The sequence below is a fragment of the Actinoplanes sp. DH11 genome (assembly GCF_020873875.1).
In the GTDB taxonomy this organism is placed as follows: Bacteria; Actinomycetota; Actinomycetes; order Mycobacteriales; family Micromonosporaceae; genus Actinoplanes.
In genome coordinates, this window is the sequence record NZ_JAHWGU010000021.1 from 1 (window position 1) to 115,343 (window position 115,343).

General features: G+C 71.4%; 99 protein-coding genes, 2 pseudogenes and 1 riboswitch. Of the genes and pseudogenes, 45 read left to right on the forward strand and 56 right to left on the reverse strand.

Annotated elements, in window-relative coordinates; all coding sequences use genetic code 11:
• Nucleotides 1–905: 905 nt before the first annotated feature.
• Entirely contained in the window at nt 906–1,724 is an 819-nt protein-coding gene (locus tag LPA41_RS27205; protein WP_229073742.1) for a C40 family peptidase, read from the reverse strand.
• Nucleotides 1,725–1,730: 6 nt separating this feature from the next.
• Nucleotides 1,731–1,912, reverse strand: a riboswitch (cyclic di-AMP (ydaO/yuaA leader).
• A 389-nt stretch (nt 1,913–2,301) separates the two neighbouring features.
• On the opposite strand from LPA41_RS27205, the gene LPA41_RS27210 reads away from it, so the two are divergent.
• The 3 genes from LPA41_RS27210 to LPA41_RS27220 are packed head-to-tail and all read left to right on the forward strand — an operon-like array spanning nt 2,302 to nt 5,086.
• The gene (locus LPA41_RS27210; protein ID WP_229073875.1) at nt 2,302–3,522 is read left to right on the forward strand and encodes a Mur ligase family protein; all 1,221 of its coding nucleotides are present in this window, start codon (nt 2,302–2,304) and stop codon (nt 3,520–3,522) included.
• A complete protein-coding gene (locus LPA41_RS27215) occupies nt 3,512–4,225 on the forward strand; it encodes a type 1 glutamine amidotransferase (RefSeq protein WP_229073743.1) in 714 nt (237 codons plus the stop codon). The genes LPA41_RS27210 and LPA41_RS27215 overlap by 11 nt, the downstream gene beginning before the upstream one ends.
• Before the next feature lie 42 nt (nt 4,226–4,267).
• Nucleotides 4,268–5,086, forward strand: coding sequence for a TVP38/TMEM64 family protein (locus tag LPA41_RS27220; RefSeq protein ID WP_229073744.1), 819 nt, complete (start codon nt 4,268–4,270; stop codon nt 5,084–5,086).
• A 153-nt stretch (nt 5,087–5,239) separates the two neighbouring features.
• On the opposite strand, the gene leuS is transcribed toward LPA41_RS27220, so the two are convergent.
• Nucleotides 5,240–8,044, reverse strand: coding sequence for a leucine--tRNA ligase (leuS, locus tag LPA41_RS27225; protein WP_374238214.1), 2,805 nt, complete (start codon nt 8,042–8,044; stop codon nt 5,240–5,242).
• Between the two features lie 390 nt (nt 8,045–8,434).
• Here leuS and LPA41_RS27230 point away from each other — a divergent pair, with 390 nt between their 5' ends.
• Genes LPA41_RS27230 through LPA41_RS27240 form a run of 3 tightly spaced genes read left to right on the forward strand, consistent with a single transcriptional unit; the run spans nt 8,435 to nt 13,220 of the window.
• Complete coding sequence (locus LPA41_RS27230; protein WP_374238215.1) at nt 8,435–9,475, forward strand: AAA family ATPase; 1,041 nt, start codon at nt 8,435–8,437, stop codon at nt 9,473–9,475.
• Nucleotides 9,476–9,477: 2 nt separating this feature from the next.
• A complete protein-coding gene (locus LPA41_RS27235; RefSeq protein WP_229073877.1) occupies nt 9,478–10,776 on the forward strand; it encodes a DUF58 domain-containing protein in 1,299 nt (432 codons plus the stop codon).
• Nucleotides 10,773–13,220, forward strand: a complete 2,448-nt coding sequence (locus LPA41_RS27240) for a DUF3488 and transglutaminase-like domain-containing protein (protein WP_229073746.1) — start codon at nt 10,773–10,775, stop codon at nt 13,218–13,220. The genes LPA41_RS27235 and LPA41_RS27240 overlap by 4 nt, the downstream gene beginning before the upstream one ends.
• Nucleotides 13,221–14,987: 1,767 nt before the next feature.
• Here LPA41_RS27240 and LPA41_RS27245 read toward each other — a convergent pair.
• From LPA41_RS27245 to LPA41_RS27285, 9 genes and pseudogenes are all read right to left on the reverse strand, one after another.
• Entirely contained in the window at nt 14,988–15,377 is a 390-nt protein-coding gene (locus LPA41_RS27245; protein ID WP_229073747.1) for a DUF3040 domain-containing protein, read from the reverse strand.
• 244 nt (nt 15,378–15,621) lie between these two features.
• Nucleotides 15,622–16,800 carry an alkaline phosphatase family protein gene (locus tag LPA41_RS27250; RefSeq protein WP_229073748.1) on the reverse strand — a complete coding sequence of 393 codons (1,179 nt, stop codon included), beginning with the start codon at nt 16,798–16,800 and terminating at the stop codon, nt 15,622–15,624.
• Nucleotides 16,797–17,540, reverse strand: coding sequence for a methyltransferase domain-containing protein (locus LPA41_RS27255; RefSeq protein WP_229073749.1), 744 nt, complete (start codon nt 17,538–17,540; stop codon nt 16,797–16,799). Before LPA41_RS27255 ends, LPA41_RS27250 begins: the two co-directional genes overlap by 4 nt.
• 19 nt (nt 17,541–17,559) lie before the next feature.
• Entirely contained in the window at nt 17,560–17,979 is a 420-nt protein-coding gene (locus tag LPA41_RS27260; protein ID WP_229073750.1) for an SSI family serine proteinase inhibitor, read from the reverse strand.
• A gap of 51 nt (nt 17,980–18,030) precedes the next feature.
• Complete coding sequence (locus tag LPA41_RS27265; protein ID WP_229073751.1) at nt 18,031–21,357, reverse strand: error-prone DNA polymerase; 3,327 nt, start codon at nt 21,355–21,357, stop codon at nt 18,031–18,033.
• A 100-nt stretch (nt 21,358–21,457) separates the two neighbouring features.
• Nucleotides 21,458–23,308, reverse strand: a complete 1,851-nt coding sequence (locus tag LPA41_RS27270) for a DNA polymerase Y family protein (protein WP_229073752.1) — start codon at nt 23,306–23,308, stop codon at nt 21,458–21,460.
• Nucleotides 23,309–23,798: 490 nt separating this feature from the next.
• Nucleotides 23,799–24,521 (reverse strand): annotated as a pseudogene (locus LPA41_RS27275) (hypothetical protein); the annotation flags it as partial.
• 457 nt (nt 24,522–24,978) lie between these two features.
• A complete protein-coding gene (locus LPA41_RS27280) occupies nt 24,979–25,479 on the reverse strand; it encodes an SAV_6107 family HEPN domain-containing protein (RefSeq protein ID WP_229073753.1) in 501 nt (166 codons plus the stop codon).
• A gap of 418 nt (nt 25,480–25,897) precedes the next feature.
• A complete protein-coding gene (locus LPA41_RS27285; RefSeq protein WP_229073754.1) occupies nt 25,898–26,965 on the reverse strand; it encodes a helix-turn-helix domain-containing protein in 1,068 nt (355 codons plus the stop codon).
• A 67-nt stretch (nt 26,966–27,032) separates the two neighbouring features.
• On the opposite strand from LPA41_RS27285, the gene LPA41_RS27290 reads away from it, so the two are divergent.
• The 8 genes from LPA41_RS27290 to LPA41_RS27325 all read left to right on the forward strand — a co-directional run bounded on the left by LPA41_RS27290 (nt 27,033) and on the right by LPA41_RS27325 (nt 34,192).
• Complete coding sequence (locus tag LPA41_RS27290) at nt 27,033–28,286, forward strand: MFS transporter (RefSeq protein WP_229073755.1); 1,254 nt, start codon at nt 27,033–27,035, stop codon at nt 28,284–28,286.
• A gap of 24 nt (nt 28,287–28,310) precedes the next feature.
• Nucleotides 28,311–29,120, forward strand: coding sequence for an SDR family NAD(P)-dependent oxidoreductase (locus LPA41_RS27295; protein WP_229073756.1), 810 nt, complete (start codon nt 28,311–28,313; stop codon nt 29,118–29,120).
• Between the two features lie 13 nt (nt 29,121–29,133).
• Complete coding sequence (locus LPA41_RS27300) at nt 29,134–29,604, forward strand: YbaK/EbsC family protein (RefSeq protein WP_229073757.1); 471 nt, start codon at nt 29,134–29,136, stop codon at nt 29,602–29,604.
• A 79-nt stretch (nt 29,605–29,683) separates the two neighbouring features.
• Nucleotides 29,684–30,286 (forward strand): monooxygenase, encoded by a 603-nt coding sequence (locus LPA41_RS27305; RefSeq protein WP_229073878.1) that lies wholly within the window; start codon nt 29,684–29,686, stop codon nt 30,284–30,286.
• Entirely contained in the window at nt 30,283–30,849 is a 567-nt protein-coding gene (locus tag LPA41_RS27310) for an N-acetyltransferase (RefSeq protein ID WP_229073758.1), read from the forward strand. Before LPA41_RS27305 ends, LPA41_RS27310 begins: the two co-directional genes overlap by 4 nt.
• Nucleotides 30,846–31,628: a carotenoid biosynthesis protein gene (locus LPA41_RS27315; RefSeq protein WP_229073879.1), complete on the forward strand. Its 783-nt coding sequence runs from the start codon at nt 30,846–30,848 to the stop codon at nt 31,626–31,628. The genes LPA41_RS27310 and LPA41_RS27315 overlap by 4 nt, the downstream gene beginning before the upstream one ends.
• Nucleotides 31,625–32,698, forward strand: coding sequence for a glycosyltransferase family 2 protein (locus LPA41_RS27320; protein WP_229073759.1), 1,074 nt, complete (start codon nt 31,625–31,627; stop codon nt 32,696–32,698). Before LPA41_RS27315 ends, LPA41_RS27320 begins: the two co-directional genes overlap by 4 nt.
• 60 nt (nt 32,699–32,758) lie before the next feature.
• Nucleotides 32,759–34,192: an NAD(P)/FAD-dependent oxidoreductase gene (locus LPA41_RS27325; RefSeq protein WP_229073760.1), complete on the forward strand. Its 1,434-nt coding sequence runs from the start codon at nt 32,759–32,761 to the stop codon at nt 34,190–34,192.
• Nucleotides 34,193–34,756: 564 nt separating this feature from the next.
• Here LPA41_RS27325 and LPA41_RS27330 read toward each other — a convergent pair.
• The 3 genes from LPA41_RS27330 to LPA41_RS27340 form a co-directional block, all read right to left on the reverse strand.
• Entirely contained in the window at nt 34,757–36,484 is a 1,728-nt protein-coding gene (locus LPA41_RS27330) for a substrate-binding domain-containing protein (RefSeq protein WP_229073761.1), read from the reverse strand.
• A gap of 180 nt (nt 36,485–36,664) precedes the next feature.
• On the reverse strand, nt 36,665–37,408 hold the full coding sequence (locus tag LPA41_RS27335; RefSeq protein ID WP_229073762.1) for a methyltransferase domain-containing protein: 744 nt from the start codon (nt 37,406–37,408) through the stop codon (nt 36,665–36,667).
• 33 nt (nt 37,409–37,441) lie between these two features.
• The gene (locus LPA41_RS27340) at nt 37,442–38,386 is read right to left on the reverse strand and encodes a LysR family transcriptional regulator (protein WP_229073880.1); all 945 of its coding nucleotides are present in this window, start codon (nt 38,384–38,386) and stop codon (nt 37,442–37,444) included.
• 146 nt (nt 38,387–38,532) lie between these two features.
• Between LPA41_RS27340 and LPA41_RS27345 the strand changes: the two genes are divergently transcribed.
• Genes LPA41_RS27345 through LPA41_RS27355 form a run of 3 tightly spaced genes read left to right on the forward strand, consistent with a single transcriptional unit; the run spans nt 38,533 to nt 41,884 of the window.
• Nucleotides 38,533–39,198 carry a succinate dehydrogenase cytochrome b subunit gene (locus tag LPA41_RS27345; protein WP_308036623.1) on the forward strand — a complete coding sequence of 222 codons (666 nt, stop codon included), beginning with the start codon at nt 38,533–38,535 and terminating at the stop codon, nt 39,196–39,198.
• Between the two features lie 2 nt (nt 39,199–39,200).
• Nucleotides 39,201–41,141 carry a fumarate reductase/succinate dehydrogenase flavoprotein subunit gene (locus tag LPA41_RS27350; protein WP_229073763.1) on the forward strand — a complete coding sequence of 647 codons (1,941 nt, stop codon included), beginning with the start codon at nt 39,201–39,203 and terminating at the stop codon, nt 41,139–41,141.
• On the forward strand, nt 41,141–41,884 hold the full coding sequence (locus LPA41_RS27355) for a succinate dehydrogenase/fumarate reductase iron-sulfur subunit (protein ID WP_229073764.1): 744 nt from the start codon (nt 41,141–41,143) through the stop codon (nt 41,882–41,884). The genes LPA41_RS27350 and LPA41_RS27355 overlap by 1 nt, the downstream gene beginning before the upstream one ends.
• 782 nt (nt 41,885–42,666) lie before the next feature.
• Here the strand turns inward: LPA41_RS27355 and LPA41_RS27360 are convergent.
• From LPA41_RS27360 to metF, 5 genes are all read right to left on the reverse strand, one after another.
• Complete coding sequence (locus LPA41_RS27360) at nt 42,667–42,810, reverse strand: hypothetical protein (protein ID WP_229073765.1); 144 nt, start codon at nt 42,808–42,810, stop codon at nt 42,667–42,669.
• Nucleotides 42,811–42,844: 34 nt separating this feature from the next.
• Entirely contained in the window at nt 42,845–43,111 is a 267-nt protein-coding gene (locus LPA41_RS27365; protein WP_229073766.1) for a MarR family transcriptional regulator, read from the reverse strand.
• A 136-nt stretch (nt 43,112–43,247) separates the two neighbouring features.
• Nucleotides 43,248–43,685 carry an HNH endonuclease gene (locus LPA41_RS27370; protein WP_229073767.1) on the reverse strand — a complete coding sequence of 146 codons (438 nt, stop codon included), beginning with the start codon at nt 43,683–43,685 and terminating at the stop codon, nt 43,248–43,250.
• 87 nt (nt 43,686–43,772) lie between these two features.
• A complete protein-coding gene (locus tag LPA41_RS27375; protein WP_374238216.1) occupies nt 43,773–44,417 on the reverse strand; it encodes a CDP-alcohol phosphatidyltransferase family protein in 645 nt (214 codons plus the stop codon).
• Nucleotide 44,418: 1 nt separating this feature from the next.
• Complete coding sequence (gene metF / locus LPA41_RS27380; protein WP_229073768.1) at nt 44,419–45,342, reverse strand: methylenetetrahydrofolate reductase [NAD(P)H]; 924 nt, start codon at nt 45,340–45,342, stop codon at nt 44,419–44,421.
• A 92-nt stretch (nt 45,343–45,434) separates the two neighbouring features.
• On the opposite strand from metF, the gene LPA41_RS27385 reads away from it, so the two are divergent.
• Nucleotides 45,435–46,490: a polyprenyl synthetase family protein gene (locus LPA41_RS27385; protein ID WP_229073883.1), complete on the forward strand. Its 1,056-nt coding sequence runs from the start codon at nt 45,435–45,437 to the stop codon at nt 46,488–46,490.
• Nucleotides 46,491–46,507: 17 nt separating this feature from the next.
• On the opposite strand, the gene LPA41_RS27390 is transcribed toward LPA41_RS27385, so the two are convergent.
• Nucleotides 46,508–46,858, reverse strand: a complete 351-nt coding sequence (locus tag LPA41_RS27390; protein ID WP_229073769.1) for an Rv2175c family DNA-binding protein — start codon at nt 46,856–46,858, stop codon at nt 46,508–46,510.
• Between the two features lie 36 nt (nt 46,859–46,894).
• On the opposite strand from LPA41_RS27390, the gene LPA41_RS27395 reads away from it, so the two are divergent.
• From LPA41_RS27395 to LPA41_RS27405, 3 genes are all read left to right on the forward strand, one after another.
• Nucleotides 46,895–47,725, forward strand: a complete 831-nt coding sequence (locus LPA41_RS27395; protein WP_229073770.1) for a hypothetical protein — start codon at nt 46,895–46,897, stop codon at nt 47,723–47,725.
• Nucleotides 47,726–47,867: 142 nt separating this feature from the next.
• Nucleotides 47,868–49,862, forward strand: a complete 1,995-nt coding sequence (gene pknB / locus LPA41_RS27400) for a Stk1 family PASTA domain-containing Ser/Thr kinase (protein WP_229073771.1) — start codon at nt 47,868–47,870, stop codon at nt 49,860–49,862.
• Nucleotides 49,850–50,725: a deoxyribonuclease IV gene (locus LPA41_RS27405; RefSeq protein ID WP_229073772.1), complete on the forward strand. Its 876-nt coding sequence runs from the start codon at nt 49,850–49,852 to the stop codon at nt 50,723–50,725. The genes pknB and LPA41_RS27405 overlap by 13 nt, the downstream gene beginning before the upstream one ends.
• A 9-nt stretch (nt 50,726–50,734) precedes the next feature.
• On the opposite strand, the gene LPA41_RS27410 is transcribed toward LPA41_RS27405, so the two are convergent.
• From LPA41_RS27410 to LPA41_RS27430, 5 genes are all read right to left on the reverse strand, one after another.
• Nucleotides 50,735–51,643, reverse strand: a complete 909-nt coding sequence (locus LPA41_RS27410) for an IPT/TIG domain-containing protein (protein ID WP_229073773.1) — start codon at nt 51,641–51,643, stop codon at nt 50,735–50,737.
• 10 nt (nt 51,644–51,653) lie between these two features.
• The gene (locus tag LPA41_RS27415) at nt 51,654–53,156 is read right to left on the reverse strand and encodes an IPT/TIG domain-containing protein (protein WP_229073774.1); all 1,503 of its coding nucleotides are present in this window, start codon (nt 53,154–53,156) and stop codon (nt 51,654–51,656) included.
• Nucleotides 53,157–53,196: 40 nt separating this feature from the next.
• Nucleotides 53,197–54,216 (reverse strand): low specificity L-threonine aldolase, encoded by a 1,020-nt coding sequence (locus LPA41_RS27420; RefSeq protein WP_229073775.1) that lies wholly within the window; start codon nt 54,214–54,216, stop codon nt 53,197–53,199.
• Nucleotides 54,209–55,615, reverse strand: coding sequence for a class II 3-deoxy-7-phosphoheptulonate synthase (locus LPA41_RS27425; protein WP_229073776.1), 1,407 nt, complete (start codon nt 55,613–55,615; stop codon nt 54,209–54,211). The genes LPA41_RS27420 and LPA41_RS27425 overlap by 8 nt, the downstream gene beginning before the upstream one ends.
• Before the next feature lie 64 nt (nt 55,616–55,679).
• Complete coding sequence (locus LPA41_RS27430; RefSeq protein WP_229073777.1) at nt 55,680–57,152, reverse strand: glycosyl hydrolase family 18 protein; 1,473 nt, start codon at nt 57,150–57,152, stop codon at nt 55,680–55,682.
• A 171-nt stretch (nt 57,153–57,323) separates the two neighbouring features.
• Between LPA41_RS27430 and LPA41_RS27435 the strand changes: the two genes are divergently transcribed.
• From LPA41_RS27435 to LPA41_RS27455, 5 genes are all read left to right on the forward strand, one after another.
• Nucleotides 57,324–57,806, forward strand: coding sequence for a glutathione peroxidase (locus tag LPA41_RS27435; protein WP_229073778.1), 483 nt, complete (start codon nt 57,324–57,326; stop codon nt 57,804–57,806).
• Nucleotides 57,803–58,480 (forward strand): DUF429 domain-containing protein, encoded by a 678-nt coding sequence (locus LPA41_RS27440; protein WP_229073779.1) that lies wholly within the window; start codon nt 57,803–57,805, stop codon nt 58,478–58,480. Before LPA41_RS27435 ends, LPA41_RS27440 begins: the two co-directional genes overlap by 4 nt.
• Before the next feature lie 144 nt (nt 58,481–58,624).
• Complete coding sequence (locus tag LPA41_RS27445) at nt 58,625–60,469, forward strand: SCO2524 family protein (RefSeq protein ID WP_229073780.1); 1,845 nt, start codon at nt 58,625–58,627, stop codon at nt 60,467–60,469.
• Complete coding sequence (locus tag LPA41_RS27450) at nt 60,469–61,371, forward strand: SCO2523 family variant P-loop protein (RefSeq protein ID WP_229073781.1); 903 nt, start codon at nt 60,469–60,471, stop codon at nt 61,369–61,371. Before LPA41_RS27445 ends, LPA41_RS27450 begins: the two co-directional genes overlap by 1 nt.
• The gene (locus LPA41_RS27455; protein WP_229073782.1) at nt 61,368–62,345 is read left to right on the forward strand and encodes an SCO2522 family protein; all 978 of its coding nucleotides are present in this window, start codon (nt 61,368–61,370) and stop codon (nt 62,343–62,345) included. Before LPA41_RS27450 ends, LPA41_RS27455 begins: the two co-directional genes overlap by 4 nt.
• Nucleotides 62,346–62,375: 30 nt before the next feature.
• Here LPA41_RS27455 and LPA41_RS27460 read toward each other — a convergent pair whose 3' ends face one another.
• The 3 genes from LPA41_RS27460 to LPA41_RS27470 are packed head-to-tail and all read right to left on the reverse strand — an operon-like array spanning nt 62,376 to nt 65,151.
• The gene (locus LPA41_RS27460) at nt 62,376–63,212 is read right to left on the reverse strand and encodes an LLM class flavin-dependent oxidoreductase (protein WP_229073783.1); all 837 of its coding nucleotides are present in this window, start codon (nt 63,210–63,212) and stop codon (nt 62,376–62,378) included.
• A gap of 38 nt (nt 63,213–63,250) precedes the next feature.
• A complete protein-coding gene (locus LPA41_RS27465; RefSeq protein WP_229073784.1) occupies nt 63,251–64,219 on the reverse strand; it encodes a DUF6879 family protein in 969 nt (322 codons plus the stop codon).
• On the reverse strand, nt 64,216–65,151 hold the full coding sequence (locus tag LPA41_RS27470) for an SCO2521 family protein (protein ID WP_229073785.1): 936 nt from the start codon (nt 65,149–65,151) through the stop codon (nt 64,216–64,218). Before LPA41_RS27470 ends, LPA41_RS27465 begins: the two co-directional genes overlap by 4 nt.
• Nucleotides 65,152–65,314: 163 nt before the next feature.
• On the opposite strand from LPA41_RS27470, the gene LPA41_RS27475 reads away from it, so the two are divergent.
• A complete protein-coding gene (locus LPA41_RS27475; RefSeq protein ID WP_229073786.1) occupies nt 65,315–66,292 on the forward strand; it encodes an FAD-dependent oxidoreductase in 978 nt (325 codons plus the stop codon).
• Here LPA41_RS27475 and LPA41_RS27480 read toward each other — a convergent pair.
• The 4 genes from LPA41_RS27480 to LPA41_RS27495 form a co-directional block, all read right to left on the reverse strand.
• Nucleotides 66,255–67,163 carry a GNAT family N-acetyltransferase gene (locus LPA41_RS27480; protein ID WP_229073787.1) on the reverse strand — a complete coding sequence of 303 codons (909 nt, stop codon included), beginning with the start codon at nt 67,161–67,163 and terminating at the stop codon, nt 66,255–66,257. The genes LPA41_RS27475 and LPA41_RS27480 overlap by 38 nt on opposite strands.
• A gap of 148 nt (nt 67,164–67,311) precedes the next feature.
• Nucleotides 67,312–68,124: a pyrroline-5-carboxylate reductase gene (proC, locus tag LPA41_RS27485; protein WP_255690351.1), complete on the reverse strand. Its 813-nt coding sequence runs from the start codon at nt 68,122–68,124 to the stop codon at nt 67,312–67,314.
• Nucleotides 68,125–68,193: 69 nt separating this feature from the next.
• Entirely contained in the window at nt 68,194–69,222 is a 1,029-nt protein-coding gene (locus LPA41_RS27490; RefSeq protein ID WP_229073788.1) for a 6-phosphofructokinase, read from the reverse strand.
• Nucleotides 69,223–69,364: 142 nt separating this feature from the next.
• The gene (locus LPA41_RS27495; protein ID WP_229073789.1) at nt 69,365–69,868 is read right to left on the reverse strand and encodes a pyridoxamine 5'-phosphate oxidase family protein; all 504 of its coding nucleotides are present in this window, start codon (nt 69,866–69,868) and stop codon (nt 69,365–69,367) included.
• Between the two features lie 552 nt (nt 69,869–70,420).
• On the opposite strand from LPA41_RS27495, the gene LPA41_RS27500 reads away from it, so the two are divergent.
• Nucleotides 70,421–71,650, forward strand: coding sequence for an IS110 family transposase (locus LPA41_RS27500; RefSeq protein WP_229073885.1), 1,230 nt, complete (start codon nt 70,421–70,423; stop codon nt 71,648–71,650).
• A gap of 17 nt (nt 71,651–71,667) precedes the next feature.
• On the opposite strand, the gene LPA41_RS27505 is transcribed toward LPA41_RS27500, so the two are convergent.
• Nucleotides 71,668–72,141 carry a DUF4279 domain-containing protein gene (locus LPA41_RS27505; protein WP_229073790.1) on the reverse strand — a complete coding sequence of 158 codons (474 nt, stop codon included), beginning with the start codon at nt 72,139–72,141 and terminating at the stop codon, nt 71,668–71,670.
• Between the two features lie 248 nt (nt 72,142–72,389).
• Here LPA41_RS27505 and LPA41_RS27510 point away from each other — a divergent pair, with 248 nt between their 5' ends.
• Nucleotides 72,390–73,595 (forward strand): IS110 family transposase, encoded by a 1,206-nt coding sequence (locus tag LPA41_RS27510; protein WP_229073791.1) that lies wholly within the window; start codon nt 72,390–72,392, stop codon nt 73,593–73,595.
• A gap of 956 nt (nt 73,596–74,551) precedes the next feature.
• Here the strand turns inward: LPA41_RS27510 and LPA41_RS27515 are convergent.
• Nucleotides 74,552–76,039 carry a DHA2 family efflux MFS transporter permease subunit gene (locus LPA41_RS27515; protein WP_229073792.1) on the reverse strand — a complete coding sequence of 496 codons (1,488 nt, stop codon included), beginning with the start codon at nt 76,037–76,039 and terminating at the stop codon, nt 74,552–74,554.
• Between the two features lie 118 nt (nt 76,040–76,157).
• Here LPA41_RS27515 and LPA41_RS27520 point away from each other — a divergent pair, with 118 nt between their 5' ends.
• A complete protein-coding gene (locus tag LPA41_RS27520; protein ID WP_229073793.1) occupies nt 76,158–76,808 on the forward strand; it encodes a TetR/AcrR family transcriptional regulator in 651 nt (216 codons plus the stop codon).
• Nucleotides 76,809–76,879: 71 nt separating this feature from the next.
• On the opposite strand, the gene LPA41_RS27525 is transcribed toward LPA41_RS27520, so the two are convergent.
• On the reverse strand, nt 76,880–77,374 hold the full coding sequence (locus tag LPA41_RS27525; protein ID WP_229073794.1) for a polyadenylate-specific 3'-exoribonuclease AS: 495 nt from the start codon (nt 77,372–77,374) through the stop codon (nt 76,880–76,882).
• 21 nt (nt 77,375–77,395) lie between these two features.
• Entirely contained in the window at nt 77,396–78,250 is an 855-nt protein-coding gene (locus LPA41_RS27530) for a phosphotransferase enzyme family protein (protein ID WP_229073795.1), read from the reverse strand.
• A gap of 237 nt (nt 78,251–78,487) precedes the next feature.
• Between LPA41_RS27530 and LPA41_RS27535 the strand changes: the two genes are divergently transcribed.
• Complete coding sequence (locus tag LPA41_RS27535) at nt 78,488–79,174, forward strand: Crp/Fnr family transcriptional regulator (RefSeq protein WP_229073796.1); 687 nt, start codon at nt 78,488–78,490, stop codon at nt 79,172–79,174.
• 55 nt (nt 79,175–79,229) lie between these two features.
• Here the strand turns inward: LPA41_RS27535 and LPA41_RS27540 are convergent, their stop codons facing one another.
• Nucleotides 79,230–79,910, reverse strand: a complete 681-nt coding sequence (locus LPA41_RS27540; protein WP_229073797.1) for a 1-acyl-sn-glycerol-3-phosphate acyltransferase — start codon at nt 79,908–79,910, stop codon at nt 79,230–79,232.
• Nucleotides 79,911–80,050: 140 nt separating this feature from the next.
• On the opposite strand from LPA41_RS27540, the gene LPA41_RS27545 reads away from it, so the two are divergent.
• Both LPA41_RS27545 and LPA41_RS27550 read left to right on the forward strand, forming a co-directional pair.
• The gene (locus tag LPA41_RS27545) at nt 80,051–80,866 is read left to right on the forward strand and encodes a DUF308 domain-containing protein (RefSeq protein ID WP_229073798.1); all 816 of its coding nucleotides are present in this window, start codon (nt 80,051–80,053) and stop codon (nt 80,864–80,866) included.
• A 61-nt stretch (nt 80,867–80,927) separates the two neighbouring features.
• Complete coding sequence (locus LPA41_RS27550) at nt 80,928–82,397, forward strand: trehalose-6-phosphate synthase (RefSeq protein WP_229073799.1); 1,470 nt, start codon at nt 80,928–80,930, stop codon at nt 82,395–82,397.
• Nucleotides 82,398–82,403: 6 nt separating this feature from the next.
• Here LPA41_RS27550 and LPA41_RS27555 read toward each other — a convergent pair whose 3' ends face one another.
• The 6 genes from LPA41_RS27555 to LPA41_RS27580 are packed head-to-tail and all read right to left on the reverse strand — an operon-like array spanning nt 82,404 to nt 87,850.
• On the reverse strand, nt 82,404–83,195 hold the full coding sequence (locus LPA41_RS27555; protein ID WP_229073800.1) for an alpha/beta hydrolase: 792 nt from the start codon (nt 83,193–83,195) through the stop codon (nt 82,404–82,406).
• The gene (locus tag LPA41_RS27560) at nt 83,192–84,535 is read right to left on the reverse strand and encodes an NAD(P)/FAD-dependent oxidoreductase (protein WP_229073801.1); all 1,344 of its coding nucleotides are present in this window, start codon (nt 84,533–84,535) and stop codon (nt 83,192–83,194) included. The genes LPA41_RS27555 and LPA41_RS27560 overlap by 4 nt, the downstream gene beginning before the upstream one ends.
• A gap of 25 nt (nt 84,536–84,560) precedes the next feature.
• Entirely contained in the window at nt 84,561–85,241 is a 681-nt protein-coding gene (locus LPA41_RS27565; protein WP_229073802.1) for an endonuclease/exonuclease/phosphatase family protein, read from the reverse strand.
• Nucleotides 85,242–85,253: 12 nt separating this feature from the next.
• Nucleotides 85,254–86,204: an ROK family glucokinase gene (locus tag LPA41_RS27570; RefSeq protein WP_229073803.1), complete on the reverse strand. Its 951-nt coding sequence runs from the start codon at nt 86,202–86,204 to the stop codon at nt 85,254–85,256.
• Nucleotides 86,205–86,229: 25 nt separating this feature from the next.
• The gene (locus LPA41_RS27575) at nt 86,230–87,369 is read right to left on the reverse strand and encodes a hypothetical protein (RefSeq protein ID WP_229073804.1); all 1,140 of its coding nucleotides are present in this window, start codon (nt 87,367–87,369) and stop codon (nt 86,230–86,232) included.
• Between the two features lie 28 nt (nt 87,370–87,397).
• Complete coding sequence (locus LPA41_RS27580; RefSeq protein WP_229073805.1) at nt 87,398–87,850, reverse strand: SRPBCC family protein; 453 nt, start codon at nt 87,848–87,850, stop codon at nt 87,398–87,400.
• 92 nt (nt 87,851–87,942) lie between these two features.
• On the opposite strand from LPA41_RS27580, the gene LPA41_RS27585 reads away from it, so the two are divergent.
• Both LPA41_RS27585 and LPA41_RS27590 read left to right on the forward strand, forming a co-directional pair.
• Nucleotides 87,943–89,622, forward strand: a complete 1,680-nt coding sequence (locus tag LPA41_RS27585) for a GAF domain-containing sensor histidine kinase (RefSeq protein ID WP_374238217.1) — start codon at nt 87,943–87,945, stop codon at nt 89,620–89,622.
• Between the two features lie 7 nt (nt 89,623–89,629).
• Nucleotides 89,630–90,295 carry a response regulator gene (locus LPA41_RS27590; RefSeq protein WP_014441555.1) on the forward strand — a complete coding sequence of 222 codons (666 nt, stop codon included), beginning with the start codon at nt 89,630–89,632 and terminating at the stop codon, nt 90,293–90,295.
• A gap of 205 nt (nt 90,296–90,500) precedes the next feature.
• Here the strand turns inward: LPA41_RS27590 and LPA41_RS27595 are convergent, their stop codons facing one another.
• Nucleotides 90,501–91,001 (reverse strand): MarR family winged helix-turn-helix transcriptional regulator, encoded by a 501-nt coding sequence (locus LPA41_RS27595; protein WP_229073806.1) that lies wholly within the window; start codon nt 90,999–91,001, stop codon nt 90,501–90,503.
• 68 nt (nt 91,002–91,069) lie between these two features.
• Between LPA41_RS27595 and LPA41_RS27600 the strand changes: the two genes are divergently transcribed.
• Nucleotides 91,070–92,296 (forward strand): MFS transporter, encoded by a 1,227-nt coding sequence (locus LPA41_RS27600; RefSeq protein WP_229073807.1) that lies wholly within the window; start codon nt 91,070–91,072, stop codon nt 92,294–92,296.
• Here the strand turns inward: LPA41_RS27600 and LPA41_RS27605 are convergent.
• The 6 genes from LPA41_RS27605 to LPA41_RS27630 all read right to left on the reverse strand — a co-directional run bounded on the left by LPA41_RS27605 (nt 92,289) and on the right by LPA41_RS27630 (nt 100,100).
• The gene (locus LPA41_RS27605; protein ID WP_229073808.1) at nt 92,289–92,720 is read right to left on the reverse strand and encodes a thioredoxin family protein; all 432 of its coding nucleotides are present in this window, start codon (nt 92,718–92,720) and stop codon (nt 92,289–92,291) included. The genes LPA41_RS27600 and LPA41_RS27605 overlap by 8 nt on opposite strands.
• A 47-nt stretch (nt 92,721–92,767) precedes the next feature.
• Nucleotides 92,768–94,897 carry an ABC transporter ATP-binding protein gene (locus LPA41_RS27610; RefSeq protein ID WP_229073809.1) on the reverse strand — a complete coding sequence of 710 codons (2,130 nt, stop codon included), beginning with the start codon at nt 94,895–94,897 and terminating at the stop codon, nt 92,768–92,770.
• Between the two features lie 1,130 nt (nt 94,898–96,027).
• Nucleotides 96,028–97,149 carry a glycosyltransferase family 4 protein gene (locus LPA41_RS27615; RefSeq protein ID WP_229073810.1) on the reverse strand — a complete coding sequence of 374 codons (1,122 nt, stop codon included), beginning with the start codon at nt 97,147–97,149 and terminating at the stop codon, nt 96,028–96,030.
• Complete coding sequence (locus LPA41_RS27620; RefSeq protein ID WP_229073811.1) at nt 97,149–98,405, reverse strand: M48 family metallopeptidase; 1,257 nt, start codon at nt 98,403–98,405, stop codon at nt 97,149–97,151. The genes LPA41_RS27615 and LPA41_RS27620 overlap by 1 nt, the downstream gene beginning before the upstream one ends.
• Before the next feature lie 37 nt (nt 98,406–98,442).
• A complete protein-coding gene (locus tag LPA41_RS27625) occupies nt 98,443–98,664 on the reverse strand; it encodes a hypothetical protein (RefSeq protein WP_229073812.1) in 222 nt (73 codons plus the stop codon).
• 74 nt (nt 98,665–98,738) lie between these two features.
• Complete coding sequence (locus LPA41_RS27630) at nt 98,739–100,100, reverse strand: NYN domain-containing protein (RefSeq protein WP_229073813.1); 1,362 nt, start codon at nt 100,098–100,100, stop codon at nt 98,739–98,741.
• A gap of 95 nt (nt 100,101–100,195) precedes the next feature.
• Here LPA41_RS27630 and LPA41_RS27635 point away from each other — a divergent pair, with 95 nt between their 5' ends.
• The 5 genes and pseudogenes from LPA41_RS27635 to LPA41_RS27655 all read left to right on the forward strand — a co-directional run bounded on the left by LPA41_RS27635 (nt 100,196) and on the right by LPA41_RS27655 (nt 106,376).
• Entirely contained in the window at nt 100,196–101,932 is a 1,737-nt protein-coding gene (locus LPA41_RS27635) for a DEDD exonuclease domain-containing protein (protein ID WP_229073814.1), read from the forward strand.
• 209 nt (nt 101,933–102,141) lie between these two features.
• Nucleotides 102,142–103,941 (forward strand): bifunctional (p)ppGpp synthetase/guanosine-3',5'-bis(diphosphate) 3'-pyrophosphohydrolase, encoded by a 1,800-nt coding sequence (locus LPA41_RS27640; protein WP_229073815.1) that lies wholly within the window; start codon nt 102,142–102,144, stop codon nt 103,939–103,941.
• A 75-nt stretch (nt 103,942–104,016) separates the two neighbouring features.
• A pseudogene (locus tag LPA41_RS27645) lies at nt 104,017–104,541 on the forward strand (NUDIX hydrolase); the annotation flags it as partial.
• Nucleotides 104,542–104,651: 110 nt separating this feature from the next.
• Nucleotides 104,652–105,506 (forward strand): sugar phosphate nucleotidyltransferase, encoded by an 855-nt coding sequence (locus LPA41_RS27650; RefSeq protein ID WP_229073816.1) that lies wholly within the window; start codon nt 104,652–104,654, stop codon nt 105,504–105,506.
• Between the two features lie 582 nt (nt 105,507–106,088).
• Complete coding sequence (locus LPA41_RS27655; RefSeq protein WP_229073817.1) at nt 106,089–106,376, forward strand: Lrp/AsnC family transcriptional regulator; 288 nt, start codon at nt 106,089–106,091, stop codon at nt 106,374–106,376.
• A 284-nt stretch (nt 106,377–106,660) separates the two neighbouring features.
• Here the strand turns inward: LPA41_RS27655 and LPA41_RS27660 are convergent, their stop codons facing one another.
• Genes LPA41_RS27660 through LPA41_RS27675 form a run of 4 tightly spaced genes read right to left on the reverse strand, consistent with a single transcriptional unit; the run spans nt 106,661 to nt 110,865 of the window.
• On the reverse strand, nt 106,661–108,271 hold the full coding sequence (locus tag LPA41_RS27660; protein WP_229073818.1) for a ubiquinol-cytochrome c reductase cytochrome b subunit: 1,611 nt from the start codon (nt 108,269–108,271) through the stop codon (nt 106,661–106,663).
• A complete protein-coding gene (locus tag LPA41_RS27665) occupies nt 108,268–109,374 on the reverse strand; it encodes a ubiquinol-cytochrome c reductase iron-sulfur subunit (protein ID WP_229073819.1) in 1,107 nt (368 codons plus the stop codon). Before LPA41_RS27665 ends, LPA41_RS27660 begins: the two co-directional genes overlap by 4 nt.
• Nucleotides 109,371–110,219 carry a cytochrome c gene (locus LPA41_RS27670; protein WP_229073820.1) on the reverse strand — a complete coding sequence of 283 codons (849 nt, stop codon included), beginning with the start codon at nt 110,217–110,219 and terminating at the stop codon, nt 109,371–109,373. The genes LPA41_RS27665 and LPA41_RS27670 overlap by 4 nt, the downstream gene beginning before the upstream one ends.
• Before the next feature lie 49 nt (nt 110,220–110,268).
• Nucleotides 110,269–110,865, reverse strand: a complete 597-nt coding sequence (locus LPA41_RS27675; RefSeq protein ID WP_229073821.1) for a heme-copper oxidase subunit III — start codon at nt 110,863–110,865, stop codon at nt 110,269–110,271.
• Between the two features lie 124 nt (nt 110,866–110,989).
• Between LPA41_RS27675 and LPA41_RS27680 the strand changes: the two genes are divergently transcribed.
• The 4 genes from LPA41_RS27680 (at nt 110,990) to LPA41_RS27695 (ending at nt 113,872) form a co-directional block, all read left to right on the forward strand.
• The gene (locus tag LPA41_RS27680; protein ID WP_229073887.1) at nt 110,990–111,937 is read left to right on the forward strand and encodes a cytochrome c oxidase assembly protein; all 948 of its coding nucleotides are present in this window, start codon (nt 110,990–110,992) and stop codon (nt 111,935–111,937) included.
• A gap of 48 nt (nt 111,938–111,985) precedes the next feature.
• Nucleotides 111,986–112,426: a hypothetical protein gene (locus tag LPA41_RS27685; RefSeq protein WP_229073822.1), complete on the forward strand. Its 441-nt coding sequence runs from the start codon at nt 111,986–111,988 to the stop codon at nt 112,424–112,426.
• A 65-nt stretch (nt 112,427–112,491) separates the two neighbouring features.
• Nucleotides 112,492–113,550 (forward strand): anthranilate phosphoribosyltransferase, encoded by a 1,059-nt coding sequence (trpD, locus tag LPA41_RS27690; protein WP_229073823.1) that lies wholly within the window; start codon nt 112,492–112,494, stop codon nt 113,548–113,550.
• 118 nt (nt 113,551–113,668) lie between these two features.
• On the forward strand, nt 113,669–113,872 hold the full coding sequence (locus LPA41_RS27695) for a hypothetical protein (protein ID WP_229073824.1): 204 nt from the start codon (nt 113,669–113,671) through the stop codon (nt 113,870–113,872).
• A gap of 50 nt (nt 113,873–113,922) precedes the next feature.
• Here LPA41_RS27695 and LPA41_RS27700 read toward each other — a convergent pair whose 3' ends face one another.
• Nucleotides 113,923–114,381, reverse strand: coding sequence for a cytochrome c oxidase subunit 4 (locus LPA41_RS27700; RefSeq protein WP_229073825.1), 459 nt, complete (start codon nt 114,379–114,381; stop codon nt 113,923–113,925).
• An 8-nt stretch (nt 114,382–114,389) separates the two neighbouring features.
• Nucleotides 114,390–115,325 (reverse strand): cytochrome c oxidase subunit II, encoded by a 936-nt coding sequence (gene coxB / locus LPA41_RS27705; protein WP_229073826.1) that lies wholly within the window; start codon nt 115,323–115,325, stop codon nt 114,390–114,392.
• Nucleotides 115,326–115,343 lie beyond the last annotated feature (18 nt).

Consider the following 115,343-nt stretch of genomic DNA (forward strand, 5'->3'; position numbering starts at 1 on the left):
CCGCCCCACCCGGCCCGGCCACGTGCCCCACCCGACCCGGTGCCCGCCTCCCCGCCCGGCCCGGTGCCTGCTGCCCCCGCCCGGCCCGGTGCCTGCTGCCCCCGCCCGGCGCCCAGCTCCCACGCCCAGCCCCGCTCGGCTCGCACCGCTGGTTGCCATCAAGCGGATCGGATCCGTGCGCGGCTTGTGCTTGTAGGCCCCGAGTGCACCCCAACAGCCGTAGGTGACAGCCAGACCAGCCAGCTGTCACCCACGGTCGAAAAAGTCGCCCCGCAACAGCCGTGAGCGACAGCCGAGCCGGCCAGCTGTCACCCACGGTCGCCACAACCGCTCCCCAACAGCCGTGAGCGACAGCCAGACCGACCAGCTGACACCACGGTCGAAAAAGTCGCTCCGTAACAGCCGTGAGCGACAGCCGATCCGGCCAGCTGTCACCCACGGTCGCAACAACCGCTCCCCAACAGCCGTAGGTGACAGCCGAACCAGCCAGCTGTCACCCACGGTCGCTACAACGGCTCCAAACCAGCCATCAGCGACAGCCGGGCCCGCTGGACCGACGCAATGACCGCTGGCCACGTCGCGCACCCCGCCCCGCGCCAGCCGCAGACCCTGAGCACCACCGCCCAGGACGCGGAAACGCCTGTGGGGCGTGACCCCGATCCGGGCCACACCCCACAGGCGTGATCTTCTGCGCGGTGCCACCACACCGCGGTCTTTCCTTACTACTACGGCCTTACCTACTACGGCCTTACCTACTGCGGCCTTACCTACTACGGCCTTACCTACTGCGGCCTTACCTACTACGGCCTTACCTACTGCGGCCTTACCTACTACGGCCTTACCTACTGCGGCCTTACCTACTGCGGAACCTACTGCGGGGACCGGCTACGGAGCTCCACGAACCGTCAGGCGACGAGGCGCCGGACGACGTAGTTGTTGCTCCAGATCTTGTGCTTGCCGACCCGGGCGCCACTGTGCGGCGAGTCGTAGATGTAGCCGTTACCGGCGTAGATGCCGGCGTGGTAACCGTACGAGCCGTTCCGGAACACGATCAGGTCGCCGACCTTCTTGTTGCTCTTGGCGACCTTCTTGCCGTACTTCTGCTGCGAGTTGGCCTTGTGCGGCAGCTTCTTGCCGGCGGCCTTCTTGTAGACGTACTTCGTGTAGCCGGAGCAGTCGAACCGCTTGGGGCCCGAAGCGCCGTACTTGTAGAGCGCACCCTTGTGCTTCTTCGCCTCCGCCAGGATCTTCGCGCCACTGGCCTTGACCGTGATCTTGGTCTTGGCCGTGGTTACCTGGTTGAAGCCGGAGCCGTTGAAGATCGTCCGGACGTAGTACGTGTTCTTCGGGGCGGCCTTGAGCGTGACCGTCCCGTTCTGGTTCCGGACCTTCTCGGTGTCCCACGTCTTCCATTTACCGCCGACGAGGCCCTGGAGCCGGACCGTGCCCTTGGCGATCTTGCCGGTACGCGGGTCGATGACCTTGACGGTCACCTTGAGGGTGGAGCCCCACTTCAGGCTCCGGGTGCTGGCCTTGGCGGACAGCTTGGGCTTGATCGTCGCGGCCGCCGCGGAGGCGACCTTGACGACCGGCGTGGTGCTGGCGGCCGCGGCGGGTGACGCGGTGACCAGCTGGCCGGCGCAGAGGCAGAGGCCCAGGGACAGTGCGACGGTGCCGGCGCCGCGGGACGTGCGGCGACGATGGCGCGAACTGTGTTCGTGCACGGTAGAGATTTCCCTCCGGCACGCCTGCGAGGTTAGCTGTCGGGTTCGGGCGGGAAGGTGTGCCCGGTCGCCGGAGCGACTTCACCCCAAGGTCCTCCCACATGTGCCGCGGAACTGCCGGCGTGGGACGGACCGGTTATGGGTCCCCCGTCCCTGCCCCCTGATGCCTTGATCGATGGTGCGGGTGTTGCTGCGGTCGCACCGTCCAGCTCGGGGCAGGGCTCGGCGTTAGCCAGGCTGGTGCGAGTCGGTGGGCTGTTGCCACCGGCCCAACCTTGCTACCTGAGTTTTCGGCCGAGCGTCAGCAGCCACCTCGTGACGCAGAGTAATTGGCACACTGTTAGGTGTCCAGTTTGTTACCGCCAGGAGACAAATGCCATCACGGTACGGGGTCGGCCGATCACGAACGGTCGAAAGTTACGGGTGAACCAGAACACACAAAAAGTCGGCGCGTCACCCGGATCGCCGGACGGAACGACGAGACCGGGCCAAACGCGGGTCGTACCTGATCTTGACCGGTCGGCAACTGGACGTAACCTTTCGGTCCGGTACCCTCGCTGGCGTGACGGACGGGAAGATGCCTCTTATCGCCAAGGTCGCGACCACCGCGTCGAAGACCGCGGCGGCGCTCTCCAGGGCCGCTGGACGCGGCGACGGTTCAGTGATCGGGGGCTGGATCGGCCTCAAGATCGACCCTGACCTCCTGGCCCACCTGTCGTCCGGCCGAGCTGTGGCGCTCGTCTCCGGGACCAACGGCAAGACCACCACGACACGGCTCACGGCGGCAGCAGTCGGCGTGCTGGGCCGGGTCGCCACCAACTCGTTCGGCGCGAACATGCCGACCGGGCACACCTCGGCACTGGCGAAAGAGGGTCACACCCCGTTCGCCGTTCTCGAGGTCGACGAGCACTACCTCGCCCAGGTGATCGAGGCCACCCGGCCCAAGGTGGTGGCGTTGCTCAACCTCTCCCGGGACCAGCTGGACCGGGCGAAGGAGGTGGCGATGATGGCGCAGCTGTGGAAGACCACGCTCGCCGGCCACCCGCAGATCAAGGTGGTGGCCAACTCCGACGACCCGATGGTGGTCTGGGCCGCGAGCAGCAGCCCGCAGGTCACCTGGTTCAGCGCCGGTCAGCGCTGGCTGGACGACTCGTTCGTCTGCCCGGAGAGCGGCCACCCGATCGAGCGCTCCGGCGGTGACTGGTGGTGCACGGGTTGCCCGCTGCGCCGCCCCCGGGCGAACTGGGTGGTCGAGGACGAAGGCGTGATCGACCCGCGCGGCGACTGGCACATGGTGAAGCTCCAGCTCCCCGGCCGGGTCAACATCGGCAACGCGGCGACCGCCCTGGCCGTTGCCGCCGAGTTCGGGGTCCGCCCGATCGAGGCGCTGCCGCGGCTGGCCCGGGTGGCGTCTATCGCCGGGCGCTACGCCCAGGTCGACCGGGACGGCCGCAACATCCGGCTGCTCCTCGCCAAGAACCCGGCCAGCTGGCTGGAGGCGTTCGACATGGCCGAGCAGGCCCCGACGTTGCTCTCCATCAACGCCCGCGATCCCGACGGCTTCGACACCTCTTGGCTGTACGACGTCGACTTCTCGCCGCTGCGCAACCGCCCGGTGCTGATCACCGGCGACCGCGCCTACGACCTGGCCGTCCGGCTCCAGGTGAACCAGGTGCCGTTCCGGCACGTACTCAGTTTCGACGAGGCGCTGCGGGCCGTACCGCCCGGCCGCCTCGAAGTGATCGCCAATTACACGGCGTTCCAGGACATCCGAGCGGAGTTGGACCGTGTCAACTGAGAGCCTCCGGATCGTGTGGATCTACCCCGATCTGCTGTCGACCTACGGCGACCGGGGCAACCTGTCGATCTTGGCCCACCGGGCGGCCGCCCGCGGCATCCCGGTGGAGACGTACGAGGTCCGCTCCGACCAGCCGATGCCCACGGCCGCCGACATCTACCTGATCGGCGGCGGCGAGGACGGCCCGCAGGCCCTCGCGGCCGAGCGCCTGATCAACGACGGCGGTCTGCACCGGGCGGTCAGCCAGGGCGCCGCGGTCCTGGCGATCTGCGCCGGATATCAACTCTTCGGCCACTCCTTCTTCGCCAAGGGTGCGAAGTGCGCCGGCCTCGGGTTGCTGGACATCTCCTCCGACCGGGGCGTCACCCGGGCGGTCGGCGAACTGCGCGGCGACATCGACCCGCGGCTCGGGCTGCCCCCGCTGACCGGTTTCGAGAACCACGGCGGCCGCACCCACCTGGGCCCGCACGCCGCGCCGCTCGCCCGGGTGACCGCCGGAGTGGGCAACGACGGGCAGACCGAGGGAGCATGGGCCGGGAAGATTCTCGGTACGTACTCGCACGGCCCGGCGCTCGCTCGCAACCCAGCGATAGCCGATCTGCTACTGCGTTGGTCAACAGGCGCGGATAGGCTTGCGCCCCTGGACGACACCTGGGCCGACCGGCTTCGGCAGGAACGGCTGGAGGCGGCGACAGCTGTCTGATCCTTGTTTCAGGAACCGACAACAGTAGGGCGGTACGCCTGCATGACCGACATCCTGATCGCCCCGCGGGGCGCAGTTCAGAACTCCGCGGACCCTCAGGACGCTCCGATCAGCTGGAAGCGCCGCCTTGTCCGGTTCGGCACTCTCGGCGCCGTCGTGGGTGCTCTCGGGGTCGCTGCCGCGACGCTGCCGCTGCGTGAGATCGGCGACAGCGTCGAGAACCTCGGCGCGGTCGCCCCGGCCGCCGTCGCGGTGGTGGGTGGGCTGCTCCTGTCGGTGCTCGTCCCGCGTACCGCGATCACGCTCCTCTGCGGCCTTCTCCTGGGCGCCGCGACGGGTGCGATCGCGGCGCTGGCCGCCGCCATCATCGCGGCCACGGCGACCTACTACGCCGGTCGCTGGGCCGGGCAGGGCGCCCTCAAGGCGAAAGCCGGCAGCCGGCTCGACCGCCTCGACGGCTGGCTGAACCGCCGCGGCCTCGCCGCCGTCCTGCTGGTCCGGTTCCTGCCTCTCGCACCGTTCGGTCTGGTCGGCTACGCCTACGGCACCACGAGCGTCTGCCGCAAGCGCTACCTGCTCGGCACCACGATCGCCGCCATCCCGTCCACCGTCACCTACGCCGTGATCGGCGCCGCGGTGGCCGCGCCGGGCTCGATGAACGCGACGACCCTGGCTCCGGCGGCAATCGGCTTCGCCATCTCCACGGCCATCGTGCTCCGCTGGCGCTACACCTCCCGCCGCGCCGCCGCCGCGGCTCCGGCCACCGCTGTCTCGGCCACCGCTGTCCCGGCCACCGCTGTCCCGGCCACCGCTGTCCCGGCCACCGCTGTCCCGGCCACCACGATGGCCGTCCCCGCCTGATCGTTTCGCGCACACCGCCCGGTCCAGCCCTCGGCTGGGCCGGGCGCAGTGCTTCCGGGCACCTTTTCGGGTACGGCCACGCCGGCCCGCTCGGGGAAAGACGGCCCGCCGCGCGAGTGCGCGACGGGCCGTCGACGGATGAGGCGGCGTAGATCAGACGACGACGGAGACCAGGCGGCCCTTGACGACGATGACCTTCTTGGGGTCGCGCCCGGCCAGGACCTCGGCGACAGCCTCCAGGGCCGCCGCGCGGACGTCGGCCTCGGCCGTGTCCGGGGAGACCTCGACGCGGCCGCGCACCTTGCCGTTGACCTGCACCGGGTAGGTGACCGAATCGGCCACCAGCTGGGCCGGGTCGGCGACCGGGAAGTCGACGTAGGCCAGCGTGCCGGCGTGGCCCAGCTTGCCCCACAGTTCCTCGGCCAGGTGCGGCGCGAACGGGGACAGCATCAGCACCAGCGGCTCGACCGCCTCGCGGGACACCGCGGGCAGCGGGGTCAGCGTGTTCGTCAGCTCGATCAGCTTGGCGATCGCGGTGTTGAACCGCAGCTCGTCCAGGTCCTCCCGGACGCCGGCGATGATCCGGTGCAGCGTCTTGCGGGTCTTCGGGTCCAGCGGCTCGTCGGTGACCCGGACGGCGCCGGTCTCCTCGTCGACCACCAGGCGCCAGACCCGCTGCAGGAAGCGCTGTGAGCCGACGACCGCGCGGGTCTCCCAGGGACGGGAGACGTCCAGCGGGCCCATCGCCATCTCGTAGACCCGGAACGTGTCGGCGCCGTACTGCTCGCACATCTCGTCGGGCGTCACCACGTTCTTCAGCGACTTGCCCATCTTGCCGTAGGAACGCGTGACTTCCTGCGAGCCGTAGAAGTACTTGCCGTCGCGTTCGACGACCTCTTCGGCCGGCACGTAGAAGCCACGGTCGTCCTGGAACGCGTACGCCTGGATGTAGCCCTGGTTGAACAGTTTCCGGAACGGCTCGAACGACGAGACGTGGCCCAGGTCGAACAGCACCTTGTGCCAGAAGCGGGCGTACAGCAGGTGCAGCACGGCGTGCTCGACGCCGCCGACGTACAGGTCGACGCCACCGCAGTCGCCCTCGGACCGCGGGCCCATCCAGTAGGCCTCGTTCGCCGGGTCGACCATCTTCTGCTGGTTCTGCGGGTCCAGGTAGCGCAGCTCGTACCAGCAGGAGCCGGCCCACTGCGGCATCGTGTTGGTCTCGCGGGTGTAGGTCTTCGGGCCGTCGCCCAGGTCCAGCTCGACCTGCACCCAGTCCTTCTTGCGGGACAGCGGCGTCTCCGGCTCGGTGTCCGCGTCCTCCGGGTCGAAGGTGCGCGGCGAGAAGTCGTCGACGTCAGGCAGCTCGACCGGCAGCATCGAGTCGGGCAGCGCGATCGGCAGACCGGTCTCGTCGTAGACGATTGGGAACGGCTCACCCCAGTACCGCTGGCGGCTGAACAGCCAGTCCCGCAGCCGGTAGGTGGTGGCACCCCGGCCCTTGCCGTTCGTCTCCAGCCACTCGATCATGGCGGCCTTGGCCTCGGCGACGCCCTTGCCGTCCAGCCAGTCGCTGTTGATCGCCGGGCCCTCGCCGGTGAAGGCGCCTTCGAAACCCTCAGGGGCGGCAACGGTACGGATGATCGGCAGCTCGAAGACCTCGGCGAAGGCCCAGTCCCGCTCGTCCTGGCCCGGCACCGCCATGATCGCGCCGGTGCCGTAACCGGCCAGCACGTAGTCGGCGATAAAGACCGGCACGCGGGCACCGTTGACCGGGTTCTCCGCGTAGGCGCCGGTGAAGACGCCGGTCTTGACCTTGCCGTCGGCGGTCCGCTCCTCGTCGGTCTTCGCGGCGGCCTCGGCCCGGTAGGCGGCGACCGCCTCGGCCGGTGTCGCGTGCCCGCCGGTCCAGACCTGCTTGGTCCCCTCCGGCCAGGCCGCCGGCACGACGGCGTCGACCAGCTCGTGCTCCGGCGCCAGCACCATGTAGGTCGCGCCGAACAGCGTGTCCGGTCGCGTGGTGAAGACCGTGATCACGCCGTCGCCGCCGACCGGGAAGTCGACGTGGGCACCCTTGCTGCGGCCGATCCAGTTGCGCTGCATCAGCTTGACCGGTTCCGGCCAGTCCAGCGTGTCCAGGTCCTCGACCAGGCGGTCCCCGTACGCGGTGATGCGCATCATCCACTGCTTCAGGCTGCGCTTGAAGACCGGGAAGTTGCCGCGCTCGGACCGGCCGTCCGGCGTGACCTCCTCGTTGGCCAGCACGGTGCCCAGGCCGGGGCACCAGTTCACCGGTGCCTCGGACACGTACGCCAGGCGGTGGTCGTCAATGACCTTGCGGCGCTCGGCGGGTGACAGGGTGGCCCACTCGGCGCCGCGCTCCCCCGCCTCGAAGGAGGCGATCAGCTCGCTGATCGGCCGTGCCTTGCGCAGCTCGGGGTCGAACCAGGAGTTGAAGACCTGCAGGAAGATCCACTGCGTCCAGCGGTAGTACTCCGGGTCGGTCGTCGAGAACGAGCGCCGGTCGTCGTAGGCCAGGCCCAGGCGGCGCAGCTGCTTCTTGTAGCGCTCGACGTTGGCGGCCGTGGTGACCGCCGGGTGGGTGCCGGTCTGCACCGCGTACTGCTCGGCGGGCAGGCCGAACGCGTCGAAGCCCATCGGGTGCAGCACGTTGTAGCCGGCCTGGCGCTGGTAGCGCGTGTAGCAGTCGGTGCCGATGTAGCCCAGCGGGTGCCCGACGTGCAGGCCGGCGCCGGACGGGTACGGGAACATGTCCTGCACGTGCAGTTTCGGCGCACCGGCGCGCGGGTGCGCGGGGTCGGCCAGCTCGCCGACCGGGTTGGGCGCGCGGAACGTGCCGTGCTCGGCCCAGAAGGCCTGCCAGCGCAGTTCGATCTCGTCAGCCAGCGCCGCGGTGTAACGGAAAGGCGGGGTCTCGGTCTCGCTCATCTTCACCATCTCGTCGGCGTCTCGTCTTGATCAAGGAGGCAGAAGGGCATAAAAAAGCCCCTCACGCAGGAGGGGGCGCCGTGCCGGCCAGTCAGGTCAGCACGGCCGGCTAAGAAGCAGAACGGACCGAGCCATGCGTTGGATGATACTCGCCGTCCGTCACACACGGCGACCGGTATACCTGCGGGTGATATGGCCCAGGCTGTCCACAGGCGACCGGTTCTGCGTCTCGAATCGGTCTCGATCAGGCCTTTCGGCGATGCGTGCGTACGGGGATAACCTGTGGGGACGGGCGGCGAGCGCCGGAGGCCCACGGCCGCTGGGCGCCCGCAACCTTCGATGCCCCTTGACGGTGGGTGATACCCACCGCGAGAGGTACACACGACTTGGAGGAGGCCCGTGACAACGCCGACCTGGGGCGAGCCAGCCGGCCCGCTGACGAGCGCCGAGTTCGCCGCCGCGACGCACGCCATCATGGCCAACATCGAGCAGGTCATCGAGGGCAAGAGCGCCACGGTGCGACTGGCACTCGCGGTGCTGCTCGCCGAGGGGCACCTGCTGATCGAGGACGTGCCGGGCGTCGGCAAGACCAAGCTCGCCAAGGCCCTGGCCCGGTCCATCGACTGTTCGGTGCGCCGCATCCAGTTCACGCCCGACCTGCTGCCCAGCGACGTCACCGGGGTCAGCGTCTACAACCAGGAGACGCGCGACTTCGAGTTCAAGCCGGGTGCGGTCTTCGCCAACCTGGTGGTCGGCGACGAGATCAACCGGGCCTCGCCGAAGACGCAGTCCGCGCTGCTCGAGTGCATGGAGGAGCGGCAGGTCACCGTCGACGGCACGACGTACGAGCTGCAGGCGCCGTTCATGGTGATCGCGACGCAGAACCCGATCGAGATGGAGGGGACCTACCCGCTGCCCGAGGCGCAGCGTGACCGGTTCACCGCCCGGATCGCAATGGGATACCCGGACCCGCGTGCCGAGCTCGCCATGCTCGGCGGGCACGGCGACCACGACCCGCTGAACGACCTGCGCGCCGTCACCGACGCCGCGATGGTCCGCCGGCTGATCGCCACGGCCCGGGACGTGCACGCCGCCGAAGCCCTCCAGCAGTACGCGATCGCTCTGGTGACCGCGACCCGGGAGGCACCGGAGATCCGCCTCGGCGCGTCGCCCCGGTCCACGCTGCAGCTGCTGCGCACCGCCAAGGCGGTGGCCGCGCTCGAGGGCCGCGACTACGTGCTCCCGGACGACCTGCAGGCGCTCGCCGTCCCGGTGCTCGCCCACCGGATCATCCCGACGGCGGACGCGCAGCTCAACCGGCGGACCACCGACGCGATCGTGTCGGAGATCGTGCACCGGCTGCCGTTGCCGCACGACCGGTCCCGCAACCCGTACGACACCCGTGACGGACGTACGCCGTACGAGTCCCGGGGGCGGTGACGATGCGGGAGGCGCTGCGGGGGCTCACCACGCGCGGCCGCTCGTTCCTGGCGGCAGCCCTCGCCGCCGCGGTCTCGGCACTGATTCTGGGCGAACGCGACCTGCTCCGGGTCGCGGTCCTGCTGGCCGCGCTCCCGCTGCTCGCCGCGTGGTATGTCGGTCGCAGCCGCTACAAACTGGCCTGCACCCGCTCGCTGGACCCGGGCCGGGCCCCGGTCGGTTCCAGCGCTCGGGTCATCCTGCGCCTGCAGAACCTGTCCCGGCTGCCCACCGGCACGATGCTGCTCGAGGACCGGCTGCCCTACGCCCTGGGCAGCCGGCCGCGGGTGGTGCTGGAACGGCTCGGGGCGCAGCAGGCCAGCTCGGTGGCGTACACGGTCCGCGCCGACGTGCGCGGGCGGTACCCGATCGGCCCGCTGATGATCCGTCTCACCGACCCGTTCGGCCTCTGCGAGCTGACCCGCTCGTTCCCCTCGGTCGACCGGCTCATCGTGATCCCGCAGGTCACCCCGCTCCCCCGGGTGCGGCTGGCCGGGGAGTACGCGGGCACCGGCGAGAGCCGCGCCCGCTCGGTGGCGGTGCACGGCGAGGACGACGCGGCCACCCGGGAGTACCGGCGCGGCGACGACCTGCGGCGGGTCCACTGGCGCTCGACCGCGCGTACCGGTGAATTGATGGTCCGCCGTGAGGAACAGCCCTGGGAGAGCCGGGCCACGGTGGTCCTGGACACCCGGCTGCACGCGCACCGCGGCGAAGGACCGACCGCCAGCTTCGAATGGGCGGTGTCGGCCGCCGCCAGCATCGCCATGCACCTGCGCGAGTCCGGTTACAAACTGCGTCTGGTCACCGGCACCGGCATGGACATCGACGCCGCCGAGGCCGGTGGGGAGGGATTGATCCTGGACACCCTGGCAGATGTGAAGCTCAGCCAGACCGGCGACATCTCGGTCCTGGTGGAGCACGTCCGCCGCCGCAACGACGGCGGCCTGGTGATCGGCCTGTTCGGCGCGCTCACGGTCGCCGAGGCGGAACTGCTGACCCAGCTGCGCGGGAACGGGGCGACCTGCCTCGGTTTCGCCCTGGACAGCTCCACCTGGGTGCCGATGAACAGCGGCGACCGGCAGGAATCCGACCGGGAACACGCGGCCGCGTCGCTCGCGCTGGTCCGCAGCGGCTGGAAGTCGGTGCCGGTCACCCACGGTGACACGCTGCCGGCCCTCTGGCCCGCGGTGGGCCGGGGATCGCAGGGCTTCGCCTACCGCGCCGCCATGGCGGAAACCGTGGGCGGGGTGATCCGATGACCGGCCGGCGTCGTCTCGGTCTGATCGCGGCGAGCGCGACACTGCTCTCCGCCGCACCGCTGTCGGCCATCTTCGACACGTGGACCTGGCTCATGGAGAGCCTGCTCACGGTCATCCTGATCGCCGGTGCGGCGGTCGCCGCCCGTACCCTGCGCTTCCCGACGTGGGCGCAGACCCTCGCGATGGTCGTCGCGCTGGTCCTCGCCCTCACCTGGATCTTCCCGAGCGGCCGGGAGATCCTGATCCCGCAGCCGGCCACGTTCTCGCACTTCGCCGACCTGATCCGGCAGGCCGGTGAGGACACCCGGTCGTACGGTGTGCCCGTCCCCGACCGGGAAGGCCTGCTCTTCGTGGCCGTCCTCGGCATCGGCGCCGTGGCGATCGTGGTGGACCTGCTGACAGCGGTGTTCCGCCGCCCGGCGCTGGCCGGGCTGCCGATGCTCGCGATCTACTCCATCCCGGTCGCGGTCTACCTGGACAGCGTGCCGGTCTTCCCGTTCATCATCGGCGCCGCCGGCTACCTGTGGCTGCTGGTCGCCGACAACGTGGACCGGGTCCGCCGCTTCGGCCGCCGCTTCACCGGTGACGGCCGCGACGTCGACGTCTGGGAACCGTCGCCGCTGGCCTCCGCCGGCCGCCGGCTCGGCGTGGTCGGCGTGCTGGTGGCGGTGCTGCTGCCCCTGGCCGTGCCGACCGTCTCCGGCGGCCTGCTGTCCCAGCTCACCCAGAGCGGCGGCGGGGTCGGCCCCGGCAACGGCGGCACCGGCAACGGGCGGATCAACCTGTTCGCGGCCCTGAGCGGCCAGCTCAACCAGAACGCCACCGTCAACCTCATCAACGTGCGCACCAACGAGAAAGAGCCGTTCTACCTGCGGTTCGGCGTGGCGGACGTGCTGAACGCGGACGGTGTCGGCCACACCCCGCCGCGGGGCGGCCCGCTCGGCGAGAGCCTGGCGAATCCGGCCGAGCAGGGCACCACCGACCGCGCCACCTTCACGCAGTACCAGGCCCAGGTCGAGGTCACCGACTCGCTGCGGCAGAACATGCTGCCGGTCTACAGCTACCCCGCCGACGTGCAGGGGCTGAAGGGCAACTGGCAGTTCGACACCGGCCAGCAGGTGGCCTACTCCGGACGGTCCACGACGGGCGGCCAGCAGTACTCGTTCGCCTATTCCCGGGCCCGCTACTCCGCCGCGCAACTGCGGACCGCCGAACCGCTGGCCGAGGACGACCCGCTGCTCCGGCAGTACACGGCGGCCCCGGCGGACGACACCGTCCAGCGGCGGGTCGCCGACCTGACCGAGGACGAGTCCACCGACTACGACAAGGTGCGGGCGATCTACGACTCGTTCTCGTCGGCGGAGGGCTTCCGCTACAGCCAGTCCACCCAGACCGACGGCAGCGCCTCCGAGATCGCGGCCTTCCTCACCAACAAGGTCGGTTACTGCCAGCAGTACGCGGCCGCGATGACGTGGATGGTGCGCGCCAGCGGCATCCCGGCGCGGGTGGCGTTCGGCTTCACCCGGGGCACCGCGCAGCAGGACGGCAGCTACCAGATCACCAACCGCAACGCGCACGCCTGGACCGAGGTCTACTTCGACGGCTTCGGCTGGGTGCCGTTCGACGCGACACCCGCCGCCAACGTCGAAGGCGCGGCCCGTTCGTCGTGGGCCCCCGACGTCGAACGCCCCGAACCCGAGGCGTCCGCGTCGACCGGCGCCGCGGCGCCCGGCACCGACTCGTCCGCCGCACCGGGCCGCGCCGAGCGCCCCGAACTGGCGAACGACGGCTCCGAGTCGTCGGTCGAGTCCGGCACGGTCCAGGAGGAAAGTTCCTGGACGCCACTGTTGATCGCCGGCGGCATCGCCCTGCTCATCGCGCTGCTGCTGGTCCCGGCCCTGCGCCGGGCCCTGGTCCGGCGCCGGCGCCACGCGGCGACGGTGGGCGCGCCGGTCACGATCTCCTCGGGTACGGGCGGAGCCGTCTCCGACATCGTCGTGACCACCGAGTCGGCCCGCGCCCGCGAGGACGCGCACGCCGCCTGGGACGAGCTGATCGACACGATGGTCGACTTCCGGGTGCCGGTGGACCCCACCGAGACCCCCCGGGTGACAGCCCAGCGCCTGGTCAAGGACAACCTGCTCACCGGCGGTCCCGCCGACGGCGCAGCCCTGCTGGGCCGCGCCGAGGAACGGGCCCGCTACGCCCGCCAGCCCATGCAGGGCGCCGAACTGACGTCAGCCCTCCGCGACGTCCGCGCCGGTCTGGCCGGCACAGCCACGTTCCGCACCAAGGCCCGGGCCACCCTGCTGCCCCCCTCGGTGCTCCTGAACTGGCGCCTGTCCCTCACCGAACAATCCACCCGAGCCGCCGAGGCCATGACCCGCCTGCGCGACGCCGCAGCACGTTTCAGCCCCCGGCGCCTCCTGAGCAGAGCCCGCTGACCCTCCGGGGGTGGGGCGCCCGAGCGGTGCCCCACCCCCGGCCTCAGCGGATTCTCGTCCAGCACCCGCTCGAGGACGCCGGGCGACCGCCACCACCCTCTGTCGTCACGCTGAGCAACCAGTTCCGCTGGTGTGGGTTGTTCGTGGACGTTCCTGCCCCCACCGTCATCCACAGACCAGCGGCACGGCCGGCTGCGCTGCAATTTTCAGCCACCCTCAGTAGCGCCTGTAGCCGCTCCCGGCCCGCCCGGCCAGCGCCGACGCCGCCGCACCCACCACGGACGCGGCCCGTTACTCACCGTCAGACCGCCTTGCAGCAGCACTCAGCGCGGGAGCACCTGGCATCGACACCGTGTAATCGCTCCCCTTACGCCCGCGTTGCGATCGGCCGGGGAGCTGATCGCCGCCGCAGCCATGGTCAGCGAGTGGCCGCCCAGCGCTCGCATGGTGAGACAGATGACCAGGGCGGTGGAAACCTGGTCGCCGGGAGTCCAGCCACACCGGAGGACCGCCGATCACGGCCGACCGCGCAGCAACCAGCGACCACGACGCGCCGAAAGCCAACCTTCCGAGCGGACGACCCTCACGACGCGCCGCATCCGGACTTCCGCGGCGCGGGCAACCCTCAGGCATTCGCGGCCGCTGTTCACCGGATCCGGCGGGCCGGCCGCCGCCCGTGCGACGAACTCTGCCCGGCTGTCACTCACGGTCGCTTCAACCACTCAGAAACAACCACCAGCGACAGCCGAACCCGCCAGCTGTCACTCACGCCCCCTCCAACCACTCAGAAACGACCACCAGCGACAGCCAGCCCTCGCCGGCTGTCACTCACGGTCGCCCCAACCACTCCGAAACAACCACCAGCGACAGCCGGCCCGCCGACCTCGATGACGACAATGCGGATGATGCCGCACTCACTGGTCGATGACCCGAGGCACCGAGCGGAGACTCACGCCGCCCCATCCGGAGCGGTGAGGCGAACGCCGCATCCAAACGTGAAGACCGCGCCACTGAGCACCGAAACGCAGCCGTCGCCACGGAGCGCGGAGGGTCCACACTCACGGACATCCACGCGGTGCCGGACCAACGAGGCGGCGCCAAGCGGCTGTCGCTTCCGCGCACCGGATCACCGGGTTCGTGTAGAAAAGGGCGGTAAGGCACTTGCACCACGGAGGAACTCCTCGACCCTGGCTCCGCAGCAGTGATAAGCCGCAACACGGGCGCCAAGACCATCGGCTGGGCTGCACGGCACGGCACGGTGGGCAGCGCCGGTTCGGGCGCGGGGCACGGCACGGTGGGGGCCCCGGCACGATGAGCGGCCCCGGCGCGATGGGCAGCCCCGGCACGATGAGCGGCCCCGGCACGATGAGCGGCCCCGGCGCGATGGGCGGCCCCGGCGCGGTGGGCGGGCAGGCGGCGCCGGCGAGGCACAGTGAGCGGCGCGGCGGGGAACCTGGGCCGGCGGGCGCGGTGGCGGGCGGCGTGGGAGTTATGGCGTCATGTGGTGGCCACTCCGGGGGCTTTCAGAGAAAGCGTTCCCGTAAGCCGCAGCACCGAAGATCAACCACGCGCGGCAGGGGCAGGGGCAGGTGGAGAGCCAGCCGCAGAGGATCGCGCTCGGGCGCGCCCGAGAAGGAAATGCCAAAAAGGAAGCTGGAGGCGCCCTGAAAGGCAGCGGAAGACGGCCTGGGAAAGCAGGCCCCGGATACAGACGCGGAAACACGACGAAGGCGGCCTGCGAAGGGCCGCCGTTCGTCGAGAGCCGGCTTAGCGATGTCCCTCCGGCCGCTGGCGCCACCGGTCCTCGAGCCGGTCGATCAGGCCGCCCCGGCGACCTCCCGACCGCGTACGCCGAGTTGCGGTGCCGCCGACCGATTTCAGGTCGGGGGCCTGGCTGCGGCGCCGCGATTGCATCGCGAAGGCCGCTGAGCCGAGCATGACGACGAATCCGGCGACGCCGAGCCACGTCGTCTGGCTCACCGTCCCGTAGACGACGAGGCCCAGACCAAGGACGATCACGAACGCGGCGATGAGGAGCCGGCGCCGTGCGTGGAAACGCGGGTCGCTGGCCCGCACAGCCGAGGCGAACTTGGGGTCCTCGGCAAGCGACCGCTCGATCTGATCGAACAGCCGCTGCTCGTGCTCCGAGAGCGGCACGGCATTCCTCCCCGGGCGCATGTCCGACCCCGAGCTCCGGGGTCGGCAGTGGTGCAGGTGTGGTGAAACGGGGCAGCCGTCGGCTGCCTTATCACGCAAGTCTACGAGCGGCTTGGCGGGTCGGAAAGCCGGACGACCGCCGAGTGCGGGTGATTTTCCGTGCCCGCAAGATTGGTTCGTCCCAAAAGACCGGCTGTACGCGATCCGAGGGGCCCACGCACCAGCACGGACCGCCCGCGGACGCCTATCGGACGATCAGTAACGGGACGGTCATCTCGGCCGCGGTGGCCGAGCCGTGGTACGCGACGAGCTGTCCCGCCTTGGCCGGCTCCCAGCCGGAGGCGACCGCCACGGCCCGGCCCTGGCAGAGCACCACCACGTCCCCGATCCGCCCGGCGTGCTCGGCCGGCACCGGACCGAACCAGCCTTCGGCGATCGCGTCGTCCCTGGTCAGCACGCGGGCGTCGGCGCCGAGCACGCCACGCCAGTTGCCGAGGACGTCGGCCTGGGCGCCGTCGGCGGCGTACAGATAACGCACCCGGGGCTCGCCCGCCACCGCGACCACCCCGTCGCTCAGCGCGGGGATCTCCGCCATGTCGTAGCGCCCGGCGGCCGGCACGTTCAGCTGGCCGTGGTCGGCGACGACGAGCAGGGCGGCGCCCGGTGGCAGGCCGTGCACGATCCGGTCGAGGATGCGGTCGACGTCGCGGGCGGCGGCCTGCCAGGTCGGTGCGTCGATGCCGTCCTCGTGGCCGAAGTGGTCGAGGTCGGGGTGGTAGCCGTAGACCAGGGCGGGGCCGGTCGCCGCGCGCAGCGCCGCCAGCATCCCGTCGGCGACGGCCGCGCCGTCGTCGGCGCCGACGTAGGTTCCGCCGCGGTTGGCGGCGAGGCTGAGCCCGCTGCCTTCGAAGGCGCTGCGGCTGACCACGGTGACCTGCACCCCGGCGGCCGCGGCGAGTTCCAGGCGGGTCGGCACCGGCTGCCAGGCGCGCGGGTCCGGGTCGTCACCCCAGGCGATGTGGGTGAGCACCCGGCCGTTGGGGCGGCGCACCGTGAACCCGAGGACGCCGTGCGCGCCCGGCGGCACCCCGGCACCGAGCGTGACCAGGCTGACCGGGGTGGTCGACGGGAAACCGGCGGTGAGCGTGCCGGCGTGGCCACGACCCCCGGCGGCGAGATCGGCGAGGACCGGCGCGTGCTTCGCGACGAGCGGCAACTGGTACGCCCCGAGCCCGTCCACCAGCAGCACGGCGACCTTGTCGACGCCGTCGAGCCGGTCGGTCAGCCCGAGGACGTCGGTGGTGCCGGGCACGCCGAGCAGCGCCGACACGCTGGGCAGCAGGTCGGCGAGGCTGCCCGTCCCGTAGGCCGGCGGGATGATCCGCAGTGCGTCCGGGTGCAGGCCGTCCTCGGGGACGTTCATGACCGGCGGGCGAACAGGTGCAGCTGGGAGGCGATGTCCCGGAACGGCGGCCGGGCGCTCAGGGCCAGTTCGAGGTCGAGCACGGCCTGCGGGTCGTTCTCCAGGACGGCGGCGGGCAGCAGGTCGGCCACCACCCGTACGCCATGGGTCTCCTCGACCGTGAGCCCCGCGGCCGTCAGCAACGCTGTCGCGCTCTCCGCGTCGAACCGGCGCAGCAGGGTGTCGCGCGGCCCGGCCCGGCCCGCCGGGTCGGTGACCAGCGCGGCGGCCGCACCCAGGTGGCCGTTGACGGCCCGGCCGAGGATGGCCGCGGCCCGGCCGGCGACGAGCAGGCTGAGCGCGCCGCCGGGCCGGAGTGCTGCCGCGATCGCCGAGGTGACCCGCTCCGGGTCGTCGACGACCTCGAGCACGGCGTGGCAGAGGATCAGGTCGGCGGCGGCCGGTTCGACGAGGGAGGCGAGGGCGTCGCCGTCGCCCTGCACGGCCCGGATCCGGCCGGCGACGCCCGCGTCACTGGCCCGGCGGGTCAGCGCGGCGAGGGCGTCGGGGCTGGCGTCGATCACGGTGACGGTGTGCCCGGCCTCGGCGAGCGGCACGGCGAACCCGCCGGTGCCGCCGCCGACGTCGAGGACGGTCAGCTCGCGGCCGCCCTGCCGGTCCAGCTCGCGGCGGAGAACGGCCCAGACGGCGGCGGTCCGGGCCGTCGCGGCCGGCCGCCCGGTGCGCGCAGAAGTTTCCACTCCGGCAGCCTAGCGACCATCAGAACTGGAACAGGACGCCCGTTGCCCGGTTCATCTCGCAGGTGTTGCCGTAGGTGTGCTCCCACCGCACGTCCCGCCCCTGCCAGACGCCTTTCAGCTGGGCGGTCACCGGCTGGTAGAGCAGGATGCACATCCGGTCGCCGCCTTCGAGCCGTGCCGGGTCGGCGTCGATCCGGCGCAGCGTGGCGCAGGCCGCCGCGCCTTCGGGGTGGCCGCCGCCGACCGGGTCGCAGGTCAGTTTGACAGCCGTCGCGTAGCCGGCCTCGGCCGTGTAACTGAGCGTCAGGTCGGCCCCGGGTTCGGCGACCGCGCGGGGCGCGGGGCGTGGTGCGGGGCCACCGCCGACGGCGGTGGCGGGTGCTGCCGGGGCCAGGAGAGCGGCTCCGGTCGCGGTCAGAGCGAGCAGTGTACGGATCATGGTGTACCCCCGGCATCGTCGGAGTGCACCCTACTCCGCGAAAGGTGCGAATCACCTGAAATCGCGGGATGCCGGTGTCACCGGCGGTGTCACCGACTCCAGCCGGTCCGCGACCAGGTTCAGCACCCCCTCCACCTTCTCCAGCCGCCCCCGGACCAGCAGCGCCGTGCTGCTCCGGGCCACCCGCCGGTACCGCAGCCAGAGCCCCGGCGAACACGTCACGTTGAGCATCCCGGTCTCGTCCTCCAGGTTCACGAACGTCACCCCGCCCGCCGTGGCCGGCCGCTGCCGGTGCGTGACGATCCCGCCGACCCGGATCCGGGTGCCCGCCGGCACCTCGCCCAGCCGGTCCACCGGGAGCGCGCCGGCCGCCTCGAACTGCTCGCGGAGAAACCGGGCCGGATGCGTCTCCGGCGACAACCCGGTCGCCCAGACGTCGGCGACCAGCACGTCCACCTCACTCATCCCGGGCAGCATCGGCGCCTCGACACCTGTCACCGTGCCGGGCAGCCGGTCCGGCTTGTCCTGGGCGGCCGCGCCGGCGGCCCAGAGCGCCTCCCGGCGGGACAGCCCGAAACTCGCGAAGGCGTCGGCGGTGGCGAGCGCCTCCAGGTGGGCGGCGGAGCATCCGGTACGCCGTGCGAGATCCGTCATCGACCGATAAGGACCATGCTCCTGGCGCTCCTTCTCGATCCTTCCGGCGAGCTCGGCCCCGATCGTGCGAATGCTGGACAGGCCCTGACGCACCGCCGGGCCGCGCAGTCCCCACGCGTGCGGAGGCTCCCCGGCCGCGGCCTTTCGCCGGGTCTCCGGCGTCGTCTCCAGCGTCGCCGCCGCCGCACTGCGGTTGATGTCCGGCCGGCGCACCTCGACACCGTGCCGCCGCGCGTCGTCCACCAGGGACTGCGGTGAGTAGAAGCCCATCGGCTGCGCGTTGAGCAACGCCGCGCAGAACGCCGCCGGGTGGTACCGCTTCAGCCACGCGCTCGCGTACACCAGGTAGGCGAAACTCATCGCGTGGCTCTCCGGGAAGCCGTAACTGGCGAACGAGGCGAGCTTGTGGAACAGGTCGTCGGCCAGCTCGCCGGTGATCCCGTTACCGGCCATCCCGTCGTACAGTCGCTTTTTGATCCTCTCCATCCGCTCCACCGACCGCTTCGCGCCCATCGCCCGCCGCAACTGATCAGCTTCGGACGGGTCGAAGCCGGCCACGTCGATCGCGAGTTGCATCAACTGTTCCTGGAAGAGTGGCACGCCCAAGGTCTTGGCCAGCGCGTTCTCCATCAGGGGATGCGGCACGGCGGGCGGCTCCAGACCGTTCTTGCGCCTGATGTACGGGTGGACCGAACCGCCCTGAATCGGTCCCGGGCGGATGAGGGCCACCTCGATCACCAGGTCGTAGAACTCCCGCGGCTTGAGCCGGGGCAGGGTGGCCATCTGGGCGCGGCTCTCCACCTGGAAGACGCCGACCGAGTCCGCCCGGCAGAGCATCTCGTAGACCTCGCCGTCGTCGAGCGGCATCGTGGCGATGTCCAGTTCGTCCTCAATCATGTCGTACGCGTAGTGCAGCGCCGACAACATCCCGAGGCCGAGCAGGTCGAACTTGACCAGGTCGACGGCGGCACAGTCGTCCTTGTCCCACTGCAGCACCGTGCGGCCCGGCATCCGGCCCCACTCCACCGGGCAGACCTCGATGATCGGCCGGTCGCAGATCACCATGCCGCCGGAGTGGATGCCCAGGTGCCGGGGGAAGTTCTGCACCTCGTTGGCGGCCGCGACGACGTGTTCCGGGATGTCCTCGGCGGCCGCCACGTCACCCCAGCGGTCGATCTGCTTGCTCCACGCGTCCTGCTGGCCCGGCGAGAAACCGAACGCCCGGGCCATGTCGCGCACCGCCGACCGCGGCCGGTACGAGATCACGTTCGCGACCTGGGCGGTGTGCTCCCGGCCGTACTTGGTGTAGACGTGCTGGATGACCTCCTCACGGCGGTCGGACTCGATGTCGACGTCGATGTCCGGCGGGCCGTCCCGTTCCGGCGCGAGGAACCGCTCGAACAGCAGGTTGTAGTGCACCGCGTCCACATTGGTGATCCACAGCGCGTAACAGACCGCGGAGTTGGCCGCCGACCCGCGGCCCTGGCAGTAGATCTTCTCGCGCCGGCAGAAGTCCACGATGTCGTAGACGACCAGGAAGTACCCGGGAAACCCCAGCTCCTCGATCATGCGAAGTTCGTACTCCAGCTGCGCGTACGCCTTCGGGTGGTGACCGCCGTACCGCTGCCGGGCGCCGCGCATGGTCAGCTCGCGCAGCCAGCTCATCTCGGTGTGCCCCGGCGGCACCGGATAGTCCGGCAGGCGCGGCGCCACCAGGTCGAGGCTGAAGGCGAGGTCCTCGCCGTACATCGCGGCGTTCGCCACGGCACCCGGGTAGTCCGCGAAACGGCGGGCCATCTCGGCACCGCTGCGCAGATGGGCCACCCCGGCCGCGGGCAGCCAGCCGTCCATGTCGTCCAGGCTGCGCCGGGCCCGGACCGCGGCCAGGGCGGTCGCGATCCGGCGACGGGACGGCGTCGCGTAGTGCACGTTCCCGGTCGCCACCACCTCCAGCCGGCGGCTCCGGGCCAGGTCGAACAGGACGTCGTTGCGGTCACCGTCGCAGGGGTCGGCGTGGTCGGTCAGTTCTACTGCCACGTTCGGGGCGCCGAAGAGGTCCACGAGCCGGTCCAGCTCGTACGCCGCCGCCTCCACACCGCCGGTCGCCAGGGCCAGCGGGACCGGGCCCTTACGACAGCCGGTCAGCACCAGCACGTGGTCCTTGAGCACCTCGGCGACCTGCTCCAGGCTGCCGTACTCCGGTTTGCCCTTCTCCCCACCGGCCAGCTGCGACTGCGAGATCACCCGGGCCAGCCGGGCATAACCCTCGTGGCCGTGCGCCAGCGTCAGCAGGTGAGCGCCCGCCGGATCGGGTTCGCCGTTCTGCGGCCGGGTCAGCCCCAGCGACAACTCCGCCCCGAAGATCGTCGGCAGGTCCAGCTCGCGCGCCGCCTGGGAGAACCGGACCACGCCGTAGAAGCCGTCGTGATCGGTCACGGCCAGTCCGGTCAGACCCAGCCGGGCCGCCTCCTCGGCCAGTTCCTCAGGGTGGCTGGCGCCGTCCAGGAAGCTGAAGTTGGTGTGGCAGTGCAGTTCCGCGTACGCCGTGGTGTTCTCTTCCCGGACCAGGCCGGGCGCCGCACGGTACGGCTCGCGCTTGCGGCTCCAGGCGGGTGAATCCCCGCCGTCGCCGTCGATCGCGAGCGGGTCGACAACCGGCGGGCCCCCGCCACTGAGTGATCGCTCCAGCTGCGACCAGGGCATCTCCGGGTTGTGGAAGCCCATCAGCTCTCCGATCCGCTTCTCTGCTCAGTCATGGATCGCGTAATCAGTCACGGATCGCGTGGTCAGTCATAGATCGCGTCGTCAGTCATAGATCGCGTGGTCAGTCATAGATCGCGTCCACCTGCCAGCGGCCCTGCGCCAGCGACAGCAGCAACGCCCGGCCGTCCTCGAGGGTCACCTGGAACCGGGCCCGGCGGCGGGCCTCCTCCGGCGCCCACCAGCGCTCGTCCACCGGCCACGGCCCGGCCCAGCCGGTGATCCCGGCCGGCGGACGTTTCTCGATGGCGATGGTCGCCGGGGCTCCGGTCAGTTCCAGGCGGGCGCTGACACCCACCGGCTCGCCGCGTTCGTCACGCACCGTCGCGGGCATCGGGTGCTGGAGGACGATCGCCGGCGACGGCCGGGGCAGGCGGCCCGGCCAGGGCGGCAGGGCGGGCTTGCCCCGGGTGGCGCGCTTCGGCCGGCCACGGTGCAACTCGATCATCGTGACGGGCTTCTCCGGCGCTTCCGCCCTCGGCGGCTCCTGCTGACTCTGCGACCCCTCCCGCACCTCGCTCGCCGGGATCTGCGGCCTCTCCCCTGCCTCGCCCGCCGGGAACTGCGGAATCTGCGGCTCCTCCCGCGCCGCCCCCTCCGGGAACTGCGGGATCGGCCGCAGGTGGGAGACCGTGGCCGTCCGGCTCTCCAGCGGCACCGTCGCGATGCCCGGGATCGGTTCGCGGAGCGCCGCAGCCGGGCGGGACTGCTCGCGCTCGTCGCCCCACGGCACCAGCCGTACCTGATCGTCCGCCGACCGCCCCCCACCCAGCACCATCGTGACCACCGAGTCCGGGCCGAGCAGCCCCTGCACGCGGCTGAAGGCCCGGTGCGCGCGGTCCCGCTCCGCGCCGGTCTCCCCCCACAGGCCGGGCTGAAGTCCGACGTGGACCAGCACGCCGTCCGGCACCAGCCGCAACCGCACCAGCCCCGCGGTGGGCCGGGCCGGGCCGCCGCGCCGGGCACCGGTCAGCCAGCCGTCGAGCTGCCAGCGCACCCGCTCGGCGATCGCGGCGGCGGTGAGCGTGCCGTCGTGCCGCCACGTCCGGTGCAGTTCCTGGCCGTCCGCGGTGATCGCCTCGATCCCCAGCCGGGTACAGGCCAGCCCATGCGCGGCCAGCCGTTCGTGCAACCGCTCGGCGAGCGCCCGCCCGGCGAACGCCGCCACGTCCACCCGTTCCAGCGGCTCGTCGTAACTCTCCTCGACCGCCACATCCAGCGGCGGCTGCCGAACCGCCAGCGGTCGATGATCGGAACCGGACGCCAGCCGATGCGCCAGGGCCCCCTCGAACCCGAACCGGGTGAGCACGTCACTCCCCGGCAACGCCGCGAACTCGCCGAGCGTCTTCACCCCGAGCCGATTCAGCAGGTCGGTCAGGTCAGGCTTCTCCAAAGCCGAGACGGGTACGGCGGACAGAAAGTCCCGTGTCCCGCCGACCTCCACAACCAGTCCCGTGCGTGCCGCAATCCCCGCCGCGAACACCCCGTCGGCGATCCCGACCTGGCATTCCACGGCACACGCCTGGGCCACCTGCTCGACGATCCGCTCGGCCGCGGCCTCCTCACCGCCGAAGTACCGGGCCGGACCGCGCGCCGCCACCGCACACGCGCCAGGCCGGACGACCTCGACACCGGCAACCACGTCCTCAATCGCCGCCACCACCGGCTCGAACGCCCGAGCATCCCGCCCCGGATCATGCTCCACCACGATCAGTTGCGGACACCGGCTTTGCGCTTCCCGCCGCCGCAACCCCCGCCGCACCCCATCCCGCCGAGCCGCTTCGGAACACGCCAGCACCCGGTTGGCCGCAAGCACCGCAACCGGCTCCTCAGCCGGCACCCCGTCCACAATCTCGGCGGCCACCACCGGCCAGTCCGGGCACCAGACCAGCAACGTCCGCAGACCCGCCTCCACTAGACCCCCTCCAGCAGAACCCCGGCCACCGGCATCCCGGCGAACTCCACCGCGGCAACCGCCGGCAACGCACCCGGCCAGGCGCTCATCAGGCCCCCTCCGGCACAGACCCGAGTTCGGCGACCAGCCGCAACCGCCCACCCGAACTCTCCGCCGCAGGCCCCCGGGCGGACGGCACCGATCCGGTCGCCGCCAAACCCCGCTCCACCGGCGCGGATCCCCCGGCAGCGGTTCCTTTGTCGGGCACGGACGCCAGCCCGGCAGCCCGTTCCGCCGGCACCGGTCCCCCACCACCGGGCCGCACCACGGCGGCAGGCGCACCTCCATCAACGGCTTCCCCGGCGGGCACGAGGATCGGCCGCCCGGTATGCCCGAAAGCCGGCGCCCCAGCGGAAACCGACGCGGCCACCGCAGCCGGCACCCCAGCCGAAACCGGCGCGGTCGTACCCAGCGCGGCCGCGCCCAGCGCGGTCGAGCCCGACGCGGTCGCGCCCGGCGCGGTCGAGCCCGGCGCGGTCGCGCCCGGCGCGGTCGAACGGATCGGGGGGATCACGGCGGAGCGCACCGTGATGCCCGGCATCCACATGGTGATCTCCCGGGGGCGGGCAGCCGCGCCCCGGCCGTGGGCCATGACGGTCACCTCGCGGCGCCGCAGCCGCCCCCGGCCGCGACCGAGGCCGTCCCATCGACCGTGGTCGACGCGCAGGGTCACGTCGGCGCCGGTCCAGTCGCCGAACGGGACGAGCACGCTGCCGCGCTGCCGCGCCCGTGCCGCCAACCGGCCGGTGATCGATGTGGAGACCGGGCCGGGGACCGCCGTGACCACGACGTCCACGCCGTCGATCAGGGCGGCGACCACGGTGGGCCAGTCGGGGCCGGGGTTCGGCACCAGGGCGAGCCGGTCGAGGGCGATGCCGCTCTCCTCGGCGGCGAGCGCACCCAGCGTGGGCAGGCCGACGACCGCGCACCAGGAACCGGACCGGGAGGCGGCGGCGAGCAGGGCCAGCATCAGCGAGGTACCGCCACCGGCCGGCGCCGTCTGCCCGGCGTCCACGGACACCGTGCTCCCCCGGCGCAGCCCCCGCCCGGGCAGCAGTCCGCTCAACTCGGGCGCGACCGGCAGCATCCGGTGCGCCCCGGCCTCGTCGGTCCCGGTAGCCACCCGGACCATCCCCGCCAGGGCGGCCGCACTGCTGATCATGCGCCCCGCCACGTCATGCCTCGCTCTGTGTTGCTCCTGCGGCTCACGACCGGACGGCACGCGAGCCGAAGTTCACCGACCCCCCGACCCCGGCGGCACCACCGGCCCGGCGGCACTCACCCGGTCACTCATCACTGGAGAAGAACTCGCCAGCCAACTCCGGTTCCGAAGCCTGGCGGTCGGCCGGAGGACAACGGCCCGATTGCCGAGCCGAAGCCGGAGCTGAAAGGACCCGGACCACCCACCCTGGAAGCCCCTCGAAAGCCCGCCGGCGGGAACCACCTGCGACGCACGCTCCGAAGTCCGCCCGAAAGGCTGTTTCGCCGAAAGCTGTCCGCCCGTGCGATCCAGCCCGCGTGGACCCGGGCCAGCCGCGTAGACCCAACCCAGCCGCGTAGATCTGGCCCAGCCGCGCGGCCCGGTCGTGGGACGCCTGGCGGGTGGGGACGCGCGGCCGCAGGGGGCCGCGTCACGCCGCCAGCGGAGGCTGGTAGGTCATGCCCAGCGAGGCCTCGGCCACGGCGACGAACTGCTCGGCGGCGCGCAGCAGGTCGTCGGCCTCGCGGGCGGTCACCACTCGTGGGATGCCGGCCTCGGCGGCGGCGCGTTTGCCGGCGCCCAGGGCGAAGTAGCCGGCCCAGTCGCTGAACTCGGGGGCCACCAGGACGAGCAGTGACCAGACGCTTGTCGCTCGGGCTCGACGGCTGGACGCCGGTGCCGGGCGGGCGCGGGCCGCGAGGACGGCGGCGGCGGCGCGCAGGGCGGCGAGGTGGGCGGCCGCGTAACGGAGGCCGTCGGGAGTCGTGTGTGTGGCCTCGATCAAGCCCGCGCGGGCGATCGACAGCAACTGGGCCGAGGAGCGGTGCGGCAGCATGTGCGCCGGGATCGCGGGCGTCTCCGCCTGGGCCGCGCCGGACGCCTGCGCCGGACCGGGAGCCGGCCGGAGCCCCGGGGCAGTAGTGCTCGCCATGGTCGTTTCTCCTCGCCTGTTCCGCATCCGACGTAATGGTCGAACCGAGTGCCGCGGAGGAAGACGCAGCGGGGTGACACGAGTGGCGGTACGCCGGGCCGGGTGCGGAGCTTCCCCACACCACACCCGGCCGGCACCGCCGGCGGGTCCGTCGCCCGCCACCGGGGGTCGGGGGCGGCGAGCGACGGCCTGCCATGTGCGGACCCGGGCCCGCGAAAACCCGGATCGCTGGTGCGGCGCTTCGCGGGCGCCACACCCGGGAGGCGAGCCGCGAAACACGCTCCCGGGTCAGAGCGAACGCTCTTTCGAACATCCGTTCTAACTACCGCAGAGACTAGCACTCACGTACGACAGAATGGCAACCTTCCCGGGCGGCTCACGGGCACTTTTTCGTACGGATGATCGACTCGAGCGAGGCTCACCGCAGGAGGGACGCCTCCACCACGGCATTCCCGGCGGCCGTTCGCGCGTACAGCACATTTCGCCCGGCCCGCCGCCGCAGCACCAGCCCCGCCTCCAGCAGCACCTTCAGGTGCCGCCCCACCGACCCCAGGCCGAGTCCGGTGACCGCCACCAGCTGCGTGGTGCTCTTCGGCGGGTCGAGTTCCACGAGCACCCGCGCCCGCCCGGCACCGAGCAGCCGTTCCAGCGCGCCGGCCGCGACCGCGCCGGTGTCGGCGAGCAGCCCCGAGCACCGGTAGACCACCGCGTGCCGCCCGTCCTCCTGCGCCACCCACCCCCGGGTCATGGTCACCGGTACGAGCACGAGCTGCGTCCCCGAGATGTCCCGGGGCGGATGATCGAAGGCGTTGATCTGCAACCGCCCCTCACCGAGCCAGCGCATCCCCTCCCGCATCCGGTCGAGGGCGGCGGCCCATCCGCCGAGGCTGAGCTGCCGGGTACGGGCCAGGATGTCCGCCTCGACGACCCGGCCGCGGCGCGCCCAGTCGGGTTCCACGGTGTGCCGCCACACCCAGGTCAGCAGATCCGCCATCCGCGGTCCCAAGTCAGGCATTCCAGATAGATCCGAAAGCAGGGAGAGGCCAGAAACGCTGCCGCGGGAGGAGTGCCGGCCAGAGGGACGCGGGCCGGAAGGGCAGGGACCGGAGGGGCCGGCAGCGTGCGGCACCGCGGACCCGGAGAACGCCAGCCCGTCCGCGAGATCGGCGAGCACCACAGCCGGCGGCGTTGCCCGGACCGCTGCCACCTCCGCCTCGAACGACGACTCCACCGGCGGCGGCGCGGGGGACGCGAAGTTGGCGATCCACCGGGGCCGGAGCACGGCGTCGACCAGCCGGGCGTCCACCGGGTCGGCGGCGAGCCGCTGCCGGTACGCCGCCGAGTGCGCCCGCAGGAACTCCCGCTCCCCCGGCAGCCGCACGGCGTGTTTGTGCAGCATGATCAGCCCGGCGAGGGTCTCGGCCAGCGGTGACCGGACGAACCGGCTGCCGGCGAGCGTGTCGGCGTCCACGAGCCACCAGCCCATCGCGTCCACCTTTCGCCGGTGCGCGAAACATTAACGCCCGGCACCTGTCACCTCGAAGACTTCCGCCATGCAGACCTACCGTGAGCTTTTCCGGTCGCGCGAGTTCACCGCCCTGTTCACCACGTCGTGCGTCCAGAACGCGGCGCGCACCCTCAGCGGCCTGGCCCTGGCCGCCGGGGTGCACGAGCGCACCGGGTCACCGTTCCTCGCCGCCCTGAGCATGTTCGGCCCGTCGATCGCGCAGCTGGCCGGCGCGACCCTGCTGATGTCGGCCGCCGACCGGTTGCCGCCCCGCGCCACGATCAGTGGGCTGGCTCTGATCCATGCCGGTCTCGTGGCGGTTCTGGCAGTGCCCGGCGTGCCGGTCTGGGCGATCTTCGTGGTGCTGCTCGGCATGGGTCTGACCGGTTCGGTGGGTAACGGCGCCCGGATCGGGCTGCTCACCGAGATCGTGCCGCGGCAGGCGTACCTGCTGGGCCGCTCGGCACTGAACATCTCCACCGGCACCATGCAGATCGTCGGTTTCGCGACGGGTGGCCTGCTGGTGGCGGTGCTCTCGCCGGGCCGGGCCCTGCTGGCAGGCGCGGCCCTGCACCTGCTGGCGGCCGCGGTGGCGCGGCTCGGTCTGAGCCGGCGCGTGCCGCGCGCGGCGGGACGGCCCTCGGTGGGTGAGACGTGGCGGGTCAACCGTCGCTTGTGGGCGATCCCGGGCGTACGGCCGATCTATCTCGGACTCTGGATCCCGAACGGCCTGATCGTCGGCTGCGAGGCGTTGTTCGTCCCCTACTCCCCGGCGGGCGCCGGCGCGCTGCTGGCGGCGTCGGCGGTGGGCATGCTGGCCGGGGACGTGCTCGCCGGGCGTTACCTGCCGCCGTCGTGGCGTGTCCGGCTGGCACCCTTCATGCGGCTGCTGCTGGGCGTACCGTATCTGCTCTTCGCCCTCATCCCGCCGGTGCCGATCGCGGCGCTCGCGGTCGCGGTCGCCTCGGTCGGCTACTGCTCGACGCTGCTGCTCCAGGAACGCCTGGTGGCGCTCGCCCCGGCCGACGTGCAGGGGCAAGCGTTCGGCCTGCACACCTCCGGCATGCTGACCATGCAGGCGGTGTGCGCGGCGCTGGCCGGCGCGGTCGCCGAGTTCACCTCACCGGCCACCGGCATCGTGACGATGGCGTGCGCGTCGATCGCCGTCACCCTCGCCCTGGCACCGGCCCTGCGCAAAGAGCAGCACGACCCGGACCGGAGCGGGCAACGTGGCCGGAAAACGCCGATCCCGCGCGGCGAGCGCGAAACCGGAAGCCCCGCGGAAACCGTGCGACCATGACGGGCGGCGACAAGGAGGCCGAGAATGGGACGGACGATCGTGGTGACCGGCGGCAGCTCGGGTGTCGGGCTGGCGGCCGCGAAGCAGTTCGCGAGCATGGGCGACGACGTCGTCCTGGTGGGCCGCAACCCGGAGCGGCTGGCCGACGCGGTCGCCCAGGTGCGTGACGCCGGCGGCGGGCGCGAGCCGGGCCGGTTCCGCGCCGACTTCGAGTCGTTCGACGAGGTCCGGGCGCTCGCCGAGCATCTGCTGTCCACGCTGCCCACCATCGACGTGCTGGCGAACAACGCGGGCGGGATGGTGGAGCGTTACCTGCGGACGGCGGACGGGTTCGAGGCCACGGTCCAGGGCAACCACCTCGCGCCGTTCCTGCTGACCACCCTGCTGCGGGAGCGGCTGCGCGGCGGCCGGGTGGTCAACACCGCGTCCCGCGCGCACATGCAGGGCAAGCCGGACCCGGAGCGGCTGGCCGGTGATCCGGGTGGCTACAGCTCCTGGCGGGCGTACGGGGCCAGCAAGACCGCGAACATCCTCTTCGCGGCCGAGGCGGCCCGCCGCTGGCCGGACATCACGAGCGTGTCGTTCCACCCGGGTGTGGTGCGGTCCAACTTCGGCGTGGGCCGGGTGACCCGGTTCTTCTACAAGTACGCGCCCGGCCTGGTCACCCCGGAGAAGGCCGGTGACCTGCTGGTCTGGCTCGCCACCGCGCCGAAGGCCGAGCTGGTGCAGGGCGGCTACTACGTGGGCCGTAACCCGGCCACACCGGCGCCGCACGCCCGCGACGAGGCACTTGCCGCCGCGCTGTGGGAGAGAAGCGCCGAGGCGACGAAGTAAGAGGAGAGGACGAATGCAGAACCACCCCAACGTGACAGCGGTCCGGGACGCGCTGGAGAGCGCCGGCGCTCCCGCCGAGATCGTCATCCTGGACTCCGCCGTGCACACCGCGGCGCTGGCCGCCGCCGCCCTGGAGATCGAGGTCGGCCAGATCGCCAACTCGCTGATCTTCGACGCGGACGGTGAGCCGCTGCTGGTGCTCACCTCGGGCGCGCACCGGGTCGACACCGCGAAGGTGGCCGCCCTGGTGGGTGTCGCCAAGCTGCGCCGGGCCACGCCGGAGTTCGTCCGGGAGCACACCGGCCAGGCGATCGGCGGGGTCGCCCCGGTGGGCCACCCGAAACCGGTCCGGACCCTGGTCGACGTCGCCCTCGAGCAGTACCCGGTGGTCTGGGCGGCGGCCGGCGTGCCGCAGTCGGTGTTCCCGATCACCTACCCGGAGCTGGTCCGGGTCACCTCCGGCACACCGGTCCAGGTGAATTAGCGGGTAACGTGGCGCGGTGACCGACGATCTGGTCCGCCTGCACGTCTGGCGGATCCCCCGCCGCGCCGTCGGCTCCGCCATGCTGCGCATGGCTTTCGCACGCCGCGATCTGCCCGGTGTCCGGTTCGCCAAATTCTTGGGTACGGGCACCGGCCGCACCTTCGGCCCCGGCGACACCGACCTGACCCGCTGGGCCGCCGTCTCCGTCAGTGACCGCCCGGTCCGGTTCCCGGCCTGGGACGGGATCGCCGTCGCGCGGGCCCACGTCGACCTGGAGCCGCTGGTCAGCCGCGGCCGGTGGTCCGGCACGGAGCCGTTCCGGCCGACCGGGCGCAAAGCCGGCGGGCCGATCCTGGCGATCACCCGGGCCCGGCTGCGACCGGCCCGGGCCGTTCGGTTCTGGACGGCGGTCCCGCCGGTGGTGAGCGAGCTGGCCGCCGCGCCCGGCCTGCTGGCCCGCTTCGGCATCGGTGAGGCGCCGATCGGCTGGCAGGGCACGGTGAGCGTGTGGCGCAGCGCCACGGACCTCACCGCGTTCGCGTACCGTCAGCCGCAGCACCGCGCCGTGATCGCCCGTACCCCGGCCGACCGCTGGTACGCCGAGGAGCTCTTCGCCCGTTTCGCGGTGCTCGACGTCAGTGGCGACCGGTCCGTCATGGGATGGGAGCGTACCGAGGCATGAGGCTCGTTGCTTGGCAGCCGGACGACCTGCTGCGCCGGCTCGACGACGTGGTCACGGTCTACGGGGAGGCGATGGGTTACCGGCCGGAGCTGCTGCAGACCCGGCGCGGCTACATCGGCTCGCACGTGCGCCGGCCCGGTTTCCGCGCGGTCGCCACGCTCACCCCGGAGGGCCGGCTGGCCGGTTTCGGCTACGGCTACACCTCCACCGCCGGTCAGTGGTGGCACGACCAGGTCCGGTCCGCGCTCGCCGAACCGGACCGGCAGCACTGGCTGCCGAGCTGTTTCGAGGTCGTCGAGCTGCACGTCCGCCCGGCCGCGCAGGGGCACGGGATCGGCGCCCGCCAGCTGCGCGCCCTGCTCGCGATGTCCGACGCCCGGACCGTCCTGCTGTCCACACCGGAGGCCGACGAGCAGGCGTCCCGGGCGTGGCGGCTCTACCGGCGGTTCGGGTTCACCGACGTGCTGCGCAACTTCTGGTTCCCCGGTGACGAGCGGGCCTTCGCCATCCTGGGCCGGGAGTTGCCGCTGCCCGAGCACGCGCGGACCGGGGAGCCGAGCTGAAGAAGAACCTGCCCTGGTGGCTCCTGGGTGTCCTGGTCCTCGCGCAGATCTGTTACCCGCTGACGTCGGGCGGCGTCCGGGCCGGCCTCACCGTGGCGACGGTGCTGATCGGGGTGGCGCTGTCGGTGACGCACGCGCTGCTCTCCCGGGGGCCGCGGGCGATGGCCGCGCTGATCGGCACGGCGATGGTGGGCGGGTTCGCGGTGGAGGCGGTCGGAGTCGCGACGGGTTTCCCGTTCGGGACGTACGACTACTCCGGTGAACTCGGGCCGAAAGTTCTGGGCGTACCCCTGATCATCCCGCTGGCCTGGACCTGGATGGCCTGGCCGGCGTGGCTCGCGGCGGTCCGGGTGACCGGCGGCCGGGTGCGGCGGATCCTGCTGGCCGGTGCCGGTCTGTCCACGTGGGACCTGTTCCTGGACCCGCAGATGGTCGCCGAGGGTTACTGGCGCTGGCACGACCCGGTGCCGGCGCTGCCCGGGGTGCCCGGCATCCCGATCGGCAACTACCTGGGCTGGCTGGGTTTCGCACTGCTGCTGATGACGGCGATGTCGATCGCGACGAGAGCCACCACGCCGGCGGCCGGTGACGCACCGATGTACGCACTGTGGTTCTGGACGTACGCCTCCTCGGTCCTCGCCCACGCCGTCTTCCTCGGCCTGCCCGCGTCGGCGGTGTGGGGTGGCGTGCTGATGGGCGCGGCGGTCCTCCCGCTGGCGGTGACGCTGCGCCGGTCGGCCCGGACGGGCCGGCCGCACCCGGCCGGGACGCCGGCGTGATCGGCTGGTTGCTGGTCGTCCCGCTGGTCCTGCTCACCGCGCACACCGCGGTCAACGCGCTGCTGCTGCGCCGACCGCGCCGGGCCGCCGGCACCGCCGAACGGGTGGCGGTGCTGCTGCCGTTGCGGGACGAGGCCGGCCGGGTCACCCCCTGCCTGGAGTCGTTGCTGGCCCAGCGCGGGGTGCCGGACCTGACCGTGCACGTGCTCGACGACGGTTCCACGGACGGCACCGCGGACGTGGTGCGCGCGGTCGCCGGTGACCGGGTCCGGCTGCACATCGGCACTCCGCCGCCGCCCGGCTGGCTCGGCAAACCCAGTGCCTGCCGGCGGCTGGCCGAGGAGGCGGGCGACGCGGACGTGCTGGTCTTCGTGGACGCCGACGTGGTGCTGGAGCCGGACGCGATCGCTGGTGCGACGGATCTGCTGCGCCGGACCGGGGTGACGCTGCTGTCGCCGTACCCCCGCATCGCCGGTGCGGGCCGCCTGGTCCAGCCGCTGCTCCAGTGGTCGTGGCTGACTTTTTTGCCGCTGCGGGCGATGGAACGGTCGCCGCGTCCGTCGCTCGCCGCCGCCGGTGGGCAGTGGCTGGTCGTGGACCGGGCCGGGTACCACCGGGCCGGTGGGCACGCCGCCGTCCGCGACGACATCCTCGAGGACATCGGACTGGCGCGCGCGGTGAAACGCTCCGGCGGGCGGATCGCCCTGGCCGACGGGTCCCGGCTGGCCACCTGCCGGATGTACGAGTCGTGGTCCGAACTCGCCGACGGGTACGGCAAGTCGCTCTGGGCGTCGTTCGGCTCCGCGCCGGGTGCGGCCGCCGTCGTGGGCGTGCTGCTCCTGCTGTACGCGGCCCCGCCGCTCCTGCTGTTCGCCCTGGGCCCGTGGGCGGTGGCCGGATATCTGCTCGGCGTGACCGGCCGCATGATCAGCGCAGCCGCGACCGGCGTCCGGGTCCTCCCCGACGCGTTGCTGCACCCGGTCTCGGTCGTGCTCTTCGCCGGGCTGGTGGCCCGTTCGTTCCGCCTGCGGCGCCGCGGCGCCCTCACCTGGCGGGGCCGTCCGGTCTGACGGTGACGTTCACGGCGTACCCGGAAGGCGAACCGCCCGGCGAGAGCGGATCATGGTGGGGTGAGCGACATCGTGGTGATCGGGGCCGGGGTCGGCGGCCTTGCCGCCGCCGCGCGCCTGGCGGACGCGGGACACCGCGTGGTGGTGCACGAGCGCGCGGCGACCGTGGGCGGGAAACTGGCCGTGCACGAACGGGACGGTTACCGGTTCGACACCGGGCCGAGCCTGCTCACGCTGCCGCAGGTCTTCGACGACCTGGACCTGGATCTGCGGCCGGAACCGCTGGACCCGGTGGTGCGGCACGTCTTCCCGGACCGGACGGTGCTCGACTCGTCAAGTGTGCACAGTGTGTTCCTGGAGCGGATCGGCGCCGCGCTGGGCCCGGATGCGGCGGCCGACTGGGACCGGTTCTGGCGCCGGGCCGCGCGGATCTGGCGCGCCTCCTGGGATGCGGTGCTGCGCCGCCCGGTGACCGCGGCGTCGCTGGCCCGGCTCTCCTGGCGGGTCGGTGATCTCGCGGCGATCGCGCCGGGCCGGTCGTTGCGGTCGCTGGGCCGCACTTATCTGCGGGACCGGCGGCTGCGGATGCTGCTGGACCGCTACGCGACCTACACCGGCACCGATCCGCGGCGCGCGCCCGCGGCACTCGCCGCGATCCCCTACGCCGAGCTCACCCACGGCGGGTGGTACCTGCCGGGCGGGCTGGGCACGCTCGCCGGCGCGCTGCACGCCAGGTGCACCGATGCGGGGGTACGGGTGGAGCTGCGCTCCGGCGTCGCGGCCATCGAGGCGGACCGTGCGGTACGCGGTGTCCGCCTGGAGTCCGGCGAGTTCGTCCCCGCCGACGTCGTGGTGTCCAACGTGGATGCCGGTGTGCTCTACCGTGACCTGCTGCCGTCACCGGGCCGGCTGACCGGGCTCGCCGATCGCAGCCTCGGCGGGTTCGTGCTGCTGCTCGGGGTGCGCGGCGAGACACCGCAGCTGGCGCATCACACCGTGTTCTTCCCGCAGAACTACGACGCCGAGTTCGACGCGATCTTCGGTTCGGCGTCCCGGCGCGCCCGGCCGGTGGACGACCCGGCCGTCTTCGTCACCCGGGCCACCGACCCGGCCGTCCGGCCACCCGACTGCGAGGCCTGGTTCGTGCTGGTCAACGCCCCCCGGCACGGGACCGCATGGTCCGCTGTGGACTGGCGGCGTCCGGGGCTGGCCGACGCCTACGGACGGCACATCCTGGACGTGCTGGCCCGCCGCGGCCTGGACGTGCGGGACCGCCTGGAGTTCACCGAGGTCCGCACGCCCGCCGACCTCGCCGACGCGACGAGCTCACCGGGCGGCTCGATCTACGGCACCGCGGGCGGCCTGCTGCGGCCGTCGAACCGCGGGCCGGTGGACGGGTTGTTCCTGGTGGGCGGGTCGGCCCACCCGGGCGGCGGCCTGCCCATGGTCACCCTGTCCGCCCAGATCGTCGCCGACCGGATCGGCCCGGCCTGACCTCACCCCCGCCGGCAGGGCGGCCGCCTTGAGCAGCAGCTCATGAAGGGTCCCCCGCTCGTCGGCAGCCGAGATGTTGATCTGCTGGCGCTACGAAATCGCTGTGATCATGGACCTGAAACCGCGATTTCGCACCGCTAGCAGATCAACACCCGCGACGTACGTCGCTCTGCTCGACGCCCTCGACCTGCGGGACGTCACGGTGGTCGGCAACTCGATCGGCGGCTGGATCACCGCCGAGCCGCGCCTTCGCCACAGCGATCCCCCGGTGCGCGGTTCACGATGCTTCCCGGAGCCAGTCACCTGCCGCAGATCGAGACCCCCGACGCGCTCATCAGAACCGTCCGGGACTTCGCCGACGCGCACGCCCATCGGCGTAGACGCGCACGCCACCCGCACGCCCGCACGCCCGTCGGCGTAAACGCGCACGCCACCCCCGCCCGCACGCCCATTGGCGTAGACCCGCACGCCCGCACACCACCCGCACGCCCGCACGCCCCTCGGCGTAGACCCGCACGCCACCCGCACGCCCGCACGCCCATCGGCGTAGACCCGGGCCTCCGCTCAGGAGCGCTCGTGGGCCGCCAGAAACGCCTGCGCCATCGCCGACGCCAGGTCGGCCGGGTTCCGGGCCGGGATCGCCTTGCCGCCGGTGGCCTCGGCCATCGTGGTCAGCGCGCCCAAGTTGGCGTCCGGGCCGTAGCCGACCGCGATGATCGGCAGCGGTCTCGCCGGGTCCTGCGCGGCGGCCAGCCGCTGGGCGAACGCGTCGGCCGACATCGCGAACTTCGTGCCGCCGTCGGCGCCGTCGGTGAGCACCACCACGACCGTCGCCGTGCCCGGTTTGACCTCGGCGCGCATCGTCTCCACACCGTCGAGCACCGCCTGGTAGAGCGGGGTCCCGGCGCTGCGCTCCGGCTTGTAGGCACCGATCTGCGCGCGCAGCGCCTCGCGCCGGGTCCGCCCGTCGACGTTGCCGTTTATCGCCCCGTAGGGCACCACCTCGGTGTGCGCCGGCCCGTCGGCCGCGGCGGTCCCGAAATACCACATCCCGATGGTGGTGTCGTCGCCGAACAGCTCGGCGGCGCTCACCCCGGACTCGCGCAGCAACGACGCCTTGGTGCTCGCCCGGCCGGACCGGTCGGTGATCGCCTCGTTCATCGAGCCGGACGAGTCGATCAGCAGCAGGACCTGGAAGGCCAGGTCCCGGTATTGCGCCCACTGCTGGACCGGGGCCAGCAGCTTGCGCGCCGACTGCGGCATCCGGAGCACGCCGGCGGTCGGTTCGGCGCGGAAGCCGGCCGCGACCACAGCCTCCTCGCTGATCGCCTCGCGCAGCTCGGCGGCGAGGTCCTTGTCGGCGCCCTTGCCGATCGCGAACGGGTAGTCGGCCTCGACCCGGCCGTCCGCCGGCGGGAAGCCGGCGAGCCGCACCGGATGATCGGCCTCCTGGTACGCCGTGAGCTGCTGCTCCAGCACCGGGAAGATGCCGATGTCGTAGACGGCGGTGGTCGCGTCGGTCTGTTTCGTCATCCGGGTGAGCAGCTCGACCGGGTCGGCGGTGGCCTCCTCGAGCCGGCTGCGCAGGGTCAGCGCACGCAGCTGGGCGATCCCGGTGTCCTCAGTGGTCCGGGCCGTGGCCGCGTGCACCCCGTGCACACTGAGCAGACCGGCGGTGGTGCGCAGCGGGTCGGGCATGCTGATGGTCGGGAACTTGCTCTCGGTCGCGCCCTGGATCAGCCCGGTCCACGAGGTCCGGTCGTCCTTCGCGTAGAGGCTGGCGATCCCCTCCGGCGCGGCGACCAGCACCGGTGAGTAGGCGATCGGCTTGCCGGAGGTCGCGTATCCGGCGCCGGCGTCCTTCGCGACGGTCAGCCAGGCGCTGCTGGACGGGATCCAGACGCCGGGCCGCTGCTGGCCCACGGCGAGCGCGGTGACCCCGGGCTCCTCGGCGCGCACCGCGATCGGCGCGCAGCGCTGCCCGGTCGGGTTGAGCGTGGCGGCCGCCTCGCGGACCAGCGGCTCGATCTCCGGCGCGGCGACGACGCTCAGCTCCGGGTCGGGGCAGGGCGCGACGCTCGGGGCGGCCGCCGAGGGCACCGGGGCGAGGCTGGGCTGCGCGTCCGGCGGCTGGGAGCCGTTGCTCATCAGCTGCCAGGTGAGCCCACCGGCGGCGGCCAGCACGGCCAGCACCAGGACTGCCGCGAGGAACGCGCGTCGTGGACGATGTGGAGGGTCGCTCCACTCACCATGGCCGGCCGGGAGCTCCCTTGGCCACTCGTTGTCGGACATGCCACCTTACCCGTCGCCAAGATCAATAACCGCGAAGATCGATAACCGTCGTGATGGTCGGTGCCTGGCGGATACTAGTCCGGGATTCACGTTCCGCCACGCCCGCGGTCGGATCTCGGCACATTCTGGATACGATCTTGAAAAGCCGTCGGATTGACGGGCGTGGATCGCAATCGCTGATCATGAGTCCGCGACAGCGATGACGATCAGCTCGCCGTCGCCGCTCGACCCGACCGGCTCCCGGCCCCACCCGCCGTAGACGCGGTCCACCCGGAAACCCGCCGCGTCCAGCGACTGCCGCAGCTCCGCCTCGGTGCGGAACCGCAGCCTGGCAGGCCCGGTCAGGGTCTCGCCACCGGGGAGGAGACAGTGCTCGGTCAGCTCGACGACACCGCCGGACACCGCGGTCACCTCGACCCACGCCTCGACCACCGTGCCGTCGCCGAGCACGATGTCCCGCCGGGATTCCACCGGATTCCACCGCTCCCAGATCCCGGCCGCCGGATCCCGGCTGTCGAAGATCAATCGCCCCTCGGCAACGAGCGCCCGCCGCACCGCACGCAGCAGTTCCGCCCATTCCTGATCTCCGACGGAGAACTGCGCGACGTGCCCGGTCAGGAACGCGGCGTCGAACGCGCCGGCCGGCACCGACCCGGCCGCGCCCTCGACCCACTCGACCAGGTCCGCTCCAGGTTTGCGGCGGGCGGCCTCCAGGGCCGGGCCGGCCGGCCCGACGCCGGTGACGGCATGACCGGCCGCGGCCATCGCGATCGCGAGCCGGCCGGTGCCGCAGCCGAGGTCGAGCACGCGCGGCGCGGTGTGCTCGGCGAGGACGGCCATGAAGAAGTCGTCGTCCCAGCCCCAGGGACATTCGGCGTCGTAGACCTCGACCAGCCGGGGATGCCGGATCTCGCCATGCCACACACCCCGGATGCTAAACGGATGGTGGCGACCTGACTACCCGATGTGGACGGTGCCGGGCATTGCCCGTACACCTGAGGGAAGCCGGCCCGACGCGATGTGCCCGAGCAACACATCCCGCAGCGCGGCTGCCGCGTGGGGCAGCACCGCGCCCCGGCGCTGCGCCAGCGCGATCGTCCGGCGCATGCCGGGGGGAGCCAGCGGCGTCGCGCGCAGCAGCGGCCGGTTGGCCAGCACCATGCTCGGCACCAGCGCCACACCGAGGCCGGCCTCGACGAAGGCCAGCACCGCGTCCATCTCGCCGCCCTCGACCGCGAGCTTCGGGGTGAACCCGGCCCGTTCGCAGGCGTGCAGCGTCACGTCGCGGATGTCGTAACCCTTGCGGAACATCACCATCGGGGTGTGCCGCAACTCGACGAGGTCCAGCTGGCGGGCCACGGTGGGCGGCGGCTCACTGGCCATCGAGGCGACCACCAGACTCTCCCGCAGCAGGTCGGTGGTCTCCAGCGCCGGGTCCAGCGGGTGTTCCGGCTGCACTATCAGGGCCAGGTCCAGCGCGTGCGCGAGCAGGTTGGCGATCAGGTCCTGCGAGCTGCCCTCGCTCACGTGCAGCTCGATGTCCGGGTGCTCACCCCGGTAGGACCGGAGCACCCCCGGCACCAGCGAGGAGCAGAGGCTCGGGGTGGCGCCCAGGCGCACCTCACCGCGGCGCAGGCCGACGATGTCGCGAACCGCGTCGAGGGCCGCGTCGGCGTCGGCGATCATGCGTTGCGCCAGCGGCAGCAGGGTCTCGCCGGCCACGGTGAGGGCGATCGCGCCCCGGATCCGCTCGAACAGTGGCGCGCCGAGCGACGACTCCAGGGTGTGAATCTGCTTACTCAACGTAGGCTGCGACACGCCCAGAATATCGGCGGCATGCGTGAAATGCCTGGTCTCTGCCACTGCCACGAAGTACCTGAGTTGTTGCAGCTGCACGTTAATAGCCTACCGCTATGACCAGTCGGCCCATCATGCATTAGACGAATGACTCGGGACTTTCTACCGTCCAGGTTGTGGCGGTAGACACTCCAATTCCGAAGACGACCAACGCGGCGGGTGCGACGGCACGCCCCAAGCCGCGCAAGTCGGTGCGACCCTCGTCGGTCACCCTTAAATTGATCATGGCGGTCAGTGGTATCGCCCTGGTCCTGTTCCTCTTCGCGCACGCGGCCGGCAACATGAAGATCTTCGTCGGCAACGAGGACTTCGACCACTACGCGCACTGGCTGCGGACCCTCGGCACGCCCCTGCTGCCGGACGTCTGGTTCCTCTGGATCATGCGGATCGGCCTGCTGGTGGCGATCGTCGCGCACATCTACGCCGCGACGCAGCTGACCATCCGGGCGAAGAAGGCCCGGCCGGTCAAGTACGCGCACCGGCCCAAGGTCCAGGGCAGTTACGCCGCCCGCACGATGCGCTGGGGCGGCGTGATCGTCCTGCTCTTCATCATCTACCACATCCTCGACCTGACCACCGGTCACCTGAACCCGGTGGGCGACTCGACGCGCCCGCACGCCAACGTGATCGCGGACTTCGCGCCGGACCGCTGGTACGTGACGCTCTTCTACGTCGTCTCGGTGATCGCGGTCGGCCTGCACCTGCGGCACGGCATCTGGAGTGCGGTACGCACCCTGGGCCAGCAGAGCAAGCAGAACGAGTTCCGGGCGCAGGTCACCTCGCTCGTCCTCGCCGTGGTGCTGGTCGCGATGTACCTCTCGGTGCCGCTCGCGGTGACGTTCGGATGGGTGAAGTGAACATGACTGATTTCTGGGCCGAGGGCGAGCCGATCGTCGACAAGGCGGCGCCGGACGGACCGATCGAGACCCGCTGGGAGCGGCGCAAGTTCGCCGCCAAGCTGGTCAACCCGGCGAACCGCCGGAAGCTGACCGTGATCGTGGTGGGCACCGGCCTGGCCGGCGGCTCCGCGGCGGCGACGCTTGCCGAACAGGGTTACCGCGTCAAGACGTACTGCTACCAGGACAGCCCGCGCCGCGCGCACTCGATCGCCGCGCAGGGTGGCATCAACGCCGCGAAGAACTACCGCAACGACGGCGACTCCGTCTACCGGCTGTTCTACGACACGGTCAAGGGCGGCGACTTCCGCGCCCGCGAGTCGAACGTCTACCGCCTGGCCCAGGAGTCGGTGAACATCATCGACCAGGCCGTGGCGCAGGGCGTCCCGTTCGCCCGGGAGTACGGCGGCCTGCTCGACAACCGCTCGTTCGGCGGCACCCAGGTGTCCCGGACGTTCTACGCCCGCGGCCAGACGGGCCAGCAGCTGCTGCTCGGCGCGTACCAGGCCCTGGAGCGGCAGATCGGCCTCGGCAACGTCGAGATGAACGCCCGGCACGAGATGCTCGATGTGATCATCGTCGACGGCAAGGCCCGCGGCATCGTCGTCCGCGACATGGTCACCGGCGAGATCACCACCGAGTTCGCCGACGCCGTGGTGCTCGCCTCCGGCGGCTACGGCAACGTGTTCTTCCTGTCGACGAACGCCAAGGGCTGCAACGTCACGGCGGCGTGGCGGGCGCATCGCAAGGGCGCGCTCTTCGCGAACCCCTGCTACACGCAGATCCACCCGACCTGCATCCCGGAGTCCGGCTCGCACCAGTCGAAGCTGACCCTGATGTCGGAGTCGCTGCGCAACGACGGCCGGGTCTGGGTGCCGAAGGCGCAGAAGGACACCCGCAAGGCCGCCGACATCCCCGAGGACGAGCGCGACTACTACCTGGAGCGCATCTACCCGTCGTTCGGCAACCTGGTGCCCCGGGACATCGCGTCGCGGGCCGCCAAGAACGTCTGCGACCAGGGCCGCGGTGTCGGCCCCGGTGGCCTCGGCGTCTACCTGGACTTCGCCGACGCGATCCAGCGGCTGGGGCGCAAGGCGGTCGAGGCGAAATACGGCAACCTCTTCGAGATGTACGAGCGGATCACGGGCGAGGACCCGTACGAGACGCCGATGCGCATCTACCCCGCCGTGCACTACACGATGGGTGGCCTCTGGGTCGACTACGACCTCCAGTCCACCATCCCCGGCCTGTTCGTGATCGGTGAGGCGAACTTCTCCGACCACGGCGCGAACCGCCTCGGCGCGTCCGCGCTGATGCAGGGCCTCGCGGACGGCTACTTCGTGCTCCCCAACACGATCAACAACTACCTCGCCTCCGGACCGTTCCCGGCGGTCACCGAGACCGAGCCCGCGGTCGTCGAGGCTCGCCGGCAGGTCGAGGACCAGATCCAGAAGTTCCTCTCCAACGACGGCGACCGGACCGTCGACTCCTTCCACCGCGAACTCGGCCACATCATGTGGGAGTACTGCGGCATGGAGCGCACTGAGGAGGGCCTGACCAAGGCGATCGGCCTGATCCGGGCGCTCAAGGAGGAGTTCTGGGCCCGGGTGAAGGTGCCCGGCAAGGGCGAGGAGCTCAACCAGAACCTGGAGAAGGCCGGCCGGGTCGCCGACTTCATCGAGCTCGGTGAGCTGATGTGCATCGACGCGCTGCACCGCCGGGAGTCCTGCGGCGGTCACTTCCGGGCCGAGAGCCAGACCCCGGACGGTGAGGCGCTGCGCCACGACGACGAGTTCAGCTACGCCGCGGCGTGGGAGTACTTCGGCGCCGACGGCAAGCCGGTCCTGCACAAGGAAGACCTCAACTTCGAGTACGTCCACCCGAGCACGCGGAGTTACAAGTAATGAACATCAAGGTACGGGTGTGGCGTCAGTCCGGTCCGCAGGACAAGGGCCGGATGGTCACGTACGACGTCAAGGACATCTCCCCGGACGCCTCGTTCCTCGAAATGATCGACGTCCTCAACGAGACGCTGATCCTCTCCGGCGAGGACCCGATCGCGTTCGACCACGACTGCCGTGAGGGCATCTGCGGCATGTGCAGCATGGTCGTCAACGGCGTGGCGCACGGCCCGGAGAAGGCCACCACCGTCTGCCAGCTGCACATGCGCAAGTTCAACGACGGCGACACGATCGACGTCGAGCCGTGGCGCGCCGCCGCCTTCCCGGTGATCAAGGACCTGGTCGTCGACCGGAGCGCCTTCGACAAGATCATTCAGGCCGGTGGCTACATCAGCGCCCCGACCGGCACCGCGCCCGACGCGCACGCCACGCCGGTTCCCAAGCGGGACGCCGACGCGGCCTTCGAGGCGGCCACCTGCATCGCCTGCGGCGCCTGCGTCGCGGCCTGCCCGAACGGCTCGTCGATGCTGTACACCGCCGCGAAGATCACCCACCTCGGCCTGCTCCCGCAGGGCCAGCCCGAGCGCGACACCCGGGTGGTCGACATGCTGCAGGCACAGGACGACGCCGGTTTCGGTGGCTGCACCAACATGGGCGAGTGCGCGGAGGTCTGCCCCAAGGGCATCCCGCTCAGCCTGATCGGGCGCCTGAACAGCGACTACCGCAAGGCACTGACCCGGCACTGAGCAGGCTCTGACCGAACTGCCGGTGGCAGGGCACAACGGCGTGCCCTGCCACTCGGTCTCCGTCTCAGCCGGCCAGGGCCGGTCTCCGTCTCAGCCAGGCAGGGCCGGTCCCGCGTCGCGCCCGCCCCCAGCAGCTGACACCCGCGACCAGCACCGCGCCGCCGCCACCCACAGCCAACATCGCCCAGGCCCCACCGCCGACACCCGGGCGCCGTACCCCGATCGCCGTCCAGCCGATGCCGCCCGCGCATCAACACGCGCCCCCGGTTCCGGCCGCGGTGGCGCCGCATGTCGTCCCTGGCGAGATGTTGATCTGCTAGCGCTACGAAATCGCTGTGATCAAGGGGTCAAAACCGCGATCTCGCACCGCTAGCAGATCAACACCGCCGCGCGGACCCAACGCGGGCCGGCCGCGACTACTTGTCCAGGGACCGCGACCGAACCGGGTGGCAAGCAACCACCACGCCGCACTCCTCTGCCTCGCCCGCAGCCGCATCGACATCCCGAGCGCCACGTTCCGCACCCGTCACGTCGCGACCACTAGTGCAAACCGGCGGAAAGCTCGCGCTGCCTGCTTGACAAGGCCATAGGGACACCCCGGCGCGGCACCCGGCAGAGTCGGTCGGCACCCCCGTCGGCGCGCGCCGTCAACGGGCACGCCGTCAACGGGCACGCCGTCAACGGGCACGCCGCCAACGGGCACGCCGCCAACGGGCACGCCGCCAACGGGCACGCCGCCAACGGGCACGCCGCCAACGGGCACGCCGCCAACGGGCACGCCGTCAGCGTCCTCGCGGGCGCCGGACCGGGCCGGGTCCCGCCGCAGCACCGGGGTTGGCCAGCGCCGTGAGCACTTCGACGAACGCCTCCAGCCGAGTCTCGTCGAAGCCGGCGAGGGCCTCCTCGTGCACCCGGTCCACGATCATCTGCCCCGCCGCCGCGGCCTGACGACCCTTTCGGTCACCGCGATGATCCGGGCCCGGCGGTCGGTGGCTGCCGGGTGGCGAGGCCGCGCCGCTCGAGTTCGTCGACGGTGGCGACCATCGTGGTTTTGTCCAGGAACGCCAGGGCCGCGAGCTGGATCTGGGTGTGTTCCCGGTCGAGGGCATGCACCAGCACGCACTGCGTACGCGGCGTCAGCCCGACCTCGGCCAGCGCTCCGGCGAGCCGGTTGGCGAGGGCGTGCCCGGCCGCGTTGAGCAGGCCGCTGACGTCTCTACCGGGCATGACACCAGGCATGACACCAGGCATGACACCAGGCATGACACCGGGCATGACACCGGGCATGACGCGGGTTCCGACCGGGCATGACCCCACTGTAGGACGGCCGGCGGGTCCCCGTGTCACCCGCCGGCCGAGTCGATCAGGAGAACGACGCCCAGGTCGGCGCCAGTGGCGTCACCAGCAGCGGCATCCGCGCTTCGGCGGGCGTCCGGTTCCCCTTGCGGTTGTTGCACCTCCCACAGGCCGCGACCGTGTTGGCCCACTCGTTGCGGCCGCCGCGGGAGCGCGGCAGCACGTGATCGATCGTGGACGCCGCGCGGGCGCAGTAGGCACACGTCCGGCCGTCCCGCGCGAGCACGCCGGCCCGGGACCAGGCCGGGCCCCGGCCGCGGCGCCACCGCGTGACGACGTAGCTGACGAGCCGGACCACGGTGGGCACCGGGTAGACACCTATGCGGTCGTCCGGCTGCGCCTCGTGCACCACCGCCACTTGGCGGAACAGCATCCGGATCGCATGCCGGAGGCTGACCCGGTGCAGCGGTCCGTAATCCGCGTTCAGCACCAGCACCACACTCATGAAAAGTCACCCCCAGCAGGTAAAACGACGAGCAGCTGAGGAGAAAAATAATGTCCGGCATCGACGGGCGACAACCGATTAAAACAGTCAGCGAAGGGCGCGGCGGACCACGAAAATCAATTGCCCGAAACCGATGGCCTGCATCACGAGCCACGCGGCGGCGGCGACCGTGAACACCGGCCAGGGCAGCAGCGCCCCGGCGATGAGGGCGGTGAAGGCGATCGACACCCGGGTCGGCCGCTCCCCCACGGTCACCGCCCCGATCTCGGGCATGCCACCGGCGGCGGCCCGGGCCCGTACATATTCATGAAGCCAGCTCGCCGCGCCCGCGGTGACCACCAGCCAGCCCGGTGCCCCGCCCACCCAGAAGGCGGTCAGCCAGCCCAGCTCGCCCACCCGGTCGGCCACCGAGTCGTAGATGTAGCCGGCCCGGCTGATCCGCCCGGTCACCACCGCCACCGCGCCGTCGAGCGCGTCGGCGACGGCCGCGAGCAGCACCAGCAGCGCGCCCAGCGCCAGACCGGGCCGACCGGCCAGCGCCGCGAGCGGCACGGCCAGGCAGAGGAGCACCCCGGCGGCGGTCACCGTGAACGGGGTGACGCCCTTACGGCCCAGGAAGGAGCCGATGCGGTACGCGCCACGCACCCACCCACGGACCACGGGGGCGGCCTGCCGCGGGTCGAAGCCGCCGTGCAGCTTGGACCAGGCGGTGACGTACTCGTCCCAGGTCACCTCAGGCGGCAGCCGCGACCTCGGTGGGCGCCAGCCGCTGCCACACCTCCCGGGTGGCCGTGGACCGGTTGAGGGTGATGAAGTGGATGCCGGGCACACCTTCGTCGAGCAGCCGGGCGCACATCTCGACGCACGTCTCGATGCCCAGCTCGCGCACCGCGGCCTCGTCACCGGCGATCCGCTCGAAGCGGCGCAGCAGCGCCGGCGGGAACGGCGCGCCGGACAGCTGCTGGGACTTCTCGATCGTCGCCATCCGGGTCACCGGCATGAGACCGGGCACGATCGGTGTGTCGCAGCCGGCCGCCGCGACCCGGTCGCGCAGGCGCAGGTAGTCGTCGGCCTCGAAGAACATCTGGGTGATCGCGAAGTCGGCACCGGCCCGGCACTTGCGGACGAAGTTGCGGGTGTCGGCCTCGACGTCGGCGGAACGGGGGTGCTTGAACGGGAAGGCGGCCACGCCGACGTTGAAGTCGCCGGCCTCGCGGATCAACCGGACCAGGTCCTCGGCGTAGAGCACGCCGTCGGGGTGCCGCACCCACTCGCCCATCGGGTCGCCGGGCGGGTCGCCGCGGACCGCGAGCACGTTGCGGATGCCCGCGCCGGCCAGCCGGCCGATCACGTTGCGCAACTCGGCGACGGAGTGGTTGACCGCGGTGAGGTGGGCCATCGGCAGCAGCGTCGTCTCGGTGGCGACCCGCTCGGTGACGGCCACCGTGGTGTCCCGGGTGGTGCCGCCGGCGCCGTAGGTGATGGAGACGAAGCTGGGCCGCAACGACTCCAGCTCCCGGATCGCCTGCCAGAGCAGCCGCTCGCCCTCGGGTGTCTTGGGCGGGAAGAACTCGAACGAGAACGTCGGCGCCGCCTCGCGGATCAGCGCGCCGACCGACGGCGTTCCGGGCAGCCGGGAAGGAAGTCCGAGAGACACATCCGTACTCTACCGGCCGCCGGCTCCCGCCGGACGTGCCCGCGCCACCGCTCCGCGGAGGCGATAGCGTCGTGGTCGTGACGACTTCACCACTGGACCCCGCCGGCCTGCGTCAACGGGTCGACAAGGCCCTCGCCGGTTTCCTCGCCACACAGCGGGCCCGGCTGCTGGAGATCGACCCGGCGCTCGACGAGGTGGCCGGGACGGTGTCCGCCTTCGTGCTCGGCGGCGGCAAGCGGCTGCGCCCCGCCTTCGCGTACTGGGGGTTCCGCGGTGCCGGCGGCGTCGACTCGGACGAGGTGGTCGCGGCGGTGAGCGCGCTGGAGCTGGTGCAGGCGAGCGCGCTGATCCACGACGATCTGATGGACCGCTCGGACACCCGGCGCGGCGAGCCGTCGGTGCACCGGCGGTTCGAGGCGCTGCACGTCCGGTCCGGCTGGCGGGCCGGCGCGGCCGGGTTCGGTGACTCGGCGGCGGTGCTCCTCGGCGATCTGGCCCTGGTCTGGTCGGACGAGCTGCTGCACGGGTCGGGGCTGCCACTGACCGACCTGGCCCGGGCCCGCGCCGTCTTCGACCGGATGCGCACCGAGGTGACCGTCGGGCAGTACCTGGACGTGCTCACCCAGGCCACCGGCGACACCTCGCTGGAGCGGGCCGGCAAGGTGGCCCGGTTCAAGTCCGCGAAGTACACCGTCGAACGCCCGCTGCTGTTCGGCGCGGCTCTGGCCGGCGGCGGTCCCGAGGTCCACGCGGCGTACACCGCCTTCGGCCTGCCGCTCGGTGAGGCCTTCCAGCTGCGTGACGACGTGCTCGGCGTCTTCGGCGACCCGGAGGTCACCGGCAAACCGGCCGGTGACGACCTGCGCGAGGGCAAGCGGACCTATCTGGTGGCGGCCGCGTTCGCCGCGCTGGCGGAGGGCAGCCGGGCCGAGCTGGACGCCGGCCTCGGCGACCCGGGCCTGGACGACGCCGGGGTTCGGCGGCTGCGCGAGATCATCCGAGGTTCGGGCGCGCTCGCCGCGACCGAGAGCCGGATCGACACGCTCACCGGCGAGGCGCTGGACGCGCTGAAGCAGGCCCCGATCGAGGACGAGGCCCGCAGCGTGCTGTACGCCCTGGCCGAGGCCGCCACCCGCCGTTCCGTCTGACCGCCGGGCGGCGGCCGCTAGAAGCCGACCGCCTGCGCGCGGCGCTTGACCTCGCGCGCCAGATCGCCGCCGAGGGCCAGTGCCGCGCTGCCCCCGAGTTCCGCATCGGGCTCGTAGAGCCACCGAAGGGCCTCTTCGTCGTTGTACCCGGCGTCGTGCAGCAAGTTCAGGACGCCGGGCAGGTGCTTGAGAACAGTGGCGTTCGCCACCAGCTCGGCCGGCACCAGCCGGACGCCGTCCCGCCGGACGGCGAGCAGGGCTCCTTCTCGGATCATCTGGTGCACCTTGCTGATCGACAGGCCGAGCTTCTCGGCCAGGTCCGGCAGGGTGATCCATCCGGCCGGGCCGGCGGTTACGGGTTCGCTCACTCGTACAGCGTGCCAGACCAGATCGGAGAACTGTTGATGAGCCTGTGGCACAGGATTCGCGGCGAGGTGGCGGGAGCGTGGCGTTCGGTCGGCTACGACCTGGGCCGGCGGCCCGGCACGCCGCCGGGGAGCGGTGATCCCCGGCAGACGGGCGGCGCGGCGACCGGCGACCGGGACGTCACCTCGACGGGTCTGCACACCTTCCCGGGCTCGCTCGTCGACCTGCCCGCGGCGGCGCCCCGGACCGACGCCCGGCCCCCTAGGCGATTTGTCGCGGTTACGGCGTTCTGTGTGCTCGCCCTGTCCGGTGCCGGTGGGTCGTACCTCGTCGCCACCACCATCTTCAGCGTGCCGCGCGGCGTGGTCCCCCAGGCGCCGCCGCAAGCGGCGGTCGAGCGCCCGATCCCGGTGGATGGCACCGCTGGTGGCGAGGCGGGCATGGGTACGGTCCCGCCGAAGCCCACCCGGTCCCGGACCCGCCCGGCCGACCCCACCGGCCCGGCCGGTCCCAGCGCCGGCACCGCGGCACCCGGCACCCGGACGTCCACCGTTCCGCCGGTGAGAGCCGCCTCCGGCGAACCGCCGGTACCGGCCACCGAGCGCCGGCCCCGGCCGCGGACGGTGGCACCGGAGAAGACCCGGCAGGCGAACCCGACGCCGTGCGACTGCCGTACCCCGCCGGTGCCGACGCCGACCGGACCCGCACCGGCGCCGGCGATCTCGGTCTCCCCCTCGGCCGGCCAGCCGTCCGGGACCCCGGGTGACACCGGCCGGCCGCAGCCGTCCGGCTCGGCCTCACCGGCGCCGCAGGGCAGCGCGAGCGGCGACAGCACCGGCCACCGTCACCGCCGCGCACACCGGAGTTAGCCGGACAAATCATGTCTTGGCTGCTGGCGGCGGACGAGCGGGAGCAAGTTGTGGCAGGTCATGGCGAGTTCAGGTACCCGTTTGGACTCAGCTGTGACATCCTGGTCCACCCTCACGGGAAAGACACATACACTTCACGCCGATGGACACCACAGTCGCCGATACGTTGATCGGCACAACGATTGACGGGCGCTACCGGATTACCGGTCGCGTCGCCCGCGGTGGCATGGCGACCGTCTACCGGGCCACCGACGAACGTCTCGGGCGCGACGTCGCCTTGAAGATCATCCACCCGTCGCAGGCCACGAACGTCCACTTCGTCGACAGGTTCACCGACGAGGCCAAGACGATCGCCCGCCTCTCCCACCCCAATGTCGTCGCGGTCTACGACCAGGGCCGCCATCAGGGTCTCCCCTACCTGGTGATGGAGTTCGTGCAGGGGCGCACCCTGCGCGACCTGCTCAGCCAGCGCGTCAAGCTGACCCCGGTCGAGGCGCTCGCGATCCTCGAGCAGATGCTCGCCGCGATCGCCGCCGCCCACCGCGCCGGCCTGGTGCACCGTGACGTCAAGCCGGAGAACGTGCTCGTCGCCGAGGCACCCAGCGGCGGCACCGCCGACCTGGTCGACGCCGTGGTCAAGGTCGCCGACTTCGGTCTGGCCCGGGCCATCGAGGCAAGCACGGTGGACGATTCGGGCCAGCTGATGGCCACCGTGGCGTACGTCGCACCGGAGCTCGTGCAGACCGGTCAGGCCGACGCCCGCACCGACGTCTACTCGGCCGGCATCGTGCTCTTCGAGATGCTCACCGGCCGGGTGCCGTTCGACGGTGCCGAGCCGGTCGAGGTGGCCTGGCAGCACGTGGACAACGACGTGCCCGCCCCGTCCACCGTCACGCCGGGCCTGCCGGTCGCTCTCGACAAGCTCGTCGCCCGGGCCACCCGGCGCGATCCGGGCGCCCGGCCCACCGACGCCGGCGCCCTGCTGAACGAGGTGCAGGCGGTCCGTGACGGTCTCGGCGCGGCGAACGTGGAGACCGCGCTGCTGCGTCAGGTGCCGCCCCGCCCCGGCATGTCGGACGCCACCACGATCGTCCCGGCCGTGCCGGCCCGGCCCGCCGACGCGACAGCCGTGGTGCCGCCGGTGCCCGCCGGGTCGTACCATCAGGCCTCGCACCGCCCCGCCTGGGCCCGCCTGCCGGAGCAGGCAGGTGCGCGCACCGCGCCGCACCGCCGCTCCGCCGAGCCTTCCGGCGGCTTCTTCGCCGACCGCCGCCGCGTCGTGCTGGGCGCGCTCATCGCGGTGATGGCCCTGGTCATCATCGGCAGCACCTGGTGGGTCACCGCCGGTCGCTACGACGAGGCGCCCACCCTGCTCAACATGCCGCAGGCCGACGCGATCGCGCACGCCGAGTCCAAGGGCTTCAAGACCGTCATCGGCGACGGCAAGTACGACGACCGCGTCCCGAAGGACTCGGTCGTCGCGCAGAGCCCGGCCGCCCAGGAGAAGATGATCAAGGGTGAGACGATCACCCTGAGCCTCTCCCTCGGCCCCGAGGTGTACCCGGTGCCCGACCTGGTCGGCGTCGAGCTGGCCGCCGCCAAGGGCGAGCTGGAGAGCCTCGGCGTCAAGGTCAAGGAAGGCCGGGCGCAGTACAGCGACACCGCGCCCGAGGGCGTCGTGCTCTCCACCGCCCCCAAGGCCGGTGAGCAGGTGAAACCGGGCGACACCGTCACCCTGGTGCTGAGCCGTGGCCAGGCCCCGATCACCATCCCCGACCTGACCGGCAAGAACATCAACGAGGCGAGCACCATCCTGGCGCAGGAGGGCCTGACCGGCGCCGAGCGTTACAAGGAGAGCGACCAGCCGGCCGACACGGTCATCGGCCAGTCGCCGAAACCGGGCACCGGCGTGGAGAAGGGCGCCGAGGTCACCCTCGACGTCAGCAAGGGCCCGCCGCTGGTCACCGTGCCGGACCTGACCGGCCAGCCCTGCCAGCAGGCCCAGGCGACCCTCCAGCAGCTGGGTCTCCAGGTGCAGATCAACCTCGACCCCAACGGTACGGTCCGCGGCCAGAACCCCGGTGGCAACACCCAGGTCCAGCCGCAGAGTCTGGTGCAGCTCCAGTGCTTCTTCTAGATCGACGGATCGGTTCGCACACCAAGACGTCGGGCGGGCTCGCGAAAGCGGCTCTGCCCTACGTCGACGCCGCGGGTTCGGAGACGTTGCAGGTCTACGTCTCCAACTCGCGGGGCTGGGCCCTGCCGCCCGGCGACCCGAAACAGGACACGCTGTTCCGTGACGGGTGCGGCGAACGCGGCGTCCCGGCGTACATCCATGCCTCCCTGCTGGTGAACCTGGGCTCGCCCACCACGCTGACCGTGGAACGCTCGGTGGCGACGCTGGAACACGCGCTGCTGCGCGGCAAGGCGATCGGCGCGACGGCCGTGGTCTACCACGCCGGCAGCTCGGTCGACGAGGCGCACACCGAGAAGGCCATGCACCAGCTGCACGAGTCGCTGCTGCCGCTGCTCGACCGGGCGGCGGCCGAGGGGCTGCCGAGGCTGCTCGTCGAGCCGAGCGCCGGCGGCGGGCGCAGCCTGGCATCGAAGGTGCAGGACCTGGAGGCCTACCTGGCGGCGGTCGAGCAGCACCCGTGGCTGGGTGTCTGCTTCGACACCTGCCACGCGTGGGCGGCCGGGCACGACCTGGCCACCCCGGGCGGCATGACGGAGACGCTCGACGCCCTGGTCGCCGCGACCGGCCCGGGCCGGCTGCAACTGATCCACGCGAACGACTCGAAGGACGCCTGCGGCTCCACCCGGGACCGGCACGAGACGATCGGCAAGGGCACCATCGGCGCGGCACCGTTCGCCGAGCTCTTCAGCCACCCGGCCACCGCCGGCGTCCCCGTCATCGTGGAGACCCCGACCGTGGAGCACGAGGGCCACGCCGCCGACATCGCCCTGCTCAAGTCCCTGCGCGACACCCCGGCGGCGTAGCAGCCGGCGCTAGTTGTCGGTGTAACTGAAGGTCGCGGCGGCGGTGAACCGGCTCGGGGTGCCGCTGCCCGACGTGAAGGTCACCGCCACCGGACCGGCCTCGTCGGACGCCGGCACGACGCAGACGAAGGACGGGCTCAGGGTGCTGCCCTGCCGGGTGCACTCGGCAGGGTTGTCCCCGAACCGGAAATCGGACGCCTCGGCGATGTTCGCGCCGGCCGCCCGGATCGTGGCCCGTACCCCGCCGGCCACGGTGGCGGTCTTCACCGACAGGCTTGTCACGACCGGGGCCAGCGTGATGGTGGCCGGTTCGCCCGCGACCGTGTCGTGCAGCACGGAGACCTGCGCGGAGTCCGCGGCGGTGGCCGGCACGGTGATCTTCAGCCGGTTCTCGTCGACGTGGAGCGCCGAGATCCGCCGGTTGTTGAACAGCACCGAGACGGCCTCCTTGCCGAAATCCTTGGCGGTCGCGCCGAGCGTGCCGCCGGTGACGGTCAGGATCACCGGGCCGCCACTGGCCTTGGCCACCGGGTTCGCCGACGTGTCGATGCCGAGCGGGGTCCGGTAGGTGACGACACTGCGGGTGCCGGCGGGACTCTCGCCACCGGCAGCGGTGACGGTCACCGGCGCGGCGCCGCTGCTGCCTTCCGGCACCACCGCCGTGATCCTGGTGATCGAGGTGACGGTGTACGAGGTGGCCGCCGCGCCGCCGAACGTGACCGCGGTGACCTCGGTGAAGTTGCGGCCGGTGATGGTGACCGTGGTGCCACCGGCGGTACTGACCTTGGCCGGGGTGATCCCGGAGACAGCCGGCAGCGGCGGCGCGGCAGCCCGGACGGCGCCGGCGGCCGCACCGGCCCCGGCGATCACGAAGACGCCTGCCGCGACGGCGGCCGAGCTGCGGAGCATGGCGGACATGGTGGCTCCCTCAGTCGAGGTCGGTGTAGGCGAAGGTGGCGGCGGCGGTGAAGCGGCTCGGTTCCCCGGCGGCCGAGGTGAAACTCACCGCCACCGGGCCGGCCGCGGTGGTGGCCGGGACGGTGCAGATGTGGACCGTCGGCTTCTGGGCGGTGCAGGTGGCCGGGTTGGCGCCGAACATGAAGCCGGTGGGCTCACCGGTGCCGGCCACGGTGACCTTCACCGTCTTCCCGCCGGCCACGGTGCCGACGGCCGGCGAGAGCGCCGTCACCACCGGCGCCACCGGGAACGTGACCACCGGGCCGGCGAGGGTGTCCTGCACCAGCTGCAGGTCCGCGGTCGCGGTGGTCATCGCGGGCAGGGTCACCCGCAGGTGGGTGGCGTCGACGTAGGCGGTGGTCAGCTTCCGGGTGCCCATCCGGACCGAGATCCTCTCGGCGGTGAACGCCTTGGCGTCGGCGCCCAGGGTGCCGCCGGTGACCGCCAGGACGTGCTGGCCGCCGCCGGCCCGGACGAATTGCCGGCCGTCGGCGGTGTCCAGGCCGAGCGGTCCCCGATAGCTGACCCGGGCCACGTCGGACGCCGGACTTGTCCCACCGGCCGCCGTGACCCGGACCGCGGCGTAACCGGCGGCACCGGGCGGTGCCACGGCGTTGATCTGGGTCGCCGACACCACCGTGAACGAGGCCGCCGGGGTGTCACCGAAGGCGACCGCGGACGGGTCCGCCGGGTCCACGCCGAGGAAACCGGCACCGGTGATCTGCACGGTGGCGCCGCCGGCCGTCTCGATCCTGGCCGGTGCGACCCGGGTGACCGACGGGAGGTAGTTGACCGTGCCGGTCGACTCGGGGCCGGCCAGCCCGTCCTGGGCGAGCACGATCGGGACGGCGGCGGCCCGGGTTGTCGCCGGTACGGTGATCCGGACGTGCTCCGGGTCCACCCAGGCGACGGTCGCGGTGGTCCCGCCGACCTTGGCGGTGATCTTCATGGCCCGGAACTCGGCGGCCGTCGCGCCCGCGGTGCCGCCGGTGACGGCGACGACGATCGAGGTGCCCCCGGCGGCGCCGGCCTCGACGCTGTCGAACTCGACGCCCAGCGGGGTCCGGTACCTGAAGTCCACGGTCGCGGTCCCGGCGCCGTAGATGCTCTTCACCCGGACGGCAGCGGCACCGTTCGCGCCGGGCGGGCTGATCGCCAGCAGCTCGACGTCCGACACGATCACGAATCGGGTCGCCGGGACGGCACCGAACATCACCGCCTCGGGGTCGTCGCGGCTCAGCTCGCTGAGGTTCCGGCCGCGCACCGTGACGGCGGTGCCGCCGGTGACCGGGCCGGAGTCGGGCTCGAGGCGCGCGACCACGGGAAGGTAGTCGGCTGCGGTCCGGGTCCGTGCGGATCCGGGGGCGCCGCCCGCGGCGAGGACCGTGCCGGGGTGCACGACCACCACGGCGAGCCCGGCGACCACGGCGGTGGCGAGTGCGGTGGCCCGGCGGGCCCGTGTGCGGTAGCTCACGAAGCTCTTATCGGCCGCCGGGCCGCCGTCTTTCGCGGAATCAGCCGAGCAGCGTGCTCAGCACCTCGATCGCGTGATCCACCGCGGCGTCGTCCAGGTCGAGGTGGGTGACCACCCGCGCGGTCCGCGGCAGCATGGCGGCGATCAGCACGCCCCGCTTGGCGGCCTCTGCGGCAAGCGTCGGCGCGTCCAGGGCCGACTTCGACAGATCCAGGGGTACGAGGTTCGTCCGCACCCGGCCCGGCTCCACCACCCCGAACGGGGCGAGTGCCTCGGCGATCCGGTACGCCCGGTCGTGGTCCTCGGCGAGCCGCTGGATGTGGTGGTCCAGCGCGTACCGCCCGGCGGCCGCGAGGATGCCGACCTGGCGCATCCCGCCGCCCATCCGCTTGCGCAGGGCCCGCGCCCGGGCGATCCGCTCGCGACTGCCCACGACGAGGGAGCCGACCGGCGCGCCCAGGCCCTTGGAGAGGCAGACCGAGAGGGTGTCGAAGAGGGCACCGTACTCGGCGAGCGGCACGCCGTCGGCGACGTGCGCGTGCCAGATCCGGGCGCCGTCGCAGTGCAGGGCGACCCCGTGCGCGTCGGCCACGGCTCGCAGGTCCGCCAGGACCGAGAGCGGCACCACACCGCCGCCGCCGAGGTTGTGGGTCTGCTCCACGGCGATCGCCGACGTCGGGACCGAGGGGTAGCCGGCCGGCCGGATCATCGCGGCGATCCGCTCGGCGTCCAGCAGGGCGCCGTCGGAACCCCAGGTGCGGGTGGAGATGCCTCCGAGCACCGCGGCGGCGCCGAGTTCGTAGGTCACCACGTGCGCGTCGGCGCCGGCCAGCAGCTCGCCGCCGGGCGGGACGACGAGTTGCAGGGCGATCTGGTTGGCCATCGTGCCTGACGGGGCGAACAGGGCCGCCTCGTGCCCGAAGAGCGCCGCGACGTGGTTCTCCAGCGCGTTGACGGTCGGGTCGTCACCGAAGACGTCGTCGCCGACGGCCGCGGTCGCCATCGCCTCGCGCATCCCGGCGGTGGGCCGGGTGACGGTGTCCGAGCGCAGGTCAGCCACGAAGCATCTCCGCCACCAGGAACGCCAGCTCCAGGCTCTGCTGGGTGTTCAGGCGCGGGTCGCAGGCGGTCTCGTAGCGGCCGGGCAGGTCGAGGTCCTCGATGCCCTGCGCGCCGCCGAGGCACTCGGTGACGTCCTCGCCGGTCAGCTCGATGTGGATGCCGCCGGGGTGGGTGCCGAGGCCGCGGTGCACCTCGAAGTAGCCGAGCACCTCGTCGACGACCCGGTCGAAGTGCCGCGTCTTGTACCCGTTCGAGGACTCGTGGGTGTTGCCGTGCATCGGGTCGCACTGCCAGACGACCTTGGCGCCGGTCGCGGTGACCTTCTCCACGATCGTCGGCAGCACGTCGCGGACCTTGCCGTTGCCCATCCGGCTGATCAGGGTGAGCCGGCCGGGGATGTTGTCCGGGTTGAGCTTCTCGCACAGCTCGATCGCGGTCTCCGGGCTGGTGCCCGGGCCCAGCTTCACGCCGATCGGGTTGGCGATCCGGCTGATGAAGTCGATGTGCGCGTGGTCGAGCTGCCGGGTCCGCTCGCCGATCCAGAGGAAGTGGCCGCTCAGGCCGTAGGCCCGGCCGTCCGAGACCCGGGTGAGCGCCCGGTCGTACTCCAGGGCCAGCGCCTCGTGCGAGCAGTAGAGGCTGACCGTGCGCAGCGCCTCGGCGTCGGTCATGCCGCAGGCCCGGATGAAGTCGAGCGCGCGGTCGATCTCGCGGGCGATCGCCTCGTAGCGCTCGCCGGCCGGCGAGGCCCGGACGAAGTCCTTGTTCCAGTCGTGCAGCCCGTGCAGGTCGGCGAGCCCACCGGCCAGGTAGGCGCGGAGCATGTTCATGGCGGCGGCGGAGTTCGCGTACGCCCGGATCATCCGCTGCGGGTCGGCGATCCGGGCCGCCTCGTTCGCGTCCAGCGAGTTGATCAGGTCGCCCCGGTACGCCGGGAGGCCCAGCGAGTCCGTCGGGGACGACCGGGGCTTGGTGTACTGCCCGGCGGCCCGGGCCACCTTGACCACCGGCATCGACGCGCCGTACGTCAGCACCACCGCCATCTGCAGCAGCGTGCGCGCGTTGGCGAGCAGGTGGCTCTCGGTGTTGTCGGCGAACGTCTCGGCGCAGTCGCCGCCCTGGAGCAGGAACGCCCGCCCCTCGCAGACCTCGGCGAGCTTGACCCGCAGCTGGTCCACCTCGTACGGCGCGACGATCGACGGGACGTTGTCGAGGACCTTGCAGACCTCGGCGACCTCGGCCATGTCGGGCCACGGTGGCATCTGGACCCGCGGCAGCGTACGCCAGTGGTCGAGGCCGAGAGCAGCGTCCTCGGCGGAATCGGTCGACGGGCGGGACGTCTGAAGTGCCGGGTTGCCCACCCCCGGGTGACTGAGCTGATGCCACTCACGGCGCATGGGCAAAGCCTACGGAAGAGGGGCACCGGGCCTGCGCCCGGTGCCCCTCGTTCTCACTACCTGACTACAGGTTGCCCTTGATGGCCGTGATCAGCTCACCGTTGGCGGTGTCACCGGAGAGCTCCCAGAAGAACGCGCCGCCGAGACCCTGGTTCTTGGCGTACGTCATCTTGCCGGCGATCGTCGACGGGGTGTCGTAGCTCCACCAGTTGCCGCCGCAGAAGGCGTACGCCGTGCCGGCGACCGTGCCGGTCGGCGGGCACTTGGTCTTCAGGACCTTGTAGTCCTCGATGCCCGCCTCGTAGGTGCCCGGTGCGGCACCCGTCGCCGAGCCGCCCGGCGCGGCCTGGGTGACCCCGGTCCAGCCCCGGCCGTAGAAGCCGATGCCGAGCAGGATCTTGCTGGCCGGAACGCCCTTGCTCTTCAGCTTCTGTACTGCGGCGTCGGAGTTGAAGCCGGCCTGCGGAATGCCGTTGTACGAGGTCAGCGGCGAGTGCGGGGCGGTCGGGCCCTGCGCGTTGAACGCACCGAAGTAGTCGTAGGTCATCGGGAAGACCTTGTCGAGCTTCGCGATGCCCGCGGCGTAGTCGGCCACGTCCAGCTTGCCGCCGTTGCTGCCGTCGGCGGAGATCGCCGAGGTGATCAGGTTGTTCGAACCGAACTTGGTGCGCAGGGCGGTGAGCACGTTGGCGTACGCGGCCGGGCCGCTCGTGTCACAGCTCAGGCCACAGGCGTTCGGGTACTCCCAGTCGATGTCGATGCCGTCGAAGACGTCGGCCCAGCGCGGGTCCTCGACCAGGTTGTAGCAGCTCTCGGCGAACGCGGCGGGGTTCTTGGCCGCGTCACTGAAGCCACCGGACCAGGTCCAGCCGCCGACCGAGTAGATCACCTTGAGGTGCGGGTACTTGGCCTTGAGCTTGCGCAGCTGGTTGAACGAGCCACGCAGCGGCTGGTCCCAGGTGTCCGCGACGCCGTCGACGCTCTCCGCGGCGGTGTACGCCTTCTCGTAGTCCGCGTAGGAGTCACCGATGCTGCACTTGCCGCCGGTGGTGTTGGCGAACGCGTACAGGATGTGGGTGAGCTTGGCGGCGGAGCCGGACGTGTCGATGTTCTTCACGTGGTAGCCGCGGCCGTAGACGCCCCACTCGGCGAAGTAACCGACGACCCACTTGCTGCCGGTCGGCGGGTTCGTGGTCGGCGGCGTCGTCGGCGGGGTGGTCGGGGGCGTTGTCGGCGGCGTCGTGGGCGGCGTCGTCGGCGGGGTGGTGGGCGGCGTGGTGCCACCCTCGCAGACCCCGCTGTCGGTCCAGACGGCCCACTGGGAGCTGTTGGTCGCCGGGGACTCGTTCTGAGTCCACCACTTGGCGGTGTAGTTGTGACCGTTCAACGAGGCGACGTTGCCCTTGTTGTAGACGGCGGACGAGGTCCAAGCGGGGGCACAGGCGGCGGCTGCGGACGCCGACACGGCCGGGACAGCCAGGCTGCCCGCGACCACGACGACGCCGGCGAGCAATGCCCGGCGGGCGGTTTTAAGCACGGGGATGTCTCCTCAACAGTTAGGAAACTTTCCAAAGAGAGGGATGCAGAGACCGTAGTCACATCGATTAACAACAGTCAAGCAAGGTGAGGACCTTTAAGGTCTCTTTAACAACGGGATGCTGACGATGACCGCGTGCACTCGGACAGGCACTACGCGTAGTCTTAGATCATGACCATCTTCGACGTCAGCATTGGCGCCCTCACCGGTGGCGCGACCGAATTGGACCGTTACCGCGGCTCGGTCGTCCTGGTGGTCAATGTGGCCTCACGCTGCGGTATGACCCCGCAGTACTCTGCGCTCCAGACCCTCTACGACACCTATCGCGACCGGGGACTTGTCGTGCTCGGCGTGCCGTGCGACCAGTTCGCCGGCCAGGAGCCCGGCAGCGCCGAGGAGATCGACGAGTTCTGCCGGGTCAACTACGGCGTCACCTTCCCGATGACCGAGAAGGTCGAGGTCAACGGGCCCGGCCGGCACCCGCTCTACACCGAGCTGGCCGGCGACGGCGAGGACATCCGGTGGAACTTCGAAAAGTTCGTGGTGGCCCCGGACGGCACGGTCGCGGCACGGTTCTCACCGGCCACCCGGCCGGACGACGACGATCTGGTGGCCACGATCGAGAAGCTGCTTCCCCCGCCCAGCCACCGATGAGCATCCACGTCATCGGGGTCGACGCGTACGCGCTCGGCTGGGTCGGCGTCGAGCTGCGGGACGGCGCGTTCGGCCGTGCGGTGCTCGCGGCCACGCTCTACGAGATCGTCGCGGGCAGCTCCGGAGCCGCCGTGATCGGTGTGGACATCCCCCTCGGCATGCTCCCGGACCGGTGGCGGGCCGCCGACACGCTCGCCGCCGACCAGCTCGGGCCGCGCCGCAACAGCGTCTTCCGGGTGCCGCCCCGCGCGGTCTGGCAGGAGCACGACTTCGCGTCGGCGAACCGGCTGTGCCGGGAACTGACCGGTGCCGGGCTGAGCCGGCAGTCGTGGGCTCTGCGGCCCAAGCTGCTCGAGGCGAACGCCATCTGGGAACGGCACCCCGGGCTGCTCTTCGAAGCGCACCCGGAGCTGTCCTTCCGGACCATGGCGGGCGAGCCGATCCCGTACGCGAAGAAGACCTGGAGCGGGCAGGCCCGCCGCCGGGAGCTGCTGGCCCGCAACGGGATCGTGCTGCCCGACCGGCTCGGGCCGGCGGGCCAGGCACCCCCGGACGACATCCTGGACGCCGCCGCGGTGGCCTGGACCGCCCACCGGGTCGCGAGCGGCACCGCGCTCAGCCATCCCAGCCCACCGGAGGAGGACGGCGCCTCCCGGATCGCCATCTGGTACTGAGAATCCACAGAGGAACGCGGATTGTAACGGTTTCGCTACCATCCGCGCTTCCCTCATTCGTGCGGATCACCACGCGGCGTCTGCTTTGTAAACTGTCGTCGCACCAGCACCGACGGTATTCCCGCGAGTGGTAGGTGACCGCGCATGAGGGTCCAGCCCCGGCAGCAGCTTCTGAAGATCTGGCAGGCGGTGGTGGAGCACTCCTACCACGACGGCGAGTGGCAGTGGGGCGGCCGGGACGGCCGCAACTCCATCAGTGACGCCGAGCAACTGCTCTGCATCCTCGGCCCGGCCACCGAGGTCGACCAGTTCACCCTGGACTCGCCGGCTCGGGTCGCCGACGACGTGCTGACCGTGATGCGGCCGCTCGGTGGCATGGTCGACGCCCCGCTCACCCTGATGGACGCGGTCGAGTCGTACCTGACCACCTACACCGACAAGAACGGCACGCCGGTCTTCTCGGCGGAGAGCTACTTCCGGGACCTCACCGGCGACGAGCTCGCCCAGCTCCACCCGGGCCAGCTCGCGCAGCCCGTCGTCGACTCCTTCGCCATCTCGCTGTCGCTGTCGCTGGCCGCCATCGGCTTCGCCCGCCAGTTCCGGAAGATTTTGAAACGGCGCAGCTACCTGGAGGACATCGACCGTCTGGAGGCGCTGGCGAGCAAGCGTCTCTCCGCGGCGATGGTCGGCCTGCTACGCAGCTTCACCGTCGACATCTTCGACGTGGAGTCCCGCAGCGGCCTCGCCCTGCGCCGCACCGTCAACCAGCGCGGCATCTCCAGCCCGCGCGTCGTGCCGCGGCTGCAGGAGTCGCTGCAGGAGATCCGGGCCAGCCTGCGCGACGTGACGATGGGTTCCGGCGCCGGCCTCGCCGACGAGCTCGACCGGCCGGACCGCCTCTTCGAGTGCGGATGGAGCTGGGGCATCGTCCGCGACGCCCCGCCGATCAGCACGACCCAGGAGGTCGGCGACCAGGCGGCGGGGCTGGCCGAGCCCGCACCGTACATCTACTTCACCGTGGTCGCCCTGGACGCGATCGAAGCGCTCTTCTCCCCGCGCACCCGGCAGCTCGGCCTGCTCAACGAGGAACAGTCCCGGCTGGCACAGGGCCTGCAACTGCGCTGGGACCTCACCCAGTCGTACTGGTCGAAGATCGCGGTGCCGGGCGGCGGCGGCCGCTGGCCGCTGGAGGACATCCCCTGGCAGCGCATCACCGAGAAGGAGTCCGACTACTTCAGCCTGCACGTCTCCTCGATCGTGGTGCAGGACCTGGTCCGCAAGCGCGCCGGCGACGCCGAACTGGACCGGGTCGGCAAGGTCCTGGAAGAACTGGCCAACCGGTCCCGGATCAACCGCCGGGTGTTCGCCGGCGACCAGTCCTACCAGCTGCACGCGCCCGGCTTCCCGATCAGTCTGGGCGGCAGCGACGACCTCGGCGGCCCGCGGCTCACCTGGGTGATGTCCGACTTCGCACCCCTGCTGCTCAAGCGGACCATCAGCCTGGCCGGACTGCTCGGCGACCCGCAGCTGCGCGGCCGGATGCTCGCGCTCGCCGACGAGATCTGGGCCCACCTGGACACCCGCCGCCTGCGCGACGACCGGCGGTACGGCCTCTGGGACCAGCCAAGCCTGGCCTTCGAGGAATTCAGCGTCGTCTATCAGGCGCCGTCCTGGTACCACACGAAGCGCGTGGTCGACTGCCTGATCACGGCGGCTCAGGTGATCAACGAGCCACCGCTGCGCAGCGACGACCTCGCCGACTTCGCGGCCGAGCTGCTGAGCGAGGCGGAGCACCTGTACGACCAGGAGCTGCTCCGCGGTGCGCCGAACGGCGGCGAGGCCATGCAGCTGGAGTTGCAGGCGCTGGCCGCCAAGCTCAAACGGTCCCGGTCCATCCTCGACGAGAAACCGGGCACCGCCTCGGCACTGGCCGGCGAGGTGCTGCTCAACCTGGACCGGTTCGCCGCGGCCCGCGACGGCGAGTCGTGATGCTGGTCTTCGCGACCTCCGACAAGGGAGGGACCGGCCGGTCGGTGACCACCAGCAACGTGGCATATCAGAGCGCGATCGCCGGCAACGACGTCTGCTACCTCGACTTCGACTTCGGCTCGCCGACCGCGGGGGCGGTCTTCGACGTCGACGCCGGGCGCCTCGGTGTGCGCGAGGGCGGCCTGCACTCGTACCTGCTGGGCCGGGTGGCCGAGCCGCGGCGCATCGACGTGTTCACCGGCACCGAGCGGACGAGTGTGCGCGAGCGGCCGTACAGCGCCGGCCGGCTGGAGCTGCTGCCCGGTGACGCCGGCGTCGGCGAGTTCCCCAGCGGCCCCGACCTGGTGCGCCGCTGCGCCGGCCTGCTCGGCCGGTTGAACAGCGAGTTCGAGGTCTGCTTCGTCGATCTGAGCGCCGGGCGGTCGTACGCGCTGCAGATGGTCCTGGCCGCGGTGCGCCAGCTGCACGGCGTGCAGAGCCGCTGGCTGGTCTACCACCGCTGGACCAAGCAGCACGTCCTGGCCGCCGCCGCCCTGGTGCACGGCGAGCACGGCATCCTGGACACCGGCGCCGACCTCGGGCACGACCGCGAAGAGCTGCTCGCCTCGCTGCGGTTCGTCCGGACCGCCACGGTCGACCCGGCCCGGCCCGGTGTCACCGCGCAGCAGGCCGTCTGGATCGAGAAGTGGGACAGCGAACTCCGGTCGCTCGCCCAGGCCGAGGGCGCCGGCCCGCTGGCGCTGCTGCACACCGTGCCGCTCGACCCGCTGCTCCAATGGCACGAGCAGCTGATCACCAACGACGACGTGCAGTTCCGCGGCATCGCCAACGCCGCCACCGCCGACGCCTTCAAGAAGCTGGCCGAGTTGATCGTCGACGACAAGGCCTGGGAGGTGCGATGACGGAGCCGGCGGCACACTTCACCGAGCGGTCCGCCCAGCCACGCGTCGAACAACTCCCCCTGTCGCATCTCTCGATCGAACTGGGCCACCTCTACAAGGAGGACTTCGCAGCCGGCATCGAGCAGCTGCGCAAGCACTTCGCGGGGGTCCGGCCGTGGGCCGCCGCCGCGCGGGAACGCCTCGGCGACAGCCTGCCGCCGGGCCGGCCGCAGCGGGTCAGCACGTGCTTCCTCATCGACGACTACTTCGACGAGTTCAGCAGCCCCGACGAGGTGATCACCGACCTGGTCGAGGCGGCCGGCGCCAGCGGGCTCACCATCGACTACGTGGCCCGCGAGGCCGGCTGCGCGGTCGCCGGCGACGTGCGCCCGGCCGAACTCGTCCTGGACCGCCTGGTCGCCGACCCGCCGCCGGGCACCGACGGGCTGTGGCCGCCACCGCAGGAGAGCGGCTGGCTGACCAACGGCGACCGGCCGCCCGGCTCGTCGGCGGCACCCGCGATGAGCAGTGAGCACGGCTTCCGGCCGCCGACCGAGAACGCCAAGAACCGCCATTCGATCTTCTTGGCCGTCGAGATCTTCTCCGCCACCGGCACCGGCCGGCAGTGGTCCTGCCCCTACCTCGCCTCGGTCTGGCAGCTGCTGCGGCTCGGCATGCTGCGGCACGACGGCCGGCCGGTGGCGCCGCCGCAGCCGAGGGGCGACCGGTTGCCGCGGACCTGGGCGGAGATGCCGGCGGTGCTGCGGCTCAACCCACAGGCGCACCCGTTCAGCGCCTACCGCACGACGTCCGTGCTGGCCCGCCGTTTCCAGAACATCGAGGCGGCGGTCGGCGTGGTGCTCAGCCAGGTGGCCGCCGACGAGGAGGTGCAGGCCCAGGTGCGCACGCGCGCCACAGGCGAAGGCATCACGCTCCCGGACGACCTGGTGCAGCGCATCGCGTACGTCTTCGACGTCGACACCGAGGTCCTCTGACCCGCCTCCTGGGGGCTCTCCCCGTGGTTGTCACTCCACCAGGGGACGGACCTCGCGCGCGACGAACCGGACGAAACCTTCGAGGTCGGGTTCGTCGGCGGTGGGTTGCAGGATCACCGCGTCGGCTCCGGCGTCCCGGTAGCGGTTCACCACCGCGGCCACCTCGGCGGCGCCACCGACCGCCGTGGTCCCGCCCTCGTCGGACTCGCCCCAGAACTCGAGTTCCCGGGCCATCCGCGCCCCGGCGTCCGGGCCGGTGGCCGCGTGCACGTAGACCGTGACAGCCGCGGCCGCCGCCCGAACGGCGGCCACCTCCGCCGCCGGCGTGCCGGCGGTCAGCAGGATGCCGTCGGCGACCTCGCAGGCGAGCGCCCGCGTCTTCGGCCCGGTCGCACCGGCGTAGACCCGGGCCGGACCCAGCGGCGGATGGTCCAGCTTGACCCCGTCCAGCTGGACGTAACGACCCGAGGTCGTCACCGTCTCCCCCGCCAGCAGCGCCTTCAACGCCTCGATGTGCTCGCGCAACAGGGTCAGCGGCGAACCCACCCGCGCGCCGACCTGCCCCATCCAGTCCTGGACGCCGTGCCCGAGCGTGATGATCGCCCGGCCGGGGAAGAGCCGGTGCAGCGTGGCCGCCTCCATGCCGAGCACCGCGACGTTGCGGAACGGCACCGGCAGCAGCCCGATGCCCACCGTCAGCCGCTCGGTCCAGGCGAGCGCGGCGGCCGCGGTGGCGATGCCGCTCTCCAGGAAGCAGTCCTCCCAGAGCCACAGTTCCTCGAGGCCGGCCTCGTCGGCGGCGCGGGCGACGGACCGGAGGCGTTCGGGCGGGTTCTGCGGGCGGAAGACCACACCGAGAGTCGTCATGACGGTCGAGCCTAGCCGCGGCGGCCGCGGCGACGTGGTCAGGCGATGTCCTGCCGCGGGCGGGAGACCTCCCACAGTTCACGGAAGCGTTCGCTGCGCTCGTCGACCCGGCTCGGACGCAGCACCAGGCGGGTGTTGACCACGATCGGCGGGGTGTTCTCGTCGATCCACGAGCCGGTGGTCACCTCGTAACTGATCACCTGGTCGAAGAGCACGAAGTCGAAGAGCGACGTCCGGCGCAGGTGGGTCGCCGTGGAGAGGTCGAGGATGCGGACCTCGACGCCGATGTCGGCGTGCTGCCGGTAGATCTTGTCGAGCGCGTTCTCGCCACCCGGGTCGGGCCGGTCCTGGATGAAGATCCGGCGGATCCGCACGCCGCGCTGCACGGCCTCCCGCTGCGCGTCCAGGTAGCGCTGGCCCAGGTCGGTCGCCCACATGCCGCCGCCGTCGACCGTGGTCAGGCTGGTGGCGTCGATGCCCTTCTCGGCCGAGTGGGTGAGGTTGAGCAGCCAGTCCCGATCCTCGCCGTCGTAGATGGCCTCGGCACCGTCACCGAGTTCCTTGAGGAACTCCGACAGCCGCTCCAGTTCGCGCCGCGCCAGCCGGTGGGCCAGGCCGGGTGAATCCGTGCCGATCTTCGTGGAGTGCCGGACCAGCTGACTGAGCAGCTCGGTCTGCACCGCGGACTCCTCGATCAGCCCGAACAGCTCGGTGGCCTCGCTTATCGCCCGGAACCGCTCGTCGACGCAGGCCCGGATCTGCCGCGCCTGGTCCACCTGGCCGACCTGCACCTCGCGCAACCGTCCCTCGAACGCGACCAGGAACTGCACCACCAGGGCGGAGCCACCGATCAGCACGGAGAGCGTGACCGACAGGATCGGGTCCTTCTGGGCCAGGTTGGTGAGGGTGAACGCCACCCCGCCGGTGACCAGCGCGATGGCGACCTTGCGCAGCACCTCGGAGAGGCGGCGGCCCGGACGGTCGGCCGGCATGGTCAGCCCGCTCACGACGCCGCCGGGCCGGCCAGGCGGCCGAGTTCGCGCAGGGTGCTCAGCGCCAGGTGGTCGCGGATGCGTTGCACCGCCGCACCCCACTGCCGGCCGAATCCGCCGCGCTGCTCGACCTGGTCCCAGAACGCCCGGCTGTGCGGTTCCAGCCGGGCGCCGGGCATCCACAGGTGCAGCAGGTGGTCGACGGCCGGCCGGAGCCGGTCCACGGCGGCCGCCGGGTCCGGGCCGGTCAGCGCGGCCCGGGTGACGATGCCGGTGAGCGTGGTCAGCAGCCAGTCGTGCAGGGCCAGGTCCTCGCAGAGCGCGAGCACGCCGGGCAGCTCGGTGCTGCGCGTGTGCAGCCGGACGGTGCGCTGGTTCGTGCCCTCCACGGTGAAGGAGAGCACGTCCTCGCCGGCCCCGACGACGGCGATCCAGCGCAGGGCGGTCTGCCGGCTCGGGAACGGCGCCCGCGAGTCGACGAGCGTGCTGGACCGGACCCGGTCGGCGGTGTGCGAGGCGATCGAGGCGAGGTTGAGCGTCGGTGGCGCCGGCATGCCGGTCAGGAACGCCTCGGCGGTGTCCCGCTCACGGTGCTTGCCGACGATCTCCACCGTGCCGGGCCGGGCCAGATAGTACGACCAGGGCAGCCGGCGGGGGTGCGGGCTGCGCCCGGTGACGGTACGCGCGGAGGCCTGGAGCACGTGCCCGCCGGTCAGCACCGCCCGGGTGGTGACCGTGCCGATCGCCCGGGCACTGCCGTGCGGCCCGGTCGCGATCCGGCAGTCCACACCGGTCAGCCGGTCCGGGGACACCACGTAGGACATCGGCCGGTCCGAGCGGAGCACCTGAGCGCCCGTGGTGAGGGCGAGTAATCGCTGGCACGCGTCCGCGGGCAAGGCCGTGGAGGACGGCAGCAACGACGTCAGCACCTCACCCAGAACCAGCATGCCCCGTGCCGCTCCCGTCTGGAAAATTTCCGACGTCGCCGTGCCCAAGAGTCGATTGCACCGCACCAGTCGGGATAGCGCAACGTCCCCGTATTGTCACCTTCCGCATTCATCTCACGTTCACCCTCGTCGATCAAGCGACGACTTCGACTAAAATGTGTCGATGAACCGCGGGACGGACGTGGTCGTCGTCGGCGCCGGAGTTTCCGGCTTGACCTGTGCGGTGCGCCTGGCCGAGGCCGGGCAGCGGGTGCTCGTCCGCAGCGCCCACTCCCTGCGCCGCACCACCTCGTGTGCGGCAGGCGCGATCTGGGGCCCGCACCTGGTGGCCCACGACCGCGCCGAGCACTGGGCCCTCGAGTCGCTCGCGGTCTTCCGGTGCCTGGCCGGCGACCCGGCCCGCACCGGGGTCCGGATGCGCACCGGGGTCGAGGCCGGCCGCCCCGGCCTGCCGGCGCCCGAGCCCGGTCCGGGCGCCGAGAACGTGACCGCCTGCGACCCGGCGACGCTGCCGCCGGGCTTCGCCAACGGCTGGCGCTACCGGGTGCCGCTGATCGACATGACCCGCTATCTCGCCTACCTGGCGGAACGGCTGGCCGAGGCGGGCGGCGAGGTGACGGTCGGCGAACCGGTCACCGCGACGGAACTGCCCCGGCTCGGCCCCGTCGTGGTCAACTGCACCGGACTGGGCGCCCGGACCCTGGTGCCCGGCGACCCGATCATGCCGATCCGCGGTGACCTGCTGGTGGTGCGGAACCCGGGGATCGACACGTTCTTCGTCGAGCACGACGACGACTCCGACGGCTTGACCACCTACATCCTGCCGCAGGGCGACCACGTGATGCTGGGTGGCAGCCGGCGCACCAACGACTGGTCGACGAACCCCGAACCCGCGGTGGAGCATGCCATCCTGGACCGCTGCGCCCTCGCCGAGCCACGGCTGGCCGGGGTCCGGACGATCGAGCACCGGGTGGGTCTGCGGCCGGTGCGGCCCCGGGTCCGGATCGGCGCCGACGAGCGTCATCCCCACGTCATCCACAACTACGGCCACGGTGGTGGTGGGGTGACCCTCTCCTGGGGCTGCGCGAAAGAGGTACTGGCGCTCACCGGCGACGCAACACGTACCATCCGTCAGCGCTGAAACTCGTCACCTCGTACCCCTGGTCGAAGGCCTTGCGGAACCCCAACCGCACGCCGAACCGCCAGGCCCGCGCCCGCGCCGGGTCGTCCGTCCGCAGCTTCTCGATGTTCGCCGGGGTGGGCACCAGGCAGTAGGTGCCGCCGGGCAGGAAACGCACCGCCTCGGGGCAGGCGGCGAAATCCCAGTCGTCCGGGTCGGGTGGCGTGTCCACCTGATCGACCGGCGACCGGCCGGCGCCGAACTCCCAGTCGATCAGCAACCGGTCGGTCTCGTCGTCGTCATTGAGGCCGTCGTTGAGGCTGCCGTAGAGGTTTTCCTCGAACCGCTGCACCCGGGCGTGCAGTTTGGCGAGGTTGAAGTACGCGTTGCGGCGGACCAGCGGGTCATAGGTCCAGCGGATGACCGGCAGCCCCTCGGCCGCCGCCCATTTCGCCTCGTGCTGCTTGAGCAGGAAACCCAGGCCGGTCCCCTGGAAGTCCGGGTGCACCCCGACGATGTGCGAGTGCAGGTGCTTCCGGCCCCGGATCGCCACACCGGCCGCGACCATCCGGTCGTCCACGAAGAGCCCGGCGACGTAGTTGGCGGCCTCCGCCAGCGCCCACAGCGTCGACGCGTTGGTCAGGTCGACCGGCGAGTCCGTTTTCCACACCGTGCAGAGCAGGTCGACCATCTCCTCAAGCTCGCCGATCCGCTTGAGTTCCCGGAACTCCACCTGCCCGGCCGCCAGGCCGGGCGCCGCCACGGTCACCACCTCAGGCACCACCTCAGGCACCACCTCAGGCACCACCTCAGGCACCACCTCAGGCACCACCTCAGGCACCACCTCGCGCGCCATCGCGGTTGCCGTCTCGGTCGCCATCACGGTCGCCATGAGGAATCACCACATCGATCAGGGCCAACACCGGTCGCGCCAGCCTAGTCGCATGACGGGTCAAATCGCGAGGCCTCGCACGAAGGTGTCGAATACCGGTTTACCTACGTCTTCCAACGTAACTTGCTGTGCATGAAATGGTTACTAACTACTTCATTTCTTCAGCGATCTGCCGCGCGCGGTCACGGGCTGCTTCCAGGGCGGTGAGCATCGCCGCGCGTACCCCATGGTTCTCCAGCTCGCGGATCGCGGCGATCGTCGTGCCCGCCGGAGACGTGACCGCCTCCCGCAGCTCCACCGGGTGCGAGCCGGGCTGTCGCAGCATCACCGACGAGCCCAGCGCGGTCTGCACGACCAGCTCGTGGGCCGTCCGCCGGGGCAGGCCCAGCAGCACACCGGCCTCGATCATCGCCTCCGCCACCAGGTAGAAGTAGGCCGGCCCGGAACCGGAGAGCGCGGTCACCGCGTCCTGCTGCTTCTCCGGCACCCGCAGAGTCGCACCCAGCGGCCGGAACATGTCCTCGGCGACGTCCAGGTGCTCGTCCGTGGCGTGCGGGCCGCCCGAGACGGCGGTCATGGCGTGGCCGACCAGCGCCGGGGTGTTCGTCATGACCCGCACCACCGGCGTCCCCACCGGCAGCCGGGCCGCGAAGAAACCGGTGGTGAGCCCGGCACAGAGCGAGACCACCAGCTTGCCACCGGTCACCCCCGCGCCGATCTCGTCGAGGAGCGTCCCGGCGTCCTGCGGCTTCACCGCGATCGCGATGATGTCGGCCCGTGCCACCGCCTCGGCGTTGCCGGTGACCGTCACGCCGTACTTCTCCGCCAGCTCGGCACCACGCTCCGGCCTGCGGGCGGTGACCAGCAGGCGGTCGGCGGGCCGGCCGGAACGCAGCAGCCCAGACAGGACGAGCTCGCCCATCTTGCCGGTGCCGAGAACCGCGACGGTGTGCTGCGACAAGGTGTTTCTCCTCCACAGGCAACAGAAAAGGGCCGAAGGGTACGCCCCCCGGCCCTTTATCTAACAGGCTCAGTTGCCGAAGAAGACCTCGGCCTCTTCGTAACGCTCCAGCGGAACGGTCTTCAGCTCGCCGGTGCCCTCGATGAGCGGGATCCGGACGATGTCGGTGCCGCGCAGCGCCACCATCTTGCCGAAGTCGCCCTCGTTGACGGCGTCGATCGCCTGCAGGCCGAAGCGGGTGGAGAGCACCCGGTCGAACGCGGTCGGGGTGCCACCGCGCTGGATGTGACCGAGGACGACGGTGCGGGCCTCCTTGCCGGTCTTCTCCTCGATCTGCTCGGCGAGCCACTGGCCGATGCCGCCGAGGCGGACGTGACCGAAGGAGTCCAGCTCCTGGTTGTGCAGCACCATCTGACCGTCGAGCGGCTGCGCGCCCTCGGCGACCACGACGATCGGCGCGTACTCCACCTGGAAGCGCTTGGTCACGTACGTCGCGACCTGCTCCACGTCGAACTTGCGCTCCGGCAGCAGGATGACGTTGGCGCCACCGGCGAGGCCGGCGTGCAGCGCGATCCAGCCGGCGTGCCGGCCCATGACCTCGACGACCAGGGTGCGGTGGTGCGACTCGGCGGTGGTGTGCAGCCGGTCGATGGCCTCCATCGCGATGTTGACCGCGGTGTCGAAGCCGAACGTGTAGTCGGTGCCGTTCAGGTCGTTGTCGATCGTCTTCGGCACGCCGACGACGTTGACGCCCAGGTCGTGCAGCTTGGTCGCGACACCGAGGGTGTCCTCGCCGCCGATCGCGACGAGCGCGTCCACGCCCTGCTCGGCCAGGTTGGCCTTGATCTTCTCGACGCCACCGTCGATCTTGAACGGGTTGGTCCGCGAGGAGCCGAGGATCGTGCCACCGCGCGGCAGGATGCCACGCACCTCCGCGATGCCCAGCGGCTTCGTCAGACCCTCCAGCGGGCCCTTCCAGCCGTCGCGGAAGCCGACGAACTCGTGGCCGTAGGCGGTGACGCCCTTACGGACCACGGCACGGATGACCGCGTTGAGACCGGGGCAGTCGCCGCCACCGGTGAGCACGCCGATACGCATTTTTCTTCTCCCCTGGATCGGGTCGCGAGATGCGGATGGCCCTGCGGCCCCGGGGAACGACCAGTCGGCAGCGTTGCCGGGCCCGGGGGCGGGCCGCATCCGAACTGTAGTCGCCCCCGGTACCCCGGTCGAACGCGCCCCGCTAAAGCCTGACGGTTTCGTTCTCGCCCGCGTCCGGGGTCTTTCCGGTGACGGCCGCCTTCGCGTACCCCAGCATCGTGACGACCTTCGAACTGTGCGCCGACTCCCAGTACTCGGCGGTCTGCCCGGTGACTTTGACGAGCGTCAGGTTCGGCGTCTCCAGCCCTTCCGGGAACCACGCCTTCAGCGGCGCGCTCCACAGCTCCGCAGCCTTGCCCCGGTCGTCGACCCGCGAGGCCGCACCCGCGATCGACACCCAGTTGTTCTGCTTCGCGTCACTGAACGAGACGTTCACCTGCGGGTGCCGCCCGATCTGCTCGACCAGATCCGAGTCCGCGTACGTGAAGAACCACAGTTCCCCGTCGAACTCGACGTCCTGCAACGCCATCGGCCGGCTCACGTGCCGCATGTCCTCGGTCATCGTGGTCAGCATGCAGATCCGGGCGTCCTTCACCATCGCCTTGACCTTGTCGCGCCGTTCCTGCTCCAGCTCGGTACCGGTCACGTCAACTCCTCACATCGGGTAGGTGGCACCCTCCCCATACCCGTTACCTTTTTGATCGTCCCCTCCGGGGACTGCTCGGTCGCTCGGTCCGGTATGACTTACTGCCCCTAATAGAGGGCGAACGGGGTGCTCGGTGAGGTTCTCGGACGTCTTTACTGCCCTTGATCTATGAGGTCTCACGACAGACGGACGACGGGACACCGGGCGCCCTGTTCTGGCGGTCCGGAGACGTCGCGTTGACGTCTGGGGTCAGTTGGACGTTCAGTCCTTTGGGTAGACCGGCGCGTTGTCGGCGTGTCCGGACCGCCGTTGTTCCGCTCGTGAAGGCAGGTTGCTGTTCGTGGTTCGAGCCCGCCCGCATGGTCGATACCTCATTCATGCTGAGCCGCTGAGCTCTGACGAGAGACTGGGGATCGTGCGTGTCGCTGGGATCGCGAACGGCTCATCGGAGGGTAGGCCCAGAGCCTCGCTATTAGGTCGCCGCGCGTTCCCGCCAGGGCTCTGACCAGTAATTACATCGTCATGTAGGCAATCCTGGGGAGGAGGACCGTGGTGCAGGTGTTCTGTGGCATTGATTGGGCTGAAGGACATCACGATGTGGCTCTGGTCGACGAGGCCGGACGGTTGGTCGCCAAGAAGCGGATCAAGGAGAGTGTCGAAGGATTCACACAGCTTGTGGAGGTGCTGGCCGCGGCAGGCGACAGCGCCGACGACCCGATCCCGGTAGGGATCGAGACCCCTCGTGGCCTGCTGGTCGCGGCCCTGCGAGAAACCGGCAGGCCGGTCGTCGCGATCAATCCCATGGCGGTAGCGCGTTATCGGGAGCGTCACGCGGTGTCGAGGGCGAAGTCGGATCACGCCGACGCGATGGTCCTGGCAAACATCCTGCGCACCGACCGTCACATGCACCGGGCTCTACCAGCCGACAGCGAACTCGCCCGCGCGATCGCCGTCCTGGCCCGCGCCCACCAGGACGCGACGTGGCAGCGGACCAGGGCCGTCCAGGAACTACGTTCTGTCCTGCGGGAGTACTACCCGTCGTTTCTCGCCGCGTTCGCCGGCAGCACCACCAACCTGGCTACGCCCTCGGCGCGTGCAGTGTTGGCGATTGCGCCGACTCCGGCCGCCGGCGCCCGGTTGACGCAGGCCAGGGTTGCGGCCGCGCTGCGCCGATCCGGCCGCCGGCGTGGCGTCGAATCCACCGCTACCGAGCTGCAGCAAGCCCTTCGGCAGCCCCAGCTGCGGCAGCCGCCGCTGGTCGAGCAGGCCATGGGTGTCCAAGCACTTGCGCTGCTCGCGGCCTTGGACACAGCGTGCAGCAACGTCGACCGGCTCGCCGAGGCCGTCGTTGAGGCGTTCCAGCAGCACCCGCACTACGACATCCTCGTCAGCTTCCCTGGCCTCAGCGAAACCGGCGCCGCCCGAGTGTTGGCAGAAATCGGTGACGACCGAGCCCGGTTCGGCGACGCGCGTGCGTTGAAGGCCTACGCCGGTTCCGCCCCCGTCACGAGAGCATCCGGCCGAAGCATCTCCATCACCCACCGCCGGATCAAGAACGACCGGCTGGCCGCCGCCGGATTCGTCTGGAGCTTCATGGCGATCACGAACCACCCACCAGCACGAGCCCACTACGACCAACGACGCGACCGCGGCGACCGGCACCCAGCCGCCCTGCGACACCTGTTCAACCGAATGCTCGGCCAGCTCCACCATTGCCTGACCACCGGCCAGCTCTACAACGAGGTCAAGGCGTTCGGCAGCTTGGAAGAGGCCGTCACCTGATAGACGCACTGTCGAGATCAGTAGCCGTACTCGTCGACGTCCAGCTCAGCGTGGGTCAGCTGGAGGAACGTCAAGGTGCGGGCATTCAGATGCCAGCCCAGCAGGGATGGCTGCTCCAGCGGCTTTGCCGGGACGTCGACAGGGTGGCTGAGGTCCTCAGCCTTAGCTGCAGGATGTTCGAACACCCGAACGACCTGCATCATCGCTGCACCCGGCACGCCATCAATCCGGTCGAGCTCGGCCGCGACGTCACCGATCATCGGGGCGTAGTCGAACAGCCGATCAACGATGCCGGTGATCTGCTCCTCCACCGTCAGCCCTGGCTTACGGCAAACGATCTTCCAGCGGTGAGAAGCGGGTCGCACCGGTTCCACGTGACGGCTGCCCTGGATCACGACCTCATCAGGATCAATCAGCAACCGCGCGGTGATCTCAGCGGCCGACACCTGGTTCGAGGAGAGCGCGAAGTAGGCGTACTGGTGCACGAGCATGCGCCGGACACTACTGATGGCACCACAGCAAGACCCTCGAATAACCGCTGGGACTTGACCCCTCGCGCTATCGGAGGTCTGTCGCACGCATGATCCGGGGGGTGTTGTCGCCGGGCCGGGTGGCGTCGGCGAGACCGCTGATAGGGACCCGGCCACCCGTTCCTGGGTAGGTCTCTCCGTAACGTGGCTGCCGGCAGTCCGACGCTCTGACCAGCGGCCGAGCCACGGTAGACGGTGGGAGGCGAGGCGTGACCAACGAGTTCGGCGTGTTCCTGGGCCTGGATGTCGGTAAGAGCGATCATCATGCGGTCGGGTTGGCGCCGGCGGGTAAGCGGTTGCACGATGCCGCACTGCCGAACACCGAGGCCGGGCTGCGGAAACTGTTCGACAAACTCGGTCGGCACGGCCGGATCCTGGTCGTGGTCGACCAGCCGGCCTCGATCGGTGCTCTCCCGGTGGCGGTCGCCCGTGCGTGTGGGCACCAGGTCGCCTATCTGCCCGGCTTGGTCATGCGCCGGCTCGCTGACCTGCACCCGGGGACCGCGAAGACCGACGCCCGCGACGCCTTTGTGATCGCCGACGCGGCCCGGACCTTGCCGCATACGCTGCGCCGGGTCGACGCCGGTGATGACACTCTCGCCGAGCTGGAGATGCTGGTCGGCTACGACGACGACCTCGCCGGCGAAGTCACCCGCATCGCCAACCGGATCCGCGGCCTGCTCACTCAGATTCACCCGCCGCTGGAGCGGGTCCTGGGCCCGAAAGTGCAGCATCCGGCCGTGCTGGAACTGCTGTCTCGCTGCGGCGGCCCGGCCGGGCTGCGCAAGACCGGCCGGTCGAAGCTGGCCGAGATCGTCAAACCCCGAGCTCCGCGGATGGGTGCCGGCTTGGTCGAGCAGGTCTTCACCGCTCTGGACGCCCAGACCGTGGTCGTTCCCGGCAGCACCGCGGCCGAGACCATCCTGCCGAAGCTGGCTGACAGTCTGCGTGAGCTGTTGAAACAGCGTGACGAGATTGCTGTTCAGGTCGAGGGGATGCTTGATGCTCACCCTCTTTCCACGGTCCTGATCTCGATGCCTGGCATCGGGGTCAGGACCGCAGCCCGGATCCTGTTGGAAGTCGGCGACATCGCCGCGTTCCCCACCTCCGGCCACCTGGCCGCCTACGCCGGCCTGGCCCCGGTCACCCGCCGCTCGGGCACCAGCATCCGCGGCGAACACCCGCCCAAGGGCGGCAACAAGCAGCTGAAACGCGCGTTCTTCCTGTCCGCGTTCGCGGCTCTATCCGACCCGCTCAGCCGGGCCTACTACGACCGCAAGAGAGCCGAGGGCAAGAAACACAACGCCGCCCTCATCTGCCTCGCCCGCCGCCGTGTCGATGTCCTCCACGCCATGCTCCGCACCGCAACGCCCTACCAGCACAAACCGGCAGAAAAGCTCACCCTCGCCGCTTGACAGAACCCATAGGGACACCCCCCCAAACCCAAGATCAAAATCCACGTCCAAGCCCATCCCTGGTACGCCCACCGCCACCGCCACCGCCACCGCCACCGCCACCGCCACCGCCACCGCCACCGCCACCGCCACCGCCACCGCCACCGCCACCGCCACCGCCACCGCCACCGCCACCGCCACCGCCACCGCGGATTGTCAGCCGGCGAAGCCGGCGCAGGACGGGTGGCGGCCCACGAAAGCGTCCGTTGAGTTTCAGCGGTGCCATAGCCCCCACCAGACTCCACAGAGCGCTTCGTGGAGTCCTGACAAGAACGGACCCTCATCACAAAGTCCACAAGCGCGACAAATCGTCACCCCCGATCGGCGTACAGCACCTGGGACCGGCCCGGCGACACCGGACGCCCCGCCCGGCCGAGATGTTGATCTGCTAGCGCTGCAATATTGCGGTTTCAACCCCATGATCACCGCGATTTCGCACCGCTAGCAGATCAACAAGCCGCGCAAAGCACCGCAGCGGGCCTCGGCTTCGACCGTCAGGGAACCAAGGGAAAGAAACGCCACGCCGCACTCGCCACGCCGCAGCATCGACGGCACGCCTGGCTGGACATAGACAACATGCGTGGCCGCACACCAGACAAACCAGGCTCAAGACGACCGACCTCAGGACGACTGAGCTCAAGACGGCCGAGCTCAAGACGGCCGAGCTCAAGACGACTGAGCTCAAGACGACTGAGCTCAAGACGGCCGAGCTCAAGACGACTGAGCTCAAGACGACTGAGCTCAAGACGGCCGAGCTCAAGACCGCCGATTCGTGGACGAACCGGTATGAGACGACTAGCACGAGACGACCGGGGCCCGGACGACCGGGGTCGGGACGACCGCGGCGGCCATAAGGCAAAGCGGTGTGCGGGCCCCAGCCGTCGAAGCCGGGACTCGCACACCGCAGAAAACAGACCTCAGTGCGCCATCGCCGGCGGCGCGTCCGGGTCGACGTCGAGGGGGCCGGTGCGGAAGAGGACCGCGGAAACGACCGCGGCGAGCAGGAAGAAGCCTGCCGACCACCAGAAGACGGTGTGGTAGCTCTCGATCGCGGCCTGTGCCTGCGCCAGCGGCGTCGGCTCCTTGCCCACCAGGTAGTCGCTGGCGGCGGTGGCGGCGAACGAGGAGAGCAGTGCGGTGCCGATCGAGCCGCCGATCTGCTGCACGGTGTTGATCATTGCGGAGGCTACGCCGGCGTCGGCGTGTGTGACGCCGGAAGTGGCGGCGTTCTGGGTGGGTGCGAAGACCAGGCCCAGGCCGAGGCCGATGATGATCAGGCCGGGCAGGACGTTTGCGGCGTACGTGGAGTTCAGGTCGAGCTGGGTCAGGAACAGCATGCCGCCGGCTGCGACAAGGGCGCCGACCGGGACCAGCGGGCGCGGGCCGATCTTCGGGGTGAGGATCGAACCGGCGGTGGTCGCGGTCAGCATCACGGCGCCGAGCATGGGCAGGAAGGCCAGGCCGGTCCGGACGGGCGTGAACTGCAGGATCGCGGTGAGGTAGTAGGTGAGGAAGAGGAAGATGCCGAACATGCCCGCGCCGGTGATCGCCACGGAGATGTAGGAGCCGCCGCGGTTGCGGTCGAGGACGACGCGCAGCGGCAGCAGGGGGTGCGCCACGCGGCGCTCAATCGCGATGAAGAGTCCGAGAATGATTAGTCCGGCGATGATCGGGCCGAGCGTCATGACGTCGGTCCAGCCGTCGGTCTCGGCGTTGGCGAGGCCGTAGACGAGGGCGACCAGGCCCGCGATGGCGGTCACCGCGCCGGGGATGTCGATCTTGCCGTGGGCGGCGATCGGCTCGTCCTTGAGCTTCAGGAACGCGCCGAGCACGGCGATCGCGGCGATCACCAGGTTGACGTAGAGGCACCAGCGCCAGGACACGTACTCGGTGAGCACGCCGCCCAGCAGCAGGCCGATGCCGCCGCCGGCGCCGGAGATGGCGCCGAAGATGCCGAAGGCCTTGCCGCGTTCGGCGGGCTCGGTGAACGTCGTGGAGAGCAGTGAGAGGGCGGCCGGGGCGAGCGCCGCACCGAAGGCGCCCTGCAGGGCGCGGGCGAAGATCAGCACTTCGAGGTTCTGCGCGGCGCCGCCGAGGGCCGAGGCGAGCGCGAAACCGATCAGGCCGATGACGAACATCCGCTTGCGGCCGAAGAAGTCGGAGAGGCGGCCGCCGAGCAGCAGCAGGCTGCCGAAGGCGAGGGCGTACCCGGTGACCACCCACTGCCGGCCGGCGTCGTCGAACGCGAGGTCGGCCTGCGCGGTGGGCAGCGCGATGTTCACGATCGTCGCGTCCAGCACCACCATGAGCTGCGCCAGCGCGAGCACCACGAGGGCCCACCAGCGCCCGGACGACGCCTGCTCCTCACGTCCCGCGGGACGTGGTCGATCAGTAAGCGTGCTCATCGCAGCCTTTCAAGAAGTTGAGGTACATCCTCCGCTTCGGCAGGCTAGCAGTGGAAGTTGAGGATTAACCTCCACTTGGTTGTAGGCTTCGACACATGAGCACGGAGGTCCGGGACACATGAGCACCGAGACCCGGCCGCTGCGCCGCGACGCCCAGCGCAACCGGGAGCGGATCATCGCGGCCGCGCACGAGGTCTTCGCCACCCGCGGGTTCGCGGCCACGCTCGACGACGTGGCCCATCACGCGGGTGTCGGCGTGGGCACGGTCTACCGCCGCTTCCCCACCAAGGAGGCGCTGGTCGAGGCGGTCTTCACCGACCGCCTGGAGGACATGGTCACGCTCGCCGAGGAGGCCCTGGCCGCGCCGAGCGCGTGGGCGGGCCTGGTCGAGTTCCTGCGCCGGGCGGCCCGGCTGCACTCCGCCGACCGCGGGCTGCGCGACGCCTCGCTGAGCATGAACGAGCGGCACTTCGCCCGGATCGGCGAGCACATGCTGCCGCTGATCCAGCAGATCCTGGACCGGGCGCACGCCGAGGGGACGCTACGGCCGGACGCCGGGATCCAGGACTTCCCGATCATCATGGCGATGGTGACCGAGCTGGCGCAGAACAGCTCGGCCTGCCGTGCCGAGCTGTACGAGCGTTACCTGCTGCTGATCGTGGACGGCCTACGGGCCCGGCCGGACAACAGCGACCTCGGCCCGCAGCTGTCCGACCAGGACGTACAGGCCGTGATGCGGGAGTGCGTCCCCCCGCTGAAAAGCCGCTGAAACCGCTGAAAGCCGCTGAAGCCGCCGAAAGGCGCGGAAAGCGGCTGAGGAGCGGCTGAGCAGGCGACGGGTCAGGAACTACCGGCCAGCACGTGCCAGCGCGCCAGGTTGTGCCGGGCGTCGACGAGCGCGTCGTGCCGGCCGGCCATCTCGGGCAGCTTCGGCCGCCCCAGGTCGTCCCACCGCTGCCGCAGGTCCTTGGTGAACCGCGGGATCTCCCGGGGCAGCGCCGGCATCGCACCCCACAGCTGGGCGAGCGCCACGTGGTCGTAGGCCGCGTACCACGCCCAGAGCTCCATCTGCTCGGAACGGCCGCGCAGCGGCTCCATCAGGAACTCGTAGAGGTCCTCGCGGATGCGCTCGCGGCTGCGCCACGCCTTGTCGGACGGTGACGGCAGCTTGTCGAGCACGTTGCGGCGCACCCAGGGCACCGCACGTGAGTCGTCGAACTCGGTGCTGACCGCATAGAACTCGCGGCCGAACTCGTCGACGACACCGATCGAGACCAGGTCGACGATCCGGCCGTCCTCGATGAATTCGCAGTCGTAAAAATAGCGGTAGGGCATCGGAGCCATCTTCGCGCATCGTCACCCGGGCATGGACTCCAGGGCCTCCCGCGCCCGGCCGAGTCCGATCGAGCAGTCCCACAACGCCGCCCGGTAGGCGTGCACCGCCCAGCGCAGCCGCAGCAGCACCGGCAGCGCGGCGTCCAGTTCGTCGGCGCCGACGGGTCCGGCCGCGCGGTACCCGTCGAGCAGTTCACCGGCGTGTTCCGGACCGCCGGCGTAGGCGACGGCCGCCGCCACGTCGTAGACCAGCGGCCCGGTTCCGGCGGACCCGCAGTGCAGCAGGCCCGTCCGCCCGGTCTCCGGGTCCAGGACGAACGCGTCGGCGGCCGGGTCGCCGTGCAGGACCCCGTAGGTGAGCTGGTCGGTCACGGTGAGCCGGGTCGCCGCGGCGACCGCGCCGGCGACGGCACCCCGCAGCCAGGGTTCCGCGTCCAGATGGGGCGCGTCGGGGTCGAGGAGCTGCCACGGGCGCAGGCCCGGATGCCGGAAACCCTGCAGAGCCTCGTGTACGACGCCGAGCCGCTCACCCCACCACTGCTGGTCGATCGGGTCCCGGCCGTCCAGATGGCGTCCCGGCAGCCGGCGCAGCACGGCGAGCGCACCGTCCGCGGTCTCCACGGTGAGCGCGCCGGCGAGGGTGCGGACGGGTTCGCCCGCGTCGATCCGCCGGCCGCGCAGGTGTTCGGCGGCCACCAGTCCGGCTTCCATCGGCTGTCGCGCGCCGGTTTCGGTGAGCCGGGCGACGTACCGCTCGGGGCCGGCCGTGATCTCCCAGCCCAGGGACATCAGGGCGCCCGGCCGCTCGGCGATCTCCGAGGGGACGAGGTGCCACTGTTCGCGCAATGTCGATCGAAGGAGCTCATCATCCGGCACCGCGGGATTATCTCGGCAGATGCCACCAAAGCGACGGACAGCGGGGGCGACAATCACAGAAGGCGATGGGAGGTTTACAGAAAGCGACCGAAGCGACATGATCGTACGGGGGCGAGCGTCGATGTCCGACAAGAAATGGCGTTCGGGGCACGCTTCATGCTAAGAGTGATCGTTCGCGTCGTGGGGCCGGCGCCGGCCGGGTCGACGCGTGTCCCCACAGGGGGAGGGAATAGCGCCGTGGACCATCGCTTGCCGGACGGGGGAGACGCGCTCACCGGCGTGGAAATGTTCGCGGGGCTGGAGCCGGACGTACGTCACCGCGTCATCGCCACCGCCGTACCACGTCATTACCGCAAAGGTCAGATCCTCTTCGTCGAGCACGACCCCGGCGACTCTCTGATCATCATGAAACGCGGCGCGGTGGCGGTCTTCCGCACCGCGCCGACCGGTGAGCGCGCCGTGCTCACCGTCGTCCGCCCGCCCGACGTGCTCGGCGAGGTCTCGCTGCTGGACGCCTCGACCCGCAGTGCGTCCGCCGAGGCGATCGAGGACTCGCAGGCGCTCTCGCTCTCCCGGGCCGCCTTCATGGATCTGGTCCACTCGAACCCGCGCATCCTGGACGCCGTGATGCGCTCGGTCGGCGGCCTGATCCGGCGGCTCACCGAGCAGAACGCCGACCACGTCTTCCTCGACCTGCCCGGCCGGGTGGCCAAGACCCTGGTCCGCCTCTCCGGCGAGAGCCAGGCTCCGATGATCACCATCGAGCTCAACCAGAGTCAGCTCGCCGAGATGGCCGGCGGCTCCCGGCAGAGCGTGAACCAGGCGATCGGCTCGTTCGCCAACCGCGGCTGGCTGCGCACCGAGGGCCGGCGGATCGTGGTGACCGACGTGCAGGCCCTCAGACGCCGCGCGGGGATGAACTGACGGCGCCGCGCCGGGATGAGCTGAGGGCGCCACGCGGGGATGAGCTGAGGGCGCCTCAGGCCGCGGCCGGGGCCTTCATCGTGGACGCGTAGACGTCGACGTACTCGCGGCCGGAGAGCGCCATCAGCTCGTACATGATCTCGTCCGTGATGGCCCGTTCGACGAACCGGTCACCGCGGCTCTCCGCGTAGCGGGAGAAGTCGAGCGGCTTGCCGACCCGGATCCGGACCCGCTTCACCGTCGGGATCAGCGTGCCGGTCGGCTGGATCTCGTCGGTGTTCAGCAGCGCCACCGGCACCACCGGGGCGCCGCTCTCCAGCGCCAGCCGGGCCACCCCGGTCTTGCCGCGGTAGAGCCGCCCGTCCGGCGAGCGGGTGCCCTCCGGGTAGATCCCCGCGACGTTGCCCTGCTTCAGCACCCGCAGCAGGGTGTCCAGGGCCGCCTGCGCCGCCTCACCACCCGAACGGTCCACCGGGATCGTCCCGGCGCCGACGAAGAACATCCGGGAGAACCATCCCTTGATCCCCTTGCCGGTGAAGTATTCGGCTTTGGCGACGAATGTCACTCGCCGCCGCATGATCAGCGGGGTGAAGATCGAGTCGGAGAACGAGAGATGATTACAGGCCAGGATCACCGGGCCGGAGCGCGGCACGTTCTCGAGCCCTTCCACCTTGGGGCGGAAGACCAGTCTCAGCAACGGTCCGAGGACCACCAACTTCAGTAGCCAGTAGAACACTGACGTCCTTTCCGCGGATGCCACCGGCGTCCCGGGGCGAAGTGAAGCGTACGAAGCGGGAGCGGCGCGCCACAACGCACTCCCGCAACAGGTGCCTGCCGTGTCACCATTCAAGGCACGGTCGGCAAGGGGGTGCATCGGTGACAACGGGTGGCGCCCGTCGGGGGCGACGCGACAACGGGCTCGACGCGGCGGATTACGCCGTGGCGGGTGACGTTGATCCGCGGGTCGGCGAGCATCTGCTCGACGTGCTGGCCGCCGGCGGTATAGCGGCATACCTTCAGCCCACGGCTGATCTGAACCCGATCCTGCGTGCGACGACTCTGCCCGCGCGGCCGATCGACCGGCTCTACGTGGACCGGACCCGGCTGGACACGGCCCGGGAGCACCTGCACAAGGTGACCGGCGGCCTGCCGCCGACCCCGCCGCCCGCTCCCCCGGCGGACCCCCGGCCGCAGGCCGAGGTGGACGCCGAGTGGGAAAAGATCATCGCGGGGTTCCACACCACCGCCGACGCCGGCGGGCCGATCGCGCCGTGGCCGGCCGCGGAGAGCGCCGAGCCGGCGGAGTCGCCCCGGTCCACCGGGCGCCCGGTGGACGAGGAGGGCCGCCCGCTGAACCGGCGGCGCACCGACCCGCCGCCGGAGGAGGACCAGTCCCTCCTCTACGGACTCGACACGTTCGGCGCGGGCCTGCCGGAGGACGACGACGAGGACGAGCGGTACGTCCCGCCACCGCCACCGCCCATGCCGCAGATCTCGAAGTACGCGGTGATCGGCCTGCTCGGCGTGGTCCTCGGTTTCCTGCTCTTCCTCTTCCCGCGCCTGCTGCCGCTGGACAGCACCTACGTGACCCTCTTCGGCTTCGCGGGCATCGTCGGCGGCGCGGTGATGCTGGTCTGGCGTCTGCGCTCCGGCGATGACGACGACGACCTGGACGACGGTGCCGTGGTCTAGGTCACGGCGATCCCCGTACAGGCATTGATGATCGTAGGTACCGACCCGGTAACCTACGGTGATGCGTCAGAGCTCGCTCGTCGTCGTCGCCAACCGTCTGCCGCTGGATGACAACGCCGCCCCGGACGGTGCCTGCGAATGGCGCCGCAATCCCGGCGGCCTGGCCAGTGCCCTGCACGCGATCCTGGAACCGACGCCGGCCACCTGGGTCGGCTGGGCCGGTGGGCTCGGCCCGGCGCCGCAGCTGCCGGACATCGGCGGCCTGCGGCTGCGGCCGGTGTCGCTGAGCGCCGACGAACTGCGCGGCTATTACGAGGGCTTCGCGAACTCCACGCTCTGGCCGCTCTACCATGACGCGGTGCAGCAACCGGTGTTCGACCGGGACTGGTGGGAGACGTACCGGATCGTCAACCGCCGCTTCGCCGAGGCCGCGGCCGAGGTCGCCGAGGACGGCGCCGCCGTCTGGGTGCAGGACTACCACCTCCAGCTGGTGCCGCAGATGCTGCGCGACCTGCGGCCGGACCTGCTGATCGGCTTCTTCATGCACGTGCCGTTCCCGCCGCCCGAGCTCTACATGCAGCTCCCGCGCCGGGTGGAGCTGCTGCGCGGCATGCTCGGTGCGGACCTGGTCGGCTTCCAGCGCCCGCAGGCCGCGCACAACGTCGCCCAGCTCGCCCAGAAACTGCTCGCCGCGCAGGCCACCGACGACGCGATCACGGTGGACGGGCGAACGGTACGCACCGGGGCGTTCCCGGTCTCCATCGACGTGGCCGAGATGCGCGCCCTGGCCGGCCGGCCCGACGTGGTCGCCCGCGCCAAAAAGCTGCGGCACGACCTGGGCCGCCCGAAACGGGTGCTGCTCAGCGTGGACCGGCTGGATTACACCAAGGGCATCGAGCACCGGCTCACCGCGTACAGCGAGCTGCTGCGCGACGGGCACGTGAAGGTCCGCGACACCGTGATGGTGCAGGTGGCGGTGCCCAGCCGGGAAGGGGTCGACACCTACCAGGAGCTGCGCGACCGGATCGAGGGCGAGGTCGGCCGGATCAACGGCGAGTTCGGGCGGGTCGGCGAGACGGCCATCCACTACCTGAACCAGCCGTTCGACCGGTCCGAGCTGGCCGCCCTCTACCGGACCGCGGACGTCATGGTGGTCACCCCGCTGCGGGACGGGATGAACCTGGTCGCCAAGGAGTTCGTGGCGGCCCGCGAGGACGGCGCCGGCGCGCTGGTGCTCAGCGAGTTCGCCGGGGCGGCCGCCGAGCTGGAGCAGGCCTTCCTGGTGAACCCGCACGACGTGGACGGCCTCAAGGAGACCCTGCTGCACGCGATGAGCGCCGGACCCGCCGACCTGACGGCCCGGATGACGGCGATGCGGCAGCACCTGGCCGGGCACGACATCCGGGCCTGGGCACGCGCCTACCTGACCACCCTCGACCACACCGGCCGGCTCGCCGAGCGGCTGCCGGGGACCCCCGAGCCGCCCCGGCTGCGCCTGCCGAGACAGCGGTCGGCGCAGCGCCGCACCTGAGCTGCGTCACAGGCCCGGCGCCGGCAACTCCTTCGCCAGCCAGTCCAGGATCGCGTCGATCGGCTCGGTCCACCCGGTCTCCAGCATCAGGTCGTGACCCATGCCGGGGAAGAGCAGGGGCGCGCCGCCGTAGCGTGCCGCCGCCCGGTCCAGCGCCGGCCGGCGCACCACCCGGTCGTCCGGGCTGCCGGCCACCAGCACCGGCGGGGCACCCACCGGCCGCGGCAGCGCCGCCCGGGTGAGCAGTTCCGGCCGCGGCCGCGAGCCGGCGCCGAGGCGGTCCAGGACACCCTCCGGGGCCGCGCCGGCGAAGAGCTGCCGGGCGCTCAGCCGCAGCCGGCCGCCGAACAGTGCCGGCAGCGTGCCGGACGGGTTGGCGCGCACCGCCGACCCGAGCGCCGCCCAGCCGTCCAGCACCGGCGCGACAAGCACCGCGGCGCGAGCCGGGTAACGGCCCAGAGCCCGCGCCACCACCAGGGCGCCGACGCCGTGGCCGAGCAGCACGGTCCGGCGCGGCAGGGACGCGGCGACCTGCACCACGTCGTGGACCCGGGCCCGGAGATCGCCGCCCGGCCGGGGGCTCACCGCGTACGCCGGGAAGCCGCGACCGGCGGCGTGCCCGAGCCAGTGCTCGGCGAACGCCCAGGCGCCGTGCCCGAGGCCGGGGACGAAGAGCAGCGGCGGGTTCTCCCGGTCGTCGTCCGGCAGGCGCGACACGACCTCCCGGGCGGCCGGCGGCACCGGGTCCGTCCAGTCCGCGAACCGCACCAGCTCCGGGCCGGCGAAGCCGGTACTCATCGAACGCCCTCCATCTCGCTCAGGAGGCCCTCGACGGCCCGCAGGTAGGCCACATGGTCCACCTCGAACCAGTGCCGCTGAGAGGGCACCACACGGCGCCGCGACCAGCTCTCCAGCGGCCGGGCGGACTCCTTCTGCTGCACCGCGGCGGCCCGGGCCGGGTCGGTGGCGCGCAACCGCAGCCAGCGGGCCACCGCCACGCTCTGCCAGTGCGCCAGCGGGAAGAGGCCGGCGTCCGGCTGGAGCAGCCCGATCACGGCCAGGGTCGGATGGCGGCGGGCGAACGCATGCAGGTGCAGGTCGGGCCGGCCGTCCTCGTCGGCCTCCAGCAGCTCGGGGGCGAGGAAGTCGAAGCGCGGCCGGTAACCGGTCGCGGTGATCACCAGGTCCGGTTCGATCCGGCTGCCGTCGGTCAGCACCACGCCCGCGCCGTCGTACCGCGCCACGTCCGGCACCGGCTCGATCCGGCCGTGCCCCAGGTAGTACGGGAGCTGGCTGTTGACGACCGGGTGGCTCTCGTACGGCCGGTGGTCCGGCTCGGGCAGCCCGTACCGGGTCAGGTCGCCGGTGGTGAGGCGCAGCACCCGGCGGTAGAGCCACTGACGCAGGCGCAGCGGCACCCGCCATCGCAGCAGCCGGTCGTTCACCTGATCGGCGGGTCGCCCGAAGAGGTACTTCGGCGCGTACCAGTACCCCCGCCGGGTGGAATGCCAGACCCGGGTGGCCTGCTGCGCCGCCTCGACGGCGATGTCGCAGCCGGTGTTGCCGCCGCCGACGACGAGCACCTTGCGGCCGCGCAGCCGGGCCGGGTCCTTGTACGCCCCGGCGTGCATCACCTCCCCGGTGAACTCGCCCGGGATCGACGGGGTGAGCGGCGACCAGTTGTGCCCGTTGGCGACGACGACGGCGGCGTACCGCTGGACGCGGGACGACTCGCCCCCGGTGGAGCGGATGGTCACGTCCCACCGGCCGTCGCCGGCCGGCTCCACCGACGACACCTCCATGCCGAACCAGATGTCGTCGCCGAGCCGGAAGTGCTTCGCGTAGCGCTCCAGGTAGTCCAGGACCTGCCGGTGATGGGGGTAGTCGGGCCAGGTGTCCGGCATCGGGAAGTCGGGGAACTCGGTGAGCGGCCGGGACGAGATCAGATGGGTCCCGGCATAGACCGGGCTGCGGTCGTGGCGCCAGTTCCACGCGCCGCCGACGGATGTCTCGCGCTCGTAGCAGTCGACGGCGAAGCCCAGCTCACGCAGGTTCTTGATCGCGGCAAGTCCGCTGGCTCCGGCGCCGACGACACAGACGGCGTCGCCACGGTCGCCCGGGTCGGGGGTGTCGTGCACCCGGCGATCCTCGCAGAGGCGACGCCTACGCGGAAGGGAGCCGGAGGTCCGCTACGACAGGTAAATGATCACTCGCTCGACGTGCTCGCTCGTCCTCGACGATCTCGTAACTGTCGATCGATACATCCGGCGAGACGAAGATCCCGTCGATCCGCCGCCGGGGCAGCGACGCCGGGAAGGTGGGCTCGTCCTTCTCCGTGGTCACCAGGGCGTCGGCCACCATCCGCCAGGCGCTGCCACCGGGCCCCTCGTTGAGGTCGGCCGCCATGATCAACGGACCGGTGACCGCCGCGGCCGCCGCCCGCCACCGGTCGGCCTGCGCCGGGCGCTCCGCCGGATCGGTCGCCAGGTGCGAGCCGGTGACCACGAACCGGGCCGACCCGTGCACCGACGCCTCGGCGAAGGCGGCGCCCCGCAGATGCCGCCCCGGGGTCAGCGGGTAACGCAGGCACCAGGTGCGGTGGATCGCCACCCGCAGGCTCACCAGCAGCAGGTTGCCCAGCGACGGCAGGCCGCCCGCGGCCACCACCAGGCCGGACTCGGCGGCCAGCGAAGCGCACCTGTCGCGCCAGCGGAACCGGCGCGGCGCCTCCTGCACCACCAGGACGTCCGGGGCCAGGTCACGGATCAGGCCGGTCAGAGCCGCCCGGTCGTCGCGCAACCCGTGGACGTTGTAGCTCACCACCCGCACCGGGACCCCGGACATCCGCACCCCGTCTCAGGCCCGGCGGGCCAGGTCGGCGGCGCCGACCACACCGGCCGCGTTGCCCATCTCGGCGGCCCGGACCTCGGCCACCGGGAACCGGTCGCGCTGCGCGAGCTGGTCGCGGTACGCCTGCTCGGCCGGGCCCATCAGCAGCGGTCCCGCGTCGATCACGCCACCGCCGATCACCATGATCTGCGGGTCGAGGCTCTGCGCGAGGTCCGCCAGCGCCACCCCGAGCCAGTAGCCGACCTGGGCGAACGCGTCCATCGCGACACCGTCGCCGGCCTGGGCCGCCTCGGTGATCTGCCGGCCGGTGATCGCCAGGGCGTCACCGCCGGCCAGCTCGAGCAGCCGGCCGGCGCGCTCCGGCTCCTGCCGGGCACCCGCGCGGGCGAACCGGACCAGGGCATTGCCGCTGGCGTACTGCTCCAGGCAACCGAGCCGGCCGCAACCGCACGGGTGGCCGTCCGGAACCGACTGGATGTGCCCCAGCTCGGCGGCGATGCCGTGCGCACCGTGCCAGAGCTTCCCGTTGATCACGATGGCGCCGCCGATGCCGGTGCCCACGGTGATCATCACCATCGAGTCGTCGGCGTGCTGGGCGACACCGAACCGGAACTCGGCCCAGCCCGCCACGTTCGCGTCGTTCTCCAGCACCGTCGGCAGGTTGACCGCCTTGGAGACGTAGTCGCGCAGCGGCTCGTCCCGCCAGGCCAGGTTCGGCGCGAACAGCACGGTCGAGCCGGCGGCGTCGATCCACGCCGCGGCGCCGATCCCGATCGCGGTCGCCTCCGGGTACTGCTCCGCCAGCTCGGCGGCGACCTCGACGATCGTGTCCCGGGTGGCGGCCGGGTCCTCCGCCGGCGTCGGCCGGCGGTTCGACGCGAGCACGTTGCCGTTCTCGTCGACCACGCCACCGGCGACCTTGGTACCGCCGACGTCGATTCCGATGGTCAGCGTCACGCTGCCCGTCCCCTCTGCAAACAGTTCACACCGCGTCGCCACGCCGGGCGCCGTCGCCCGGACCGGCACCGTCGCGGTCCTCGGGCGCCTCGGCGCCCAGCACATGATCCACGCTACGGTGCCCGGCCGCGTCACCCGCCGCGGCCTCCGTGCCGGGCGCGCCGGGTGCCGCGGCGGTGGCCGCTGCCCAGACATCCGACCCCGCAGGAGTACGGGTGACCCGAGCCGCACCCCCATCGTCCGGCGAAACCGCCCCGCCGGTCTGCCGAGTCCCGCTTTCGCCCGCCGTTTTCCCCCGGCCGGCCCGCTCCCCGGCCTCCCGCGCCCCCTGCTCCCGCGCCCCCTGCGCCTCCCGGGCCGCCCGTTCCCGCGCTTCCTGCGCAGCCTGGGCCGACCGCTCCCGCGCTTCCTGCGCAGCCTGGGCCGACCGCTCCCGCGCCGCCTTGGCCGCCGCCACCGCCTGAGCCACCGCTTCCTCGGCGGCCGCCGCCCGGGCCCGTGCCGCCGCAGCCGCCTCCCGGGCGCTCTCCGCGGACACCGCCGCCCACGGATCGGTCGCGCCCCCCGCGGACTCCGCACCGCCGAACAAGCCGGCACCGCCCGCACCCGCCGAACCGGCACCGCCCGCGCCCGCCCCACCGGCACCGCCCGCGCCCGCCCCACCGGCACCGCCCGCGCCCGCCTCATCGGCTGGGGACGACTCGTCGCCGGTGCGTGTCGCCGCCGACCAGACGCCGTCCGGGTTGCCCGGCCGTTGTTCCGGCGGCCGTTTCGCCGGGGCCGGCCGCGGCCGCTCCCCCGCCATCGCCGAGAAGGCGCGCATCAGCCCGGCCACCCCGGTCGCGATGTCGCCGGCACTGCTCGCCAGCCGCTCGGCCGTCTCCGGCGCCGGGTCACGCACCGCCGCGATCGCCTTGCAGACCGGGCAGACACAGCACTCGGCGCTGCCGGTGGACCAGGCGCCGTGCGACGACCCACCGGCGAGCCGCCCGGCCAGCGCCGCGACCGAGTCGCCGAGGAATTTCAGGGGGTCCGGCTCACCCGTACGCCCGGGGTCTCCGGCCGCCCGGGAAGCGCTTGCCGCGGCGCCCAGGCCGCTCGTCGCCGCCTTCGCGAGGAACGTCGCCACCAGCCGCTCGGCCTCGTCACGTGCGGAACCGGCCATCTCGCTCGCCTCCTGTCGCCGCCGCCGGTCAGGCCGGCGGCAGGCTCTCGACGCGGCGCTTGAGCTCCTTGAGCGCCGTATCCATGATCACTTTCTCGGCCTTGCGGCGGAACATGCCGAGCATGCCGATGGCGAGATCCACCGCCAGGGTGTAGGTCACCGTGGTCGAGCCGTCCGCGTTCTCCGCCAGGTCGTAGGAACCGTCCTGGGAGCGCTGCGTCTTCGACGGCTCGACCAGGTGCCACTCGATGCGGGAGAGATCGTCGGCGTACGCGTACTCCAAGGTGTATTCGTCGACGAGCACCGTCGCGTCGATCTGGAAACGGACCTGCGCGGCGTAACCGTCCTCGTACTCCTCGACGACCTCGGCCATCTTGATCGACTCGGCCCACTCCGGGTATCGCGGGAAGTCGCAGATCACGGCGGCCACGCGAGCCGCCGGAGCCTGGATCTGGATCGACTGGGTCGAGGTGTCGGCCATGCAGGGAGGCTACTCGTTGGGTGCGACAGAGCACGTGACCGGGCCGTCGCGCGGATGGGCCGATGTCGGTCCCGGCGGCTACCATCCGTCACGTGCCAGCCCTTGCCAGTGGTCCCGCGCGACTGCGCCCGGCGGAAGCCGCGGCCCGCGTCGTGATGCTCGCCCTGGTCGCCGTCCTCACCCTGACGGCCACCGACGACCCGCGACAGCTCGGGTGGATCGTGCTGCTCGCGATCGCCGCGGTGCCCGCCTTCGTCGCACGGGAGCACCCGTTCCTGGCACCCGCCGGCCGTTTCGCCGAGGTGATCGGGGCCGGCCTGGCGGCCGGTTTCATCGCGCACTCGGCCGACACCGTGGGCCGGGTCAGCGCCGGGTTCGGCGCCGAGGCCGTCCTGCCCTACCTCGCGGTGCCACTGCTCACGGCGGCACTGCACCGCCGCTCCGGCGAGGGGTCGGCGCTGCTCGGCGCCGCCGCGGCCGCCATGGCGATCGGCGGGCTGGCGTCCGGTTCGCTCGACGAGCCGGGTTATCTCGCGGCCGCCGGTCAGTGGCTGGTGCTCGGCGCCATCATCACGTACGCCGCCGAGACCATGCGCCAACTGCTCCAGCCGCCGGAGCCCACCCCGCAGCCCTACGCCGAGGCCACCCGGCTGCTCACCCAGCTGCGCAGCGTGGCCCGTTCGCTGCCCGGCGCCACCCTCGACCCGGGCGGCATCTCCGAGCACCTGCTGGAGGAGTTGCGTGCGGTCGCGCCGGGGCACCGGGCCGCGGTGCTGTCGGCGAGCGGCGGCGGGCGGCTCGTGGTGCTCGCCCAGAGCGGTGCCGAGCGGGTCGACTGGGAGACCACCCTCGACGCCGACTCGGCGATCGCCGACGCCTGGGCCACCCAGCAGCCGCAGGTCGCCAGCCGGTCGCAGGCACGCACTCACTCCGGCAGCGAGGCGTCGTCGCTGGTCGTCCCGCTGGTCGCCGGGGTCCGCACGATCGGTCTGGTGATCCTGGAGACGGATGCCAACGGTGCGTACCCGTCAGGGGTCGTCACCGCCGTGACCGAGGTGACCGGGCCGGCCGCGCTGCGGCTGGAGGCCGCCCTGCTCTTCGACGACGTGCGCTCGCTCGCCACCAACGAGGAGCGGCAGCGTCTGGCCCGGGAGATCCACGACGGGGTCGCGCAGGAGCTGGTGATGGTCGGCTACGGCATCGACAACGCGCAGGCGACCCTGCCGGAAGGCGCCGAGGAGACCGCCGAGGAGCTGCGCACCCTGCGCGGTGAGGTGACCCGGGTGATCACCGAGCTGCGGCTGAGCCTGTTCGAGCTGCGCTCCGAGGTCGACCGCAACGGCGGGCTGGCGGCCGCCATCGCGGAGTACGCACGCACGCTCGGCACCAGCGCCGGGCTGCGGGTGCACTTCACCTTCGACGAGTCGACCGCGCGGCTGCCGGCCGCCACCGAGGCGGAGCTGCTGCGCATCGCGCAGGAAGCGATCACCAACGCCCGCAAGCACGCCGGCGCCTCGAACCTCTGGGTGACCTGCACCGTCGACCCGCCGTACGCGGAGATCGAGGTGTCCGACGACGGCAAGGGCTTCGCGGACGAGCGCCCGGACGGCCGTTACGGCCTTACCATCATGGCCGAGCGTGCCGAACGGATCCGGGGACGTCTCAAGATCACGCCACGACACCCCAGCGGGACAACCGTCGCCGTAGTGCTCGGAACCCCGCCTCGGCGCGATAGCGTGCGGGAGAGTGTTTCCGCTCCAGAAGGGGAGTAACCCGACCATGACCACTCCTGCGCCGACCGGGCGCACCAAGGTCCTCCTAGTCGACGATCACGACCTGATCCGTAAAGGGCTGCGACACGCCTTCGAGCGCGACCGGCAGTTCGAGGTCGTCGGCGAGGCGGCGACCGCGGCGGAGGCAGTGCGCCAGGCCGGCGCCCTGCAGCCGGACGTCGTGATCATGGATCTGCGCCTGCCCGACGGCAGTGGCCTGGAGGCCACCCGGGCACTCCGCAAGAACAACTCCAACATGGGCATCGTGGTGCTGACCATGTATGCGGGCGACGACCAGCTGTTCGGTGCTCTCGAGGCCGGTGCCAGCGCGTTCGTGCCGAAAACCGCCCCCGCCGACGAGGTCGTGGCCGCCGCCCGGCATGCTGCCTCGGCACCCAGCGCGTTCACCGCGGCCGACCTGGCCGAGGCGATGAAGCGGCGGCTCGCGCCGTCCGGTCCGCAGCTCTCGCCGCGGGAGGGTCAGGTGCTCCGCCTGCTCGCCGACGGCATGAGCGTGGCCGGGATCGCGAAGCAGCTCTTCGTCTCCGAGTCGACCGCGAAGACCCACATCTCGAAGCTCTACGAGAAGCTGGGCGCGGCCAACCGGGCGCAGGCCCTGATGACCGCCCTCCGGCTGGGTCTGCTGGAAGCCCCCGACGCCCCGAAGTTCTAGACCCCCACATTCCGGACTTTTTCGGCGTTTCTCATTTCCGGGCAGCGGATCACCGTTTTCCGGGCACACCCGAGGAGCGCCGCAGGCAATGCGGCCGCCGCAGCGCAATGCCGCCGTCGCAGGCAGTCCGGACGCGGCAGCGACGAATCCCGGTGTCTCCGTGCCCCCGAGGTCCCCCCGCGGAGACGGCCAGGAACGTCCGCCCTCACTCGCCCAGGGAGTGCAACACCTTCCGGAGCAGTCCGTTGAGCTGCACCAGCTCCTCCGGTGACAGCGCGCTCATCGCCCGTTTGTCGCGCTCGATGCCCTCGAAGATGTAGCGGTCCCACATCTCCCGGCCCCGCGGCGTCGGCCTGATGATCATGCGGCGCCGGTCGCCGGCATCCACCTCGCGGGTCACCAGCCCCGCCTCCACCAGCCGGTCGAGCCGGCTGGTCATCGCCGCCCGCGTCACGTTCGCCGCCTCGGCCAGCTGGGCCGGTGTGGCCTCGGTCGGCCACGGCTGCACCATCAGCGCGTGCAGGGTCTTGTAGTCCTGCAACGTGAAGTCCTCGCTGCCGGCGAACGCCGCGGCGTCCTCCCGGCGGAGCCGCCGCTGGATGTGGATCATCCGGACCAGGGCGCCCTCCACCTCGGGGTCGAAGGCCGGCTCGTCCTTCCAGAACGCCGACCAGCGGGCGACGTGCTGATCCACGCTGTCTTCCATGGCCCGATTCTGCCACGGTTCTGACTATTAGATTGCTGATAGTTAGACGGTGAACTACTGTCGCCGCCATGAGACGCGATTTCCGGCTGCTCGCCACCGGGCAGGCCCTCTCCTGGCTCGGCAACGGCTTCCAGACCGTCGCCCTGGCCGTCGCCGTGGTCACCACCGGCGGCGGCGCGCGCGACCTCGGCCTCGTGATGGCCTCCTCGGTGCTCACCCTGCTCGCCGGCACCCTCTTCGGCGGCATCTGGGCCGACCGCCTCCAGCCGCGACGCGTCATGGTCGTCTCCGACCTGGTCCGGTTCCTGGCCACCGCCGGCATCGCCGCGATGTTCGCCGGCCTGCTCCCCGGCGGGTACCACCTCGGGCTGCTCTGCGCGTTCACCGTCGTCTCGGCCGGCGCCGGCAGCTTCTTCAGCCCCGCCATGACCGCGATCAAGCCGCTGCTGGTGCCGGTCGAGCGGCGCCAGCAGGCGAACGCCACGCTCAGCATGCTGCAGACAGCGTGCGGCATCGCCGGCCCCACACTCGGCGGCCTCACCGTCGCCGCCTTCGGCGCGCCGGCCGGCTTCGCGGCCAACGCGGTCAGCTTCCTCGCCGCGACGGTCCTGGTCGCCATGATCAGGGTACGGGCGGAGCGCGGTCCCCATGAGCCGATGCTGCGCGAACTCGCCGCCGGATGGCGGGAGATCCGCAGCCGGGACTGGCTGCTCGGCGGCCTGCTCGGCGCCACCGTCTACCACATCGCCAACGGCATGATCCTCGTCCTGGTGCAGGTGATCGCCGTCGAGCGGCTCGGCGGCGCACACGCGATCGGCTTGATCTCCGCGGCCGAAGGACTGGGCGGCTTCCTCGGCGCCGCCCTCGCGATGCGGTACCGGCCACGGCGCCTGCTACGCGCCGGCTGGCTCGCGCTGCTGCTCATGCCGGTCTGGGCGTTCGCATACGTCTGGCCCGGCGCACTCACCGCCGTCCTCGCCGGCGCGGTGATCGGCTACGCCGGGCTGATCTTCTTCGACGTCGCGTGGGAGACGGCCATCCAGGACAACGTGCCGCAGCGGATGCTCGGGCGGGTCGCGTCCTGGGACTACGTGACGTCGTTCCTGGCCATGCCGGTCGGCAACGCGCTGGCCGGGCCGATGGCCGACCGGTTCGGCACCGACCGGGTGCTGACCTGCTGCGCGGTCGTGCTGTTCCTGGCCGCGGCGTCCCAGATGCTGATCCGCGGCTCCCGGAACCTGACCCGTCGCGCGCCCGAACCGGCCGCCGGCCCGGCGCCGGCCCTGGTCAGCTGACCGCGTCCGGCTGCTCCCCTGCTCCGGGGAGCGGCCGGGCGCCGGACGAGTCCTCGCCGGCTTCGGGGAGCGGCCGGGCGCCGGGCGCATCCTCGCCGGCTTCGGTAAGAAGCGCTGCCACGGCGGCGATCAGTTGGGGCTTCGTCGGGACGCCCGTCGCACGCCGCGTCACCCGGCCGGCGGCGTCCAGGACGAACAGGGTCGGCGTGCGGTCCACCCCGAGTTCGCGTACCACGTCGAGGTGGCTCTCCGCGTCCACCTCGACGTGGCGCACACCCGGCAGCAGCGCGGCCACCTCACCGCTCACCCGGCGCACCGCCCGGCACGGGGCGCAGAACGCGGTCGAGAACTGGAGCAGCGTCACCGGGGCCGGCACCACACCCAGGCGGGCCAGCAGGGACGGGTCGATACGCGTACACGCCATGCCTGAAGAGTGACCGGAAACGGTCGGCGTGCCCACCGCGGGGTCCCTCACGCCGACTGGTAGGCGCTGGCCTGGAGCGTGAACAACTGCTCGTAGAGCCCGCCGGCCGCCATCAACTCCTCGTGGCCGCCCTCCTCGACGATCCGGCCGTGGTCCATCACGATGATCCGGTCGGCCTCCCGGACACTCGCCATCCGATGCGTGATCAGCACGACGGTCCGGCCCGCCGCCAGGTCACGCAACCGCTGGTAGACGTCGTGTTCGGCGCGGGCGTCCAGGTTCGCGGTGGGCTCGTCGCAGATCAGCAGCGGCGCGTCCCGGTGGAAGGCGCGGCTCACCGCGAGACGCTGCCACTGCCCGCCGGACAGGTCGGCGCCGTCGGTGAAATGCCGGGACAGCAGCGTGTCGTACTTCCGGGGCAACTCCATCACGAACTCGTGCGCGTCCCCCGCGCGCGCCGAATCCTGCACCCGTTCCAGTGTGGCCGGCTGGTCATGCCTGCCGATCGCGATGTTCAGCCGGGCCGACAGCGGCCACCGGGTCGGTTCCTGCATCACCACCGCCACCCGGTCCCGCAGCGACTCCGGGTGCAGCCGCGACACGTCGGCGCCGTCCCAGGTGACCGTGCCCTGCTGCGGCCGGTACAGCCCGGCCAGCACCGCGGCGAGCGTCGACTTGCCGGAACCGTTCTCACCGACCAGCGCGATGATCTGCCCGCGGCGCAGGGTGAGGCTGACCCCGTCCACGGCCGGCCGTTCCGCGTCCGGGTAACTGAACGTCACCCCGTCCAGCACGATCTCGGTGAACCGGGCCGGGGCGTGCCGGTCCGGTGCCGGCTCCGCCCGATCCAGCGACAACTCGCAGAAGCCCTGGAAACCCGCGAAGTACAGGCCGTTCTCGTACACCCGGTTCACCGAGAACGCCAGCTCACGCAGCTTGCCGATGCCGATGTTGATGGCGTAACCGGCAGCACCACCGGCGGCCAGATCCATCCGGCCGGTCCAGAGCAGCCACAGCAGCACGGCGTACGTCACGCCGCTGACCAGGCCGCTCAGCGCCTGCCCGTACAGGTTGCTGCGGACCTGCTGGGTCACCACCCGGACCTCCTCCGTCGTGGAGATCCGCAGCAGCCGGGCCACCTCGGCGAGCAGGAACCGGCGCACCGTGAACGCCCGCAACTCGCCCGCCGGTTCCCGCGCCGCCAGCATGTGCGTGAGCATCCGCTGCCGCCGCCACACCGCGATCAGCCGCAACTCGCTGCGGTACCCGAGACGTGCCGCGCGCACCGCCGCCCACCCCGTCGGCAACGCCGCCAGTGCCAGCAGCGGCAACAGCACCGGATGCAGTACGGCCAGCACACCGGCCGCCGCGACCAGCCCCACCGTGTTCGTGAGAACCTCGACCCCGACGTCCACCATCTGCTGCGCCGCCGGAATCCCCCGATCCCGGGCCCGTTCCATCGAATCGCGCCACTCCGGGTCGTCGAACGTCGCCAGATCCACCCGCGTGGTCAAATCGAGCAGCCGCATCTCGGCGGCCTCGAACACCATCGGCGACAACCGCCCGTGCGCCGCCGTGGCAGCCGAGGTAAGAATCCCGCGAACGGCGAAAGTGCCGACCAGGAACAACAGCGACGGTACGGCCGCGCGCACCCGCTCCGGCGTAGGACCAGCCTGCAACAACCCCTCGAAAACGCCGACCACACTGATCAGCCCGAGCGCTGCCGCCACACCGGCGGTCAGTTGCAGCACCAGGACGGCGGCGGTGGTCCGGGCGCTGGCACGCCAGGCCAGCAGCCAGGCATCCCGGAGCAGCCGCGGCAGGCGGCGCAGCATCCGCAGGAAGGTGGTGTTGGCGGCCTCTTCGGTGCTGGTCAGCCAGTAGGGAACGGCAAGCTCCCCATCCTCCTCCGCCTCCAGCAACACCTCCGACCGATCCGACGCCGCCCCACCCCCACCCTTCCCGGCCGCCCGCACGTCATCGCCGTGGCCACTTCCCGCAGGCCGTTCCTCATCGCCGTGGCCACTTCCCGCAGGCCGTTCCTCATCGCCGTGGCCACTTCCCGCAGGCCGTTCCTCATCGCCGTGGCCGCTTCCCGCCGGCCGCGCGTCGTCGTGGTGGGCGTTGGCGGCGGATTCGGTCTCGGTGCGGCCCGGTGCGTCGCTGTCGTCCGGCATCGGCGGTCTCCTGCTCGAGGGTCCGTCACAGCGAAGCTCCGCAAGCGCGACGGGGGCGCGCGACGCACGGACGGCGCGCCGGGATGAGCGCGCCGGAAGCTCTGCCTCGTTCCTACGCCCGCCCGCCGGGCAATGTCCACCAGGATTCCGCCTCACTCACGCCGGCTCCCACGACGTCTCCCATGACCGTCCAAGATGTCGCCGCCCAGCCAACCAGCACCCCCAGCCGGCCGGCAGCACCACAGCCAACCGGCACCGCCGACCCAACCAGCACCACCCAGCCAGCCGGTACCGCGCAGCCAACCGGCACCACCAGCCAACCGGCACCACCAACCCAACCGGCACCAGCCAGCCAACCGGTACCGCGCAGCCAACCGGCACCGCCCACCGGCACCACTCAACCAATCAGCGCCACCCAGTCGGACAGAAGAAGGCCCATGGCGAGCGACCGCCCACGATCGACCCACAACCGCATTCGACAGAGACCGCGGCAGTAACCCGGCGGAAGATTCGACCCGGCGGCAACACTGCCCGTCAGCAGGCTACGGGCCGATGGCACATCGCTGGCCGGCAGCGGGCAGGCCGGCAGCACGCGGCAACAGGCGGCCGCACGCGGCGGCAGGCAGGCAGGCAGGCAGCGGCAGGCAGGCAGGCGGCAGGCAGGCAGGCAGGCAGGCAGGCGGCAGGCAGGCAGGCAGGCGGGCAGCGGCAGGCAGGCAGCGGCGGAGTCCCTGGCCTGCCCGCTTACGGCCGCTGCACCCTGCTCACCGTCCAGCCAGGCCGCCCACACAGGAACCCCGGCCCATCGGACGCCGTCCCCGTCGAGATGTTGATCTGCTAGCGCTACAAAATCGCTGTGATCAAGGGGTCAAAACCGCGATTTCGCACCGCTAGCAGATCAACACCGCCTCCAGATCCAGCGCAGCCGACCGCAGCCGCTTGTTCAGAGGGGACCCCAACAGAGCCGAGAGCAAGCAGCACCCCAGCCACTCGTCCGAACGGACCTCACAGAGCCGAAGGCAAGCAGCACCCTGCCCGCCGCCTGGCGACAGCGTGCGCACCTTGCACACCTGAACACCAGCACAAGCCGGCGGAAGAGAGCGCTGCTTGACAAGACCACAGGAAACCCGTCAATCGAGCAGGGCGGTCAGCCTCGCCGCCTGTGTCTCCCAGCGCCACTCGCGCTCCACCCAGGACCGGCCGGCCGCGCCCATCGCGCGGGCCCGCGCGGGGTCGCTGAGCAGGTCGGTCGCGCGGGCGGCGAGGGTGGGGACGTCGCGGCCGCCGACCACGAAGCCGGTTTCGCCGGGGCGAACCGCGTCGGGGGCGCCGCCCGAGTCGCCGCCGATGACGGGGAGGCCGGTTGCGGAGGCTTCCAGGTAGACGATGCCGAGGCCTTCGACGTCGAGGCCGGCGGCGCGGGTGCGGCAGGGCATGGCGTAGACGTCGCCGGCGGCGTAATGCTCGGGGAGTTCCTGCCAGGGCACGGAGCCGGTGAAGACCACGTCGGACTCGACGTCGTGCTCGCGGGCCAGGCGTTCCAGGGTTTTGCGGTGCGGGCCGCCGCTGACCAGGAGCAGTGCGGCGCCGGGGACGCGGCGGCGGATGGTCGGCAGGGCCCGGATCAGCATGTCCTGGCCTTTGCGGGGCACCAGCCGGGAGACGCAGACGAGGACGGGCCGGTCGGTGAGGCCGTGCCGTTTGCGCACCACGGAGCCGTCGACGCCGGGGTGGAACGTGTCGACGTCGACGCCGGGCGCGAGCCGGCGCAGGTCGGTCAGCCCGTGCAGGGCGCGGTCGAGCCGGCTCCGCTGGTATTCGCCCAGGTAGGTGATGACGTCGGTGCCGCGGGCGATGCGGCGCAGCAGGGCCCGGGCGCCGGGCAGCGCGGCCCAGCCGATCTCGTGGCCGTGGGTGATGGCGACGGCGCGGCGGATGCCGGCGTCGCGCCGCAGGCCGTGTGCGAGCAGGCCGAGCGGCGCGGCCGCCCCGAACAGCACCGTGTCGCACCCGTGTGCCCGCGCCAGCTCGGCGGCCCGCCTGCCGACGGCGGGGGTGGGCAGCAGCACGCCGGTGTCCTCCCGCACCACATCGAACGGCTGCTCGGCGTCGAACGCCGCGGAGCCGCGCCACTGGGAGGTGTAGACCACGACCGAGCCGGCCGGCTGGCGCACCGCGAGGTTGTGCACGAACTGCTGGATGCCGCCGGGCCGGGGCGGGAAGTCGTTGGTGACCAGCAGGGTGCGGGCCATCAGCGACCGGCCCTGGCGTAGGCACGGGCCGCGGCCATCCGCTGCACGGTGGACGGATGCGAGGCGAACATGGCGTGCTCCCAGTGCGGTGGGTCGGGGTCGGAGAGGTTGACGGTGCCGAGCCGGCGCTGCATGGCCTCGAAGGTCGCCGGGTCACCGGTCAGGTCGAGGGCGTGGGTGTCGGCCCGGGCCTCGACGCGCCGGGACACGAAGGCCTGTGCCGGCCCGGCCACCAGTCCGGCGACGGTGGTGACCGCGAGCAGCAGGCCGATCGCCCGCGGCTCGGCGATGGAGTCCACCCCGGCCAGCCGCAGCAGGGCGCCCCAGGAGCCGAGCAGGTAGAGCGCGATCACCGCCGCGGCGGCACCGAGCGCCCCGGTGACGGTGCCGGTGAGCACGTCGTTGTCCTTGGCGTGGCCGAGCTCGTGCGCGGCCACCGAGACCACCTCGTCGGGGGTCGCCTCGGTCAGCATGGTGTCGTAGACGACGATCCGCCGGGTCGGGCCGAGCCCGGAGACGTAGGCGTTGACCGCCCGGGTGCGCCGGGACGCGTCGGCGACCAGCACGTCCTTGACCGGCACGCCGTCACGCTCGGCCAGCGCCAGCAGCTCGGTGCGCAGCGGGCCCGGCGGCATCGGGGTGAACCGGTTGAAGATCGGCTCGACGAGCACCGGCAGCACGAACGAGAGCAGCACGACCAGCCCCGCCACACCGGCCGCGCCGAACGCCCACCACCAGCGCGGCGCGAAGTGGGTGACGGTGAAGAAGCCGGCCAGCACGGCGCCGCCGAGGACGAGACCCACCCCGTACGACTTGAGCAGGTCGACGCCCCACCCGCCCCAGCTCTGGGTGGAGATGCCGTAGCGCACCACGACGGTGTGCCGCCAGATCGCGATCGGCAGGGTGAGCACCTCGGTGACGACGACGACCAGGAGGCCGCCGAGGACGGCCCGGGCCAGCCAGTGGTCACCGAACGGGCGGCCGGCCAGCTCGACCAGGCTCGCGCCGAGCGGGGTCAGGCCGAGCACCAGCGCGGCGACCAGGCCGATCGCCATCGCCGTGTAACGCCCGGGGCGCAGCTCGGCGTGGAACGCCCGGGCCCGGGCCACCTGCTCGGCGGGGAGCTGGCGGAGCGCGTCGAGCTGGTCGGCGCGCGGGGCGGGAGCCCGGTGCCACGGCACTTTCGCCGCGGCGAACGCGGCCAGCGCACCGAGCAGCACCACGAGCGTCACGGCGGCCCAGTGCCTCGGCGTCATCTCATCCCTTCCACGGCCGCTCAAGTTTAGACATCGATCACGCCACGTGCCGGTCGCCCGGGAAGCGGCGCACCACCACCGGCGGCTCGGGAGTCTCCAGCAGCTCGACCTCGAAACCGGCCAGCTCGAACGTCTCGATCGCCCGCAATTCACCAGGGGTCAGGTCGGCGAGCCCGTCGGGGGTGTCGATCAGCGCACTGACCAGGCACCCGTTGCATTCGTCACGCCGCTCGGCACAGCGGCCACAGTCGATGATCATTACCCCTCCTCAAAGGGCGGCGGTCACCATCGGTGACAGTCACGCTATGCGAGGGGTATGACAAAAAATGTGGATCAAGAACGCGAAAGGCGCCTGAGCAGCGAATCAGCACCCATCGGGTACGCACCGTGGCGGCGCACGCCGTCGGCCACCTCGCGGTCCGAGGACACCACGACCACCGGCCGGCCCGGCGGCTCGGCCCGGACCAGCTGGCGGATCAGCTCGTCGGCGGTCGTCCCCTTGCGGGAGAAGAGCACCCGCACCCCGCGCGGCGCCGGTGGCAGCCCGTGCACCCGCTCGGCGCCGTCGAAGACCACCGTCACCTCGTCGCCGGTCTGCGCCGCGATCCCGCCCAGCCCGGTGATCAGCCGCTTGCGCTGCTGTTCCAGCGACATCTCGGCGAACCCGCGCTTGGTCACGTTGTAACCGTCCACGACCAGGTGCGCCCGGGGCAGGGCGAGCAGCTGGTCGAGCCGGCCCGGGTCGTCGGTGTCCTGCGCCCGGGCCTGCGACCGCTCCGGCGCGCCGGGCCGGTCGGCCGCGGCGTCGGCCACGAAGTCGGCGGGCAGCTTGTCGGTCGGGCCGAGGGCGAGCTCGCGGCGCAGCCCGGTGGCGGCCTGCCCGATCGTCTCGAGCAGCAGCCAGAGCCGGGCGTCGTCGACCGCGCGGGCGTCCTTGGCGGCCTGCTTGCCGGTGGCCGCGGCGGCCTCCGCGTCGGCCAGCCGGCCGCGCAACCGCCGTACCTCCGCCTCATGGTCGAGGGCGGCCCGGGCCGCCCTCCCTTTCTCCGTCGCCAGCAGGTCGGCCGCCCGTTTCTGGGCGGCCTGCGCCTCGCGCAGGGCCTTCGACGTGGTCCGCGCCTCCTCACGCAGCTGGCCCAGCTCCTCCCGGACCCGGGCGAGCTCGTCGCGCAGCTTGTCGGCCTCCACCCGGGCCACCGCCCGGTCGTGCTCGGCACGGGCGGCGCGCTGCTCGGCGGCGCGCACCTGACCGGTGACGGCGGCGCTGTCGGCCTCGGCGCGGACCGCGTCGCCGGCGGCGCCGATCAGCGTCCGCCAGCCGTCCGGCCGGGCCAGGTAGGCCAGCGCGGCCACCTCGACCGGGTCGGCGGCGGCCGGGGCGACCCCGCCGGACACCGCGGTGCCCAGGTCACCGGCCTCGTCGACGATCCGGGCACCGATCCGCTGCCGGAACAGCGGGTCGGCGACGAGCTGGGCGGCGATGTCCCGGCCGCCCAGCCGGGCCCGGCGGTTGGGTGCGAACCGGGCGACCCGGCGCAACGGCACCGGGATCTCGTCGGCGGGCAGGCCGGGCAGGGCGGCGGCGGCCAGGGTGGTGATCCGCTGACGGACAGCTTCGGGGAGCACGGGCTCGGGCACGAAGTCCGCCGCCTCCTCATCGGGGCGGTCGTCGTCGGGCACGAACGGGGCGGACATCCACCCATTCTCACACCGGGTACGACGTAATGACCTCTTGCGAGCAAGTGATCTTTTCAAGGAAGTGTCGTACCCCCTGGCTAGGCTTGCCGCCCGTGACACAACCGGCCTACGTGCAGGGCACTCTGGACACGCTGCTGACCGCTGACGGCTCGGTCGATCCCGCCGCGCTCTCGCTCGCCGACACCACCTTCGTGGTGCTCGACCTGGAGACCACCGGCGGTGCTGCCGACGGCGCCGGGATCACCGAGATCGGGGCCGTCAAGGTGCGCGCCGGCGCCCGGATCGGCGAGTTCGCGACCCTTGTCAACCCCGGTGTGCCGCTGCCGCCGTTCATCACCGTGCTGACCGGCATCACCGAGGCGATGCTGCGGCCCGCGCCCTCGATCGAGACGGTGCTGCCCGCGCTGCTCGAGTTCCTGCGCGGTGCGGTGCTCGTCGCGCACAACGCGCCGTACGACGTCGGGTTCCTCAAGGCGGCCTGCGCCCGGCACGGCTACCCCTGGCCGCAGATCCGGGTGCTCGACACCGCGGCGCTGGCCCGGCGCGCGCTCGGCAAGGACGAGGTGCCCAACCGCAAGCTGGGCACGCTGGCCCGGTTCTTCCGCTCCACGGTCGAGCCCAACCACCGGGCGCTCGACGACGCGAAGGCCACGGTCGACGTGCTGCACGGCCTGATCGAGCGGCTGGGCAGCTTCAAGGTGCACACGCTCGGCGACGCGATCGAGTTCGCCAAGGCGGTGACCCCGGCGCAGCGCCGGCAGCGGCACCTCGCCGACGGCCTGCCGCACGTGCCCGGGGTCTACCTGTTCCGGGCCGCCGACGACCGGCCGCTCTACGTCGGCACCTCGAAGGACATCGCGACCCGGGTGCGCAGCTACTTCACCGCGGCGGAGAAGCGGGCGCGGATCTCCGAGATGCTGATGGCCGCGGTCCGGGTGGAGGCGGTGGAGTGCGCGCACTCGCTGGAGGCGGAGGTCCGCGAGCTGCGGCTGATCGCGTCCCACGCGCCGCCCTACAACCGCCGGTCGAAATATCCGGAGCGGGTGGTCTGGCTGAAATTGACCACCGAGGCCTATCCGCGGCTGTCGGTGGTGCGCCGCTTCGCCGACGACGGCGCGACCTATCTGGGCCCGTTCTCCTCGCGCCGGACGGCCGAGCTGGCCGCCGCCGGCGTCTACGACGCGGTCCCCCTGCGGCAGTGCAACCACAAGCTCTCCCTGCGGACCAAGACGCCGGCCTGCGCCCTGGCCGAGCTGGGGCGATGCCCGGCGCCCTGCGAGCACGAGATAACCCCCGAGGAGTACGACGTCCGCGCCGCCCTTCCCTTCCGGACGGCCACGTCGGGTGACCCCGGCCCGGTGATCGACGCCCTGATGGCCCGGATCGACTCGCTCGCCGACCGGCAGCGTTACGAGGAGGCGGCCACCGTCCGGCAGCGGCTGACCGCGCTGCTGCGCGCCCTGATCCGGATGCAGCGGCTGGAGGCCCTGACCCGGCTGACCGAGGTGGTGGCGGCCCGCCGCGACGACAAGGGTGGCTGGGAGATCGCGGTGGTGCGGCACGGCCGGCTCGCCGCGGCCGCCACCTCGCCGCCGCGGGAGCATCCCCGGCCCACCCTGGACGCGGCCCGTTTGACGGCCGAGACGGTCCTTCCCGGACCGGGGCCGGTGCACGCCGCGTCGGCGGAGGAGACGGAGCGGATCCTGACGTGGCTGGAACGACCCGACACCCGCTTGGTGGAAACGCGCGGGGACTGGGTGTCACCGGTTCGTGGCGCCGCGCGATTCGGCACCCTGCTCACCAGGGCTGAGACCGCCTCTTCTGCCTAAGACTCGTCCGTTCGCCTATCGGTAACTGACCGTTCGGATGACGCTCGCTCGCTTAGGCTGTAAGGCACGCGCGACCTCGTGGTGATTCACCTCATTTGGCGGCTTGATGCCTTTGGCGAACAGCCCGATCGGTGATTCGCTACAGGGGACCACGCGGAGCGACTCCACGCTTCGGGTGACGCGTGGACGATCGGTGAGGGGGTGTCCGGGTGGACGTCGACGCCGGCCACGGCGCCGCTCTTGGTCGTGCCCTGCCGGCCGCTGCCCAGACAGTGCCCACCCAGGAGGGCTCCTTCACTCAGCGACTGCGCTCGTTCTTCAGCTTCCAGAGCAACAACGACGACCCGGTCGCCACCCTCACGCGGACGCACCGCAACATCCATCCCTCCGCCGACGTGGCAGTGGTCCGCCGCAGCTACGCGATCGCCGAGAGCATGCACCGCGGCCAGTTCCGCAAGTCCGGTGATCCCTACATCACGCACCCGCTCGCGGTCGCGCAGATCTGCGCCGAGCTGGGCATGGACACCACGACGATCGTCGCGGCCCTGCTGCACGACACGGTCGAGGACACCAGCTACACCCTGGAGGCGCTGCACGGCGACTTCGGACCCGAGGTGACCCACCTGGTCGACGGCGTGACCAAGTTCGACAAGGCCTACTACGGCAAGGCCGCCGAGGGCGAGACGATCCGCAAGATGATCGTCGCCGCCGGCAAGGACGTCCGGGTCCTGGTGATCAAGCTGGCCGACCGGCTGCACAACATGCGCACGCTCGACGCCCGCTCCCCCGCCAGCCGCGCCCGGATCGCCACGGCCACGCTCGACGTGCTGGTCCCGCTCTGCGACCGCCTCGGCATCCAGGCTCTCAAGCGCGACCTCGACGACGTGGTGCTCTACCACCTCGAGCCGGATTCGTTCGCCCGCATCGACGAGCACGTGAAGAACCGTCCCGGCTGGGACGAATACCTCGCCGACGTCTCCGGCAAGGCCCGCCTCGCGCTGCGCCACTCCCGGGTGGACGCCCAGGTCACCCCGCGTCCCCGGCACTACTACTCGATCTGGAAGGACACGGTCGCCGGCGGGCACAGCGTCCCGCTCGACCTGCCACGCATCGCGGTCGTCGTCGACGGCCCGGACACCGACTGTTACGCGGCGCTCGGCGCGATCCACGGCCGCTGGCGCCCGGTCGCCGGCCGGTTCAAGGACTTCATCGCCTCGCCGAAGAACAACCTCTACCGGTCACTACACACCACCGTGGTCGGCCCCGAGGGCAAGCTGGTCGAGGTCTTGATCCGCACCGAGACCATGCACCGCTACTCGGAGTACGGCGTGGCCACCAGCTACCGATATCCCAAGGTGGCCGACGAGCCACCCGGCGCCGACCAGCTCACCTGGCTGAAACGGGTGCTGGACTGGCAGCAGGACACCACGGACGCCGCCCAGTTCCTCGACTCGCTCCGATGTGACCTCGCCGAGGGTCAGGTCACCGTCTTCGCCCACGGCAACGCCTACGAGCTTCCCAGCGGTTCCACGCCCGTCGACGTGGCGTACGAGTTGAGTCCCCGCCAGGGTGACCAGTGCCTGGCCGCGACCATCAACGGACGTCTCGCCCCGCTCAGCTCCCCGCTCCGCGACGGCGACGTCGTGGAGATCTTCTCGGAGACCGACGACCACGTCGAGGTCGAGCCGAACGCACCGCGTGGCCCCCGCCGGGAATGGCTCGGGTTCGTCAAGTCCAGCCAGGCACAGATGCAGATCAACCGGTTCTTCGACGAGAAGAACGAGCCGGGCATCAGCATCGCCGACAAGGTCCGCCTGGGCCGCGCCACGATCGGGCTCACCCTGCGCAAGCACGACCGGGGCCTGGCCAGCGAGGTGCCGCTGCGGCGGCTCGCCGAGGAGCTCGGCTACCCCGACCTGGAGACCCTGCTGGTGGCGGTCTGCGAGCGCAGTCTCGAGCCGGACGCCGTCGTCGAGCAGCTGATCGCCCTGGTCGATCACCCCGACTGACAGCGGCCGGTGCGCACGGGTGCCGGGCCGCACGTGCCACCGGGGCAGGTGCGGCCATCCACTAGCCTTACCGGCGTGAAAATCTCTCGGCAGCTGCGCGGCCTCGCCTATCAGGCTTTCTACGGGTTGCCGTTGCCGGTGCGCCGCCACATCGCCCGGGCGGTCTCCCCGAAATACCTGGTCGGCGCGGTCACCGTGATCCGTGACTCGGAGGCGCCGGCGCCGGGGCGCCTGCTGCTGCTGCGTCAGCCGCCGGGCCGCGGGTGGGGCCTTCCGGCCGGTCTGCTCAAGCGCCGCGAACTGCCCGCGGTGGGTGCGGCACGCGAGCTCTTCGAAGAAGCGGGCGTACGCCTGGAGCCCGGCGACCTGACTCCCGGCGCCCCGAACGCCGTCGTCCACCCGAACGGTGGCGTGGTGGACACCGTCTGGTTCGGTGCCGTCCCGGCGTCCCGGACCGACCTGGCCGTCGACGGCGGCGAGGTGCTCGAGGCCCGCTGGTTCGACGCCGACGACCTGCCGAAGCTGACCTGGCCCACCGAGCGGTTGCTCGGCATCTACGGCATCGGGCCGCGCGCCGGCCAGGTCCCGCCGTCCATCCCGGCCGGTTCCTACCGCGCGCCCGACCAGGCGGCCGGTTCTTACCGCGCGCCCGACCAGGCGGCCGGCTCCTACCGCGCCCCCGACCACACCGAGCAGCCCGGGGAGCAGGCGTGACCGTCGAGGTCTGTGGTGTCGTGCTGGCCGCCGGCGAGGGGCAGCGCCTGCGCCCGCTGACCGAGCTGGTGCCGAAGGCGCTCTGCCCGGTCGGCAACGTACCCCTGCTGGACCACGCGCTGGCCCGCCTCGCCGGCGCCGGTCTGACCGGTCCCGATCAGGTGGCCGTCAACGCCGCCTACCTAGCCGACCAGGTCGTCGCCCACGTCGGCACCCGGACCCATCTCTCCGTGGAACCGGACGGCCCGCTCGGCACCTCCGGCGGCGTGGCCCGGATGAAGGACTGGATCGGCGGGCGCGGCGCGCTGGTCGGCAACGCGGACGCCTATCTGGTCGACCCGTTCCGCGAACCTGGCAAGGACATCGCGGCACTGCTGGAGGGCTGGTCGGGCGACACCGTACGCCTGCTGACCCTGCCCTGCCGCCCTGGTGAGGCGGGCGGGTTCAGCGGCCGCCGCTTCGCCGGTTTCTCGCTGATGCCCTGGCACTGGATCCGCGACCTGGCCGACGAGGACAGCAACCTGGTCCGCACGGTGTGGCGTCCCGCCGAGGCCGCCGGCAAGCTGGAGCTGATCGGTTACGACGGCTTCTTCCTGGACACCGGCACCCCGGCCGACTACCTGGCCGCCAACCTGCACGCCGCCGCCGGCACCGCGCTCGTCGACCCCTCCGCCGACGTCACCGGCGTCGTGACGGATTCTGTGGTCGGCGCCGGCGCCCGGGTCCACGGCACGGTGACCGGCAGCGTCGTCTGGCCCGGCGCCACTGTCGCCCCCGGCGAAACCCTGACGAACGCCGTCCGCGCACACACCGGCCTCACCGTCCCAGCAGCCTTGAGCGCACGGCCTTGAGTCCACGGCCTTGAGCGGGCGGCCTTGAGCGGGCGGCCTTGAGCGGGCGGCCTTGAGCGGGGCGGCCTGAGCGGGGCAGCTTGAAGTGTCGCTGGTTTCGTCAAGCAACGCATGCGCGATATATGCCGTTTTGCCCTGTCCAGGGTCGCGGTACTGAGCATGGCGTCACGATGTCGATGGGGCGGCGGGCGAGCGGCATGACGTTTCTCGCCCTCGGCTGCCTCGCGCCCAACGCGATGCGCCGCGCTGCGGTGTTGATCTGCTAGCGGTGCGAAATCGCGGTTTTGACCCCATGATCACAGCGATTTCGTAGCGCTAGCAGATCAACATCTCGACAGGGGACAGCGAGGGCGGTGACCGAGCACGGCCCGACCGAGCGCCAGGCGACTGAGCGCCAGGCGACTGAGCGTGGGGCGGCCGAGCCTGGGGCGGCCGAGCCTGGGGCGGCCGAGCGTGGGGCGGCCGAGCGTGGGGCGGAACCATGGTCGGGGAGGTGCGGGACCGCGGCTGGGGGCGGTGCGGGAGCACATCGTGGATAGCATGGGCTTGACTGGTTGTCGCTCAATGCTGAGGAGCCCGCAGGTGAACACCGCGATCGTCCACATCGACTGCGCCACCGACTCGATTCCCGAGGTCGCCGAGGCGCTGGCCGCGCTGGAAGGCGTCAGTGAGGTGTATTCGGTGGCCGGCGGCGCGGACCTGATCGCCATCGTCCGGGTTCCGCACTTCGACGGCATCGCCGAGGTCATCGCCGGCAAGATTTCCAAGACTCCCGGCGTGGTCAACACCGAGACTTACGTGGCCTTCCGGGCGTACTCCAAGCATGACCTCGAGGACGCCTTCGCCATCGGTCTCCCGGACGCCGACTGACCCCACCGGCTCGGCCCAAGGCCGGCCGCCAGCCAGGCCAGCCGCCGCCAGCCAGGCCAGCCGCCGCCAGCCAGGCCAGCCAGGCCAGCCAGGCCAGCCAGGCCAGCCGCCAGCCAGGCCAGCCGCCAGCCGATGTCCAGGCCCGCCGACGGCCCCGCCAGGCCGGCCGATGGCCAGGCCAAGCCGACGGCGCACGGGCACGCCCGAAGCACCGCCGGACCGCCGGACCGCAACGGAAAGGCCCGCCGCACCCAGTGCGACGGGCCTTTCTCAACAGCGGGAACTCAGCGGCCGGACTTGATTTCTTCCTTCTTGACCGGACCACCGACGGCCGGGGAGACCGGGATCTCCGCCGGCTTCTCGACCGGGTAGAAGAAGCCCTTCACGGCGGGGGCGAGCGCACCGAGCCGGTTCATCTTCTTCGGGACGACCCAGCCGGCGTACTCCAGCGGGATCGGGTGGCCGTGTTCGTCGACCGGGCCGAGCGGCTGGTGGACCTCGACGAACTGGCCGTTCGGCAGGCGCTTGATGATGCCTGTCTCGACGCCGTGTGCCAGCACCTGACGGTCGTGCTGCTGGAGACCCAGGCAGATCCGGACCGAGATGTAGTACGCCAGCGGCGGGATCAGCACCAGGCCGATGCGGCCGGCCCAGGTCATCGCGTTCAGGCTGATGTGGAACTTGTCGGCGATGACGTCGTTCGCACCGGAGATCGTGGCGATGAACCAGAACGAGAACGCCATCATGCCGATGCCGACGCGCTCCGGGTTGTCGCGGGGACGCTCCAGGAGGTGGTGGATGCGCTTGTCCTTCAACTTGCGCGCCTCCAGCCACGGGTAGGCCATCGGCAGGGTGAACAGCGCGCCGAGGCCGACCACCGCGGGCCAGAACATCGGCGGGATGCTGTAGCCGTTGCCGATCGGGATGTAGATCTGCCAGTTCGGCATGAGACGGACCAGGCCGTCCATGAACATGACGTAGAAGTCGGGCTGCGAGGCCGAGGAGACCTCGGACGCCCGGTACGGCCCGAACAGCCAGATCGGGTTGATCTGGAACAGACCGGCCATCAGCGCGACGACGCCGAAGACGGCCATGAAGAAGCCGCCCTGCTTCATCGCGTAGCGCGGGAACATGCGCTCGCCGACGACGTTCTCGTTGGTCCGCATCGGGCCCGGCCATTGGGTGTGCTTCTGCTTGAACACGATGCCCAGGTGAGCGGCGATCAGCGCGAGCAGGATGCCCGGGATGATCAGCACGTGCGCGATGTAGAACCGGCCGATGATGAACTCGCCCGGGAACTCGCCGCCGAAGACCGCGGCGGAGAGCCAGGTGCCGATCACCGGGATGGTCAGCATGATCGCCGAGGCGATGCGCAGACCGGTGCCGGAGAGGCCGTCGTCCGGGAGCGAGTAACCGGTGAAGCCGGCGAAGAACCCGAGCAGGAAGAGCAGGACGCCGATGACCCAGTTGATCTCACGCGGCTTGCGGAACGCGCCGGTGAAGAAGACACGGGCCATGTGCACGACGATCGACGCCATGAACAGCAGCGCCGCCCAGTGGTGCATCTGCCGCATGAAGAGGCCACCGCGGACCTCGAACGACAGGTTCAGCGACGACTCGAAGGCCGCCGACATCATGGTGCCGCGCAGTGCCGGGTAGGAACCGTCGTACGCCACCTCCTTCATCGACGGGTCGAAGAAGAGGGTGAGGAACGTGCCGGTCAGCAGCAGAATGATGAAGGAGAAGAGCGCGATCTCACCGATCAGGAAGGACCAGTGGTCCGGGAAGACCTTGTTCAGCAGGCCACGCAGCGGGGTGGCAGCCTGGAACCGGTCGTCCACCCCCTTGGCGAAGGTGACGGGCGCGTCTGCGAGATCTACTTTTCGGCGCTTCACGGCCGCTCCCAGAAGTCAGGTCCGACAGTGTCCTTGAAGTCGGACGCTGCCACGAAGAAACCTTCCTCGTCCACTGTAAGCGGCAGCATCGGCAGACGCCGAGTCGCGGGCCCGAAGACCGGCTGCGCGTTGTCGGTGATGAGGAACTGTGACTGGTGGCAGGGGCACAGCAGGCGGTTGGTCTGCTGCTCGTAGAGGCTGGCCGGGCAACCGGCGTGCGTACAGATCTTCGAGTACGCGACGTAGTTGCCCCACATCGAGCCCCGGTTCCTGCCGTTCTTGTCAGCGTCGGCATTCTTGCGGGTCTCGGCCGCGTCGTCCGCCCGGAGGTGGATCAGCAGCGTGGGCGAGTCGGCCCAGTGGTTCGTCGCGCCGTGCGGGATGCCCGGGAAGACGGTCATCTGACCACCGGTGCTGACGTCCTCGGGACGGATCGGGCTGCCGTCCTCGCGGGTCAGCCGGACCGGCTTGCCACCGTTGTGCTCGGGGTTGAAGCCGGTGGTGTACATCATCGGCAGGTCGCCCTTGTGCGGGTCCTCGATGAGTCCACCGACCAGCGGCGCCGCGGCGGCCAGGCCGACCGGGGCGAGACCGAGCGCGATCGCGCCCTTGAGCAGCGGCCGGCGCTGCACGCCGAGCTCGTCCGCGACGTACATCATGGTCTGGCCGGTGATCAGCCGGTCCTCGTCGGAGGACGGGTCGCCGTGCCGCTGCTGGATGGAGAGCTCGTGCGGCAGCAGCTTCTTGGCCCAGGCCAGGATGCCGAAGCCGAGCGCCAGCAGGCCGAGGCCCAGCGTGATGCCGAGGATCGGCGTGTAGTAGTCGCTCATCGTGTGGCCGAGCTCGAACTGCCACGGCCAGATGATGTAGAAGACCAGGAACGCCAGGGTCAGCAGACCGGCGATGGCGAACAGCAGGGAGATGTTGCGGACGACCCGCTTCTCCGCCTTGGAGTTCTGCCCGTGGAACTGGGACTCGTACGTGACGATCTCGATGTCGTCGCGCCGGAGCCCTTCTTTGACGATGTCGAAGCGCGTCAGGTGCGGGTCGTTCACGTCGGTCGGCGGGGTGCCGGCCTCGCCCGCGTGATGCACTGCCGTCATGACTTCCCCGCAATCCAGAGCGACGTGAAGACCAGGAGGACGATGCCGACGAGGAAAATCGCCACGCCTTCCGTCGACGGGCCGTAACGACCGAGGTTGAACAGGCCGCCCGGGTCCTTGTCCTCTTGGAGCTGGAGCTGGATGTAGGTGATGATCGAGCGCTTCTCGTCCGGCGAGAGCTGGTTGTCACCGAAGACCGGCATGTTCTGCGGGCCGCTCAGCATGGCCGCGTAGATCTGGTCGGGCGTCGGGTCGTGCAGGCTCGGTGCGAACTTGCCGGAGGAGAGGGCGCCGCCGCCACCGCCGAAGCCGTGGCAGGAGGTGCAGTTGATCCGGAAGAGCTCGCCGCCGCGGGCCAGCGACTCGGGCTTCGCCTCGATGTCGTCGACCAGAGGGCCGTCCGGAACCTGCGGTCCGCCGCCCAGCTCCTGGACGTACTGCCCGAGCTGCTTGGTCTGGTCCTCGTTGAACTGCGGCTTCTTCTCCTCCGCCTGAGCCTCCTGGCGGGTCATCGGCATGCGGCCGGTGCCCACCTGGAACTCCACGGAGGCGGAGCCGACGCCGATCAGGCTCGGGCCGCGGTCCTCGACACCCTGCCCGTCCCGCCCGTGGCAGGAGATGCAGCTGGTGTCGTAGAGCGACTTGCCCTCCAGAGCGGCAGCGGAGAGCTGGACGTTGTCCTCGGCGAAGGCGCCCGGGGTGAAGGCTGTGTAAACGCCTCCGGCCAGTGCCAGCGCCGCGATCATGCGGACAGCGGCACCGAGTCGCCGGCGCGCCCGGCTCGGCGCGCCGCGCCGGCGGGAGAACACCCGGGCACGCCTACGGGCGGGGGTGTCAGAAGTCATGGGTATGTCCCTCTGGGTGTTTGTTGAGTTCCTCGCCGTCGGCGCTTGGTCACTGCAGCCAATAGATCATGGCGAACAGCGCAATCCACACGATGTCCACGAAGTGCCAGTAGTACGACACGACGATCGCTGAGGTCGCCTGCGCCGGGGTGAACCGGCCCATGGTCGTACGGATCATGTAGACGATGAAGGCGATCAGGCCACCGGTCACGTGCAGCCCGTGGAACCCGGTGGTCAGGTAGAACATCGAGCCGTACCCGTCGCCGTTGAGGGTGATGCCGTGGTGGACCAGCTCGCGGTATTCGTTCGCCTGGCCGAGCACGAAGATGAGGCCCATCACGAAGGTGATGGTGAACCAGCGCCGCAGTGCGAAGACGTCCCCTTTCTCCGCCGCGAAGACGCCCATCTGGCAGGTGACCGAGGAGAGGACCAGGATCACCGTGAACGTCGTCGCGTACGGGATGTTCAGGGCCTCGGTGTGCTTCTCCCACATGCTGTAGTCCGCAGCACGGATGGAGAAGTACATCGCGAACAAGGCCGCGAAGAACATGAGCTCGCTGGAGAGCCACACGATGGTCCCGACGCTGACCATGTTGGGTCTGGTCAGCGAGTGGATCCGGCTCTTGTCGATGGCTGCCGCAGTCACGGCCTCATTATTCATCCGAACCAGGCCCAAGGTCCCCCGGGGTCCCCAATCCGGCACCAAGTACGGCCCGGAATATTCTGTGACCAGCCGGTAGGCCTAGCCTCGAGGGGTGCTTCTCGACGAAATGCCCACACTGGCGGCCTCCGGAGGGGATACTGGACTCCCGCCGTTCAGCGCGTCGGTCATCTTCACCCAGTTCAACGTGTTCAGCCTGATCGCACTGGGTCTGGTGGTCTCCGCAGCGGTGTATCTGTACGGCGTGTGGCGCCTGCGGCAGCGGGGCGACCACTGGCCGGTCGGGCGGACCGCCGCCTTCGTCGCGGGTGGACTCGGCTCCGTCGCGGCGGTCACGGTCACCGGCATCGAGGCGTACGACACCACGATGATCTCGGTGCACATGGTGCAGCACATGGTGCTGTCCATGGTGGGCCCGATCTTCCTGGCGCTCGGCGCGCCGACCACGCTGGCCCTGCGCACCCTGCAGCCGGCGCCGCGCAAGGTGCTGCTCGCGGTCCTGCACAGCCGGTACGTCCGGGTGCTGACGTTCCCGCTCGTCGCGTTCGGACTCTTCATCGCGAACCCGTTCGTCCTCTACTTCACCGGCGCGTACCGGGCGACCCTGGAGCACGTCTGGATCCACGAGTTCGTCCACCTGCACTTCATCGTGACGGGCTGCCTCTTCTTCTGGCCGCTGCTCGGGCTCGACCCGCTGCCGAACCGGTGGCCGTACCCGGCCCGCGCCCTGCTCATGGTGCTCTCCGTGCCGTTCCACACGGTGCTCGGCCTGACGATCATGCAGAGCAAGGAGCTGCTGGGCGGCGACTGGTACCCCAGCCTGGGGCTGAGCTGGCTGGACCCGGTCGCGGACCAGGTCACCGCGGGCGGCATCCTCTGGGCCGGCGGCGAGATCGTCAGCGTCACGATGCTCGGCATCCTGGTGGTCCAGTGGGTCCGCCAGTCGGAGCGCGAGGCGAAGCGGATCGACCGGGCACTGGACCGCGAGGAGGCCGTCGCCGCGGCCAAGATCACAAACACGGACTCCCCGGCACGACCGGAGCCCGACGCCGGATAACGGATTCGGTACGATCCTCAGGACCTACGACGTGAGGCGGGGCACACCATGAGCGACGCGACGCCGACTCAGTACACCGTTCTGCTCTACAGCGACGACGCCGCCGTGCGCGACCGGATCCGGCTCGCCATCGGCACGCGGCCCGCCGCCGACCTGAGCGTCGAGTTCACCGACGCCTCCTCGTGGGAGGAGTGCCGCCGGCTGCTCGACGAGTTCGAGATCGATCTGATGGTCCTGGACGGCGAGGCCGCCCCCGCCGGTGGTCTCGGCATCGCCCGGCAGACCAAGGACGAATATCTTTCGCCTCCGCCGACGTGCGTCGTGATCGCCCGGGCCGCGGACCGCTGGCTCGCGGCGTACGCGCAGGTCGACGCCACGCTGCTCGCCCCGCTCGACCCGGTGACCACCGGGCAGACGGTCGCCGGCCTGCTGCGCGCCCGCCGCGCCGGTGCGATCCCGCTGGGCACCCAGGGCACCCCCGCACACTGACCGGCCGCACGCGGGAGCCGCCCGGCCGCCCACCACGAGAGCCGACGACGAAGGAAGGCCCCGCGATGGCCGCACGTACCTGGCCCAACCTGACGAGTGCCCTGCTGCGCGGCGAGGATCTCGCCACCGAGGACACCGCCTGGGCCATGGGCGAGATCATGGCCGGCAACGCCACGCCGGTCCAGATCGCCGGTTTCGCCATGGCGATGCGCGCCAAGGGTGAGTCGCCGGCCGAGCTGGCCGGCCTGGTGCAGGCGATGCTGGCGGCGGCCACCCTGGTGGAGCTGCCGGAGAAGGTGCGCACCAGCGCGGTCGACGTGGTCGGCACCGGCGGCGACCGGGCCAACACGGTGAACATCTCGACGATGGCCGCGATCGTGACGGCGGCCGCCGGGGTGACCGTGGTGAAGCACGGCAACCGGTCGGCGTCGTCCACCACCGGCACGGCCGACCTGCTGGAGCACTTCGGCATCCCGCTCGACCTGGGCCCGGCCGGGGTGGCCCGCACGGTCGCCGAGGCCGGCATCGGGTTCTGTTTCGCGGCCCGCTACCACCCGGGCATGCGGCACGCCGCCGTGACCCGGCGCGAGCTGGGCGTCCCGACGTTCTTCAACGTGCTCGGCCCGCTGACCAACCCGGCCCGGCCGACGGCCGCGGCGGTCGGTTGTTTCGACCCGCGGATGGCCCCGGTGATGGCCGAGGTGTTCGCCCGGCGCGGTGACTCGGCGCTGGTGATGCGCGGCGAGGACGGCCTGGACGAGTTCACCACGGCCGCGCCGACCCGGATCTGGCTCGCCAAGGACGGCAAGGTGGAGGAGCTGCTCGTCGACGCGGTGGAGCTGGGTCTGCCCCGCAGCGCGCCGGACGCGCTGCGCGGCGGCGACACGGTCTTCAACGCCGATGTGGCCCGCCGCACGTTCGCCGGCGAGCCGGGGGCGGTCCGCGACGCCGTGGTGCTGAACGCGGCGGCCGCCATCGCGGCGCAGAGCGGCTTCCCCGGGGACTTCAGGGACACGCTGCGGGCCGGGATCGCCCGGGCCCAGGACACGATCGACTCCGGGGCCGTGACGGCTCAGCTGGACCGCTGGGTGGCCGCGGCGCAGGCCGCCAAATCCGCGGAATAGAGTCGTTGCGGAAGATAGAACCCAACACGCCGTGGGCAATACACCGGAATGTCCGTTATACGTGAAAGCGTCTGGAATGACATTCGGGTAATTCCACCTTCCGGCGAAGGAGACACCCGTGCGCGAACGCGAACTGCGCTGCGTCATCTGCGACGGCGACATGCTCTTCGAGGTCCCGCCCTGCGAGGACGGTCACGACGACTGCCCCGAGCTGGTCTGCACCCGGTGCGGGGCCGCCGAGGTGGTCGCGCCGATCGTCGTACACCTGTGGCTCCGGCCCGACAGTCGCAAGATCGCTCCCGAGCAACGCCGCGTGGCATAGAAGAAGCCCGCATCCTCCCGGAGGGGATGCGGGCTTTCTCCTTGCTCAGCTCAGTGCTCGGCGGTGTGCCGGGTGCCGCTGTAGTACTCGAACAGCATGCCGCAGGACGAGAAGACGACCGCGATCAGGCCGAAGGCCACCAGCCACCACATCCAGAAGACCAGGCCGATGCCGGCGATCGCCGCGGAGAGCGCGATGCCGAACGGCCAGTAGCTGCCCGGGCTGAAGAAGCCGACCTCGCCGGCGCCCTCGAAGATCTCGCCGTCCTCCCGGTCCTCCGGGCGCAGGTCGATGCGCCGGGCGACGAACCAGAAGAAGCCCGCGCACATCGCGCACAGCAGGCCGGAAAGGATCAGCGCGACGGTGCCGACCCACTCGACACCACCCGTGAAGCCGTCGCCCTGGGTGCCGGACGCGTTGCCGGTCCCGTCGGTGTACAAGCCGTAGACCGTGGCCGCTCCGAAGAGGAAGACGGCAACGCCGGCGAAGATCTTGTATTCGGTCCGCACGTCGAGTCCTACTTCCCTGCCGCTACGTTCTCGGGCTGGTTCCAGCTGCTGTCCTGGCGACGCGTGTTGAACGGCGTCGTCGTGGTCGCATACGACTCGGCACCGGTGAAGCCGATCGCGGCCATCGCCTCCTGCGTGGAGGCACCGCCCGTCTTCGCGCCGATGAACTGGTCGAACCGCTCCGGCGAGACCACCACCAGCTCGAAGTTCATGAAGGCGTGGTACGTCCCGCAGAGCTCGGCGCAGCGGCCCACGTAGCGGCCCTCACGGTCGAGCGTCACCTCGAAGACGTTGCGCACACTGCCCGGGAAGACATCGCGCTTGAACAGCATCTCCGGCACCCAGAACGAGTGGATGACGTCCCGGCTGGTCTCCTCGAAGCGGATCTTCTGACCCACCGGGAGCACCAGGATCGGGATGACGTCCGAGGAGCCGATCGTCGAGGCGACAGTTTTGGCCTCGCGGCCCATCCCGTCGCGGTAGTTGAACTGCCAGTTCCACTTGAACGCCACGACCTCGACGACCTGGTCGGGGTTCTTCGACAGCTTGTCCACGTTGGTCTGCACGATCGCGGTGTAGTAGAAGAGCACCGCGACGATCAGCACCGGCGTGACCGTGTAGAGAATCTCCATCGGCATGTTGAACCGGGTCTGCACGGGCAGCTCGTCGCCACGCTTGCGATACCGGATGACACACCAGAAGATCAGGCCCCACACTCCGAAGCCGACCGCGAGGGCCGCGACGGTTGCCGCGATCCACAGGTCGTACATCTCGTGGGCCTGCAGGGTAATGCCGTTGCTCGGCCACCCGAAGTGGCCGAACGTGTTACCCCAGTCCTCGATCGAGCATCCCGAGAGCAGCGTCAGCAGCGTCGCACCGCCGAGACCCAGCCCGGCCGCCCGGCCTACTGCCCGCGGCCGTGTGGCCGAACTCCTTGCGCCCACCTGCTTCTGCCTCCTTAG

Coding starts and splice junctions, on each gene's coding strand:
- LPA41_RS27360 (WP_229073765.1), bottom strand. CDS start 42,810: ATGATCGTGGACCGGGTGCACGAGGAGGCCCTCGCCGGCTTCGACGAG.
- LPA41_RS27505 (WP_229073790.1), bottom strand. CDS start 72,141: ATGCTCGTGCACCAGTACGCCTACTTCGCGCTCTCCTCGAACCAGGTG.
- LPA41_RS27520 (WP_229073793.1), top strand. CDS start 76,158: ATGAGCACCGAGACCCGGCCGCTGCGCCGCGACGCCCAGCGCAACCGG.
- LPA41_RS27250 (WP_229073748.1), bottom strand. CDS start 16,800: ATGAACGTCCCCGAGGACGGCCTGCACCCGGACGCACTGCGGATCATC.
- LPA41_RS27475 (WP_229073786.1), top strand. CDS start 65,315: ATGAACCGCGGGACGGACGTGGTCGTCGTCGGCGCCGGAGTTTCCGGC.
- LPA41_RS27620 (WP_229073811.1), bottom strand. CDS start 98,405: ATGACGCCGAGGCACTGGGCCGCCGTGACGCTCGTGGTGCTGCTCGGT.
- LPA41_RS27630 (WP_229073813.1), bottom strand. CDS start 100,100: ATGTCCGCCCCGTTCGTGCCCGACGACGACCGCCCCGATGAGGAGGCG.
- LPA41_RS27235 (WP_229073877.1), top strand. CDS start 9,478: ATGCGGGAGGCGCTGCGGGGGCTCACCACGCGCGGCCGCTCGTTCCTG.
- LPA41_RS27575 (WP_229073804.1), bottom strand. CDS start 87,369: ATGGCCGGTTCCGCACGTGACGAGGCCGAGCGGCTGGTGGCGACGTTC.
- pknB (WP_229073771.1), top strand. CDS start 47,868: ATGGACACCACAGTCGCCGATACGTTGATCGGCACAACGATTGACGGG.
- LPA41_RS27310 (WP_229073758.1), top strand. CDS start 30,283: ATGAGGCTCGTTGCTTGGCAGCCGGACGACCTGCTGCGCCGGCTCGAC.
- LPA41_RS27665 (WP_229073819.1), bottom strand. CDS start 109,374: ATGACGGCAGTGCATCACGCGGGCGAGGCCGGCACCCCGCCGACCGAC.
- LPA41_RS27580 (WP_229073805.1), bottom strand. CDS start 87,850: ATGGCCGACACCTCGACCCAGTCGATCCAGATCCAGGCTCCGGCGGCT.
- LPA41_RS27305 (WP_229073878.1), top strand. CDS start 29,684: ATGCTGCGCATGGCTTTCGCACGCCGCGATCTGCCCGGTGTCCGGTTC.
- LPA41_RS27395 (WP_229073770.1), top strand. CDS start 46,895: ATGAGCCTGTGGCACAGGATTCGCGGCGAGGTGGCGGGAGCGTGGCGT.
- LPA41_RS27565 (WP_229073802.1), bottom strand. CDS start 85,241: ATGTCCGGGGTCCCGGTGCGGGTGGTGAGCTACAACGTCCACGGGTTG.
- LPA41_RS27425 (WP_229073776.1), bottom strand. CDS start 55,615: ATGCGCCGTGAGTGGCATCAGCTCAGTCACCCGGGGGTGGGCAACCCG.
- LPA41_RS27460 (WP_229073783.1), bottom strand. CDS start 63,212: ATGACGACTCTCGGTGTGGTCTTCCGCCCGCAGAACCCGCCCGAACGC.
- LPA41_RS27490 (WP_229073788.1), bottom strand. CDS start 69,222: ATGCGTATCGGCGTGCTCACCGGTGGCGGCGACTGCCCCGGTCTCAAC.
- LPA41_RS27240 (WP_229073746.1), top strand. CDS start 10,773: ATGACCGGCCGGCGTCGTCTCGGTCTGATCGCGGCGAGCGCGACACTG.
- LPA41_RS27480 (WP_229073787.1), bottom strand. CDS start 67,163: ATGGCGACCGTGATGGCGACCGAGACGGCAACCGCGATGGCGCGCGAG.
- LPA41_RS27210 (WP_229073875.1), top strand. CDS start 2,302: ATGCCTCTTATCGCCAAGGTCGCGACCACCGCGTCGAAGACCGCGGCG.
- LPA41_RS27355 (WP_229073764.1), top strand. CDS start 41,141: ATGAACATCAAGGTACGGGTGTGGCGTCAGTCCGGTCCGCAGGACAAG.
- LPA41_RS27365 (WP_229073766.1), bottom strand. CDS start 43,111: ATGCCCGGTAGAGACGTCAGCGGCCTGCTCAACGCGGCCGGGCACGCC.
- LPA41_RS27450 (WP_229073781.1), top strand. CDS start 60,469: ATGCTGGTCTTCGCGACCTCCGACAAGGGAGGGACCGGCCGGTCGGTG.
- trpD (WP_229073823.1), top strand. CDS start 112,492: ATGGCCGCACGTACCTGGCCCAACCTGACGAGTGCCCTGCTGCGCGGC.
- LPA41_RS27410 (WP_229073773.1), bottom strand. CDS start 51,643: ATGTCCGCCATGCTCCGCAGCTCGGCCGCCGTCGCGGCAGGCGTCTTC.
- LPA41_RS27280 (WP_229073753.1), bottom strand. CDS start 25,479: ATGGCGAGCACTACTGCCCCGGGGCTCCGGCCGGCTCCCGGTCCGGCG.
- LPA41_RS27470 (WP_229073785.1), bottom strand. CDS start 65,151: ATGCTGGTTCTGGGTGAGGTGCTGACGTCGTTGCTGCCGTCCTCCACG.
- LPA41_RS27670 (WP_229073820.1), bottom strand. CDS start 110,219: ATGACTTCTGACACCCCCGCCCGTAGGCGTGCCCGGGTGTTCTCCCGC.
- leuS (WP_374238214.1), bottom strand. CDS start 8,044: ATGGTGAAGATGAGCGAGACCGAGACCCCGCCTTTCCGTTACACCGCG.
- LPA41_RS27290 (WP_229073755.1), top strand. CDS start 27,033: ATGCAGACCTACCGTGAGCTTTTCCGGTCGCGCGAGTTCACCGCCCTG.
- LPA41_RS27350 (WP_229073763.1), top strand. CDS start 39,201: ATGACTGATTTCTGGGCCGAGGGCGAGCCGATCGTCGACAAGGCGGCG.
- LPA41_RS27605 (WP_229073808.1), bottom strand. CDS start 92,720: ATGGCGTGTACGCGTATCGACCCGTCCCTGCTGGCCCGCCTGGGTGTG.
- LPA41_RS27440 (WP_229073779.1), top strand. CDS start 57,803: ATGAGCATCCACGTCATCGGGGTCGACGCGTACGCGCTCGGCTGGGTC.
- LPA41_RS27555 (WP_229073800.1), bottom strand. CDS start 83,195: ATGAGTACCGGCTTCGCCGGCCCGGAGCTGGTGCGGTTCGCGGACTGG.
- LPA41_RS27455 (WP_229073782.1), top strand. CDS start 61,368: ATGACGGAGCCGGCGGCACACTTCACCGAGCGGTCCGCCCAGCCACGC.
- LPA41_RS27330 (WP_229073761.1), bottom strand. CDS start 36,484: ATGTCCGACAACGAGTGGCCAAGGGAGCTCCCGGCCGGCCATGGTGAG.
- LPA41_RS27265 (WP_229073751.1), bottom strand. CDS start 21,357: ATGGGCTTCCACAACCCGGAGATGCCCTGGTCGCAGCTGGAGCGATCA.
- LPA41_RS27615 (WP_229073810.1), bottom strand. CDS start 97,149: ATGGCCCGCACCCTGCTGGTCACCAACGACTTCCCGCCCCGGCCCGGC.
- LPA41_RS27595 (WP_229073806.1), bottom strand. CDS start 91,001: ATGGAAGACAGCGTGGATCAGCACGTCGCCCGCTGGTCGGCGTTCTGG.
- LPA41_RS27370 (WP_229073767.1), bottom strand. CDS start 43,685: ATGAGTGTGGTGCTGGTGCTGAACGCGGATTACGGACCGCTGCACCGG.
- LPA41_RS27685 (WP_229073822.1), top strand. CDS start 111,986: ATGAGCGACGCGACGCCGACTCAGTACACCGTTCTGCTCTACAGCGAC.
- LPA41_RS27435 (WP_229073778.1), top strand. CDS start 57,324: ATGACCATCTTCGACGTCAGCATTGGCGCCCTCACCGGTGGCGCGACC.
- LPA41_RS27680 (WP_229073887.1), top strand. CDS start 110,990: ATGCCCACACTGGCGGCCTCCGGAGGGGATACTGGACTCCCGCCGTTC.
- LPA41_RS27260 (WP_229073750.1), bottom strand. CDS start 17,979: ATGATCCGTACACTGCTCGCTCTGACCGCGACCGGAGCCGCTCTCCTG.
- LPA41_RS27625 (WP_229073812.1), bottom strand. CDS start 98,664: ATGATCATCGACTGTGGCCGCTGTGCCGAGCGGCGTGACGAATGCAAC.
- LPA41_RS27300 (WP_229073757.1), top strand. CDS start 29,134: ATGCAGAACCACCCCAACGTGACAGCGGTCCGGGACGCGCTGGAGAGC.
- LPA41_RS27285 (WP_229073754.1), bottom strand. CDS start 26,965: ATGGGCTGGTGGCTCGTGGACGCCGACACGCTCGCCGGCAGCCGGTTC.
- LPA41_RS27550 (WP_229073799.1), top strand. CDS start 80,928: ATGCGTCAGAGCTCGCTCGTCGTCGTCGCCAACCGTCTGCCGCTGGAT.
- LPA41_RS27220 (WP_229073744.1), top strand. CDS start 4,268: ATGACCGACATCCTGATCGCCCCGCGGGGCGCAGTTCAGAACTCCGCG.
- LPA41_RS27525 (WP_229073794.1), bottom strand. CDS start 77,374: ATGCCCTACCGCTATTTTTACGACTGCGAATTCATCGAGGACGGCCGG.
- LPA41_RS27610 (WP_229073809.1), bottom strand. CDS start 94,897: ATGCCGGACGACAGCGACGCACCGGGCCGCACCGAGACCGAATCCGCC.
- LPA41_RS27600 (WP_229073807.1), top strand. CDS start 91,070: ATGAGACGCGATTTCCGGCTGCTCGCCACCGGGCAGGCCCTCTCCTGG.
- LPA41_RS27590 (WP_014441555.1), top strand. CDS start 89,630: ATGACCACTCCTGCGCCGACCGGGCGCACCAAGGTCCTCCTAGTCGAC.
- LPA41_RS27295 (WP_229073756.1), top strand. CDS start 28,311: ATGGGACGGACGATCGTGGTGACCGGCGGCAGCTCGGGTGTCGGGCTG.
- LPA41_RS27515 (WP_229073792.1), bottom strand. CDS start 76,039: ATGAGCACGCTTACTGATCGACCACGTCCCGCGGGACGTGAGGAGCAG.
- LPA41_RS27445 (WP_229073780.1), top strand. CDS start 58,625: ATGAGGGTCCAGCCCCGGCAGCAGCTTCTGAAGATCTGGCAGGCGGTG.